Annotated in this window: 113 protein-coding genes and 1 riboswitch (2 of these 114 running past the window's edge); of the genes, 33 read left to right on the top strand and 80 right to left on the bottom strand. The window is 53.1% G+C overall.

Annotated elements, in window-relative coordinates:
- Nucleotides 1-187 carry the 5' end (the start) of a helix-turn-helix transcriptional regulator gene (locus R70723_RS13625; RefSeq protein WP_039878730.1) on the bottom strand. 650 nt of this gene lie to the left of the window's left edge, so only the first 187 of its 837 coding nucleotides appear in the window; its start codon is at nt 185-187; its stop codon lies beyond the left edge, outside the window.
- Between the two features lie 143 nt (nt 188-330).
- Here R70723_RS13625 and fabF point away from each other — a divergent pair, with 143 nt between their 5' ends.
- Nucleotides 331-1566 carry a beta-ketoacyl-ACP synthase II gene (fabF, locus tag R70723_RS13620; RefSeq protein ID WP_039872803.1) on the top strand — a complete coding sequence of 412 codons (1236 nt, stop codon included), beginning with the start codon at nt 331-333 and terminating at the stop codon, nt 1564-1566.
- A 76-nt stretch (nt 1567-1642) separates the two neighbouring features.
- Here fabF and R70723_RS13615 read toward each other — a convergent pair whose 3' ends face one another.
- Together R70723_RS13615 and R70723_RS13610 are read right to left on the bottom strand one after the other, a co-directional pair.
- The gene (locus R70723_RS13615) at nt 1643-3076 is read right to left on the bottom strand and encodes an arabinan endo-1,5-alpha-L-arabinosidase AbnB (protein ID WP_039872802.1); all 1434 of its coding nucleotides are present in this window, start codon (nt 3074-3076) and stop codon (nt 1643-1645) included.
- A gap of 187 nt (nt 3077-3263) precedes the next feature.
- Nucleotides 3264-4334 carry an ABC transporter ATP-binding protein gene (locus R70723_RS13610; protein WP_039872800.1) on the bottom strand — a complete coding sequence of 357 codons (1071 nt, stop codon included), beginning with the start codon at nt 4332-4334 and terminating at the stop codon, nt 3264-3266.
- 316 nt (nt 4335-4650) lie between these two features.
- Between R70723_RS13610 and fabV the strand changes: the two genes are divergently transcribed.
- Nucleotides 4651-5841 (top strand): enoyl-ACP reductase FabV, encoded by a 1191-nt coding sequence (gene fabV / locus R70723_RS13605; RefSeq protein WP_039872797.1) that lies wholly within the window; start codon nt 4651-4653, stop codon nt 5839-5841.
- Nucleotides 5842-5912: 71 nt separating this feature from the next.
- Here the strand turns inward: fabV and R70723_RS13600 are convergent, their stop codons facing one another.
- The 5 genes from R70723_RS13600 to R70723_RS13580 form a co-directional block, all read right to left on the bottom strand.
- Nucleotides 5913-6896, bottom strand: coding sequence for a phosphotransferase family protein (locus tag R70723_RS13600; protein ID WP_047171123.1), 984 nt, complete (start codon nt 6894-6896; stop codon nt 5913-5915).
- Between the two features lie 6 nt (nt 6897-6902).
- Nucleotides 6903-7871 carry a sugar phosphate isomerase/epimerase family protein gene (locus R70723_RS13595; protein WP_039872795.1) on the bottom strand — a complete coding sequence of 323 codons (969 nt, stop codon included), beginning with the start codon at nt 7869-7871 and terminating at the stop codon, nt 6903-6905.
- A gap of 38 nt (nt 7872-7909) precedes the next feature.
- Entirely contained in the window at nt 7910-8980 is a 1071-nt protein-coding gene (locus tag R70723_RS13590; RefSeq protein ID WP_039872793.1) for a Gfo/Idh/MocA family protein, read from the bottom strand.
- Nucleotides 8981-9065: 85 nt separating this feature from the next.
- Nucleotides 9066-10166: a Gfo/Idh/MocA family protein gene (locus tag R70723_RS13585; protein ID WP_039872790.1), complete on the bottom strand. Its 1101-nt coding sequence runs from the start codon at nt 10164-10166 to the stop codon at nt 9066-9068.
- Nucleotides 10159-10926 (bottom strand): sugar phosphate isomerase/epimerase family protein, encoded by a 768-nt coding sequence (locus R70723_RS13580; RefSeq protein WP_039872788.1) that lies wholly within the window; start codon nt 10924-10926, stop codon nt 10159-10161. The genes R70723_RS13585 and R70723_RS13580 overlap by 8 nt, the downstream gene beginning before the upstream one ends.
- A 315-nt stretch (nt 10927-11241) precedes the next feature.
- On the opposite strand from R70723_RS13580, the gene R70723_RS13575 reads away from it, so the two are divergent.
- Nucleotides 11242-12060, top strand: coding sequence for an AraC family transcriptional regulator (locus R70723_RS13575; protein ID WP_039872786.1), 819 nt, complete (start codon nt 11242-11244; stop codon nt 12058-12060).
- Between the two features lie 8 nt (nt 12061-12068).
- Here the strand turns inward: R70723_RS13575 and R70723_RS13570 are convergent, their stop codons facing one another.
- A complete protein-coding gene (locus R70723_RS13570) occupies nt 12069-12287 on the bottom strand; it encodes a hypothetical protein (RefSeq protein ID WP_039872784.1) in 219 nt (72 codons plus the stop codon).
- Nucleotides 12288-12404: 117 nt separating this feature from the next.
- On the opposite strand from R70723_RS13570, the gene R70723_RS13565 reads away from it, so the two are divergent.
- The gene (locus tag R70723_RS13565; protein ID WP_039872781.1) at nt 12405-13085 is read left to right on the top strand and encodes a TIGR00266 family protein; all 681 of its coding nucleotides are present in this window, start codon (nt 12405-12407) and stop codon (nt 13083-13085) included.
- Between the two features lie 94 nt (nt 13086-13179).
- Here the strand turns inward: R70723_RS13565 and R70723_RS13560 are convergent, their stop codons facing one another.
- The gene (locus R70723_RS13560; protein ID WP_039872779.1) at nt 13180-13653 is read right to left on the bottom strand and encodes a Fur family transcriptional regulator; all 474 of its coding nucleotides are present in this window, start codon (nt 13651-13653) and stop codon (nt 13180-13182) included.
- A 239-nt stretch (nt 13654-13892) separates the two neighbouring features.
- Between R70723_RS13560 and R70723_RS13555 the strand changes: the two genes are divergently transcribed.
- Both R70723_RS13555 and R70723_RS13550 read left to right on the top strand, forming a co-directional pair.
- Nucleotides 13893-14474, top strand: coding sequence for a hypothetical protein (locus tag R70723_RS13555; RefSeq protein WP_305954242.1), 582 nt, complete (start codon nt 13893-13895; stop codon nt 14472-14474).
- 110 nt (nt 14475-14584) lie between these two features.
- The gene (locus R70723_RS13550; protein ID WP_039872775.1) at nt 14585-15256 is read left to right on the top strand and encodes an S-layer homology domain-containing protein; all 672 of its coding nucleotides are present in this window, start codon (nt 14585-14587) and stop codon (nt 15254-15256) included.
- A 113-nt stretch (nt 15257-15369) separates the two neighbouring features.
- On the opposite strand, the gene R70723_RS13545 is transcribed toward R70723_RS13550, so the two are convergent.
- From R70723_RS13545 to R70723_RS13535, 3 genes are read right to left on the bottom strand one after another with little or no spacing between them, the layout of a single operon-like run.
- On the bottom strand, nt 15370-16122 hold the full coding sequence (locus tag R70723_RS13545) for an amino acid ABC transporter ATP-binding protein (protein WP_039872773.1): 753 nt from the start codon (nt 16120-16122) through the stop codon (nt 15370-15372).
- 11 nt (nt 16123-16133) lie between these two features.
- Nucleotides 16134-16802, bottom strand: coding sequence for an amino acid ABC transporter permease (locus R70723_RS13540; protein WP_039872770.1), 669 nt, complete (start codon nt 16800-16802; stop codon nt 16134-16136).
- A 21-nt stretch (nt 16803-16823) separates the two neighbouring features.
- Nucleotides 16824-17654, bottom strand: coding sequence for an amino acid ABC transporter substrate-binding protein (locus tag R70723_RS13535; protein ID WP_039872769.1), 831 nt, complete (start codon nt 17652-17654; stop codon nt 16824-16826).
- Between the two features lie 162 nt (nt 17655-17816).
- Nucleotides 17817-17919, top strand: a riboswitch (TPP riboswitch).
- Between the two features lie 122 nt (nt 17920-18041).
- Between R70723_RS13535 and R70723_RS13530 the strand changes: the two genes are divergently transcribed.
- The 7 genes from R70723_RS13530 (at nt 18042) to R70723_RS13500 (ending at nt 25249) form a co-directional block, all read left to right on the top strand.
- On the top strand, nt 18042-18800 hold the full coding sequence (locus tag R70723_RS13530) for an ABC transporter ATP-binding protein (RefSeq protein WP_039872768.1): 759 nt from the start codon (nt 18042-18044) through the stop codon (nt 18798-18800).
- A complete protein-coding gene (locus tag R70723_RS13525) occupies nt 18781-19557 on the top strand; it encodes an ABC transporter permease (RefSeq protein ID WP_047171122.1) in 777 nt (258 codons plus the stop codon). Before R70723_RS13530 ends, R70723_RS13525 begins: the two co-directional genes overlap by 20 nt.
- Complete coding sequence (locus R70723_RS13520; RefSeq protein WP_052421305.1) at nt 19554-20612, top strand: ABC transporter substrate-binding protein; 1059 nt, start codon at nt 19554-19556, stop codon at nt 20610-20612. Before R70723_RS13525 ends, R70723_RS13520 begins: the two co-directional genes overlap by 4 nt.
- 287 nt (nt 20613-20899) lie before the next feature.
- Nucleotides 20900-21700: a hydroxyethylthiazole kinase gene (gene thiM, locus R70723_RS13515; protein ID WP_039872767.1), complete on the top strand. Its 801-nt coding sequence runs from the start codon at nt 20900-20902 to the stop codon at nt 21698-21700.
- A gap of 24 nt (nt 21701-21724) precedes the next feature.
- Nucleotides 21725-22543 (top strand): bifunctional hydroxymethylpyrimidine kinase/phosphomethylpyrimidine kinase, encoded by an 819-nt coding sequence (gene thiD, locus R70723_RS13510; protein WP_039872766.1) that lies wholly within the window; start codon nt 21725-21727, stop codon nt 22541-22543.
- Complete coding sequence (gene thiE, locus R70723_RS13505) at nt 22540-23196, top strand: thiamine phosphate synthase (protein WP_039872764.1); 657 nt, start codon at nt 22540-22542, stop codon at nt 23194-23196. The genes thiD and thiE overlap by 4 nt, the downstream gene beginning before the upstream one ends.
- Nucleotides 23197-23398: 202 nt before the next feature.
- Nucleotides 23399-25249 (top strand): ABC transporter ATP-binding protein, encoded by a 1851-nt coding sequence (locus R70723_RS13500; protein WP_047171121.1) that lies wholly within the window; start codon nt 23399-23401, stop codon nt 25247-25249.
- A gap of 87 nt (nt 25250-25336) precedes the next feature.
- Here the strand turns inward: R70723_RS13500 and R70723_RS13495 are convergent, their stop codons facing one another.
- The 18 genes from R70723_RS13495 to psiE all read right to left on the bottom strand — a co-directional run bounded on the left by R70723_RS13495 (nt 25337) and on the right by psiE (nt 48040).
- Nucleotides 25337-26032, bottom strand: coding sequence for a pseudouridine synthase (locus R70723_RS13495; protein WP_039878719.1), 696 nt, complete (start codon nt 26030-26032; stop codon nt 25337-25339).
- Between the two features lie 86 nt (nt 26033-26118).
- On the bottom strand, nt 26119-26292 hold the full coding sequence (locus tag R70723_RS13490; RefSeq protein ID WP_063837790.1) for a DUF3934 family protein: 174 nt from the start codon (nt 26290-26292) through the stop codon (nt 26119-26121).
- 123 nt (nt 26293-26415) lie between these two features.
- Entirely contained in the window at nt 26416-27501 is a 1086-nt protein-coding gene (gene asd / locus R70723_RS13485) for an aspartate-semialdehyde dehydrogenase (protein ID WP_039872761.1), read from the bottom strand.
- A gap of 313 nt (nt 27502-27814) precedes the next feature.
- Nucleotides 27815-29029 carry a VWA domain-containing protein gene (locus R70723_RS13480; RefSeq protein ID WP_039872760.1) on the bottom strand — a complete coding sequence of 405 codons (1215 nt, stop codon included), beginning with the start codon at nt 29027-29029 and terminating at the stop codon, nt 27815-27817.
- The gene (locus tag R70723_RS13475; protein ID WP_179087989.1) at nt 29030-31375 is read right to left on the bottom strand and encodes a DUF5682 family protein; all 2346 of its coding nucleotides are present in this window, start codon (nt 31373-31375) and stop codon (nt 29030-29032) included.
- Nucleotides 31372-32475, bottom strand: coding sequence for an AAA family ATPase (locus R70723_RS13470; protein WP_039872758.1), 1104 nt, complete (start codon nt 32473-32475; stop codon nt 31372-31374). Before R70723_RS13470 ends, R70723_RS13475 begins: the two co-directional genes overlap by 4 nt.
- A gap of 51 nt (nt 32476-32526) precedes the next feature.
- Nucleotides 32527-34386 carry a HEAT repeat domain-containing protein gene (locus R70723_RS13465; protein WP_039872757.1) on the bottom strand — a complete coding sequence of 620 codons (1860 nt, stop codon included), beginning with the start codon at nt 34384-34386 and terminating at the stop codon, nt 32527-32529.
- A gap of 57 nt (nt 34387-34443) precedes the next feature.
- On the bottom strand, nt 34444-35880 hold the full coding sequence (locus R70723_RS13460; protein WP_039872755.1) for an SWIM zinc finger family protein: 1437 nt from the start codon (nt 35878-35880) through the stop codon (nt 34444-34446).
- Nucleotides 35881-36167: 287 nt separating this feature from the next.
- Nucleotides 36168-36770, bottom strand: coding sequence for a response regulator transcription factor (locus tag R70723_RS13455; RefSeq protein ID WP_039872754.1), 603 nt, complete (start codon nt 36768-36770; stop codon nt 36168-36170).
- Nucleotides 36767-37906 (bottom strand): sensor histidine kinase, encoded by a 1140-nt coding sequence (locus R70723_RS13450; protein WP_039878715.1) that lies wholly within the window; start codon nt 37904-37906, stop codon nt 36767-36769. Before R70723_RS13450 ends, R70723_RS13455 begins: the two co-directional genes overlap by 4 nt.
- Nucleotides 37907-38038: 132 nt before the next feature.
- Nucleotides 38039-39106: a Delta(5) desaturase DesA gene (locus R70723_RS13445; protein ID WP_039872752.1), complete on the bottom strand. Its 1068-nt coding sequence runs from the start codon at nt 39104-39106 to the stop codon at nt 38039-38041.
- 281 nt (nt 39107-39387) lie between these two features.
- A complete protein-coding gene (locus tag R70723_RS13440; RefSeq protein WP_039872751.1) occupies nt 39388-40992 on the bottom strand; it encodes a response regulator in 1605 nt (534 codons plus the stop codon).
- A gap of 18 nt (nt 40993-41010) precedes the next feature.
- A complete protein-coding gene (locus R70723_RS13435; protein ID WP_039872749.1) occupies nt 41011-42357 on the bottom strand; it encodes an ABC transporter substrate-binding protein in 1347 nt (448 codons plus the stop codon).
- A gap of 35 nt (nt 42358-42392) precedes the next feature.
- Nucleotides 42393-44117: a sensor histidine kinase gene (locus R70723_RS13430; protein WP_039872746.1), complete on the bottom strand. Its 1725-nt coding sequence runs from the start codon at nt 44115-44117 to the stop codon at nt 42393-42395.
- Nucleotides 44118-44246: 129 nt separating this feature from the next.
- Entirely contained in the window at nt 44247-45110 is an 864-nt protein-coding gene (locus tag R70723_RS13425) for a carbohydrate ABC transporter permease (protein WP_039872744.1), read from the bottom strand.
- The gene (locus R70723_RS13420; RefSeq protein WP_039872742.1) at nt 45107-46060 is read right to left on the bottom strand and encodes a carbohydrate ABC transporter permease; all 954 of its coding nucleotides are present in this window, start codon (nt 46058-46060) and stop codon (nt 45107-45109) included. Before R70723_RS13420 ends, R70723_RS13425 begins: the two co-directional genes overlap by 4 nt.
- A 113-nt stretch (nt 46061-46173) precedes the next feature.
- On the bottom strand, nt 46174-47532 hold the full coding sequence (locus R70723_RS13415; RefSeq protein ID WP_039872741.1) for an ABC transporter substrate-binding protein: 1359 nt from the start codon (nt 47530-47532) through the stop codon (nt 46174-46176).
- Between the two features lie 100 nt (nt 47533-47632).
- Nucleotides 47633-48040 carry a phosphate-starvation-inducible protein PsiE gene (psiE, locus tag R70723_RS13410; RefSeq protein WP_039872737.1) on the bottom strand — a complete coding sequence of 136 codons (408 nt, stop codon included), beginning with the start codon at nt 48038-48040 and terminating at the stop codon, nt 47633-47635.
- A gap of 168 nt (nt 48041-48208) precedes the next feature.
- Here psiE and R70723_RS13400 point away from each other — a divergent pair, with 168 nt between their 5' ends.
- The 3 genes from R70723_RS13400 (at nt 48209) to R70723_RS13390 (ending at nt 49736) form a co-directional block, all read left to right on the top strand.
- Nucleotides 48209-48421: a hypothetical protein gene (locus R70723_RS13400; RefSeq protein ID WP_039872734.1), complete on the top strand. Its 213-nt coding sequence runs from the start codon at nt 48209-48211 to the stop codon at nt 48419-48421.
- Between the two features lie 3 nt (nt 48422-48424).
- Nucleotides 48425-48730: an HNH endonuclease gene (locus R70723_RS13395; protein ID WP_039872732.1), complete on the top strand. Its 306-nt coding sequence runs from the start codon at nt 48425-48427 to the stop codon at nt 48728-48730.
- 106 nt (nt 48731-48836) lie between these two features.
- Entirely contained in the window at nt 48837-49736 is a 900-nt protein-coding gene (locus R70723_RS13390) for a manganese catalase family protein (RefSeq protein WP_039872731.1), read from the top strand.
- Nucleotides 49737-49839: 103 nt separating this feature from the next.
- Here the strand turns inward: R70723_RS13390 and R70723_RS33745 are convergent, their stop codons facing one another.
- Both R70723_RS33745 and R70723_RS13385 read right to left on the bottom strand, forming a co-directional pair.
- On the bottom strand, nt 49840-49998 hold the full coding sequence (locus R70723_RS33745; RefSeq protein WP_179087991.1) for a hypothetical protein: 159 nt from the start codon (nt 49996-49998) through the stop codon (nt 49840-49842).
- 171 nt (nt 49999-50169) lie between these two features.
- Nucleotides 50170-51168 (bottom strand): aldo/keto reductase, encoded by a 999-nt coding sequence (locus R70723_RS13385; protein ID WP_039872730.1) that lies wholly within the window; start codon nt 51166-51168, stop codon nt 50170-50172.
- A 128-nt stretch (nt 51169-51296) separates the two neighbouring features.
- Here R70723_RS13385 and R70723_RS13380 point away from each other — a divergent pair, with 128 nt between their 5' ends.
- Complete coding sequence (locus R70723_RS13380; RefSeq protein WP_039872729.1) at nt 51297-51968, top strand: tetratricopeptide repeat protein; 672 nt, start codon at nt 51297-51299, stop codon at nt 51966-51968.
- A gap of 112 nt (nt 51969-52080) precedes the next feature.
- Here the strand turns inward: R70723_RS13380 and R70723_RS13375 are convergent, their stop codons facing one another.
- The 5 genes from R70723_RS13375 to rpiA all read right to left on the bottom strand — a co-directional run bounded on the left by R70723_RS13375 (nt 52081) and on the right by rpiA (nt 57524).
- Entirely contained in the window at nt 52081-55242 is a 3162-nt protein-coding gene (locus R70723_RS13375; protein ID WP_039872727.1) for an MMPL family transporter, read from the bottom strand.
- Entirely contained in the window at nt 55239-55697 is a 459-nt protein-coding gene (locus R70723_RS13370) for a MarR family winged helix-turn-helix transcriptional regulator (RefSeq protein WP_039872724.1), read from the bottom strand. The genes R70723_RS13375 and R70723_RS13370 overlap by 4 nt, the downstream gene beginning before the upstream one ends.
- Before the next feature lie 211 nt (nt 55698-55908).
- A complete protein-coding gene (locus R70723_RS13365) occupies nt 55909-56349 on the bottom strand; it encodes a GNAT family N-acetyltransferase (RefSeq protein ID WP_039872722.1) in 441 nt (146 codons plus the stop codon).
- Nucleotides 56350-56365: 16 nt separating this feature from the next.
- Nucleotides 56366-56752 carry a VanZ family protein gene (locus R70723_RS13360; protein ID WP_081957372.1) on the bottom strand — a complete coding sequence of 129 codons (387 nt, stop codon included), beginning with the start codon at nt 56750-56752 and terminating at the stop codon, nt 56366-56368.
- A gap of 85 nt (nt 56753-56837) precedes the next feature.
- Complete coding sequence (gene rpiA, locus R70723_RS13355; RefSeq protein WP_039872718.1) at nt 56838-57524, bottom strand: ribose-5-phosphate isomerase RpiA; 687 nt, start codon at nt 57522-57524, stop codon at nt 56838-56840.
- A 74-nt stretch (nt 57525-57598) separates the two neighbouring features.
- Between rpiA and R70723_RS13350 the strand changes: the two genes are divergently transcribed.
- A complete protein-coding gene (locus R70723_RS13350) occupies nt 57599-57796 on the top strand; it encodes a hypothetical protein (protein ID WP_039872716.1) in 198 nt (65 codons plus the stop codon).
- A 9-nt stretch (nt 57797-57805) separates the two neighbouring features.
- Here the strand turns inward: R70723_RS13350 and R70723_RS13345 are convergent, their stop codons facing one another.
- Genes R70723_RS13345 through R70723_RS13335 form a run of 3 tightly spaced genes read right to left on the bottom strand, consistent with a single transcriptional unit; the run spans nt 57806 to nt 59330 of the window.
- A complete protein-coding gene (locus R70723_RS13345; protein WP_039872714.1) occupies nt 57806-58282 on the bottom strand; it encodes a GNAT family N-acetyltransferase in 477 nt (158 codons plus the stop codon).
- A 39-nt stretch (nt 58283-58321) separates the two neighbouring features.
- Nucleotides 58322-58876, bottom strand: a complete 555-nt coding sequence (locus tag R70723_RS13340; RefSeq protein WP_039872713.1) for a macro domain-containing protein — start codon at nt 58874-58876, stop codon at nt 58322-58324.
- Nucleotides 58860-59330, bottom strand: a complete 471-nt coding sequence (locus R70723_RS13335; protein WP_156123813.1) for a hypothetical protein — start codon at nt 59328-59330, stop codon at nt 58860-58862. The genes R70723_RS13340 and R70723_RS13335 overlap by 17 nt, the downstream gene beginning before the upstream one ends.
- Before the next feature lie 226 nt (nt 59331-59556).
- Between R70723_RS13335 and fsa the strand changes: the two genes are divergently transcribed.
- From fsa to R70723_RS13320, 3 genes are all read left to right on the top strand, one after another.
- Complete coding sequence (gene fsa / locus R70723_RS13330; RefSeq protein ID WP_039872709.1) at nt 59557-60210, top strand: fructose-6-phosphate aldolase; 654 nt, start codon at nt 59557-59559, stop codon at nt 60208-60210.
- 133 nt (nt 60211-60343) lie between these two features.
- A complete protein-coding gene (locus R70723_RS13325) occupies nt 60344-60796 on the top strand; it encodes a MarR family winged helix-turn-helix transcriptional regulator (RefSeq protein WP_039872708.1) in 453 nt (150 codons plus the stop codon).
- A gap of 2 nt (nt 60797-60798) precedes the next feature.
- The gene (locus R70723_RS13320; RefSeq protein ID WP_039872706.1) at nt 60799-62004 is read left to right on the top strand and encodes an MFS transporter; all 1206 of its coding nucleotides are present in this window, start codon (nt 60799-60801) and stop codon (nt 62002-62004) included.
- A 27-nt stretch (nt 62005-62031) separates the two neighbouring features.
- Here R70723_RS13320 and R70723_RS13315 read toward each other — a convergent pair whose 3' ends face one another.
- The 3 genes from R70723_RS13315 to R70723_RS13305 all read right to left on the bottom strand — a co-directional run bounded on the left by R70723_RS13315 (nt 62032) and on the right by R70723_RS13305 (nt 66880).
- Nucleotides 62032-63300 carry a bacillibactin exporter BcbE gene (locus R70723_RS13315; RefSeq protein ID WP_039872705.1) on the bottom strand — a complete coding sequence of 423 codons (1269 nt, stop codon included), beginning with the start codon at nt 63298-63300 and terminating at the stop codon, nt 62032-62034.
- 166 nt (nt 63301-63466) lie between these two features.
- Nucleotides 63467-65800 carry an RNA polymerase recycling motor HelD gene (gene helD / locus R70723_RS13310; RefSeq protein WP_039872703.1) on the bottom strand — a complete coding sequence of 778 codons (2334 nt, stop codon included), beginning with the start codon at nt 65798-65800 and terminating at the stop codon, nt 63467-63469.
- 48 nt (nt 65801-65848) lie between these two features.
- On the bottom strand, nt 65849-66880 hold the full coding sequence (locus tag R70723_RS13305; RefSeq protein ID WP_039872702.1) for an FUSC family protein: 1032 nt from the start codon (nt 66878-66880) through the stop codon (nt 65849-65851).
- Nucleotides 66881-67078: 198 nt separating this feature from the next.
- Between R70723_RS13305 and R70723_RS13300 the strand changes: the two genes are divergently transcribed.
- Nucleotides 67079-67579 carry a hypothetical protein gene (locus R70723_RS13300; protein ID WP_039872701.1) on the top strand — a complete coding sequence of 167 codons (501 nt, stop codon included), beginning with the start codon at nt 67079-67081 and terminating at the stop codon, nt 67577-67579.
- 64 nt (nt 67580-67643) lie between these two features.
- Here the strand turns inward: R70723_RS13300 and R70723_RS13295 are convergent, their stop codons facing one another.
- Nucleotides 67644-68288 (bottom strand): phosphatase PAP2 family protein, encoded by a 645-nt coding sequence (locus tag R70723_RS13295; RefSeq protein WP_039872700.1) that lies wholly within the window; start codon nt 68286-68288, stop codon nt 67644-67646.
- Between the two features lie 108 nt (nt 68289-68396).
- Here R70723_RS13295 and hfq point away from each other — a divergent pair, with 108 nt between their 5' ends.
- Entirely contained in the window at nt 68397-68618 is a 222-nt protein-coding gene (hfq, locus tag R70723_RS13290; protein ID WP_039872699.1) for an RNA chaperone Hfq, read from the top strand.
- An 84-nt stretch (nt 68619-68702) separates the two neighbouring features.
- Here the strand turns inward: hfq and R70723_RS13285 are convergent, their stop codons facing one another.
- Entirely contained in the window at nt 68703-69809 is a 1107-nt protein-coding gene (locus R70723_RS13285) for a lactonase family protein (protein ID WP_039872698.1), read from the bottom strand.
- Between the two features lie 225 nt (nt 69810-70034).
- Between R70723_RS13285 and R70723_RS13280 the strand changes: the two genes are divergently transcribed.
- Complete coding sequence (locus tag R70723_RS13280) at nt 70035-70370, top strand: LytTR family transcriptional regulator DNA-binding domain-containing protein (protein WP_039872696.1); 336 nt, start codon at nt 70035-70037, stop codon at nt 70368-70370.
- 245 nt (nt 70371-70615) lie between these two features.
- On the top strand, nt 70616-71809 hold the full coding sequence (locus tag R70723_RS13275; protein ID WP_052421304.1) for a peptidylprolyl isomerase: 1194 nt from the start codon (nt 70616-70618) through the stop codon (nt 71807-71809).
- Nucleotides 71810-71894: 85 nt separating this feature from the next.
- Here R70723_RS13275 and R70723_RS13270 read toward each other — a convergent pair whose 3' ends face one another.
- Nucleotides 71895-72089 carry a DUF2188 domain-containing protein gene (locus R70723_RS13270; protein WP_039872694.1) on the bottom strand — a complete coding sequence of 65 codons (195 nt, stop codon included), beginning with the start codon at nt 72087-72089 and terminating at the stop codon, nt 71895-71897.
- Nucleotides 72090-72183: 94 nt separating this feature from the next.
- Entirely contained in the window at nt 72184-72783 is a 600-nt protein-coding gene (locus R70723_RS13265) for a nitroreductase family protein (protein WP_039872692.1), read from the bottom strand.
- Between the two features lie 269 nt (nt 72784-73052).
- Between R70723_RS13265 and R70723_RS13260 the strand changes: the two genes are divergently transcribed.
- Both R70723_RS13260 and R70723_RS13255 read left to right on the top strand, forming a co-directional pair.
- Entirely contained in the window at nt 73053-74486 is a 1434-nt protein-coding gene (locus tag R70723_RS13260; RefSeq protein ID WP_052421303.1) for a metallophosphoesterase, read from the top strand.
- Between the two features lie 30 nt (nt 74487-74516).
- A complete protein-coding gene (locus R70723_RS13255) occupies nt 74517-74732 on the top strand; it encodes a helix-hairpin-helix domain-containing protein (RefSeq protein WP_039872691.1) in 216 nt (71 codons plus the stop codon).
- Nucleotides 74733-74809: 77 nt separating this feature from the next.
- On the opposite strand, the gene R70723_RS13250 is transcribed toward R70723_RS13255, so the two are convergent.
- The 6 genes from R70723_RS13250 to R70723_RS13225 all read right to left on the bottom strand — a co-directional run bounded on the left by R70723_RS13250 (nt 74810) and on the right by R70723_RS13225 (nt 82042).
- Nucleotides 74810-76327 carry a copper amine oxidase N-terminal domain-containing protein gene (locus R70723_RS13250; protein WP_052421302.1) on the bottom strand — a complete coding sequence of 506 codons (1518 nt, stop codon included), beginning with the start codon at nt 76325-76327 and terminating at the stop codon, nt 74810-74812.
- Between the two features lie 102 nt (nt 76328-76429).
- Nucleotides 76430-77098: a TraX family protein gene (locus R70723_RS13245; RefSeq protein WP_039872689.1), complete on the bottom strand. Its 669-nt coding sequence runs from the start codon at nt 77096-77098 to the stop codon at nt 76430-76432.
- 106 nt (nt 77099-77204) lie between these two features.
- A complete protein-coding gene (locus tag R70723_RS13240; RefSeq protein WP_039872687.1) occupies nt 77205-79013 on the bottom strand; it encodes an LTA synthase family protein in 1809 nt (602 codons plus the stop codon).
- A gap of 225 nt (nt 79014-79238) precedes the next feature.
- Nucleotides 79239-80228 carry an aldose 1-epimerase gene (locus tag R70723_RS13235; protein ID WP_039872684.1) on the bottom strand — a complete coding sequence of 330 codons (990 nt, stop codon included), beginning with the start codon at nt 80226-80228 and terminating at the stop codon, nt 79239-79241.
- Between the two features lie 84 nt (nt 80229-80312).
- A complete protein-coding gene (locus R70723_RS13230) occupies nt 80313-81035 on the bottom strand; it encodes an MgtC/SapB family protein (protein WP_039872681.1) in 723 nt (240 codons plus the stop codon).
- A gap of 215 nt (nt 81036-81250) precedes the next feature.
- Nucleotides 81251-82042 (bottom strand): SDR family oxidoreductase, encoded by a 792-nt coding sequence (locus R70723_RS13225; RefSeq protein WP_039872679.1) that lies wholly within the window; start codon nt 82040-82042, stop codon nt 81251-81253.
- Nucleotides 82043-82212: 170 nt separating this feature from the next.
- Between R70723_RS13225 and R70723_RS13220 the strand changes: the two genes are divergently transcribed.
- Nucleotides 82213-82704 (top strand): DinB family protein, encoded by a 492-nt coding sequence (locus R70723_RS13220; protein WP_081957371.1) that lies wholly within the window; start codon nt 82213-82215, stop codon nt 82702-82704.
- Nucleotides 82705-82777: 73 nt separating this feature from the next.
- On the opposite strand, the gene R70723_RS13215 is transcribed toward R70723_RS13220, so the two are convergent.
- The 3 genes from R70723_RS13215 to R70723_RS13205 all read right to left on the bottom strand — a co-directional run bounded on the left by R70723_RS13215 (nt 82778) and on the right by R70723_RS13205 (nt 85615).
- Complete coding sequence (locus R70723_RS13215) at nt 82778-83572, bottom strand: ABC transporter ATP-binding protein (protein ID WP_039872675.1); 795 nt, start codon at nt 83570-83572, stop codon at nt 82778-82780.
- The gene (locus R70723_RS13210; RefSeq protein WP_039872671.1) at nt 83559-84485 is read right to left on the bottom strand and encodes an ABC transporter permease; all 927 of its coding nucleotides are present in this window, start codon (nt 84483-84485) and stop codon (nt 83559-83561) included. Before R70723_RS13210 ends, R70723_RS13215 begins: the two co-directional genes overlap by 14 nt.
- A 68-nt stretch (nt 84486-84553) precedes the next feature.
- Nucleotides 84554-85615: an ABC transporter substrate-binding protein gene (locus R70723_RS13205; protein ID WP_039872667.1), complete on the bottom strand. Its 1062-nt coding sequence runs from the start codon at nt 85613-85615 to the stop codon at nt 84554-84556.
- Between the two features lie 339 nt (nt 85616-85954).
- Between R70723_RS13205 and R70723_RS13200 the strand changes: the two genes are divergently transcribed.
- The 3 genes from R70723_RS13200 (at nt 85955) to R70723_RS13190 (ending at nt 88502) form a co-directional block, all read left to right on the top strand.
- Nucleotides 85955-86893, top strand: coding sequence for a C40 family peptidase (locus tag R70723_RS13200; protein WP_231574879.1), 939 nt, complete (start codon nt 85955-85957; stop codon nt 86891-86893).
- A gap of 281 nt (nt 86894-87174) precedes the next feature.
- Entirely contained in the window at nt 87175-87558 is a 384-nt protein-coding gene (locus tag R70723_RS13195; RefSeq protein WP_039872664.1) for a hypothetical protein, read from the top strand.
- Nucleotides 87559-87629: 71 nt separating this feature from the next.
- A complete protein-coding gene (locus R70723_RS13190; protein WP_047171119.1) occupies nt 87630-88502 on the top strand; it encodes a YitT family protein in 873 nt (290 codons plus the stop codon).
- Between the two features lie 85 nt (nt 88503-88587).
- Here R70723_RS13190 and R70723_RS13185 read toward each other — a convergent pair whose 3' ends face one another.
- The 4 genes from R70723_RS13185 to R70723_RS13170 all read right to left on the bottom strand — a co-directional run bounded on the left by R70723_RS13185 (nt 88588) and on the right by R70723_RS13170 (nt 93671).
- Entirely contained in the window at nt 88588-88875 is a 288-nt protein-coding gene (locus R70723_RS13185; RefSeq protein ID WP_039872660.1) for a stage VI sporulation protein F, read from the bottom strand.
- Between the two features lie 66 nt (nt 88876-88941).
- Nucleotides 88942-90999: an ATP-dependent DNA helicase RecG gene (gene recG / locus R70723_RS13180; protein WP_039872658.1), complete on the bottom strand. Its 2058-nt coding sequence runs from the start codon at nt 90997-90999 to the stop codon at nt 88942-88944.
- 7 nt (nt 91000-91006) lie between these two features.
- Nucleotides 91007-91867, bottom strand: coding sequence for a DegV family protein (locus tag R70723_RS13175; RefSeq protein WP_039872655.1), 861 nt, complete (start codon nt 91865-91867; stop codon nt 91007-91009).
- 28 nt (nt 91868-91895) lie between these two features.
- Nucleotides 91896-93671: a DAK2 domain-containing protein gene (locus tag R70723_RS13170; protein ID WP_039872646.1), complete on the bottom strand. Its 1776-nt coding sequence runs from the start codon at nt 93669-93671 to the stop codon at nt 91896-91898.
- Nucleotides 93672-93862: 191 nt separating this feature from the next.
- On the opposite strand from R70723_RS13170, the gene rpmB reads away from it, so the two are divergent.
- Complete coding sequence (gene rpmB, locus R70723_RS13165) at nt 93863-94051, top strand: 50S ribosomal protein L28 (RefSeq protein WP_019911441.1); 189 nt, start codon at nt 93863-93865, stop codon at nt 94049-94051.
- A gap of 106 nt (nt 94052-94157) precedes the next feature.
- On the opposite strand, the gene spoVM is transcribed toward rpmB, so the two are convergent.
- From spoVM to R70723_RS13085, 16 genes are all read right to left on the bottom strand, one after another.
- Nucleotides 94158-94238: a stage V sporulation protein SpoVM gene (spoVM, locus tag R70723_RS13160; protein WP_020431362.1), complete on the bottom strand. Its 81-nt coding sequence runs from the start codon at nt 94236-94238 to the stop codon at nt 94158-94160.
- A 207-nt stretch (nt 94239-94445) separates the two neighbouring features.
- Nucleotides 94446-95114 carry a ribulose-phosphate 3-epimerase gene (gene rpe / locus R70723_RS13155; RefSeq protein WP_039872640.1) on the bottom strand — a complete coding sequence of 223 codons (669 nt, stop codon included), beginning with the start codon at nt 95112-95114 and terminating at the stop codon, nt 94446-94448.
- 3 nt (nt 95115-95117) lie between these two features.
- Nucleotides 95118-96023, bottom strand: coding sequence for a ribosome small subunit-dependent GTPase A (gene rsgA, locus R70723_RS13150; RefSeq protein ID WP_039872638.1), 906 nt, complete (start codon nt 96021-96023; stop codon nt 95118-95120).
- 123 nt (nt 96024-96146) lie between these two features.
- The gene (gene pknB / locus R70723_RS13145; RefSeq protein WP_039872637.1) at nt 96147-98390 is read right to left on the bottom strand and encodes a Stk1 family PASTA domain-containing Ser/Thr kinase; all 2244 of its coding nucleotides are present in this window, start codon (nt 98388-98390) and stop codon (nt 96147-96149) included.
- Nucleotides 98387-99163, bottom strand: a complete 777-nt coding sequence (locus R70723_RS13140) for a Stp1/IreP family PP2C-type Ser/Thr phosphatase (RefSeq protein WP_039872635.1) — start codon at nt 99161-99163, stop codon at nt 98387-98389. Before R70723_RS13140 ends, pknB begins: the two co-directional genes overlap by 4 nt.
- Before the next feature lie 6 nt (nt 99164-99169).
- Nucleotides 99170-100210 (bottom strand): dual-specificity RNA methyltransferase RlmN, encoded by a 1041-nt coding sequence (gene rlmN / locus R70723_RS13135; protein WP_039872632.1) that lies wholly within the window; start codon nt 100208-100210, stop codon nt 99170-99172.
- Nucleotides 100211-100461: 251 nt separating this feature from the next.
- Complete coding sequence (gene rsmB / locus R70723_RS13130) at nt 100462-101922, bottom strand: 16S rRNA (cytosine(967)-C(5))-methyltransferase RsmB (protein WP_039878701.1); 1461 nt, start codon at nt 101920-101922, stop codon at nt 100462-100464.
- A gap of 8 nt (nt 101923-101930) precedes the next feature.
- Entirely contained in the window at nt 101931-102869 is a 939-nt protein-coding gene (gene fmt, locus R70723_RS13125) for a methionyl-tRNA formyltransferase (protein ID WP_039872630.1), read from the bottom strand.
- Nucleotides 102870-102874: 5 nt separating this feature from the next.
- Nucleotides 102875-103360, bottom strand: a complete 486-nt coding sequence (def, locus tag R70723_RS13120; protein ID WP_039872627.1) for a peptide deformylase — start codon at nt 103358-103360, stop codon at nt 102875-102877.
- 62 nt (nt 103361-103422) lie between these two features.
- Nucleotides 103423-105954 carry a primosomal protein N' gene (priA, locus tag R70723_RS13115; protein ID WP_039872625.1) on the bottom strand — a complete coding sequence of 844 codons (2532 nt, stop codon included), beginning with the start codon at nt 105952-105954 and terminating at the stop codon, nt 103423-103425.
- Nucleotides 105954-107189 (bottom strand): bifunctional phosphopantothenoylcysteine decarboxylase/phosphopantothenate--cysteine ligase CoaBC, encoded by a 1236-nt coding sequence (gene coaBC / locus R70723_RS13110; protein ID WP_039872624.1) that lies wholly within the window; start codon nt 107187-107189, stop codon nt 105954-105956. The genes priA and coaBC overlap by 1 nt, the downstream gene beginning before the upstream one ends.
- Nucleotides 107190-107551: 362 nt before the next feature.
- Nucleotides 107552-107752, bottom strand: coding sequence for a DNA-directed RNA polymerase subunit omega (rpoZ, locus tag R70723_RS13105; RefSeq protein WP_039872623.1), 201 nt, complete (start codon nt 107750-107752; stop codon nt 107552-107554).
- 54 nt (nt 107753-107806) lie between these two features.
- Nucleotides 107807-108376, bottom strand: a complete 570-nt coding sequence (gene gmk, locus R70723_RS13100) for a guanylate kinase (RefSeq protein ID WP_039872621.1) — start codon at nt 108374-108376, stop codon at nt 107807-107809.
- 18 nt (nt 108377-108394) lie between these two features.
- Complete coding sequence (gene remA, locus R70723_RS13095) at nt 108395-108655, bottom strand: extracellular matrix/biofilm regulator RemA (RefSeq protein ID WP_006209218.1); 261 nt, start codon at nt 108653-108655, stop codon at nt 108395-108397.
- Between the two features lie 51 nt (nt 108656-108706).
- A complete protein-coding gene (locus R70723_RS13090) occupies nt 108707-109603 on the bottom strand; it encodes a YicC/YloC family endoribonuclease (RefSeq protein WP_039872613.1) in 897 nt (298 codons plus the stop codon).
- A gap of 38 nt (nt 109604-109641) precedes the next feature.
- On the bottom strand, nt 109642-111516 hold the full coding sequence (locus tag R70723_RS13085) for a bifunctional homocysteine S-methyltransferase/methylenetetrahydrofolate reductase (protein ID WP_039872611.1): 1875 nt from the start codon (nt 111514-111516) through the stop codon (nt 109642-109644).
- 112 nt (nt 111517-111628) lie between these two features.
- Between R70723_RS13085 and R70723_RS13080 the strand changes: the two genes are divergently transcribed.
- Nucleotides 111629-111943: a hypothetical protein gene (locus R70723_RS13080; protein ID WP_039872609.1), complete on the top strand. Its 315-nt coding sequence runs from the start codon at nt 111629-111631 to the stop codon at nt 111941-111943.
- On the opposite strand, the gene R70723_RS13075 is transcribed toward R70723_RS13080, so the two are convergent.
- The 3 genes in view from R70723_RS13075 to R70723_RS13065 are tightly spaced (at most 18 nt apart) and all read right to left on the bottom strand, a layout consistent with a single transcriptional unit that may run on beyond the window.
- Nucleotides 111916-113016, bottom strand: coding sequence for a GerAB/ArcD/ProY family transporter (locus R70723_RS13075; protein WP_039872605.1), 1101 nt, complete (start codon nt 113014-113016; stop codon nt 111916-111918). The genes R70723_RS13080 and R70723_RS13075 overlap by 28 nt on opposite strands.
- A gap of 18 nt (nt 113017-113034) precedes the next feature.
- On the bottom strand, nt 113035-114246 hold the full coding sequence (locus R70723_RS13070) for a Ger(x)C family spore germination protein (RefSeq protein WP_076418258.1): 1212 nt from the start codon (nt 114244-114246) through the stop codon (nt 113035-113037).
- On the bottom strand, nt 114233-115343 hold the 3' portion of the coding sequence (locus tag R70723_RS13065) for a spore germination protein (protein ID WP_081957369.1). Its footprint extends 542 nt past the window's final position; the window shows 1111 of its 1653 coding nt (coding positions 543-1653); its start codon lies off the right edge, out of view — the gene reads right to left on this strand; it ends in the stop codon at nt 114233-114235. The genes R70723_RS13070 and R70723_RS13065 overlap by 14 nt, the downstream gene beginning before the upstream one ends.

Raw genomic sequence — 115343 nt, 5'->3', positions numbered from 1 at the left:
CTCTTCCCTGTTCAAGCCAGGTGTACCACGTGCTGCTCACGCCCGCCAGCTGTGCAACCTCTTCACGCCTCAGCCCCGGTGTTCTTCTGCGGGTGCCTTCCGGCAGTCCGGCTGAAGCAGGGGTAATGGCGGCCCGGCGTGATTTCAAAAAGCCTGACAGTGCCTGCAGTCTTGTTTCGTTGGTCATTCTCATCCCCGGCCTTCCTATGCGCAGCGTTATAATAGTAGTATTTATACTAGTATAACCTACAACTTGTAATAGGATAAGGAAAGTGAAAAAATACAATTTATACCCCTTAGGGAAATCAGAGGACTGCTGGGAGGATTCATATGGAACGTGTAGTTATAACCGGAATGGGAGTCATTTCACCGCTTGGCAACACTGTAGAGCAGTTTTGGGATCGTTTAAGCTCAGGGGAGTCAGGCATTTCTCCGATAACTTCATTTGATACAGCCCGTTATAAAAGCAAGATTGCCGGACAAGTCACAGACTTTGATCCGGAAGGCCGGTTTGGCCGCAAGGAAGCCCGCCGGATGGACCGGTTCACCCAGTTTGCGCTGGCAGCTGCCGAAGATGCCTGGGCTGATTCAGGCCTGCGGCTGGAGGCCATTGACCGGGAAAGGCTGGGAGTATATGTAGGCTCAGGCGTCGGCGGCATTCAGACACTCATGGAGCAGGCTGACCTGCTCAGAACGCGCGGGCCGGAAAGAGTCAGCCCCACCCTTATTCCGATGCTGATCTCCAACATGGCGGCGGCGATGATCAGCATCCGGTTCGGCGCTCTGGGCCCGGCCCTTTCGCCGGTTACCGCCTGCTCCATCGGAAATACCGCAATCGGTGAAGCCTTCCGGCTGATCCGTTACGGCGGGGCAGACTGTGTAATAGCCGGCGGGGCCGAAGCGGCTGTTACTGAGATCTCGCTGGCCAGCTTCGGCAACGCCACCTCCCTTTCAGCCCGCAATGACGAGCCGGGCAAGGCCAGCCGGCCGTTTGACGGCAGCCGGGACGGCTTCGTCATCGGAGAAGGCGGAGCCATCCTGATTCTGGAGTCGCTGTCACATGCCCTGCGCCGGAATGCCTTCATCTATGCCGAGGTTACCGGCTACGGAGCAAGCTCGGATGCCTATCATATGGTCGCGACTCATCCAGAAGGCACAGGTGCCTACCTGGCTATGAAGTCAGCCTTACGCGAAGCTGGAGTCCGGCCTGAGGATGTAGACCTGATCAGTGCACATGCAACCAGCACGCTGATTGGTGACCGGTCGGAGACGGCAGCCATTAAACGCCTGTTCGGGGAGGCCGCATACCGGATTCCCATTACAGCCAACAAATCGATGACAGGCCATACCCTCGGGGCCGCCGGGGGCCTGGAGGCTGTCGCTTTGATTAAGAGTATCGGGGAGGGCTTAATCCCGCCTACGATCAACCAGGCGACCCCTGACCCGGACTGTGATCTGGATTATGTGCCGAATACTGCCCGGACAGCCGAGCTCGTTACCGGAATATCCAACTCGTTCGGCTTCGGCGGGCACAATGCGGTTATTGTGCTGCGGAAGCATATGTGATATTCAAACAGCCGGCCGCTCACCGCTTAATCTGCGGTGAGCGGCCGGCTCTCGTTAAATCCAGCTTTACGCTGCTTTATTTACTGTCTCCGCCAAATACATGACTGCCCCAAATGGCCGTTCCATCACCGGATAAGGCGGTAAAGGTCATCACATTCCCGTTCACAGCCTCATTCCATTCCTGAAGGAATACTCCGCTGAACTCCACACCATCAACCGTGAGGGTAGCCGTATGATCACTGTCCAGTCTCCATGTACCTGAGACTGCACCCGTTACGCTGCCATCCGCTGTCAGCTCAATCAGCTCTGACTGGACAAGCTCTGCAGTAATATCCCGGCCGTGATTAATATATTTGTACTCTCCTACAATATCCTTTGCGCTGTAGCTGCCGATCTTCTCCCCTCCGTAACGGTGCGGTGCGACAACCGGCCAGCCCTGTTCATTCATGAACATCTGGTGCACCCGCACTTCATGCGCCTCGCCGCGGTAAGGGAACCGCGTATGGAAGATCAGATAATACTTGCCGCTTTTGTCATCGTAATAAGCTGAATTATGGCCTGGGGACACATAGCCTTCTCCGGCAGCCTGCAGCTCAGAACCGGTGTTCATAAATTCAAAATTCCCCATAAGCTTTACTCCATAAGGCGAATAGAAAGGATCGTCAAACAGCTTGTCCGGATTTCCGATTGCATCAAGCATGGACTGGCCGGAAGAATCCTCAAACGGGCCATCCGGATTCTTGGACCGGGCTACCCGGATATTATATCCGCCGTTCGCATCCAGGCCGCCGAATGAGAGAAACAGATAGTAGTATTCAGTCTCCGGACTATACAGCATATACGGGCCTTCAATCCGGGCATGATTTGCCCCGAGCAGCTTCTTGCCGTAGCCCTGGTCCGGAAGCGGGAAGCCGCTTGCCGGATCAAGCTCCAGAATAAAAATCCCGCCGGAGTATGATCCGTATACCATCCACAGCTTGCCGTCCTTATCAAAAAACACATCCGGATCCACAACATTCGGCTTCTGTGTCGCATCGTAAATTTCTCCGTCATCGCCAACACCGGCCATTCCGGATTTCAGAATAATCCCCTGGTTCTTATATGGCCCTTCAATCTTGTCTGAGACAGCGATACCCATCGCCGACAACGGCGAATCCCCTCGGCAGGCATTGTAATACATGTAGAACTTACCGTCCGCAAGCTGGATAACATCCGCTGCCCATAAGGTGTCTGACTGCGCCCAGCTGAAGGTCTCACTAAGCTCCTCTGTAACATTAGGAATAAGCACATTGCCGTCCTCCACAACAGAGGAAATCTGCTCCCATGCCATCAGATCCTTTGATTTGGCTGATGCAAGGTGAGAGCCGAATACATAATACATACCGTCAGCCTTGATGACAGACGGGTCATGCACTGAAACATTTTCAAACTGTGGCACACTGTCTCCTCCTCCGCTGCAGCCTGATAATACAGTAAGCAATAACAATGTAGCTATAGCACGTTTTTTCATGATCCACCCTCCTATGTATACCCTTACATTTTGCTGCTGAATGAGGAAATAGTCAATAGTTTTATTTAGACATATTAATATTATTTCATATTCATTTAAAATAAAAGCGGCAGCATGGTAACAAAAAAGCGCCAAGCCGCATAACGGCCTGACGCTAATCCTATTATTATGCTACAAAAGCGTATAATTAATGCACTGCGCCGGCTTCAACCAATACAGGCTCCGGATATACATTCGGCAATACACGCTGTCTCTTCTTCACAACCGCCGGCGGCTCAACGGCCGGAGCCATCGGGTGCATCAGCCAGGATTTTACCAGGTGAGAATCGGAAACCTTATACGTCGGAGGCTCCTTCTCCATATCAATCGCCATTGCATAGGTGCTGCGCAGGGCAAAGGCATCCCCCTTAGGCGGCTTGATCAGATCGGGAGGTGTTCCCGGGATGGCAGTCAGCATAGAGCCCTTGCTGTCCAGGCTTGGCATGGATGCAAGCAGACCCCAGGTATACGGGTGTCTAGGATCATAGAAAATTTCTTCCGCAGTTCCCGTCTCTACAATCTGTCCGGCATACATAACGGCCACACGGTCAGCCATTCTCGCAACTACACCGAGGTCATGGGTAATGAAAATAATTGCGGTATTAATCTTCTTCTGCAGGTCTTTCATGAGATCCAGAATCTGTGCCTGAATCGTTACGTCCAGGGCAGTCGTCGGCTCATCGGCAATCAGCAGCTTCGGGTTAGCTGCAAGTGCCATAGCAATTACAACACGCTGACGCATACCGCCGGAGAATTCATGCGGATACTGCTGGAAACGGCGTTCCGGGGAAGGAATTCCCACGAGGCTAAGCAGTTCAACCCCCCGTTTATAGGCAGCATCTTTGCTCATCTTTTCGTGCTTGAACAGTACTTCAGTAATCTGCTTGCCGACCTTCATCATCGGATTCAGCGAGGTCATCGGATCCTGGAAAATCATTCCGATCTCCTTGCCGCGGATTTTCTGCATCTGCTTCTCTGTCTTCGTAATCAGTTCTTGTCCGTCGAACAAGATCTGACCGCGTTTGTATTCTCCCGCCGGCTGCGGTACGAGCTTCATAACAGCCTGGGAGGTTACACTTTTACCGGAACCGGATTCGCCAACAATCGCCAGTGTTTCACCTTTATTTACATGAAAGTTAACACCACGGATAGCTTGTACTTCTCCGCCGCGTGTTTTGAATGAAATTGCTAGGTCCTTTACCTCTAAAAGGCGCTCCATCCTGTCACCCTCTCTGCTCTTTTCAAAAGTACGAAATAATTCTCATTAAATAGAATAGGCAATAAGTAATATTTTATCTATCATTATGCCTCTTAGTCAAGTGCTTTTCTGAAAATGAATCATACAATGCATGTCAGTTATGCTCGCTGTTATTAAATTACTCTGTCCCAAACGTGTAAAATCATGCAGGAAAAGCAATATGTGTATTCCCGGTTGTACAAGCTCACCTGTCAGGCCGTATACTCACTATTATACTACTGCCGTTACGTCATACTGAATGTTATTTCACAGCTCCCCGGAAAGGAATGATTCCAAAATGATTATTAAACCAAGAACACGGGGCTTTATATGTACAACCGCCCATCCGGTAGGCTGTGCACAGCAGGTTCAGAAGCAGATTGAGTATATCCGGAAAAGCCCGGCAATAAACGGTCCGCGAAGTGTACTGGTAATTGGAGCCTCAACCGGCTACGGGCTTGCGTCCAGGATCGCTGCTGCCTTTGGTTCCGGAGCTGCAACTGTCGGCGTCTACCGCCCAAGTACAGCTAGCGGGACACGCACCGCATCTGCAGGCTGGTATAATTCGGCCGCCTTTGAACAGGCGGCTCTGAAGGCCGGTTTGCGCTCCTTCAGCGTATGCGGCGATGCCTTCACCCGGGAAACTAAGGAGCGTACAGCTGAGCTGATCCGGCGTGAGCTGGGACAGGTGGACCTGGTAATTTACAGCGTAGCTACCGGCCGCCGGACAGACCCTGTAACCGGGCAGGTTTACAATTCCGCACTAAAGCCGATCGGTGAGCCCTATACCAATAAGACCGTCAATTTTCATACCGGCGAAGTCACACAGGTTACCGTAGAACCTGCCTCAAACCAGGAAATTGAGGATACCGTTCAAGTCATGGGCGGTGAAGACTGGCAGCTGTGGATCGACAGCCTGAAAGCAGCCGGAGTTCTGGCTGACAATGCCACAACACTGGCGTTCTCCTACATCGGGCCCGAGCTGACACAGGAAATTTACCGCAAGGGTACTATAGGGCGTGCTAAAGACCATCTGGAGGAGACGGCCCGCCTGCTGGACAGCCAGCTTGCTCCGGGCGGCGGCAGAGCCTATGTGGCAGTCAGCAAAGGTCTGGTTACGCAGTCCAGCTCCGCCTTGCCGGTAGTCCCGCTCTACATCTCACTCCTTTACAGAATCATGAAGGAACAGGGCACCCATGAAGGATGCATTGAGCAGGCTTACCGTCTGTTCAACGAACGCCTATATGCACCCGGAGGCACTCCGGTTGATGAGACTGGCCGTATCCGGATTGACGACCATGAGCTGGAGGCTGCCGTTCAGGCAGAAGTGGACCGGCTGTGGCCGCAGCTGGATACCGGAACTGTTAATGAGCTGTCCGATCTGCGCGGTTACCGTGAGGAGTTCTTTCAGCTGTTCGGCTTTGAGACCGCAGGGATAGATTATGAGGCTGACACAGACCCTGTGGTCACTGTCCCTAACCAATATTAGGCGGATAAACTTCCACATATCTCCACACAAGAAGGCCGGGCTCCGCAGATGACGGACCGGCCTTTCTGCAATCATGCTTCCGGACTGCTGTCCAGAGCGCTAAAGGATTTCCAGCTCTCTTTCAGATTCTCCGAAGCCCAGTGTATGTGATTCTCGTCTTTATACTGGCGCGAGTCACATTCAACCCTCATAATCAGGTCCAGATAAAAATCATACAGCTTAATGCGCAGACGCTCTCCCGGACTGCCGAAGCTCTGCCCGTAGCCTTCATAAAAGGGCCGGGAATGCTCAAAATGCCTGAAATAATATTCCATCAGCACATCGCCCCACAATGCCCGCTCCCAGTCAATGATAGAGACGATCTGCCCGCTTTGTACAAACAAATTGCCGTTCCACAGATCCCAATGGATCAGCCGCGGTTCTGTTACCTCATCCAGAGCGGGAAGATAATGCTCCAGCAGCTGCCAAATCTCTTCTTCCTCCGCAGGCAAAGCCACCTTAAGCTCCCTGGCGTCCTCCAGCAGGGTGCGGAGCATCCCGGTGAACGCCTCCCGCCAGCTCTCCGTACCTTCATAAGCAGCCTGCGCGAACAGTCCGAACCTTGGTCCGGCAATTCCGTTAATCAGGCGCTGATACCGGCCCAGCTCTCTTTCAATCTCAGCCTGCTCGACAGCTGAATAGCCTTCTTTCGCCTCACTGTAGGGCTGCCCGTAAACCTTTTCCATAAAAAAATAAGGGCTTGGGATAACACTCCGGCTGTCATCATAGCTGTATACAGCGGGGACCGGAATCCGACCGTCTGCTGCCACAAGGCGGAGTGCTTCTACTTCAGCAGCCATGATGTTCTTTTCATAGCTTAGTGTAAAGGTTTCATCAGAGGGGGCAACCTTCAGAATAACCTGTCTTCCGTCCTCAAGCTCCAGATCATAAGCTGTGTTAAAAAATCCGCCGGTCAGCTCTGCAGCTGAGACAATAACACGATCTTCACCAAAAGCCGACTGCACCGCAGCCCTCAGCTGACTGCCGGTCAGCTTAACCTTAGTAAAGCTCTCCACCGGCCGTTACACCCACCACATCTCTCCAAGCGGCTCTTCAATCAGCACCTGGCGGAGATTATCCACTGCTTTGGAGAAGCCCTCTTCAATCGACATCAGGCCGTCCTCATGCTCAATGCTCACTACATAATCGTAGCCGACAAGACGCAGTGCGCTGATCATATCAGCCCAGGTTTTCACATCATGCCCGTAGCCCACGGAGCGGAACTGCCAGGCACGGTCCAGCATATTGGTGTACGGCTGCATGTCAGTCAGGCCATGCTTGTTAACATTAACCGGGTCAATAACCGTATCCTTGGCGTGGAAATGATGGATCGCCCCTGCTCTGCCGAGAATATGAATCGCCTGCACAGGATCGATGCCCTGCCACCACATATGGCTTGGATCAAGGTTAGCTCCGATGGCATCTCCTGCAGCCTCTCTCAGGCGCAGCAAGGTAGCCGGTGTGTGAACGGAGAAGCCGCCGTGCAGCTCCAGACCGATCTTTACTCCGTGCTCAGTCGCGAAGTCCGCCATTTCCTTCCAATAAGGAATGACCTTCTGCTCCCATTGCCAGGTCAGAATCTCCTGATAATCATTCGGCCACGGGGCAACCGGCCAGTTCGGATACTTGGCACCCTCATGGTCCCCCGGACAGCCGGAGAACGTGTTAACTACCGGTACACCGAGCTTCTGTGCCAGCCTGATGGAATTCACCAGATCCTCGTGGTCCTTCTGCGCGAGCTCCTTCTGCGGATGCAGCGGGTTACCATGGCAGCTCAGCGCACTGATAATCAGTCCGCGGGATTCGATCTGCTGCTTGAATTCGTTAAGCGCCGCTTCGTCCTCCAGCAGCTGCTTAGGGTCGCAGTGGCTGTTGCCCGGATATCCTCCTGTTCCGATCTCAACTGCCTTAAGCCCTTTGGAAACTACATAGTCCAGCGCGTCCTCCAGCTTGCGACCGCCGAAAAGCACCATAAATACGCCAAGTTTCATTGACCTGCCGCCTCTCATCATTATATGTGGTGAAATATTTAAGCCCCGTAGGTATCGAAATTCTTAATAACCTCGTTTTGCTCAGCTGCTGCAAAAATCGCTTCAATCAGGTTCTGCACACGCAGCACTTCCGCATTCTTCACAATCGGTTCAGCCGTGCCCTCTATTACAGCAACGAAATTGCTGTAGAACCCGTCCGGCAGCTCAAATGCCGGAGGCAGCACGCCTGTTATGGTAGAGCCCTCTGATGGCGGGGCCATTGTCTTCGTTAAGCCAACGCCCGCACGGATCGGAGTCGGTTCGCGGTGCTCGGCTTCATTGTTGCGGGTAATGATCTTACCGGTAAGTGACCAGTCCTCAATGACAGCTGATCCTTCAAGCCCCTTCACGTACCATCTCGGCAGTGTAATGAAGTTGGTCGTCCCCACCTCAACGATAGCCTTGATGCCGTTTTCGAACTGCAGCACAGCCTCAAAGCCGTCATCCACATCATTGCCCAGGATATAGCTCAGGGTGCTGGAGACGCTGACCACCCTGCTGTCAATCATGAACAGCAGCTGATCCAGCAGATGCACGCCCCAGTCCAGCAGCATGCCGCCGCCCTGCGCCTTGACATGCCGCCAGTCGCCCGGGATGCCGTTCGCCCCGTGAACGCGGGATTCGATCTGGAACAGCGTACCGATTGTCTCTGTCTCATACATCTGCTTGATAATCCGGAAATCCTCATCCCAGCGTCTGTTCTGGTGGACCATCAGCACCCGTCCGGCCGCTTCTGCAGCCGCAATCATTTCCGTAAGCTCAGCAGAGGACATAGCTACAGGCTTCTCGCAGACGACATGCTTGCCGGCCTGCAGTGCACGCACAGCAATATCTTTATGCACATCGTTAGGCGTAGCAATCAGCACTACCTCTACAGCAGGATCTCCCAGCACTTCCTCATAGCTTCCGTAAGCTTTATAGCCGGCTTCAACAGAAGCCTGGCGACGGGTTTCCAGCAGGTCAAATGTCCCTGCCACCTCAAGATTTTCATTACTGCTGATTAATTGGCCGTGATAGCTTCCCATGCCGCCATAGCCGACGATTACTACAGAATGTTTATTAAAGCTCATGGATTCCACTCCTGTTTGTCTAATGTTTCCTGACTGCAGACAGAACCCTGCGCTCAAGATTCAGGGTTCCGTCCGTCTTCATTTATCAGTTATCCGAGCTGCCGTCAAAATATACGGCACGGCCGGTACGAGCCGACTCATATACAGCCTCAAGAATCTGGGTTACGACAAGCGCCTGCTCGGGCTTGACAACCGGATCCTTGTCTTCTCTTACCGCTTCCAGCCACAGGCGGGCCTCACGGTCAGCTTCTGTTTCTGCAGAGCCGCTATAGAAGGCAACACCGCCGGAGGAGAGGTCAACCTTGGTTTCGAACAGGCGTCCGGCACGTTCGCCGTTAATCCGCAGGCCGTCCTTCATATCAGCCCCGCCCTCAGTGCCGGCCAGCAGTGTCTTGGCTTCGCCGAACTCGGACACATTTAGCGCCCAGCTGGATTCCAGTGAGATCGTTGCGCCATTCTCCATTGTAATGAAACCGAAAGCGGAATCCTCAACCTTGAATTGCTCCGGGTCCCACGGACCGAAGGCATTAGCGGCATTCTTGCGCTGTCCCAGCTTGTGGAAGGTCGATCCTACCACCATGCGCGGCTTGTAATTGTCCATCAGCCACAGCGTCAGGTCAAGGGCATGCGTACCGATATCGATCAGCGGGCCTCCGCCCTGCTTCTCTTCATCCAGGAATACGCCCCAGGTAGGAACAGCACGGCGGCGCAGAGCAATCGCTTTACCGTAATAGATGTCGCCCAGCTCACCGGATTCGCACATCCCCTTCAGATATTCGCTGTCTGAACGGAAACGGTTCTGGTAGGCAATCGAAAGCTTCTTGCCGGTACGGCGGGCAGCATCAAGCATTTCCCGGGCCTGGGCAGTAGTCTTAGCCATCGGCTTCTCACACATAACATGATTTCCGGCTTCGAGCGCGGCTACCGTAATTTCGGAATGGCTGTCATTTGGTGTACATACATGCACGATGTCAAAGCCGCCTGCTGCCAGCAGCTCGCGGAAATCCGTATATACTGCAGCGCCTTCAGCACCATATTTATCAGCGGCTTCCTGTGCGCGTTCTTCAACGATATCGCAGAAGGCTACCATTTCGGCATCCGCCTGGCGGGACAGGCTTGGCATATGCTTGCCGTTTGCGATCCCTCCGCAGCCGATAATAGCGATTTTGTGTTTGTTGTTAGACATGAACTTTTCCCCCTTGATTAGCGTAAGCTTTTACCCAGTTTAAGCTGTCCTCAACACTTGCCAGCGGTGAGCGGCTGCAGAAATCCTGCTCGACAACAGCCCATTCAACGCCTGCTTCAGCAGCAGCTTCCAGAATACCCGGAAGATTCACTTCCCCTTCACCCAGTACAACCGTTTCAGGCGAGCCGTCTTCAAGCTTCTTTACATCCTTCAGATGGATGATCGGCAGGCGGCCTGCATATTTCCGGATGTAAGCTATTGGATCATATCCGGCGAAATGAACCCAAGCGGTATCCATTTCGACCTGCAGTACGTCCGCCGGCACCTCTTCGAATATCCCGTCAAAGGCAGTCCGCTCTCCGTATGATTCTGTAAATTCAAAGTCATGATTATGGTAAGACAGCACTGCACCCTGCTCCCGGCATTTCTCACCGATTACACGGAGGTTAGCAGCTACCTCTGGCCAGTTACGCTGCTCTTCGGTCAGAAAAGGGATTATCAGATTGCGGTTGCCGATTGCCAGATTGAAGCGGATTTCTTCCTCTGTATCATTCAGCATAGCATCGTACGGACGGTGTGCCCCCAGCACGGCAAGTCCGGTCTTATCCAGCAGGCTTTTTACCTGCTCGGCGGTCCGGCCAAAGTAATGGAAAAACTCCACGCCTGTGTATCCCAGAGCTGCAACCTTTCGCAGCGTTCCTTCGAAATCCTGTTCCAGTTCTTCTCTAAGCGTATAAAGCTGCAGACCCACCTTTAACATAGTTCCCGCTCCCGTTCATAATAGAGTTGATGTGTGCATCAATCATGTTGTCCTATATCAGACAAGCTCAGACAGGCCGGTACGGCCACCTGAACAAAAGGGCTGTTCTTGTATATTGCCCTGTTTCCTTTGCATCAGTACTCTCCACTGTCCCTAACTGCTTATGTAGCTCCTGGAGCCGCAACACAGCCTCCTTTTCCTTCTGTCTATGCTTTTGCATAGCTACATGGTAATATGAAAGCGTATATAATAAAATGAATAATATGATTCAAACATGAACAATCTTGCTATCATTTCTGTCACTCAGGAGGACCCATGACTTACACCGCACCTTGCCACGTTTTTACAGCGGGATTTTCCTTTCACCGTAAGCCGTTTCACATGTCCCGGGCGGACGGAGTGCAGAATTATCTGCTCCGCCTGCAGACCGAAGGACGCAGCCGGACCCGGATTGACGGTGTCCTCTCTCCTGTAGAAGCAGGCGATTTAATGCTGTTTGCCCCCCACGATCCCTACTACCTAAGCATCGATAAGGAAACCTACGCAGCCGGTAAACCGCGGGTGGAAAGCGGGGATTACCATATTTTTTGCGGCGGGCCGTGGATTGAGGCATGGTGGAGCCGGAAACAGCGCCCTGCCGTGCTGAGCCTGCCGCTGACCGAGCATTTCCTCGGCCTGTTCCGCCAGCTTGTCCTGGAGCAGCGGCGCCTCTCAGAGAATTCGCCGGAGATCACAGCGTGTTACCTGCAGATTCTATGTATGGAAATTGACAGGCTGATGACAGAGCAGCGGGCAATCTCGCCCAAGGGCTACCTTGCTTACCGGATGAAGCAGTATGTGGAGGAGCATGCCGCGATCCCCTTCCGGCTCGAGGATGTGGCAGATTATGCGGATATTTCAGTCTCCCGCGCTGTGCATCTGTTCAAGGAAGCGTTTGGCACCACCATAGTTAAGTATGTGAATGAGGTACGGCTTGAAATGGCCCGTGAGCGCATTACCTTCAGCCCGATGCCGCTGGAGCATGTATCAGAAACCTGCGGTTTCGCCAACTATACTTATTTTCACCGGCTGTTCCGCGGAAGATTCGGAATGTCACCTAAGCAGTACCGGATCTACAGCAGGGAGCAGATGTAGCGGGCTGGTCAGACGGCCATAGCTGTATACAAATCAAAAGGAGCGCCATCCTGAAAGATCCGCTCCTTGTGTTTGACCTTATTTAATTTCTCCCGTTTGTCCGGGATAACTCTGACATGCTGTGAAATTGCGCCGTAATCCGAGCCTGTTCTCCGGTTCTTCTCTGCGCACCAGGTTCCTGTACGCTCTGCCTGGCGCAGTGCCTTCTGCGTTTTAGTACGTGCCATCTGAGCAACACTCCTTTGTTTGAACTATTTTAATTTTAACATAATGGCAGCAAATCTACACGGTATAGTTGACTGGAAAACATTTTATACACCCTATTTGAAGCGGAGGCTATGATGATGAAGTACGATGTGCTGTATGACGGGGCGTTTGCCATGCTCAAGGTAGAGCTGAATCCTGGTGAGAGCGTGAAGGCGGAAATGGGCGCAATGGTGGCTATGTCACCGGGCATCGAGCTGAGGGGCACCGTTGACGGCGGTCTGATGCGAGGCCTGGGCCGGATGCTGAGCGGTGAAAAATTCTTTTTTCAGGAGCTGACTGCAACGCGGGGACAATGTGAGGTGCTGCTCGCTCCGGGAGCAATCGGTGACATTCAGGCGATCGAGCTCGACGGCTCCTATAAGCTGTATGTGCAAAAAGACGGCTTCCTGGCCGGCACCAGCGGCATTCAGGTCAATACGAAGATGCAGAACCTTGCGCGCGGTATTTTCTCCGGCGAGGGCTTTTTCATTGTGGAGATCAGCGGCAGAGGCACAGTCTTCCTCTCGTCGTTCGGAGCGATTCATGCCATTAATCTCGGCCCCGGTGAAGAAATGATTATTGATAACGGGCATCTGGTAGCCTGGCCAAGCTATATGGACTATAAAATTGAAAAGGCCGCCTCCGGCTGGCTGAACAGCCTGACCAGCGGCGAAGCCATCGTCTGCCGGTTCCGCGGGGAGGGCGTCATCCTTGTACAGTCCCGCAATCCCGGAAGCTTCGGCACGTGGATCAAGTCGTTTATCCCGACCCGGTCTTAAGCTCCTGCATACCATACGAAAAGGCAGGGCCCCTGGTAACGCGGCCCTGCCTTTTGTGTAAGCTGATGAATCTGGTGATGATGCTAAGCTGCCGTCAGGACACCGCCTGCCGGTCCTTGTCCCCTTTACAGCCGGTCCGTCTGCAGTTGTTGTAGGTTCCCTTAAAATCAAGCCGGTGATCTGTAACGCTGAAGCCGTATTCCCGCTCCAGCCGCTGCTCCAGCTCAAGCAGCCAGTCGTCCTTGATCTCCTCCAGCCTGCCGCATACGCTGCAGATCAGATGATGGTGCATGTGGGCATGGCTGTCATCTCTAAGATCATAACGGGCAACACCGTCGCCAAAATTCATTTTTTCAACGATATGCAGCTCACATAACAGCTCTAGGGTCCGGTATACTGTAGCCAGCCCGAGATGGGGATAGCTGTTCTTCACTCTCATATACACTTCTTCTACGCTCAGATGCTCCTCTTCATTATCAAGCAGCACCTTCACGATCGCTTCACGCTGAGGGGTTAATTTATAATTATGCGCGGCAAACTGCTGGCTGATATTCGCAATCGGATTCATACTCTACCACCTTTCCGTTAAACAAAACCGCTGTCTCTTATCAGTAATCATTACGATATAAGCATAGCAAAATGTACTAAAAATGAAAAGCACCTGACATTATTATAACATTAATACCGCAAAATCCACACAGGCAGATCAGATATATATTCCAGCCGGCTAAGCGGGTGCCCATCCGAAAAGGGCCGGCCGGCCATATCCTGTAGGGAAGTGAAAATCTACTATAAGTGAGGATGGTCATGATGGCCTTGCCAAACCGGAGACAGCTTGCCCAGCCCCGGGTGACCGCCCGTATTCTGCGTCAGACTGCAAAGGCCATGCTGCCGTTTTACCGGAAAATTGCCGGAAACCGGACCTTTGCCGAACAATGGTCAGCCGCTGTTGTTAATGCAGACCTCAGTCTGATGGGCTCCCTGTTATCCCGAATCCCTACCCTTGCCGGCGTGGAGAATTACGGAACAAACGGTATCGGTTATTTTATTTCTTTTCTGTACCCGCTGCCTTTCGCCTTCTATACTAACGGAACTACAATTCCGCCGGGCACGGTGCAATTCACCTTCAACACCCGGGTTCACCGTACGGTTGCGCTCGCTGTCATCCCCTTTTACCGCAAGCTGTCCTCTTCCTCTTCTTATGCAGCGGCTCTTGCCGCAGCGATCAACCGTAATGATACTGCCGGCGTTAACACGATGATCCGGGGTCTGATCAAGACTAAAGCGCTGCAGACCGTTTCTATAGAAGACCTTGGGGTAGCGCTGCGGTTCAAGACCAGATACAGCAAATACCCTTACCGCAACCTGCTCTTTCAGGAGAATATGTAAAAATTTATTGATCTGCAAGCAAGCTCTGCCGCAACCTTTCCCCCTGCTGCTGCGTTACAATAGTTGATAACGGCCAAGCGGCCCAACTTACGTACAGAGGTGGAATGGTGATGAACCTGAAAAAACGTGCTTTCGCAGTGATGACAACGGTATCAATCCTCTCTTTTTCGCTGGGGAGTCCCATGTTTGCGGCCGGCGGCACCTTCAAGGATATCGATAATGTGACCGGTAAAGACAAGATTAACTCGCTGAAGGCGCAGGGCCTTATTAAAGGGATTTCCGACATCCAGTTCCTGCCCGGCTCCACAGTGACTACAGCACAGGGCATCCAGTTTATCTCGGGCGGACTCCAGCTGAGCCTCGCAGCCATTAGCTTCAACAAAGCGCCTGTTGCGAGCAGCATTTTCAGCAAGGTAAAGGATACCGCGTGGTATGCGGAGGCTTTTATTAATGCCCACTATAACGGTGTGGAAATTCCTGCGGATATTGACCCGTCTAAGCCAATCACCAAGGAGCTGTTCACCAGTCTGCTGGTTCAGGGTATAGAGAAGGCTGGCAGCCTGCCGCTTATCAACCTGGTGCCTGCGGATATCACAGATGAGGCTTCGATGGACCCCTCTTATCAGGGAAGCATCCAGCGTTCTTTGAAGTACAAGATTAATACGCTGGACGCAAACGGCAAATTTAATCCGAAAAGTGAAATTACCCGTGCTGAGGCGGCAGTCATGCTCTACAACGCGCTCGAATACCTCAAATCCCTTGATAACACCCCTGGCAGCTAAGCAAATAATATAAAAACACATTCAGCCGCTTCTGCTGTGCTCCCCCGCATAGCATCAATGGGTCCTTCAACAGCGCAAAAGGCAGACCGGTCATTCCGGTCTGCCTTTTCACTTCACTCCGATTCCCCTTTTATTCTGTTCAAAAACTGCCGGACACGATGATTCCCAGACTGCTGCAGCACCTGCTGCGGTGTCCCCTGCTCCAGAATCACACCTTGATCCATCAGGATAATGGTATCTGCAACATCAGCGGCAAACCGCATCTCATGGGTCACTATGATCATTGTCCTGCCTTCCGCAGCCAGCTGCCGGATAACCTTCAGCACCTCACCGACCAGCTCGGGGTCCAGCGCCGAGGTCGGCTCGTCAAACAGCAGCACCTCCGGCTCGGCCGCCATTGCCCGGGCAATAGCGACGCGCTGCTGCTGTCCGCCGGACAGCTGGTGCGGATATGCGCCTGCTTTGTCAGACAATCCAACTTTAGCCAGAAGCTCCTGCCCGCGCTTTTCAGCTTCCTTCCGTGAACGCTTTTGCACCGTAATCTGGCCCTCTGCCACATTGCCAAGCGCGGTCATATGCGGAAACAGGTTATAGGACTGGAATACCATCCCTGTCTTCTGCCGCAGGCTTAGCACGTCATTCCTGGCAAGCTTGACATTGTCTGTGAAGCTGAGCTCAAGACCGGCAATAGACAAGCTTCCCTGATCCGGGATCTCAAGCAGATTGAAGCAGCGCAGCAGCGTTGTTTTGCCGGAGCCTGAGGGCCCAATGATGACCAGGACTTTGCCATGCTCAAGCCGCAGATCGACTCCCTTCAGCACCTGCAGCTGCCCAAAGGATTTATGCAGACCGCGAACCTCAATCATATTGCGCCTCCTTATCCGGCCGAGTAACGGTCAAACCGTTTCTCCAGCCTGCTTTGCACCACTGACAGTACGGAACAGAACAGCAGATAATAAAGCGCAGCTTCACAATAGAGCAGCAAAGGCTCATAGGTAGTTGCGGTAATCTGCTGGGCTGTCCTGAACATTTCCACATAGGTAATGCCTGCGGCGAGCGAGGTGTCTTTTACGAGGCTGATAAAAGAATTCGACAGCGGCGGAACCGACACCCGCACCGCCTGGGGCAGAATAATCCGGCGCAGCGCCTGCCCCCGGGTCATCCCGACGGAATAGGCCGCCTCCCACTGCCCTTTGGGAACCGATAATACGGCGGCCCGGATAATTTCTGACGAATACGCACCGACACTCAGCGTGAACCCGATAACCGCAGCGGTAAACGGGTCCAGCACAACACCTGCGGCAGGCAATCCGTAGAAAATAATAAACAGCTGTACCAGCAGCGGAGTCCCCCGGATGATCCACACATAAAACCTGGCAATCAGCCCGGGAATCCGCCATGAAGAGATCCGCACCAGCGCAGTCGCCACTGCAAGCAGCAGTCCCAGTATAAAGGAGAGCAGCGCCAGCGGAATCGTATAAGCCACTCCTGCCTTGAGCAGAGGCAGCAGCGAATCCAGAAATATTTGCAGCTTGCGGTCATCCATCGCAGGGAGCTCCTTCAGCCATTATTTTGAGACATCCGCCCCGAAATATTTCTCGGAAATGGCTAGATAGGTCCCGTCCTCCTTCATTGCTGCAAGTGCCCCGTCGACCGCCTGCACTAGCTCCTCATTGCCCTTCAGGAAAACGGCAGCGCTCCGCGAGCCTTCAGCCATTTCATCTACCTGCTTGATCTGTACGTCCGGCTTCTGCTTCTTCAGATCCAGAAAGGACAAGCCGTCGTTAACCGTAGCATCAATCCGTCCGGAGACCAGGAGGTCTATCGCCTGATTGAAGCCTTCAATCGCCACAATTTCCGCGCCGTTCTCGCGTGCGATGTCAGACAGGTTGCTGGTCAGCGACTGCCCGGCTTTTTTGCCCTTGAGATCAGCAAAGCTTTTGATATCCCCGTTCCCCTCCCCTACAATCAGCACCGCTTTGGATACGACATAAGGTTCAGAGAAATCATATTTCACCTTACGCTCATCCGTAATGGACACCTCATTAAAAATAGCATCAAAGCGCCCTGCATCCATTCCGGCAAAAATACCGTCCCACTGGGTCTCGACAAACTCCGCTTCCACACCGATCCGTTTGGCTATCTCCCTGGCAATATCCACGTCAAAGCCGGTTAGCGTTCCGTCCGCATCATGGTAGGTAAACGGCGAGTACGTGCCTTCGGTGCCTACTCTCAGCCTGCCGGAGGCCTTTACCGTTTCCAGGCTGTTCCGGGCCGCAGGAGAAGCTGCTACATCCGCGCCGCCTATTGTTCCTTCAGCTGCATTATTATTATTGCTGCCGCATGCCGTAAGTACAATGCCCAGCAGCAGCAGAGGCGCCAGCGCCCATTTTTTCATTGTGATCTCCTCCTTGTGCTGTGGTCAGCTGTTACAGATTAAAGTTATCATGCCCAAAGCAGGCTATTCCTTTCCCTCAGAAGAAGAATCCGAAAGCCTTCTCTTTACAAACGTCCAGGTTATGGTATATTAATTAGCAATTACGAATTGCATATCGACCTGTTATTTCACTAGGGGAGTCGGCCGACTGAGACGGAGCTTAAGCTCCGGACCCTTGGAACCTGATCTGGATCATACCAGCGGAGGGAAGTGGAGCAGAAATGAACAGAACGGCTGTTATCCAGCCTGCCCGACTGTACCTTTCAGACCTCTTTATTTCCTCCGGAAATCAAGGGGTCTTTTTTGCGTGTAATGTGTCTCGTCATTCAAGGAGGTCAACAAGCTGCTATGCTATCGGTTTCTAATCTATCTTATGCCTATACGGCGGACCGGCCGCCTGTATTCACAGAGCTATCGATGAAGATCCGGCGGGGTGAGTTTATCTCTATCGCAGGGGCAAGCGGCTGCGGGAAAAGCACCCTGTTCAAAATCCTCGCAGGGCTGCTCGAACCAACAGGCGGAGAAATCAGCCTGGACGGCGGTCCGACACATACAGCTTCTTCAAGGCTCGGCAGAGTCGGCTATATGCCGCAGCAGGATCTACTGCTGCCCTGGAGAACGGTGCTGGATAACTGCCTGCTGCCCTGGGAGCTTAAGCCCGGCGTTACAAAAAAAGAGGCTGTACAGCAGATTCGCGGTCTGCTGCACAGCCTCGGCCTGGACGGTACAGAGGCGGCTTATCCCCATGAGCTGTCCGGCGGCATGCGCCAGCGGGCTGCCCTGGCCCGCACTCTCTCTACAGGATGTGAATTGCTGCTGCTGGATGAGCCCTTTGGAGCGCTTGATGCGATGACGAAGCGCGGGCTGCAGCAATGGCTGCTGGACCTCTGGACCGGGCTTGAACGAACGGTGCTGTTCATCACCCATGATCTGGAGGAAGCTCTCCTGCTCAGCGACCGGATCTATCTGATGCACAGCGGAGGCGGGCTGCAGGAAATGACGGTCGCGCTGCCGCGGCCAAGAAACGGACAGCTCCTCTATCAGCCGCAGTTCATTGCCCTGCGGGAGGAGCTGGAGCGGAGGCTGCATGAGAGCTGTGCATATTAAGCGGCGTCTCACCACCTATGCCCCTGCTGTCCTGCTGGTGCTGCTCCTATTGCTCTGCTGGGAAGCAGGCGTTCGTTACGGGCAGGTACCGGCATTTATTCTCCCGGCACCTTCATCGGTCTGGAACGCCTTAATCGAGCAGCGTGAGCTGCTGTTCGGCCGCCATCTTCCGGCAACCCTGCAGGAGATTGTGCTGGGCTTCGGCTTATCTTTGATCTGCGGCACGCTGCTCGGCACCGGGATGCATCTGCTGCCGCTTTTGGCCAAAGCTGTCTATCCCCTGCTGATTGTCAGCCAGACCATTCCGCTGCTTGCCCTATCACCCATTTTTATTATGTGGTTCGGCTATACGCTCGGCGGCAAGATCGCTGTTGTGTTTCTCACAGCCTTTTTCCCGGTCGTTGTAGGTACATATGACGGTCTTTATAAAAGCGGCGGGCAATACAAGGAACTGCTGCTGACTCTCGGGGCAAGCCGCCTGCAGCTGCTGGCGAAAGTCCAGATTCCGCTGGCGCTGCCCGCCTATTTCTCCGGACTGAAGCTGTCCATCGTCTACTGCGTTATTGGTGCAACTATCGGGGAGTGGCTTGGCGGCAGCCAGGGGCTCGGCTACTATAGCCGCCGCATGGCCGGCAATCTGCACAGCCCGGAGCTGTTCGCCGCTGTCGGCCTGCTCTCTGCACTTGGTGTTCTGCTGTTTCTCTGTATCAGCATTGTTGAAATCATTATTCTGAAGAAAAGAGGCTTGCGAAGATGAACCTATTACGCCATTATTCCAAATTATCGTCAAGACGCCTGCGCGGCGCCGGTCTGCTCATGCTGCTGATCTGCCTGCTTGCAGCTGTGAGCGGCTGCAGCGGAAATAACCAGGGCACCGGCGAAGCAAAAACGGCAGCTTCCGGCAGCAGCGGACAGCTGCGCGAGCTGTCCGTCATGCTCGACTGGTACCCGAACGCTGTACACTCCTTCCTGTATGCTGCGCAGGAGAAGGGATATTTCAAGGAGGAGGGTCTGGAGGTTGAGCTGCAGATGCCTGCGGACAGCAATGACGCACTGAAGCTCGCAGCCGCAGGCAAGATTGATCTGGCTCTTACCTACCAGCCCCAGGTGCTCATGGCCCGCTCGGAGCAGATTCCGGTCGTTTCGCTAGCCGCTCTCGTCCGGCATCCGCTTAATCACCTGCTCGTCCCTGCTGACAGCGGAATTACAGCACCCGGAGATTTAGCCGGCAAAACCGCGGGTTATTCCTCCATTCCGCTCTATGAAGCCATGCTGCGGACGATGGTGGAGCATGACGGGGGCGATCCGCAGTCACTGAATATGGTCGATGTCGGCTTTGATCTGATTCCGGCGATTACAACCGGCCGGGTCGATGCGATAATCGGCGGCTTCATTAATCATGAGCAGCTGATTCTGGCCAAGGAGCAGCACCCTGTCACCTCAATCGATCCCACCGCGTTTGGTGTGCCTGACTATTACGAGCTGGTGCTGGTTGCCGGGGAAGAGAACCTGAAGGAATCCCGGGCTGATTACAGCAGGTTCATGAACGCCGTCCGCAAAGGGCAGCAGTTCGTGCAGGAGCATCCGGAGGAGGGCCTGCAGATTCTGCTGGACCATGAGGACAGCACCGCCCCGCTTGATCCGCAGATTGAGCGCCAGAGCCTCGATATTCTGCTGCCCCTGATGGATGCCGGAGACCAGCCCTTCGGCTACCAGTCCCCGGAATCGTGGAGCAGGGTCGCGGATTGGCTGTCCGGGAACGGGCTGATATCAGGTGAAACGAATAGTGATGAGGCTTTTGAGAATCTGTAATCTGTAATCTGTAATCTGTAAGGCAAGCGTCACTCTTAACTGCACTTTGTACACTTATATCCGGGCAAATTCACTATTTTTTAGATATAACTGCACTTCGTACACTTAAAATCACGGATTTTCTCTATTTTCCTTCATTTTTCTATTTATAGATGTACAGAGTGCAGTTATTGCAGCCGAACGGGCCCCATCCAGACTTTTAACTGCACAAGATACAACTATGTAAACCATCAGCTTGCCGGGAATACGACTGTCCCTTTATAAAACCATCCTTAGGAGGAATCATTATGTCCTACTTAGCCAAAGTACGCGAGCTTAATCCGCTCATCCATAATATTACGAACATCGTTGTTGCCAACTTCTCTGCTAACGGGCTGCTGGCGCTCGGCGCCTCCCCCTTTATGGCAGATGCCCGTGAAGAAGTAGAGGATGTAGCCGCCATGTCCGGTGCCGTTGTATTGAATATCGGCACGCTGAACGAACAGGCCATCGCCTCCATGATTCTCGCCGGACAATCGGCCAACAAGCACAGTATTCCCCTGGTGCTTGACCCGGTGGGAGCCGGGGCGACCGCTTACCGCAGCGAAGTCACGCAAAAGCTGGTACAGGCCATGCAGCTTACCGCACTGCGCGGTAATGTCGCTGAGGTCGCCAACGTGGCAGGCGAGCACTGGGCCAGCAAAGGCGTTGATGCCGGTGCAGGCGATGGTGATGTGATTGCCCTGGCAAACAAAGCCGCCCGCAAGCTCGGCTGTGTGGTCATCATTACAGGCAGGGAAGATGTCATTACAGACGGCAGCCGCACCTATGTTGTCAGCAACGGCCACCCTGTTCTGACCAAGGTTACCGGCACCGGCTGCCTGCTTAGCGCGGTTGTCGGCGCATTTCTTGCTGCCAGTGAAGGAAAATGGCTGGAGGCCGCAGCTGAAGCCCTCTCCTTCTATGGTGTCGCAGCCGAGCTTGCCGCTGAGAAGACTGAAGGCCAGGGGCCTGCCGCCTTCCAGATTGAATTCCTGAACCAGCTGTCAGTAGTAACACCGGAGCTGTACAGCCAGAGATCACGGATCGAACAGCTCAATCCACAATAAATCTGCAGCAAAGGAGCACACCTCATGACCCATACATTTAAAGCCCTCACCATTGCCGGCTCTGACAGCGGCGGCGGCGCCGGAATTCAGGCTGACCTCAAAACCTTCCAGGAGTTGGGTGTCTACGGTATGTCCGCATTAACTGCCGTAACTGCACAGAATACGCTGGGCGTTCAGGCCGTTTATCCGCTCACCGGGGAGGCGGTCGCAGCCCAGCTTGACTCTGTCGGCACCGATCTGCCGCCGGATGCCGTGAAGACCGGCATGCTGTTCAGCAGCGGTATTATAGAAATCGTCGCTGCCAAGGTGCGAAACTACGGCTGGAGCAGACTTATAGTCGATCCGGTTATGGTTGCCAAGGGCGGTTCACCCCTTCTGCAGCAGGAGGCAGTGGCTGCATTAATCAGCGAGCTGCTGCCGCTGACACTTGTTGTGACGCCAAATATACCCGAAGCGGAAATGCTGACCGGCATGACCATCACCGGCCTTAAAGAGCGTGAGCAGGCCGCCAGGCTGATTCATACTATGGGACCAAAATATGTTGTGCTCAAAGGCGGTCATGATGACGGAACCGACGGTGTGCGGGATCTGATCTATGACGGGCAGGCGTTTGCATATCTGGACAGCCCGCGGATTGCTACCAGACATACGCACGGCACCGGCTGTACCTTCTCGGCAGCGATAACAGCAGGACTTGCAGCAGGAGACAGTGTAGATGAAGCGATACACACAGCCAAAGCCTTTATTCAGGCGGCAATTGAGCACGGTCTCGGGATCGGTAACGGACATGGGCCGACCAACCATTTTGCGTACCGCCGCGCCCAAAAAGGGGATGCACTATGATGCAGGACCGCGAAGAGTATATCCGGCGCATACTCAAGCTGTATTTTATAATGGGCAGCGCCAACTGCCGGCTCTCTCCTGCCGAGACGCTGACGCAGGCTATCAACGGAGGCATCACACTGTTCCAGTTCCGTGAAAAGGGTCCCGGCGCCCTGACCGGCGCCGCAGCCGTACGGCTTGGCCGTCAGCTTCAGGCTATCTGCCGGGCACATGGCATCCCCTTTATCGTCAACGACGATATCGGGCTTGCTGAGCTGCTGGATGCCGACGGTGTGCATGTCGGCCAGGAGGACGAGCCGGCCGGCTCCATCCGCCGCCGGCTTGGCGCAGGTAAAATCGTCGGCGTGTCGGCGCACACGCCAGAGGAAGCCCGTCAGGCCATCGCTGACGGTGCTGATTACCTTGGCGTCGGGCCGGTCTACCCGACCTCCTCCAAAGACGATGCCAGAGCTGTGCAGGGCACGCAGGTCATTGAGCAGCTAAGGCTCAGCGGACTCGGCATTCCGCTGGTCGGAATCGGCGGCATCACTGCTGATAATGCCTCACCCGTAATCCGCGCAGGTGCGGATGGTATCTCGGTCATCTCGGCCATTTCTGCAGCCGCTGATGTTAAAGCAGCCGCAAGCCGGCTGCTGAATGCTGTACAGCTCTAATAGCCGGCTGCAGCCGGCCTGCTAAACAGATAAAGAACGGACAGCCAAAGCAGGCTGTCCGTTCTTTTGCATACTGATATGTACTGCTATAACGGGTGTGCTGTAGTATAAAGTGTTAATTATAGCATTTACCCGGCTGGCTATCAGGTGTAAAATTACCCGGGACCTCTCTATTAAATTCAAGCAAAGCTGGTGAGCATTAATGGCAAGAGATTTCAGTTCCGGCGGGTTCGGCGGAGGACCGGGGCACGGAAGATTTAAATTCGATGAAGCCGGGGGCAGGCCGGAGCTTTCCCGGGGGCTGCTGCTGCGGATCAGCAAATATTTTATCCCCTATTGGAAGCAGACGGCTGTTGTGATGCTTGTACTGGGCGTATCTGCAGTGCTTGGACTGCTGCCCCCGATTCTGATTCAGCAGATTATCGACCAGGCGCTGCCTGACAAAAATCTGCGCCTGCTTATTCTGCTCGTACTTGCATCACTGGGCACAACGGTCGTTTCCGGCCTGCTGGGCGTACTGCAGAATTATTTGAATTCTTTTATCTCCTTAAATATTGTGCATGATATGAAAAACCAGATGTACCGCCACCTTCAGCGGATGCCGCTGCAATTTTTCTCAGAAGTGAAGCAGGGAGAGGTCATTACGAGAATGACCAGTGACATCACCGGCGTACAGAGCGTATTCAACAACACGATTGTCAATTTTGCGAGCAACCTGTTTATTCTGGTGTCCACAGCAGCCGCGCTGTTCATTATGAACTGGAAGCTGGCTCTGCTTGGCATTCTTGTCGTGCCCCTGTTTATCGTGCCTACGCGCAAAATGGGCAACGTCCGCTGGAAGCTTGCCAAGCAGACACAGGAAAAGGTGTCAGAGCAGAACCGGATCATCCAGGAGACAATGAGCGTCAGCGGCTATCTTCTGATGAAGCTTTTTACTAGAGAGTCTGCCGAATACAAAAGCTTCTCCGCAATCAATGCGGAAGCAACAGGCCTGCAAATCCGCGAATCCATGGCCGGACGCTGGTTTATTATGTTCCTCTCCACCTTTACGAGTATCGGCCCGATGCTGATCTACCTGTACGGCGGGATTCTTTTTATCCAGGGGGAGCTGTCTATCGGTATCATCATCACCTTTGTTGCACTCCTAGGCAGACTGTACGGTCCTGTAATGCAGATGACCAATTTGTATGTGGATATTAAGCGGTCGGTAGCGCTGTTTGAGCGGATTTTCGATTATTTTGATATGGAGCCGGTGATTACAGATCAGCCTGATGCTAGGCCGGTCAGTGCAGCCGGAAACAGCATCCTGTTCGACAATGTCTATTTCTCCTATCAGCCGGATAAGCCCGCGCTGCGCGGAATCAGCTTTACCGCAGATGCCGGCACAGTGACTGCCCTGGTCGGACCAAGCGGAGCCGGCAAGTCCACCATCACCAGTCTGCTTCCGCGGCTCTATGAGACAGATTCAGGCACAATCAGCATCGGCGGTACAAGCATCCGCGAATTCACACTGGAGTCGCTGCGCTCCCAGATTGGACTGGTTACCCAGGACACTTACCTGTTCAACGGCACAATCCGGGACAATCTGCTGTACGCCCGTCCCGATGCCGCTGAAGCCGAGATTATTGAAGCCTGCCGTTCCGCCTATATCCATGATTTTATTATGGGGCTGCCGGAACAATATGAGACCCTCGTCGGCAACCGCGGGATCAAGCTGTCAGGCGGGGAGCAGCAGCGGCTATCCATTGCCCGGGTGCTGTTGAAGAATCCGCCAGTCATTATTATGGATGAAGCAACCTCTTCCCTCGATACCGTCTCCGAATACTATATTCAGCAGGCGATGCACTCCCTTTTGGCGAACAAGACCGGGATTATCATTGCCCACAGGCTGTCCACGATTATTGCTGCTGATCAGATCCTGGTGGTTAAGGATGGAACGATCGTTGAAAAAGGTACGCATGACAAGCTCCTGCAGCATAACGGGGTGTATAAAGCTCTGTACGACAAGCAGTTTGAGCCAAAAGGGTTCTCTGACTCTCCTGTCGCCGATTAAACGGTATATGTACAAAAAAATCCGTATCCTGCCGCTGTAACGGCCGATACGGATTTTTATATATGCACAAAAGCGCTCTCCCGGATTTCATGCATTCAGGGAATGCTTCAGCCTGTCCAGCTCCTGTCCGGTCAGATGCCGCCACGCTCCACGCTCCAGGCCGTCCATGGTAATATTCATAATCCGGGTCCGCTCCAGCCGGAGCACTCTTTGGCCCAGCTCCTTGCACATCCGGCGGATCTGCAGGTTAAGCCCCTGGGTGAGTATGATGCCGAACTGACGTTCAGCGACCGGATAAGTAGCGCAAGGCTTGGTGACGGTTCCGAGGATGGCAACACCGGCGGACATGGCCTCCAGGAATGAACCGGTCACCGGCTTGTCCACAGTTACAAGGTATTCCTTCTCATGCTGATTTTCTGAACGCATCATTTTGTTAACGATATCACCATCGCTAGTGAGCAGAATCAGCCCCTCCGAATGCTTGTCCAGCCGTCCTACAGCAAAGATGCGGGAAGGATAGTTAATGTAATCTATAATATTGCCTTCCACCCCGGGCGCTGCTGTACAGGTAATGCCAACCGGCTTGTTCAGGGCCAGATAGACCTTCTCCTGCACGGTCAGGCTGACGGGGTTGCCGTCCACAGCCACCAGATCCTCCGGCTCCACAGCCGTATTTTTGCCGCAGACCTCACCGTTTACCGTAATCCGGCCGGCTGCCAGCAGCCTGGCAGTCTCCCGCCGCGGGTAAATACCGGTCATGCTCATATATTTATCAATTCTCATCTCCAGGTCCCTTCCGCCGGAAAATAAAAGCATCTGATTTCTTGTACAAATCAGATGCTGCATTCATCTATAAACGATGGGCCCGGCTATTTGCTGCCGCCCTTTTTGGCTGTAGTGCTCTCCTTAACAGCGCCCTTCGGCCCCTGGCTGCCTGCTGTTCCTTTTTTCGGCTTTACCGGCTTCGCTGTTTTGTTCCAGCGGGTCCAGCCCTTGCTGCCGGTTCCTCTGCCTGTGCCGCCGCCTTTACTTTTTGCCACAATATCACTCCGTCTGTGTTCAGTTTCTTTGCAATCCAACCTATCTTACCATTATTAAGCATGGCCTGTCAGGTAAATACGCAAACAGCCTGCCGGACTCAGTCCGGCAGGCTGCACAGTAAGAACTTATTTCGGCTGGATATAACCTTCTGCCTTCAGCAGCTCTGCAATCAGCACTGCACCGCCGGCTGCGCCGCGGACCGTGTTGTGGGAGAGGCTGACGAATTTGTAGTCATACAGCGTATCTTCACGCAGTCTGCCTGCGGATACGCCCATGCCGTTCTCGATGTCGCGATCAAGCTTGGTCTGAGGACGGTTCTCTTCTTCGAAATAGGTAATGAACTGCTTCGGTGCGCTTGGCAGCTCCAGCTCCTGCGGGCGTCCCTTGAAGCTGTTCCAGCGCTCCAGGATTTCTTCCTTGGAAGGCTTCTGCTCAAAGGAAGCAAACACCGCAGCCATATGGCCGTCAGCTACCGGCACGCGGATACACTGGCTGGTGATGACAGGCTGCTCGCTTTTGACGATACCCTCCTCTGTCACCTGGCCCCAGATCCGCAGCGGCTCCTGCTCGCTCTTCTCTTCCTCACCGCCGATATACGGAATAACGTTGTCCAGCATTTCCGGCCAGTCGGTAAAGGTTTTGCCTGCTCCCGAGATAGCCTGATACGTTGTTACTACCACCTTGGATGGCTTGAACTCGCTCAGGGCATTCAGCGCCGGCATGTAGCTCTGGATCGAGCAGTTCGGCTTAACCGCAATGAAGCCCGTTTCTGTACCCAGGCGTTTGCGCTGCTGGGCAATCACAGACAGATGCTCCGGGTTGATCTCAGGAATAACCATCGGAACGTCCGGCGTCCAGCGGTGTGCCGAGTTATTGGAAATAACAGGCGTGCCGGTCTTGGCATAAGCTTCCTCCAGCGCCTTGATTTCTTCTTTTTTCATATCAACAGCACAGAAGATCAGATCGACATCTGCAGCCACTTCTTCTACATTAGAGGCATCCTGGACCATAATACCCTTTACTGCATCCGGCATAGGGGTAGTCAGCTTCCATCTGCCTTTCACCGATTCCTCATACGTTTTGCCGGCTGAATTCCGGCTTGCCGCAATGACCGTTACCTGAAACCATGGATGATTTTCAAGGAGTGCAATAAAACGCTGTCCGACCATACCGGTACCGCCAACGATACCCGCTCTTAATTTACTTGCCATAAGGGATTCATTTCCTTTCAAGCAGCTCCTATTATTAGGTGGCTTTTTAATAACCGATTATAAATGATATACGCAGCTTACACAATATGTGATTGAAAAGTAAGTGTTGGATAAAATAAAAGCGTTCCCGATTCATTCACTAACAGAAGAGTGCTGTCAGACTCAACTTTACACGTATATTTAATTGCTTGCTTCTGTTTGCTTCGTTTGCAGCACCCTTAATACATTCTATGCAAAAAAAGGCCCCGCTCCTGTGTGTCAAGAACGAAGCCAATCCATTGTGTACCTGTTTATGGTCATACCTTCCCCGGAACTACTGGGCACCCAGCCGCTTCGCCAGCTCTCCAAGATCCTGGCCCTTCAGCGCCCCTTCAACCAGTGCAGGCAGCAGGGCAGGCGTACAGGCAAAGCAAGGTGTGCCATCACGCGACAGCTGCCGTGCCAGACGCTCATCATAGAAGGGCTTGCCGGAATCGGATAACGCCAGCAGGGTCATAGTGCGGACACCGGCCTCCCGGAGCTCACGCATCCGCCGGACGAGTGCTGCCTGATTCCCGTTCTCGTAGAGGTCAGAGACGAGGATAAAGAGCGTCTTCTTCGGCTCCTCGATAAACTGCTCGCAGTATTTCACTGACTTGTTAATATCCGTCCCTCCGCCCAGCTGGATACCAAACAGCATATCGACCGGATCATTGGCGCATTGCTCTGTCAGATCTACCACCTCGGTATCAAAGACGACTACCCTTGTGTTGAGTGCCGGGATACTGGCAAAAATCGACCCGATTACCGATGCCCATATTACGGAATCCGCCATCGAGCCGCTCTGGTCAATGTCAATAATGACAGTCCACTCCTTGCTGCGGCGGGCCCGGTCAAAATAATAAAACCGCTCCGGAATGATAATCCGCCGCTCCTGGTCATAATGCTTGAGATTGCGCTGGATCGTCAGCTTCCAGTCCAGCCCGCTGAGTGAAGGAAGCGGCGAATGCTGCCGCTTGTTCAGCGCGCCGGTGACCGCGCGCCGGATATCCGTCTCCAGCAGCTTGACCAGATCATCAACCAGCGCTTTGACCAGCAGCCTTGCCGTATCCTTGGTTTTCTCAGGAATCTTGCCCTTCAGCGACAGCAGCGTCCCTACCAGCTGTATATCCGGCTTGACCGCAGCAAGCAGCTCGGGCTCGAACAGCAGCTGCTTCCAGCCTCTGCGCTCCATTGCATCACTCTGAATAATGGAGACCACATCCTCCGGGAAAAAGGTGCGCACATCTCCCAGCCATTTGGACAGGTTCAAGGCCGCATGCCCGGTGCCGGCCCCTCTCCCCTTGTTGGCGCCGGATGCATTTCCTGAATTCCCGCCTGCCCCCGTCTCATCATAAATGGCGGCGAGCGCAGCATCCATAATCAACTCTTCTTCCGTCAGCGACAGCTGCCCGCCCTCCCCGTACCCGGACAGCGCGGCATCCGCTTCCTGGCCGAGAATCAGCCGCCAGCGGGACAGCGTATTCTCCTGCTTATGTTCATTTGTCATTTAAAAGTCCCCGAAGTCAAAATCATTCAGCTCATCCAACATTTTGGACTCCTCCTCCTTCAGCTCACCGGTCAGCACCTCTGCGGCCTGCTCGCTGTTCACACCCCACAGCTCGCCAAGCAGCTCGGAGATCATTGTCTTCTCACGCGGCGAGAATGTGCCGAACGCCCTGCGGAGAAAGACCAGTGCCCGCTTGAATTGTTCGTCATCGAGCGCATTGATATAATCATTCAGCTGCTCCCACAGGCTCATCCGTGACAGCAGGCCGTAATGCCCGCGCATGGACAGGCCTTCGAACCAGCCGGCACCTAGATCTGCAGGAATGCCGGGTGACAGACGCCGCGATACCTCGGCTGCAAGCTCCGCAGAAGAGATTGTACCGCGCTCCAGCAGGATAGCACAGGCATAACCGGACAGGCGCGGATTGCGGTCATCCCTTTCGGCAAGCTGCTGCAGCTCCTGCAGCCACAGCCCGTCATCCAGATTATCACTATGCTCAAGTGAGATCCCGTTGAGTTCATTCATTGCTGTGAGCATGGCATTTGCTGCTTCGTCGTTGCAGCCGCTGGCGTCCTGCAGGAACAGGCACCCTCTGCGGAACAGCTCCTCCAGCAGCGGGAGCAGCGGGGCCGTATCCACTTTGCGGATATCCCCGAAGCTTAAGATAAGGGAAAGCTCGCGGGCTGCTGCAGCCATGCCAGCCACATCCCGGCTGAGCGCCGCCAGATTCTGCAGCACCCGGGTGCCTTCCTCCATCTGGGCGGTCATTGCACACTCACAGGCGATCCGGATCAGCACTGAGGCTTCAGCAATTGACTTGCATTCCTGCAGCTTCTCGCGCAGGACATAGGCTGCCGCCACCTCGACCGTCTCACCGAGAAGGGTGGATTCAACGACCTGGATCTCGATCTCCGGTGACCAGCGGATCACCCAATGCTCTGCCCAGGTTGCACCGCTTTGGCCGCTCGGGCGGCTCTGGGCAAAAGCAATGCCAAGCAGACTCAGGCGGTGGAACAGCACAGAGCGGTTAAGATCCAGAAAGGCGGCCTCAGTGCTTGATACTCTGCGGTTCTCACGCAGGTCAAGCTGCAGATCGGTTGCAACAGCCGTCTTATACTTCTCCAGCTTGTATTGCTTCAGCAGCCGGTTCAGGTCATCCTGAATCGGGGTCTGGCTGACCCCCTCAGGCAAATAGCCGATAGCAGTCCCGACATCGACCCGGGCCAGCGGCTCAGCAATTGCCGCCAGATCGCCATGGCCCAGCAGCGTCTGGGCTGCATCACGCAGGTCGCGCAGCGTCGGTGCGCTCCCGCCGTGCAGCGCTGCCAGCGATTCGGCTAGCCTGACGGCTTCAATCACTTCCGCTGTCGAGCGGTACGTTCCGCCCGCGCGCACATGGCCTGCCACCGCAGAAAGATAACGGTGCGGCAGCTCCTCCGGCTTACCGGCCGACATGGCCTCCCACATCATCTGGAAATAATGCGGTGCGGCATTCCCTGCACCATACCCGGACATGGTAGACAGCTTGTAATAGGAGTACGGCATGAGGGTAAGCTTGGTGCTGCGTGAAGGCAGCGAGGCAAGCTCATCATCACTCATCGGTGCAAGCGGCGCAGCCAGGGCGGAGGCATGATAGGCTCCGCAGACCACGACAATTCTGTCCGGCTCATGCCCGTCCGCAATAGCCTTAAGGATCTGGCGCCTCATATAGGCTTCCCGCAGCGCATTATAAGCGTATTCCGAAGGCTGCTCCCTCAGCTCCCTGTCTTCCCCCAGCTCACGCATCTGCGAGGAAAAAGCAAGAATAGCCGCCTGATAAGCACCTGTGCTGGCATTATGCTCGTAATTGCGCTCCCAGTACATATCATAATCATGCTCCCCGGCAGCCCGGGCGATCCGGCTGTAGATGGATGCCTCATCCTGAAGCTCCGCAGAATCCGGCTCTTCCTGCGATCCTGCGTCAGGCGCCGCTTCCGGTCCGACTGCCTTCCTGCGGTTCATGACATCCTGTAATCCGAGCGTGACCGAGGAAGGCAGATCTATAAAAGAAACCGCTGCCCCATGCTCCTTGGCCCATTTCATTGCCTGATACTCAGGGGAATAAACAGCAAACGGCCAGAGAACTGTACGTACAGGCACCTGATCGGTAAAAGCCAGTATCGCCACCGGCGGCTTGGCCTTGCCCTTGGTCAGATGGGGGATCTCTCCCGATGCATCACCGGGACCTTCAATCAGCACTGCCGTCGGGCGGTGCTCATCGAGATAGTCCAGCAGATGCCGGGCTCCGCCTGGGGACAGATGGCGTACCCCGAACATGCGTACTCCGGCTGCAGCCGGCGCGTTCACTCGTTCATCTCCTTGCAGGCCTGATACAGTCCGCGCCATTCCGTCCCCTTTTTCTTCATGACGTTATCGAGGTATTCCCTCCAGACCAGCTTATCCTTGTCGTCATCCTTTACAATGGCTCCCTGCAGGCCGGCAGCCAGATCTCCGTCGGTCAGCTCACCGGTGCCGAAGCTTGCTGCAAGCGCCATACTGTTCGTCAGCAGCGAAATGGCTTCCGCTGTGGAGATGACACCTGCCGGAGTCTTCACCTTTTCCTTCTTGTCGAGCGTCATCCCGCTGCGCAGCTCCCGGAAAATAGTGACTACCTTAAGCAGCGCATCATCTGCCGGTACAGCAGCCTGCAGCTCATAGGAGGAGGCAATTTCGGCAACCCGCTTTTTCACAATGGAGAGCTCTGTCTCGATATCCGAAGGGGCCGGCAGCACGATGATGTTAAACCGGCGCTTCAGGGCGGCGGACATTTCATTAACCCCGCGGTCTCTGGTATTTGCCGTGGCGATAATGGAGAAGCCCTTGCGCGCACCGGCCTCCTTGCCCAGCTCCGGTACAGAGATCGTCTTCTCGGACAAGATAGAGATCAGCGCATCCTGCACCTCGGAGGCGCAGCGTGAAATTTCCTCAAAACGGGCGATCCCGCCATCCTCCATTGCCCGCATGATCGGGCTCTTGACCAGCGCTTCGGGAGTCGGCCCGTTGGCAAGCAGCATCGCATAGTTCCAGGAGTAACGCACATGCTCTTCACTCGTACCGGCAGTGCCCTGAACCACAAGACCCGAATTGCCGTAGATTGCCGCCGCCAGATTCTCGGACAGCCAGGATTTGGCCGTACCCGGCTCACCGATCAGCAGAAGCGCCCGGTCTGTCACCAGAGTCGCGACAGCCATCTCGATCAGCCGTGTATTGCCGATGTATTTCGGAGTTATAATCTTCTTCCCGGCCTTCCCGCCGGCGATAAAGGTCAGAACCGCCCGCGGCGACATCTGCCAGCCGGCCGGTATTTTTCCGGTATCCTCCTTGCGCAGCGCCTCAAGCTCCTCCCGGTATAAAACCTCAGCCGGCAGCCGCATATAATCCTGAAGCTGCTCTTGTCCCGTTGACATGTACACCTCTCCTTTTGTGAATATCATGTATATTTCCGCGAGCTACCGCCTTCAGGTAACCTGCTGCTTGCTCCGCAGGTAGCTGGCCAGGTACTCCAGCTGGTTTTTGCTCTCATAGCGGTATTTAGGTACGACCGCCTCAATCCGCTCAGCATAGCTTGGCGGGAAGCCCAGCATCAGCTCCAGCAGATAAAAATGAATGGAATACGGATTCGAAAATTTATGCTGCTCCAACACAGATATCAGCAGCTCCTGCCGCTCCGTTTCATTGAACCCTGCACGTTCAAGTCCCTTGAACAGACTGGACACGAAGTCTAAGTCTTTACGGTGCTTGCCTTCCCGGTTGAGCTTTGCAAGCAGATATTCCTGTACACCGGAATGACCGGGGCGGGCAAGAGCCGATACCAGCTCCGGGGCATCCCGTTCAATCGCCCAGTCCAGCCATCGGGGGTCCCACTCAGCCGCGATCCGGTCCGGAGACAGCATCTCCCACACATACTGCTGGCGGCCTCCGGCATAATCCCAGGAGAGCTCATAAGTTACTCTTTCCGCATTCAAGATCTGCTCCTCCAGCGTCTCCTGCAGCACACGGTTACGTGTGGCGGCATCTTTAGCCAGTCTCGCCTTCATCTTGTCGAGCATCGATCCGCCGGCGAACTCATTATAGAGCTCCTTAGTTGTGAGGAGCTGCTGTGCTGCGCGGAAGTAGTAGGACAGGTAGCGTACGCTCTTATTATCCAGCTCACGCAGCAGCTCAAGCCCCTGCTCCGATTGCGCAGTCTCTTCATAACTTGCCGCCCGGTCAAGCAGATGCAGCCAGCCCAGAGCGGCAAACCGGTCATATTGTTCAATAATATAACGGAAAATTTCATCAAGCTGCGGATTACGGATATCAGCAAGAGCTATCAGGTACAGCGAGATGACGTTCCAGAGCGCATCATTCTTTTTGCTGTCTTTATGATCAGCTGCCAGAGCCTCCTTCAGCTCTTCCATAAACTTGGCTGACAGCCGTTCCCCCAGCGGAGCAGACGGCCATTTGGCCAGCGCATAGGCGGCCAGCTCCCGGTCCTTCTTCCCGGCAAAAGCGTCATACAGCCGCTCTTGCCCCTCTGCCGAGCCGCCTTCCGCAAGTGCCGTATATGCTGCTTCCCGGATCGGCTTCTTCTTGTCCGCAGTCCATTCGAGCAGCGCCTGGACATATTCCTGCTGACCGGCCAGGCAGAGTATAGCCGCCGCCCGCACATCATCGCTGCCGCTGCCGGCGGCCTTGAAGATCTCTTCAAGCAGCTCCGGACGGCCGACCGCTTTGATCACATGCAGCTTGCGGACCTCGCTTTTTCCTCCGGCGGGATTAAAGTGCCCTACCAGATAATCAGCAGCAGCCGGTCCATAGGACGGCACAATCTTGTTCATGGCAAAGTCAGCAAGCTCCGCATAGGGATCGCCGAGTGCGCTGACGGCCAGCGGGAGCAGGCGAAGATCCTGGAATACGCCGTCCTTGAACGCTTCAAGGACTGTCTCATATCTGCCGCTTCCGGTTGTAGTCAATGCCTGACGGACTCCGGCAATCTTTCTGGAGGAAACCTTGGTTTCCAGCCCGAAAGAGCTGCCCTGCAGCTGAGCCGGTACGCCGCCTGAGGGCGCGGTGCTGCCTTGGGTATACAGCACGGACTCCAGCAGCAGGGTTAGGTCCTGCAGCTTCACTGCCGGTGCAGCCTCACCGGCTGCCGCCGGCCGGATAAGAGCGGCAACCCCTTCACCAAGCCGTTTAAATACAGGAGCCCGCTCACCGAGCTGCTCGAACTGCGGCAGCAGCCGTTTCAGGCGGAAATCCTCCGCAGCCAGATCACTTCCGGCAATGTATAATCTTCTAACCTCCTGATGAAGCTCTTGCAATAATGCTGTACTCATGCGCGGTCCCCCTACCGGTGATATTATGCAAAGGCTATGTTTCAGACCTGTTATTCATTACAGCAGCCGTGTAATTCCTTCAGCATGGACGATACCCAGCGGCTGGGCTGTAAGCCTGCCCCGGTCCATTACATGCTCAAACATGACTAACAAAGAGCTGCTCTGCAGGCAGACCTGCGGCAGGAACGGCAGCAGCGCGGCCGTACCCTGGGACAGGCCGGGAATATCCTCCAGCACAAGCAGTGCTCCGGATTCATCCGAAAGGATATATTCCCCCTGATCGTTCACTCCGATACTTTCCGCATGGAGCAGCAGCACCGGCTGTTTGTCACCAAGCGGATTCTTCAGCTGATTCTTGACCAGCTTAACGGCCTCGGCAAACGAACGGTGTGCATGGGCATGAACCTGCGCCAGATCATCCGCTGTGACCGGTCTGGCCGACATTTCCTCATATCTGACCCGGGCGTTCATATCACCGGGGTATTTGTAAAGCTGCGCTACACGGGCCACCTCAAAGAAGCTGTCCTCTTCACGCATTAACTTAGCGGCCTTGTAAGGACGGTATTGCAGCGTCTTATGAACCGCTCCGGAGGACAGCTCCAGCCAGTATCCCAGATCAACAAATTCCTGGCGTGCCTGATCGTCATAGCTGTAGAAGGCTAATTGGAGCAGCTCGGCATTATCTGCTGTCAGCCCGTATTCCTTCAGCTCGGTCAGCTGCCAGGCGTGGCCCAGCCACTCGTCGATTGTTGATTCATGATCCAGCGCAAGCTCCGGATCTTCACTTCTTGCAGTGAGATAGCTGCGGCCTTTCTTGATAAAGGCATGCAGCCGGGTCAGCTGCTGGACCGCATATGTATAACCCTGTTCACGGTCTTCTCCTTTGCCGAGCTGCAGCGCAAAACGGCGGAGTTCAATCTGGGCACCGGACAGATAATAGTTCCCGAGCTGCTTCACATGCTCCTGCACCGTCTTCAGCGTCTTCGCATCAATGGCCGACAAGCCCCCGCGGACCAGGGATAGCACCAGCTTCTCCAGGAGATCAAGGCCTTCCAGCTGGGCGGTGATTTTTTTCTTAAGCGCAGATTTATTTACCTTCTTGGGCTTAGCCGTACTGCCCTCGGCAGCCTGCTTCACCTTGTTCTCTTCACGTTTCTCAGCCTTCTCCCGTTTGGCTGCAATGTCCTCCGGTACAGGCGCCACAGTGAAGGTCTGGCCTTCAACATAAGCGTACAGCAGCCCCAGGGCATGCTTGCAGGGGAACTGCCGGCTGGGACAGGAGCAGCGGAAGACCGGACTGTCCGGGGCTACAAAATCCGCAGAGCATTCATACGGTGTCTTCCCGCTTCCCGCACATTGTCCGAACAGCAGCTCCCCGTTCTCGGTGCGGTGCAGCTGGATGAAGCTCTTTTTACGCACCAGCCCCTGGCCGTTCTTGATGGCGGCGGTGTTCGGTGCTAGTGAATCGACATAGGATGATGTGAGTTCAGGCAAATCAGATTCCTCCCGACTTGTAAACTGAAATATACAATAATGTGCAGAAAAAAGGCACATAACCTCTATTACCCATTATCCGGGAATAAGATCACATGTTTGCATTTATATTAGCAAAAATAAGCTGTGCTTCCAATCTAACAGGCCCCGTTATGGGAAAATTGGGAAATAGGAACTACGCAAAGCAACGGTGCGATATGTTCTGCCCCAAAAAAAATAGGACGGACCTATAAAGTCCCTCCTTCTAAAGCGCCGGTACGCTGCCAGCACAATCCTGCCTGAATTATTTATTTAAACCAGCCCTTTTCCTTAAAGCGTGTGATCGCCTCGATCCGGTTACCGACATCCAGCTTGTCTAGAATCACCGAAATATAGTTGCGCACAGTCCCCGTCGTAATATAGAGCTGGCTGGCGATTTCCTTGGTATTTTTGCCGTCGGCGATCAGGCCGAGCACCTCCTTCTCCCGCTGGGTCAGCGGGTTCGCTTCACTGCTGTACGCTTCGTCCATCAGCTCGGGGGCATAGATTCTTCTGCCGGCCATGACGCTGCGGATGGAAAGGGCCAGCTCCTCGCTGGGGCTGTCCTTGAGCAGATAGGCATCCACACCGGCTTTTACAGCACGCTCAAAGTAACCGGTCCGGGCAAACGTAGTCAGGATCATGATTTTACAGCCGGAGCCCTTCAGCGCTTCTGCCGCCTCAAGGCCTGTCATTGCCGGCATTTCAATGTCCATGATGCAGATGTCCGGCTTATGCTGCTGCACCAGCTTCACTGCTTCCTCCCCGTTGCCTGCGCGGCCCACAACCTTCATGTCCTCCTCCAGATCCAGCAGCGAAGCCAATGCGCCCAGCAGCATGCGCTGGTCTTCAGCAATCACAATATGAATCATCCTTCTTTCGCCTCCATTTCCAGCTGCTTGATTACTGCCGGCACCTTGACCGTAATGGTAGTCCCGTTAAGGTGCTGCAGCTCTAAACTTCCGTTAACAAATTCCAGCCGTTCGCGCATCCCCTGGATGCCATGGCCCTTATAATCCAGATTAGCAGAATGGAGTCCCCTGCCGTTATCAGATACCCTGACAATCATATCCGTACGGGAGGGCTCAATCTGAATCCGGCACTGCGAGGCACCGCTATGCTTGACAACATTCGTCACCGCTTCTTTAATGCACATGCTGAGCACATTTTCTGTAATTAAGGAGATATTGTCCAGCTTGGGACTGCCCTCCAGCTCAAACTCAATCTCTGCCGCCTGCAAAAGCTGCCTGATCCGCACCAGCTCATCCTCCAGCCGGATGCCCCGCATCTGGGTAATCATCTCCCGGACCTCTTTAAGCGCGCTTCTTGCCGTCTGTCTGACATCGTTAATTTCTACAATCGCCTGCGCCGGGTTTTTGTTGATAAGCTTGCCGGCCAGGTCGCTCTTAAGCCCGATCAGCGACAGCTTTTGACCCAGTGTATCATGCAAATCCCGTGAAATCCGCTGCCGCTCCTCCATAATGACCAGTTCGGAGATACGTTTGTTGGCATCCTCCAGCTGGCCTTGCAGCTTATCCTGGTTGTTGCGGTTGTAGGTGGTGGCAGGCAGCAGCACTACAGCAATGATACTGACCAGCACAAAGGGCAGCTGGGATAAAAATACCGGATTGCGCGTAATCAGCTCATAGTTGATCGCCACAATCGTTGTCAGCAGGTGAATCGTATACATGGTGAAGAAGCCCGCCCGGCTCTGAATATTTCCTATAAAAAAGGCCAGAAACAGCGCGAAGTACATATAGCCGAACATCAGCGTCATTGTAATCGAGACAATAATCTGCACACTCGTCCAGAAGTAGACCAGCCAGCCCCGCGATTTGAAGGCCAGCACATAACAGGCAAAAAACAAAATAATCATCACAATGCCGTACACCCAGCGGTCCACCGAGGACATCCGGAAGATCGAATAGAACGGGAGAATATAGAACACAACCCATACGTAAGGGCTCAGACCCGTGCTTTTATGAAAAATATGATGCCACTTCTGCATATCAGCCATCCTTTTTGCCAGCAAGTTTGTACCCCCATTTTAGCATAGTCTGCGGCAAAAAAAGAGAAGAAGCGCACCCGCGACTGATCTGCGTGTCTGCTTCCTCTCCCTGCTACTGCTTCCGGCAGCATGCTATTCGGCCTGCAGTCCGGTTTTCTGTATCTTCAGCCCCTCCACAGGAGGCAGCGGCTGCCGAAGGCGGTCTTTAATTTCTTTAAAGCTGACAAAGCCCTTATTCTCCTCATCCCACAGGCGGAAACGTAGTGCCTTCAGGCTTGTGCCGATTGTAATCGTCGTTGCTTTCTGCAGGGGCGGCGTCGCATTATGGGCCAGCTCCAGATTATAGTTAGGCACTTTGGGTGCCAGATGGTGTACATGGTGGAAGCCGATATTGCCGGTAATCCATTGCAGCAGCTTAGGCAGCTTGTAATAGGAGCTTCCTTCTACAGCTGCCATAACATAGCTCCACTCTTCTTCGTGCTCAAAAAAAGTGTCCTCGAACTGATGCTGCACATAGAACAGCCAGATGCCCAGGAATCCGGAGACGAATACGATCGGCAGCTGCACTAAGAGAAACGCCTGCCAGCCGACAGCCCAGATCATTCCCGCATATAGCGCTGCAATCAGCACATTTGTCAGGTACGTGTTCATCCGCTCCTGCCGTCTTGCGCTTTTTACATTAAAGCGGTACTGGATCAGGAACACGGCAATCGGGCCTGCGCCGAACATAACCAGCGGGTTGCGGTAGATCCGGTACCAGAGGCGCTGCAGCGGCTTAGCCGCAATATACTCATCAACCGTCATGATCCAGATGTCGCCGATGCCCCGTTTATCGAGGTTGCTGCTGCCGGCGTGGTGGATGGAATGGCTTCTCTTCCATTGGCGGTAAGGGACAAGGGTCAGCACACCGGTGATGGTTCCAAGAATATCATTCGCTTTGCGGTTCCTGAAGAAGGAGCCGTGGCAGCAGTCATGAAAAATAATAAAGGTCCGGATGACAAAGCCCGCTGCCGGCACTGCAAACAGCAGGGTAAGCCAGTAAGATACGGACAGGCTGAAATAGGCAGCCGCCCATAGCAGGAATAACGGACCCAGCGTATTAATCATCTGCTTTATACTTGCTTTACGGTCGTTTTTTTCAAAAGGGGCCACGCTTTTCTTCAGGCTGGAGAGCTGGGCTGAGGTGCTGCTCTTGGACATCTGTCGGTTCCTCCTTGTATGTGCGCTCACGTTTACATTTATTTACCTTAATTATAGTGAAGGAAGTGTCATGGCCGTAAGACATAAACATCAAGGAGCGGGTATGACATTTGTCATACTGCGCAAAAACAAAAAAAGCCGAAGCTTCCGGATGACGTCCACTCCAGACAGCTGCGGCTGCAATATTTAATTAGTCGTTTGTTGTATACAATGCTGCTTATACCTTCTCAGCGGGCTTCCACTTTATAAGCATTAACTCAGGCGTTTCCGGCCCCTCTTCCTCAGCCTTCACCAGCCAGTCTCACAACCTCTTCCCGGTATTCCGTCGGCGTCTTTCCCGTAGCCTTCTTAAATACCTGGGTAAAATATTTCGGGTCCTGATAGCCGACCAGCGGCGCCACCTGGTACACCTTCACACTGCTGTTCTGCAGTATATCCTTTGCTTTCTCCATCCGGCAGTGAGTTACAAATTCCAGGAACGTATAGCCGGAGACCTGCTTGAACAGGGTGCAGAAATGGCTGATGCTCAGATCTGCTACCTCGGCCACTTCTTCAATGCTCAGATCCTTATGATAGTTAGCCTCAATGTACCGTCTGGCCTTGTCGACCACACTGCGGCCGTCATCGCGCACCGCCTGTCTGCTGCCTTCCAGCATCCAGTCCCGGAAATCCTGCTTCAGCACATTAGTTACTGACGTCAATGTCCCCAGGCCCTGCAGCTTCCCGAGCAGCCCTTCCAGCGACCACTCGGCCTGCAGGCCCATCTGCTCGAACTGTCTGTACAGGACAACAACAAGCTCGATGATGACCCGCTGTGCCAGTTCTTTCGGCAGGGCCTGTGCTTCAATGAAGCAGGACATCTCATCGAACAGCAGCAGCATCCGCTCCAGATTCAACGTACGTATGCTCTCAATAAGCGACAGCTCCAGCTCTTTGGGATACTGGACCTCCTGTTCTGCTGCTTCCGGCGTCTCCTCTTCTATGAATACACCGGCCTCACCGGAATAAAAGCGGCGGTAAAGCGCCTTGGCGGCAAGCGGATAAACCGTGCTCAGCTGGTCAATGCCTCGGGTGCTGCGGCTGACCCCGACTGAGCAGTGCAGCTTGGAATAGCGCTTAATATCCGCGACCAGCCGCTCACCGAGCTCCTTCCTGACCGTTCCGAGGCTTCCCGGGAACAGCAGCACCCATTCACCGTTGTAGAATGGAAAAATCGATAAGGCCCCGTTCTCCAGCGACCATTCCTCCAGAATGTTGCGGATTGCAAACAGCCACAGATGCTTCTCCTCGGCACTCCATTTGGATGTGAGCGAGGCATAGTCGTCCAGCCGGACCACTGCCATGAAATATTCGCGCTCCAGCTCGCTGTTCTCCAGCCACTTCAGATGCTGCAGGGGCCGAGGATTGCCGAGCGTGAACTCGGCAAACATCCGCTCACGGGCCAGCGTAGACAGCATCTGTACCGAGTGCATCAGCTGCTCGTTCTCCTTCTGGCGGTCCAGCTTGGCCCGCGCCCGGGTCAGCATTTCCGACAGCTCGTCATGGTCTATCGGCTTCAGCAGATAATCAAAGGCACCGAGCCGCAGGGCATCCCGGGCATACTCAAATTCTCCGTATCCGCTGATAAAAATAAACAGCAGCTTCGGATTCTGCGGAAGCAGCGTCTTCATTAAAGCTATGCCGTCTATGACCGGCATCCGGATGTCGCTGATCACGATCTGCGGTGAGATTTCTTCAATCAGGCGCAGCGCAGCCTCCCCGTTGCGGGCTTCACCGGCAATCGTCAGGCCCAGCTCCTCCCAGGGGATCGCCACCTTTAAGCTGCGCAGAATGATTGGCTCATCATCCACCAGCAGCACTTTGTATTGTTCTTGCTGTCCGCCCATTTCCCGCACCTCCCAGATTTATTCTACAGCCGAGCTCTGTATAAGATTCCAGTACTGCTCCGACGCGGACTGCAGCTGCTGCAGGGCATCCTGCGCCGACAGCCCGCCGTCTATCATCTCTTCGATGACACTTAGAAAGGTTTTCTTCACTTCCGGTGACAGCAGATTGTCATAAGGCACGAAGCTCTGGCGGTCCTTGGCCATAATCTCCATCACCTGAGCGAATACAGGTCCGGTCTTCTCCGGATCAAAATCAATCCGCATGGACGGGATTCTTAACCCCTCATACACAATCCGCGTCTGGATTTCCTTTGTATAGAAGGCTTTCATCAGCTCCAGCGCCGCTTCGCGCTTCGCCCCGGTCAGACCGGAGGACAAGCCGATTCCAATGGTATAGCCTCCTGCTATGGAGGGCTCAGTCCCGGCGGCCAGCGATGGGAACGGGATGACACCGACCTCATTTTCGAAGCCTGCCGGAGCCGTCTCCCCGGTGAACAGGTTAATATCCCAGTTCCCGTTCAGATACATCCCGGCTTCGCCGCCAGTGAACATGCGTACCGCATTTTCCGGCGAAGTGTCATTCGAGTCCAGGCTGAAGGCTCCCTCGCCAATCCATGTTTCCAGATGGCTGAACGCCTCCAGATAGGCCTTATTCACAAAGGCTGCACCGTCTTTGCCTATAACCAGCTTCTGGATCAGCTCCGGTCCGGCATAACGGTCCATCAGATAATGGGCAAAAATCCCGGCCGGCCAGCGGTCCTCATTGCCGAGCGCAAACGGGACAATGCCCGCCTCCTTCAGCTTCCGGATGGTTTTATCCAGCTCGCTGACCGTTCCGGGCGGCTTGATGCCCAGCTTCTTGAATAATGTTTTGTTGTAATACAGCGGCTCGGCATTCCCTTCAATCGGCAGCCCGTAAATATGCTGGTCAAAGGTCCACAGGTGCAGATCACTGAACTGGTTGTTCAGCCCGTTCTCCTGTACGAACCCGGTCAGGTCCATCAGCCGGTTAGACCGTACATAAGGCTCAATTTCAGCGCCGCCGAACAATACGAACATATCCGGCGGGGTACCGGTGACCATTTCACTTTTCAGCTTCTGCTCACGGTGAATGGTCTGGTCCAGCCCTTCAAAGTTCACCTTTACATTCGGGTGGTCCTGCTGGTATTCCTTAACGACCTCCTCAAAGATCGCCAGCAGCGGCCGGTCATGCTCCTTCTGCCAGAAGTGGCGGAAGGTCAGCGTTATTTTCTCAGGAGAGTTGTCCTCAATCGGCTCCTTATTGCCGAACGAAATAAACAATACCGCTCCGGCCATCAGTGCGATATAAAGCAGAATCCAGCCCCATTTGGTTAACCATCTCACAGCATTACTCCCCGCTTTCATCCCGTTTAGACGCTTCATGGCTGTATGGTCGGAATCCGGATACAGATTGTTGAACCGAATCCCGGGGAGGAACAGACCATAATACCGTAAGGATGGCCAAAGCGGATGTTCAGGCGCTCATGCACATTCCGCAGCCCGACACCGCTGTCCGCATACTTCTTGGGATTGCTGTGCTCCGTGTCCCACAGGCTCATCATTGTAGCGAGGTCAAAGCCGGGCCCGTTGTCCTTTACAATAATAATAAGATCCTTGCGGCTGCGCTGTGCGCTGATCGTGATCTCACCGTGCTCCTCCATCTGCTCAATGGCGTGATAGAGCGCATTCTCGACAATCGGCTGGACAATCAGCTTCTGGGTCATCACCTGCCTGAGTTCCTCCGGCAGCTCAATCCGGTAGCTGAATTTATCCTCGAACCGGAATTTCTGGATGTCCAGATAATGCCGCACATGCTCAAGCTCCATCTGCAGCGGAATCAGCTCCTGATTCTGGCTGATGCTGATACGCAGCAGCTTGCCGAGGGAGATGACCATTTTGCTGATATCACGGTTACCGGCCAGCACCGCCATCGAGTTGATGGATTCAAGCGAGTTGTAGATAAAATGCGGGTTAATCTGGGCCATAAGCGCCTGCATTTCCGCTTCCTTCTTACGCCCCTGCTCGGTCTGCACCTGCTGGATGAGCTCACTGATCTGTGAGCTCATCCGGTTGAAGCCGTCGATCAGCAGATCACTCTCATCATCTGAACGCAGCGGTGTGGTGATCGGCATAAAAATGCCCTGTTTAACCCGTTTCATCCCGTTGACCGCACTGTTAATGCTGCGCACCAGCCTCCTGACGAAGTAGCGGTCGAACAAAAAGGCGGACAGCAGTGAAACCGTTCCCAGAATAATCGCCAGATTACGGATGGAGTCTGACTCTGAGGAGATCAGATTCATCGGGGTGATCGCCGCAAGATACCAGTCCGTATTATGTGAAGGCAGGAAAGTAATCAGCGATTTCTCTTCCTGATAATTGTCAATGTAATAGTCCTGACTCTGGGTATAATCCGCCTGCAGAAAAGGAAACTCCGTACGCTGCCCGATATGCTCCCCGGACTTGTTAAAGACGATATTCCCCTGCTTGTTGACCAGCAGAATGTCGCCCTTCTTCAGCGTGGCCGCCTCCCAGAAGATCTGGTCCAGCAGATCCGGCTTAACATAAACTACCAGATAGCCGATATCCTCCAGCGAGTAGTAATCTTTAATGACTCTTGCCTGCACCAGCACCGGCTTGCCTGCCGCCTCCGAGCCGTTCTCTCCTGGTCCCGACCAGACAGGCCGGCCTTCGGCATTTTCCATAGCACCATACCATACCTGCTTATGCATATCGGCAAAAGACATCGGAGCATTGTACTGGTAGAGCAGCCGGTCCTTGCCGTACAGGCTGAACGAGGTGATCATCGGATGATTGATCAGCAGGTTGTTGATCTCCTGCTTACGGTCGTAGGTCAGCACAAAATTCGGCTGCTTCAGCGACTGCTGGATGGCAGGCTGGGTAATGGCCGAATTGGTGATGGACGATATTTCACTGAGTGCAAATTTAAGCTTGCGGTCTGTCTCAAGTAACGAAATCCAGTAAAAGCTGCTCGATTTCTTCTCCATTGTTTTTGAAAAGTTAACATACGTAACAATTCCCATCACGATTACCGGAATGAATACGAGAAGAATAATAGCGAACAGGATTTTGCGTCTTAGCTTCATTGCCGTTTACCTTCCCCCTGTTGTCTTGGCAGGACTCAGCCGAAACGGATGCCTCCCTTTCTAATAAAGGGGGCTGCCGTTTCTGCCTCATCTACTATTCTTCACGCAGGTTCCTGTTTCCTGTTTGCTTTAGCTCTTAATTGCACCCGAGGTCAGGCCGGCAATAACCCAGCGGCTGAACAGCAGGAATACAATCAGCAGCGGCAGCGTCGCTGTAAAGGTCGCGGACATGATCATGCCGTAGTCAAGACCGTCACGGGTTGTAAAGAGCTGCTGCAGCGCAATCTGAATCGTGTAATGCTCCTTGTTCTTCAGCACAACCAGCGGCCAGAAGAAGTCATTCCATACCGTCATGAAGTTAAGAATGCCCAGCGTTGCCATTGCAGGCGTAATGACCGGCACGGCGATATTCCAGAAAATCCGGAAATGGCCGCCGCCGTCGATCCGTCCGGCCTCTATCAGCTCGGTCGGCACGGCCGAAGAAATATACTGGCGCATCCAGAAGATGCCGAAGGCGTTGACCATCGCCGGCACAATCAGCGCCTTGTAGCTGTCGATCCAGTGCAGCTTTGCCATAATGACATAGGTCGGCAGTACACCCAGCTGCTGAGGAACAATCAGCGTAGCGATAACGAACACAAACAGTGCATTTTTAAACGGAAATTCATATTTGGCAAAAGCATACCCGGCCAGTGTACAGAAGAACACGACCGACACCGTTACCATGGAGGATACAAACAGTGAGTTGCCGAGCGCCTGGAAGAAATCCGCTTTTTCCAGTACACGCTTAAAATTGATGAAGAACTGGTCACCCACGGTAAGCAGCGGCGGCACATGGAATACAGCCCCTTTATCGTTGGTTCCGACCACAAACATCCAGTAGAACGGGAAGACGGAGACCAGCGCCCCGAGAATGAGCAGGAAATAAAAGCCCAGCTTGCCGAAGAAGCCGAGATCATCCGGTTTTTTTCTGAACATACGCAGTGTACTCATGCTTTTTTGCCTCCAGTCTCTCCGCCTGAACCTCTGGAAATCAGCATATTAAGGATGGAGAACAGAATTGTAACAAGGAACAGCATAACCGCCGTTGCCGCTGCTGTACCAAAGAAGCCGTTGCGGAACGCTTCGCTGTACAAATATGTAACCATGGTAATCCCTTCCTGGCGTGTAGAACCGGTGCCGGCCTGGCCCAGGAATACATATGGCTCTGTGAACAGCTGCAGGGCGCCGATTGTCGACTGCAGGGATACAAAAATAATAAACGGCTTAAGCAGCGGCAATGTAATCGAGAACAGCTGCTGTCTGCGGTTCGCGCCGTCAATACGGGCGGATTCGTACAGGTCCATCGGAATACTCTGCAGACCGGACAGGAAGATAATGGCATTGTAGCCCGTCCAGCGCCACATAACCATCGTGGAAATGGCGATTTTGACACCCCACCAGCCGGAGTTAAAGGCAACACTATCAAGCCCGAGGCCGTTCAGCATCCAGTTGATCATCCCGTTATTGCCGAACAGGGTGCTGAATACGAGCGTTACGGCCACAATGGACGTAATATTCGGCATAAAGTAAAGAATACGGAACGTCTTTTTAAATTTGGTCATTCCCGAATGCAGAAGCACGGCAAGCAGCAGTGCCAGCATAACCTGCGGGACAGTACCCATGAGGCCCATAATGAGCGTGTTGCTGAAGGAGATCCAGAAGGTCGGGTCACTGGTGACCAGATCATAGTTCTTGAAGCCGACGAATTTCATCGGGTTGAGCGCATCCCATTTGAAGAACGATAAATAGAAGGTAAAAAAGATCGGGTATAGTCCGAATATCGAGAACAGAATAAAGAACGGTGAGATAAAGGTATAGGCCGTAATCCGGCTCCGTCTTTGTTCAGTTAAAAAAGGGCGTTTGCTCTCGGCATGCGGACTCGTAATTACGGGTTCTGCCATGTCACACCTCCAGGTTAATTAAGAAAGCTTTATTTCCGAAGAATCCGGACTCCCGGGAGCTGCCTGCTCTCTCAGGAATCCGGATATCCGGTTCATATCATGCTTGGCGCAGTCTAGCTGCGTTCTGCCAGAGTCTTGGCCTGCTTAACAGCCTCATCCCACTCTTTTGCAGGATCCGCTTTCTTCTCGATTACGTTCTTGAGCGCATTCTTGAAGAAGGTATCCGTCTGGTCATGCAGCGGTCCGTAGTATACCGGTTTTACGCGGTTAGCCGCTTTACCGAATTCTACTGCTGTCTGCTGTCCGGCGAAGAAATCATCCTTGAAGTCTACGAATGCAGGATCTTCATACAGTGCAGGAATAGAAGGCATCAGACCTTTGGTTTTGAAGGATTCCAGCTGATTGTCCTTGTTAACCATCCACTGGATGAAATCATAAGCTTCTTTGGAGTGCTTGCCTTCCTTAGGCAGGGTGATGAACGATCCGCCCCAGTTACCGGCGCCTTCAGGCAGCTGTGCGATTTTCCATTTGCCGGCTGAATCCGGCGCATTGCTCTTGATGTTACCAGCCATCCAAGCTGGACCCATTACAACAGCGAACGAACCGTCGCTCATGCCTTGACCCCACTCAGGAGACCACAGCAGATAGTTGCTGATCCATCCCTCCTGGATGCCTTTTACAGTGAAATCATAAGCTTTCTTAACCTGCGGATTAGTGTCGCCGATGAACTTGCCGTCAGCCTTGCTGAAGTAGATTTCATCTGCAGACTGGTCGCGCAGAGCGTTGTAAGTCAGGTCAGTCAAGTCGGAGAAGTATTTACCGGTCTTGTCTTTGTAGGCTTTCGCTACAGAAGCAAATTTGTCCCAGGTATCGATTGCTGCACTGAAGCCTTCAGGATCGCTTGGCAGTCCGGCTGCTTCAACAAGATCCGTGCGGTAGTATACAACAGTCGGCCCGATGTCCGTAGGAAGCCCGAGCTGGAAGCTGCCGTCGATTGAAGAAGCCTGCTTCCATTTCCAGTCCAGATAGTTGGCCTGAATATCTTTGGCGCCGAGGTCGTTCAGATTATAGAATTTGTCCTGGGCACTGATGAAGCGCTCCATGAAACCGATTTCAAGTTGGAAAATATCAGGTGCGCCAGAGCCCGCAGACAGAGCGGTAGTCAGATTGTTGTGGTGGGCAGTCTGGTCACCGGTATTCTGGATTTTAATCGTAACGTTCGGATGCTCCTTGGTATACTCGTTCGCCAGCTCTTCATAGTTGACGTTACCGAGTGTCCAGAAGGAGAGCTCCACTTTTTCTGCCGGTTTTGCGGTTTCTTCTGCAGCAGGTGTATTCGTGCTTTTTGCGTTGTTACCCGCATTTTCTTTGCCGCCGTTATTTCCGGCATTGTCATTGCCTCCGCATGCTGCCAGTGATCCTACGAGCATGATGGACGCAAGTGTCAACGCCAGGTTCTTTGCTTTTTTCATTCCTCTGTACCCCTCTCAAAGGTTTCTCTTACAAGACTTAGTGTACCGTAGGAGAAACCTTTTGCAGAGGAGGCAAACTTCCGATTTATGGTTGAAATACTTACGATTCCCGCTTCATTTGACTGGAATTGGCGATGAAGAGTGTGATCACAAGGACCAGAATGGCCCCTGAATAAACCAGGGTATCCATAGGGCTCTCATGATCAATAATAATCAGGCGGGTGATGGCGGTAATGCCTATATAGATGAAGTAACGAAGCGGGAAATGATATTTCGCCTCAAAATATTTAATAATCAGCGCTATAAATTCAAAGTACATGAAGTAGACCAGAATGCCTTCCAGCAGCTCCAGCTTCGATAAAGCCCCGTCATCATTAATAAAATGAAAAATCTCCAGCGTTTCCTTGCCCAAAAAAACAGTCAGGATCAGCGCCAGCACAATCAGAGAGCAATTCAGGACCCACTGCAGAACCAGCGGTACATATGCAAATTTGTTATCCAGTTTCATTCTGCTTCAGTCCTCTCCAAATATTTGCCATAGTATAAAAGTGATTGCGTTTCCACTGCAAGCCCTGTCCCGGCAGGTGCTCCAGGGATTGGATTTCTCTCCCCCACAAAGTTATACTGGTTGTATTTCATCTTTATATTCACAGCACACAAAAAGGAGAATGTTCCCATGCCCATCAACCGCCCGCTATTTACCGACAGCGATCTGCAGGAAGCCATTGACCGCAAGCTGCCGGTTCGGGTCTTTGAAAATGATCATCTGGTTAATTCGGGGGCAACCGTTGTCCGTTTCACCGATTCAGATGTAATCATCCAGTCGCGGGTCAGCGATTTAACCTATTATTCCCGCCGGACCTGCCAGTTTTTCGAGGTCAGAGGCTAGCTTATGAAGGGACATGCCTCAGACACCTGTGAATTATGCGGACGCTCTCCTCTCGTTACAACGGTCCACCACCTGGTCCCCAAGGAAAAAGGCGGCATTCTGCAGCCGACCGCCCTTCTCTGTAAAGCCTGCCACCGGCAGATTCATGCGCTCTATACCAATGATGATCTCGTGAACCTGGAGCTTACTACGTTGGAGGCCCTGCAGCATGATCCGCAGATTGCTTCCTATCTGAAATGGATAAGCAAGCAGGCTCCGGGCTCAGAGCCCAAGCTCCGCAAATCACAGCGTGTCCGGGGAAAACGTTAGCCCCCATTGAAAACTTGTAATATTATGAGTAGGGTCTGTGCATCAGGAGACACTATAGAGCGAATAGCGGCTGATAGCCGATACCAATCTATAGTGAGGTGCTCTAATGTTCAAGCGTTTTGATGAAATTCTGATCGAAATCCCTCAGGTTGAGCGTCCGGACCCTAATGCTGCTGCTGCGGTGCAGGAGCTCATGGGCGGAAAATTCGGCGAAATGTCCACCCTTAACAATTATTTGTTCCAGTCCTTTAATTTCCGCGCCAAAAAAAAGCTGAAGCCTTTCTATGATCTGGTCACCAGCATTACGGCAGAAGAGCTCGGACATGTGGAGCTGGTTGCACATGCGGTAAACAAGTGCCAGTTCGGCTCCACGGAATACAAAGAGCCCGACCAGACGCCGCTTAATCCGTTCAAGGATATGCGCAATACTTATTTTGCGCTTGCCGGCGCCCAGTCAGCCCTGCCGATAGATTCGATGGGCCGGCCCTGGAGCGGTGAATACGTGTTTAACAGCGGCAACCTGATTCTGGATCTGCTGCACAACTTCTTTCTGGAGTGCGGCGCGAGAGCCCATAAGATGAAGGTGTATGAACTGACCGATCATCCGGCCGCCCGCGAGGTTGTCGGCTATCTGTTAGTACGCGGAGGCGTTCATGTGGTGGCTTATGCGAAAGCACTGGAGATGGCTACCGGCGTAGATGTCAGCAAGCTCGTACCCATTCCTTCCCTTAGCAACAAGGCATTCACAGAAACGCATAAGTATGAGTCTAAAGGACTTCACACCAAGCTGTATACGAACAGTGAGGGTGATTTCACGGCGATTAAGCAAATCTGGAAAGGGCCTCACCCGGAAGACGGACAGCCGCTTGAGGTCGTAGAGGGTTCCCCTAAGGGTCATCCGATAGCCGAGGCTCCTGAGGTTCCGGAAGAATTCGCACCCGGCATTTCCGAGGAGGATTTTCTGGAAATTGCCGCCCGGCTGCAGAAGGCTGCCGGAATACATTAACCTGAGGATACAAAGAAGCCGGATGCTGCACCCTCGGGTCAGCATCCGGCTTCTATTTAAGTTTATAGATTATACTGTAATCATTGCTTCATCATTCTTCAGGTTACCGCTTCTGCTTGCTGTTGTTACTCAGCTTCTCGTTAAGTATGTCCTGAAAGCTCTGCGATTTATCATCTGTTCTGGATGGTTTGGGTTCAGTGACCGGTTGAGGTCTAAAATATTGATGATTGAAAGCCATAAGATTATGTACTGCCATGTTCATAATGGTTCAGCCTCCTTCCGAAATCTGCATCCTTTGCGCGGATGCGAATGAACTTATCCTTATTTACCCTTACGTTTCCAATCCTAAACAGTTAATTTGCACAATTTTGCATTTTTATTTAATAAAAATAGCTTTAAGCCCTGAATCAGGCCTAAAGCTATTTATAGAATGCTATTTCAGTGCCGCCCGGGAAGCCGCATCCAGCTGCTCCAGCTCTTGTCTCTCCAGCCTGAAATTCATCGCTCCAATGTTCTCTCTTGCATGCCGTACCTTGGAGGCTCCGGGAATGGCTACGACTGTCTCACCGTGAAAATGAATCAGCCAGTTCAGCGCGACCTGCCCCAGCGTTGCCGCATACTTGTCGGCAAGAGCCGACAAAAGCTCAATCAGCGGCCTGCTGCGGGCCAGCCCCTTCTCATTCAGCCCGGACTGCATCCGTCTGATCATGGACAGCCGGCTGATCTGATCCGGATCACTATGAAAACGCCCGGTCAGAACGCCCTGCTGCAGCGGGGAGTAGGCAATGATGGAGATGCCCAGCTCCTTGGCGGCAGCCATTGTGCCGTTATTGTCGATGCTGCGGTGCAGCAGATTGTACTTCACCTGGTTCGAGACCAGCCTCAGCCCGTGCTCCTGCAGCAGACGATGTGCCTTAACCATCTGTGCGGCTGAATAATTGCTGACCCCGGCATAACGGATCTTGCCGGCTTTAACCAGCCCGGCCATAGCCTTCATCTCACTAGCGATCGAAGATAAAGAGTAGGGCTGGTGAATCTGATAAACATCAATTTGCCGGCCTCCCAGACAACGAATACGCTCATCGATTGTGGCGGTAATGGAGCTTGCCGTGCGGAGCATCGGCCACCACTTAGTGGCAATCAGCGGATCGGCATGCGGGCTGCCTTCAAGCCTGAGCTGATCCAGCACCGCTGCAAGCGCCTGCTCGGATTTGCCGGCCCCGTATATTTCCGCCGTATCCACCCAGTTCATGCCGCCTTCCAGGCTGACCTTTACTATGTCGAGGATGTCGGAGTTCTCAAGCTTACTCCAGTATTTCCCCACCACTCCGCTGCCCTGGCTGAACTGCCAGCAGCCCAGGCCCAGCGGTGATACGTACAGCTCTGATTGTCCCAGCGGACGAAGTCCGGCTGCGGTTGTAACTGTACTCATCTCTCACCCTTCCCTTCAATGAAAATTAGAGTTAGTATAACTGAATAATATGGTATAATTACCCTGCTCTGCATGTTCCAAGTTACTGTGAACGCTAACCGGAGTTACAACTTTATCGGAGGGACTTCATGTTAAAATTCGTGGGCTTTTTATTTCTCGCACAATTTCTGGGCAATCCGTTTCTGGCCCTGATTGTACTGCTCCTGATCCTGTATTTCCTGGACCGACGGTATGTCGGCATCCTGCCAAGCCTAGGGAAGCCCTTCCGCCGGAGCCGCCAGATGTCCAAACTGCGGACGACCATCAGCCTGAATCCGAACGATGTGTCCGCCAAGTTCGAGCTGGCCCGCCTTCTGATTGAACGCAAGCGGTACAGTAATGCCAAAGAGCTGCTGCTGCAGATTTCCGACCGTTATGAGCAATCCGCCGAATACTGGGTGGAGCTGGGATACGCGAACCTGAAGCTGGGAATGCTGCCGGAAGGTGAAGCCCAGATGCTGCAGGGGCTGGAGCTTAACCGCAGGGCTCAATACGGCCAGCCGTTTCTCCGTCTGGCAGAGATATTCCGCAATGTAGACCAGGACAAGGCGCTGCGTTATGTGACGGAATTTCAGGAGATTCAGACTTCCTCCAGCGAGGCCTATTATCTGGCCGGCTCCATGTACAAGGCGCTTGGCCGAAATGATGAGGCCAAACGGGCTTTTGAGGAATCCATTGCCATTTACCGCTCCCTGCCAAAGTATAAGAAGCGTCAGGAACGCGGCTGGGCGCTGCGCAGTTATTTTGCAAAGCTGCGCTAGTCTGCGTCTGTACATAGCTTTGAGTATTAAAGAACCTCTGTGTATGACTGGGCTGCCAGTGATGCACAGAGGTTCTTTTGTCTAATCTGGCAGCGGCTTATCTGCTTACCTGCTACATCGGCAGATCATGCTTCGCTGGCTCACCGCTCTCCTTGACACCGAACGGCCACCAGTTCGCCCGGCCGAACATCCGGACCATTACCGGCACAAAGAACGGCAGGAACACCAGTGCATATAGCGCCAGACCTGATAACACAACGGTAGCAATCTGCATCATAGACAGAACCCCTGACGGATACATAGAGGCAAAGGTTCCCCCCAGGATTACCACCGCTGACAGGATTACTGTCCCCATGTTGCGCATGGCATGCAGTATCGCTTCACGCACATCCCAGGTTTTGTTCTCATTGAAACGGGCCATCAGGAAGATGCTGTAGTCGACACCAAGGGCAATCAGCATGACAAAGCTGAAGAACGGCGTTGTCCAGGTGATGCCGGAATAATCCAGCAGGTTAACAAAAATCGCCTCAGTGATGCCTAGCGCTGTAATATAAGTAACCAGCAATGAACCGATCAGATACAGCGGCATAATCACCGAGCGCAGCAGCAGAACCAGAATGATGAAGATTCCCGCCAGCATCAGCACAACCGTCCGGGTATAGTCCTCATTGGATATAGCCTGCAAATCGCTGTAGGTGCTGGTGACACCGCTGATTGCCGTTTCGGCATTCTCCAGCTTGGTCCCCTTTACTGCCCGTTCAACGGCTGCCTGAATATCGGGGATGCTGTCAATCGCCTCTGCGCTGTAGGGGTTCCCGGCAAATACAATATCGAGTGTCATCACCTTGCGGTCATCAGACAGATACGTATTAAATACCTGCTGCATCGCCTCCGCCTCCAGCGCTTCCCCGGGTACAAAGAAGCCGCTGAGCTCATCATCACCTGTGTTCTGAATCTGCTGCAAATAATCCTGGGCAGAGTTCAGGCCTGCGGTAATCTGCTGCAAGCCCTCGGCACTGTCACTGAGCCCGCTGGTCAGTTCACCAATCTGCCCGGTCAGCTGCCCGAAGCCTTCAGCCAGCTGCTGCTGGCCGCCCTGCAGCTGATCAAGCCCGCCGGAGATTGCCGGTATCTTGCCGGTAATCAGCTCCTGGCCGTCCGCTGCCTGATTCAGACCGGCCTGCAACTGTCCGATACCGGCAACCAGCCGCTCCAGGCCTTGAGCCAGGGCAGTCTGGCCTGCGGCTGCTTGGACGTAGCCGTTGTTGGCCTCATCCAGGCCTGCTGCAGCCTCGCCCAGCCGGCCCGAGATCTGGCCAAGGCCTGCCGCAAGCTGGACAGCCCCAGAGCCGGTCTGGCTTACAGTGCCTTTAACAGTCTGATAATTGGCATCCTGCAGCAGCTCTGGATGGCTGCTCTCAAGCAGGGTAAAGGATGCATCCAGTCCGGTAAGCGCAGCCGCCACACCTTCCAGCTGAGCCTGCAGCCCGTCAAGCCCGCCGCCAAGCGCCGTCAAGCCGGTGCCCACCTGCTTGTAGCCTGCCAGCAGTGCCTCGTTAGCAGCAGCAAGCTGCTGTGCACTGGCCGCTGCCCGGGCCAGGCCGTCCTTGATCTCTCCGGCTCCGGCAGCGCCGTTCCTGATTCCGTTCTCAACCTGGGACAAGCCCTCTCCCAGTGCTGCAATGCCCTGTTTAAGCTCAGCAGTGCCTTCTGTCAGCTTCTCGCTGCCGGCAGCTGCTTCCTGAAGCTTCGGTGCATTTGCGCTAAGCTGCTTGCTCGCTTCAGCAAGTCCCGACTGAATCTGGCCCAATCCGTCATTGCTCTGATTAAGGCCGTCTGACAGGGCCGCTACCTGGACAGGAATCAGAAAATCATTAATTTGCTCCCCGGTTGGCCGTGACAGGCTGCGTACCGCTTTGACCCCATCCACCTTTTCCAGTTCCCGGCTGATTTTTTCGGCCAGCCCCATATATTCCGGGCTGTCCATCCGGTCATCATTTTTAATTACAATTTTGCCCGGCATGGATTCACCGGGACCAAAGCTTTCGGAAATAATGTTGAAGCCTTTAACTGAAGCATAATCGGCACCTATTTCATCCATGCTGTTAAAGGAAAGCTTGCCGTCATAAGTGAGCAGAAACGGGGCAACAACAGCAGCCACAATTAACAGGGCCGCCCACGGTCTCTTCAGGGAGAACGAGCCTGCCGCCCCCCAGATCCGGCTCTCACTATGCTCCAGCCTGCCGCGTGACGGCCAGAACAGCTTTTGCCCCAATACCGCCATGAAGAACGGAACTACCGTAACCAGCGCAAGCAGCATGACCGCGATGCCTACAGCCACCGCTACAGCCGAACGGTACAGCATAAATTTCGACAGCCCGATGGCTACAAAGCCGACAAACACGGCAAGCCCGGAATAAAATACCGTTCCTCCAGCCTTGCGGTATGTAGAGATAATGGCGCTTTTCGTATCTTCAGCAGACGCCAGCTCCTCTTTGAAACGGCTGATCAGCAGAATACAGTAATCCGTCCCGATTCCGAACATAACCGCCACCATAAAGATTTGCGTAAAGGTCGATAACGGAAAATCAAACCGGTCCACCAGGAAGGACACCACTGACTGGGATACAATATAGCTGAGTCCCACGGTCAGCAGCGGCACAAGCGGCGCTACGAATGAGCGGAATACTACGAACAGGATGAGCAGGATAAAGACTACGGTAATATACTCCGACTTTTTGAGTCCTGCTTCCGAGCTGGCAATCGTATCCTCGGTAATCAGCCCTTCACTGGTCAGATAATGTTCTGCCGTTACGTTTCCGAGCAGCTCATCCACTTTATCAGGAAGTGCCTTGACCGCCTCATCCCCGCCTTTTACCAGCAGGGCAGCCATAATCGTCTTGTCGTCTTTGGCAATCAGTGTGTCAGCGAGCTCCGGCTGTGTGAACGGCTCGGTTATCGAATCGAGCTTCAAGGCTTCCTTCTCGGCATTCAGCCTTTCTACACCCTGCCTGATGCTCTCTGTATCTCCGGCACTAAGCCCGCCCGGCTTATTGAACACCAGCGCCACCTGATGGAGCGTCTCGCCCCCCTTGGCAGCGGCAGCCTCCTTCATAATCTCCGCCGCGCGTGATGAGGTGTATCCTCCAGGGACGGAAATCTGGCCCTTTTCACGGACAAGATCAGACATTGAAGGTGCTGTTAGAAATAATACAACCGCAGCAGCAAGCCAAAGGGCAATGATGGCCCATCTGGCCTTCAGAATGGTCTTCACTCGTTGCTCCCTCCTGTTCCTGGATCCTGCATAATAAAAGCGAGCTTCTCAAACAACGTAATAAATTTCTCAATATCCTCTTCCTCGAAGTGGAACAAATACGGGGAAATTACATCCTGCACCTGCTTCTCCGCCAGCTGATACACCTCTTCCCCCTGCTCCGTAAGGGATAAATACACCAGACGCCGGTCATTCTCATCACGGGTCCGTTCAATCATCCCTGCCTCGTCAAGCCGGTTAATGATAGCGGTGATAGAGCTTTTGCCTACACTTACAGCCTCAGCAAGATACGTGGCGGTGCACAGCTTTTGGGCTTTGATCAGCCTCAGAATCAGAAACTGGTCATTCGTCACTCCTTCAGGAATCCGCTCCTTAATCCGTGCGCTGATCTGCCTCGTTACGATGAGGTAGGCATCCACATACCGGTTAATCCACTGCTGCGCCTCTTCATTCAACGTATTAGCCTCCTTTTCCTGGGACAATAGTTCGCGTGTCGAACTGTTTCATAGTAAAACTATATGATTGGCGAATATAAATGTCAACTGTTTTAAACGGTTAAGCAAGATGAACAGGATTGCTACGCCAATTACGCGTTACAGCAGCAAAAAAGCTACCCGCAAGCAGCGGATAGCTTCACATTTTAATCCGGAAGCAGCGACGGGCCCGTTACTCGTCCTCCTCTGTTTCCTCAACCTCATAAACGCAGCGGAACATTTCGATGCCTGCCGGGTTCTCACCCAGACTATATACCATGAAGCCCAGGGCACGGTAAAAGTCTGCGGCTATTTCGTCCTCTGTCTCTGCAAGCACATAGCGCGGCTGGCGCTCGGACAGCAGCTCCAGGATCATTCCCCGGGCGTAGCCCTTGCCCCTGTTCTCAGGCAGGACCGCAATGTGGCGGATCTCAAGCGATCCGTCCTCTGTTACCTCAAAGCCGGTGAGCCCGAGCAGCAGCCCCTCTTCTTCCCAGCCGTAGAGCTGCAGGCCAGGCAGCTTCCTGTACTCGGCTGAAGCACGCCATAGCGCATCCGGTTCGTCAATAACAGCATAGGCCAGCAGCTCATCTACTTCAGGTGTTCCGATGCGCTGCTTCAGATCTGTAAACATAATACTTCCTCCATTTTCATTTGAATCTGTAAAGAATGAACAAGCCGGCCCACACACCCATAAGGTTCAGCAGCAGATCATCAACATCAAAGCTGCCCACCCGCAGCAGCATCTGCAGAGTTTCCAGCAAAAGGATGGAAGGAACCGCCCACAGCGTTAACGTAAATACATTCCGGAGCCTGGCCTGAACGAGCGGAATGAATACACCGAAAGGGATGAATACAATGACATTCCCCGCCAGATTTATCAGTCTGCCGGTGAAAGACACTCCGTTATCCAAATCGAAATACAGCTTCACTGTACGCAGCGGCTCCAGATTATATTGCAGCGCCCCTTCTGTACGTACGGTCCGGCCAAATCCGAGAAACATCCAGTATAACACAGCGGCGCTATAAATAAACAACAGTACCCCGGCTAAAAAACGCAACCCCGGTCGGAGCTGCGCCCTGCGGGAGGGACGCCGGACGGCGCGGGTCCTGCTCCGCTTATCAGATATGAGTCTCACCCTCGATAATCTCGATGCTGCCGTCCTGCTTGCCGATAATCGCCATGCTGGCAATTCCTATGAACAAGCCGTGATCAACGACTCCTGAAATGCCCTGCAGGCGTTCTGCCAGCTCAGGTGCTGAAGCAATAGCCTCAAAATGGCAATCGGCAATGTAATTCCCGTTGTCCGTCCGGTACAGCTCCTCTCCGCTGCGGCGCAGCTCAGGCCTGCAGCCCAGCTTCTCAAGCTTGGCCACTGTCCATTCCCAGGCAAAGGGCACAATCTCAACAGGCAGCGGGAATTTGCCAAGCGTCTTTACCGCTTTGCTCTCATCGGCAACAACAATCATCCGCGTGCTGCCCATGGCAACAATCTTCTCGCGCAGCAGGGCTCCGCCGCCGCCTTTAATCAGCTGCAGGCTTCCGTCCAGTTCATCTGCACCGTCAATGGTCAGGTCCAGGCTGTCAATATCACCGAAGGCTGCCAGAGGAATACCGAGCTCGCGCGCCTGATCCTCGGAGGCCTGTGAAGTGGCAACAGCAATAATGCGCAGGCCTTCCTTGACACGCTCACCCAGCTTGCGGATTGCCCAATAGGCGGTTGAGCCTGTCCCCAGACCCACCTTCATTCCGTCCTGTACGTACTCCACGGCTTTCTCTGCAGCCAGCTGCTTAACATTGACACTCATTTTAATACCCCCATGTTATCCGTTATAATGGTCTAACAACATTTTAAACTATATATTCTCCGGGAGGACACACGATGAGAACCGCAAACCAGATCCAATCCAAACTCAATGAGCTGACAATCCAGCGTAGGTCTCTAGAGACCCGGCTGGCTCCTCTGCCGCAGGACAGTCCCCAGCGGGCCGGCTTAAACGCCCAGCTTACCAGGCTCGAGGATATGATTCTGATGCTTGAATGGGTACTGGACGCGCCAACCGGCAAATACCATGCTTGAATATTGCCGTCAGGTCAGGATTTTACCGTAACAGACGCTGTCCGGGTCACCTATGTATTGGCCGAACAGCTCAATTTGCCGGTAGCCGTGCTTCACATAAAGCGCAATGGCTTCCGGCTGCTTGATGCCGGTCTCCAGTTTAATCTCCAGGCAGCCTGCGGCTGCAGCCTTCTCTTCCAGATCCAGCAGCATTTTGCCGGCTATCCCCATCTTGCGGCTGCCCGGCTCCACATAAAAGCGCTTCAGCTCCATCTCACTGTTATCCGGCAGAAGCGGACGCAATCCGCCGCAGCCCACCGGCTTGCCGCCCTGGTATGCAACAACAAAGGTCATCTCCTTCACCTTCGGATCGCTGAAATCCACCACATAAATCATCTCATGGGGATAGCGGGCCTTCAAATCCTCATCCAGCTCTTCAATCAGCTCCCGCAGATCCGGGTTATCCGGCTGGACAGTAACAAATTTCAGTTCAGGTACAGACTGCATCTCTAACACTTCCTCCGTTTCATCCGGTAACCGGTCTCTTTATATGTAAGCCCTTAATGTCTCCTCATAAAGCTGCGCATTATCCTGCTCAAAGCAGATGAACGAGATTGAGTCCAGCGGCAGCTTGTGCGGATCAGCGCTCTGCACATAGTTTATGACGGCAGCAAGAGCAGTCTCACAGGCTTGTCTTCTGGGAAAGCTGTAAACGCCGGTGCTGATGTTCGGAAAAGCAATGCTGCGTGCTCCGCGGGCGCAGGCCAGGTCAAGGCTGCTGGTGTAGCATTTAGCCAGCGTTGCCGCCTCTCCTGCCGCTCCGCCCTTCCAGATCGGACCGACGGTATGTATGACACCCAGATAAGGCAGTCTGCCGGCAGTAGTAAGTGCAGCCTCCCCCGGCATCACGCCGCCCTGCTTCTGGCGGATAACCGCACATTCCGCTGCGATCTGCGGTCCGCCTGCGCGGTGAATCGCCCCGTCCACGCCACCGCCTCCGTATAAGCCGGAATTGGAGGCATTTACGATAAGATCGCCCTTCCAGGCGGTAATATCTCCTGTGCTGACCGAAATAAGCACATGATTAATGCGGATTTGCATAACCGGCTTCCTCCTTCGCCGTGGCTTCCAGATTCTTAATCAGCTCTTTTTCACCCTTACGGGCTGCCTTTCCGGGGAAAGAAGCATAGCCGGACAGCACGCCCTGGATGGACGCGCCGCGGATCCGGGTAACCATCCATTGCATCGCATCGTCTAAGGTCATTTCTCCGGTTCCGGCCGGCACACGGCAAAGAGCACTGGTCGTTCCGCTTTCTCCCTTGTTAAGCTGCTCCCCGGGGCTTGAGAGTACAGTATACTGAAACAAAGGCACAGCCTCCGGCCTTTCCTCATCCTCTTGGAACTGCTCAAGAAATACAGAATACATTAGTTTTCCGGTCGGGGCCGCAGCACTCTCAGCCTCCTGCTGTTTGATCAGCCTGCTGTTCTGTAAGGCAATCAGCCCGGCGGCAAGCAACAGGAACAGGACGGCGCCGGCAATAGCCGAGATCATCATGCTCACCTGCCATTCGTGTTCTTTTAAACAACAACGTTACTATATTATCACGGGAGGTTCATGCCGGGAATGGCCCTAAGGGGGGGAATTCGCGAATTTCGCCGCTTTTCAAAAAAGTTAATTTGAAATATTCATATTAACAGTTGAATCTTCCGGCAGCATGATACATAATGAGGTTGTACATGCTGTTTGTCAATTCATAAGATATCAAGGAGGAATAGCTTCAATGAAATTTTTCTTGGATACCGGAAATATTGAAGAAATCAAACGGATTACCAGACTCGGATTAGTGGATGGCGTGACGACCAACCCGTCGCTTATTGCCAAGGAAGGCAGACTGTTCAAAGAGGTTATCAAAGAAATTGTTGAGATTGTACCCGGACCTGTAAGCGCTGAGGTAATCGGCCTGACAACCGAAGAAATGCTGAGCGAGGCACTGGAAATTGCGGAATGGGCGCCGAATGTCGTTATTAAGCTTCCGATGACCGAAGACGGGCTTGCTGCCTGCTACGAGCTGACCAAGCGCGGCATCAAAACAAACGTAACCCTTATATTCTCCGCGGCACAAGGCCTGATGGCCGCCAAAGCCGGCGCTACTTATATCAGTCCTTTCGTAGGCCGCCTCGATGATATCGGTGTGGACGGCATGAAGCTGATTAAGGATCTTAAGACGATCCTGACCAATTACGGTCTGACCTCTGAGATCATTGCCGCGAGCATCCGCAACATCGCGCATGTTGAAGAAGCGGCGATTGCCGGTGCGCATATTGCAACTATTCCGGGCTCCCTGCTCCCGTCACTGTGGAAGCATCCGCTGACCGACAACGGAATTGAGCGTTTTCTTAAAGACTGGGAGACCGTTCCGCAGGAAGCAAAATAACGGATTCTGCTCATAAACACAGCACCTCCCTTTAAAGGGGGGTGCTTTTTTACTGCGTTCTCCGGTTATTGACTTCATTACTTGTCATGATTATAATTGTCATAACAACTATTTATTGAAAGGGAGAATTTCTATGTCCGGTTCATCCCCCCGGCAATTTCTGGGCTTCCTGCTCGGCTCCACCTACCGGAGAATCTCAACCGCCTTTGCCCGTGCCCTCAAGCCTTATGATATTACTCCAGAGCAATGGTCTGTTCTGCTAATGATTGTGGACCGCAGCGGGATCAACCAGAAGGAGGTTGCGGCTGCAGCAGCCAAAGACCAGCCGACAACCGCAAGAATTGTAGAGCTGCTGCTCAAAAAAGGCTTTATTACCAAATCGCTGAACCAGAGTGACCGCCGCGCTTTCCTGCTGTATCCTACCGAGCAGGGCAAGCAGCTGATTGAGGATACGGTTGCCCTTGAACGGCAGGTCATCAGCACAGCCGTGACCGGACTGTCGGACGGTGAGCTTGAGGAGCTCCGCGGCATGCTGGAGCATATCTATCACAACACAGCAAATACACACCAGGAACAGGAGTCTTAATATTGGATAAACCTCTCGAACGCTTATGGACCAAATCATTTGTTACCCTTACCCTATGCAATCTGCTGCTGTTTACCGGACTGCAGATGACGTTATCAACCCTGCCGGTCTATGCCCAAGGCAGTCTTGCTGCCTCCTCCTTACAAATCAGCCTGGTTACCAGCCTGTTTGCTTTAAGCGCAATCGCCTCCCGGCTGTTTGCCGCCAAAGCAATGGAAAAGGGCGGGCGCAATCTGCTGATCTTCCTCGGCGTCGCAGTTTGCCTTGCTGCTGTGGCCGGTTATTACTGGTCCGGCACCATCACCCTCCTGCTATTGATGCGCATGCTGTTCGGTATCGGCTTCGGTATGGCCAGTACAGCCTTTCCTACCCTTGCATCTGATGTCATTCCCATCCGCCGGATGGGTGAGGGCATGGGCTATTTCGGCTTGTCCACCAGTCTGGCCATGTCCGCAGGCCCGCTAATTGGACTTAGCCTGCTGCAGGGTCCCGGCTTCGGCTACCTTCTGCTGGCTACCGGAGCGGCATTCATCATCATTCTTCCTCTGGGCTACAGGCTAACCAAGAGACTGCCGGCCAATCACATTGAGCCTGCAATGGAGGCTATACCTGGCCCTGAAGGCAACGCGCTGCGCAAGCTGCTCATTCCCAGCCTGCTTAATCTGCTGCTGTCCATTTCTTACGGCGGACTGCTTGGCTTCCTCGCGTTATACGGACAGGAGAAGCATCTGGAGCACATCGCCTACTTCTTCCTGTTCAATGCCGTGGCCATTGTCATTATCCGCCCGTTATCGGGAAAGATTTATGACCGCTTCGGTCCCCCGGCCCTGCTGATTCCCGGCAGCCTGTTCATTATCGGAGGACTGCTGCTGCTCTCCTTCGCTTCATCAACCGCTGCACTGTTCCCCGCAGCAATCTGCTATGGCATCGGGTTCGGCTCCATGCAGCCTGCGCTGCAGACGTGGATGATCCAGTCTGTTGATCCGCGGCAGCGCGGGATGGCTAACGGGATGTTCCTGAACTCCCTTGATTTCGGAGTCGCCATCGGGACGATGATTCTCGGCTCAGTGGCCCTATACAACTCGTATGCGGTAATGTACCGCTACTCTGCTTTGGCACCCTTGCTTCTGGTTGTCCTGTACACAGCCATATTTATTGTTCAGCACCGCCGCAAGAGAGCCAGCAGCACGTCCAAGACAGGTCATTAAAGGCCCATTTACTTCAGTGCTCGTATGTTAACGTGCCCTTTGCGGCATGCTGCGCGGCAGCTTAAATTGTTTTTTCTCACTCTGTCCGCTGCCGCCCTTTTTCTTTTCACCCGGCTTTACAGCGAGCAGTATAAGCACTCCGCCTGCCGCACTGACAGCCGCCATTGTGCCAAACAGCAGCCATGGCCCCCTTGACATCAGCAGCGAAACGACCGGCGGCCCCAGAGCCACACCGATGAACCGCATGCTGCTGTACAGGGAGGTGATGGTACCGCGGTTTTTCTGGTCAATTCCTTCTGTAATCAGCGCATCCATACAAGGCAGTGCTATGCCGATACCGATTCCCCCTGCACTCAGCAGCCCTACCAGCCAGTAAATCCCTGAGCCGAAGGCTGTAATAACCATAGCCGCAGTCACCAGGAACATTCCCCCGCAGCCGATCCATTTCATCCGCGGCTTATTCTGGCCGATAATTTTACCGCTTCCGTAAGAGGCAAGACACAAAAGGGCTAGCGGAATAGCCAGCACAAGACCTTTCATAACCCCATGGATGTTATATTTGCCCTCAAGCGTTTCCGATAAATAAAAAAGCACGCCAAAAGTTACGAACATGCAAATCCCGCCGATGGCAAAAATAGCATAAAGCCAGCGGCCGTGTTCCCGCAGGATTGCAACAATGCCTGACATAAAATCCTTAAGGCCCTGCGTATCCCTCTCCCGCTCCGGCTCTTTAACCAGAAACAGTACAAGCAAAAAAGAAATAATACATAAAACCGGAATGGAAATAAACGGTGCATACCACAGCAGCAGCCCCAGATAGGCACCGAGGATCGGGCTGAGCACCTTGCCGAAGGTATTGGAGGTTTCAATCAGGCCGAGACCTTTGCTCACCTGCTTTTCATCCTTGAACAAATCCCCTACAAACGGCAGTACAATGGGAAAAGCCCCTGCCGCACCGATTCCCTGCAGCACACGTCCTCCCAGAATAATCCAGTAGGCGGTAATCCCCTTTGTAAGCCAGGCAGCAGCGATACATACCGCTCCGCCTGCAGCAGCAATGATCAGGCTCGGCATAATAATTTTCTTGCGCCCGAACCGGTCAGAAAGATAGCCCGCAACCGGAATCATCAGAATCGCCATCAGGCCGTAAAGCGTGATCAGCAGACTTACCTGAAAAGAACTGATATGCAGCTCACGTGATATTTGCGGCAGCACCGGAATGAGCATGGAATTGCCTAATGTCATAATCAGGGGGATGGAGGCCAGCGCCGCAAGATCCCATTTTTTGTCCTTCATGGATTGACCACCTTTGCTGTCGTTGACAATCCTGATTAGTGTGGTTGGTTGCGTGCTGATGTATTCATATAAAAAAGACCCAAGCCTCTTTTGGAAAAAGATGACTTGGGCCGTACACTCACACTCTACTGATACAACGGAGCTCAACCCCAGAATCAGGTCTTAATTATTGCTGCCCCTCAGGACTTGGCAAAAACGTGCTGGGCTTGCCCAGGCTGTAAATATGCAGCAGGTGCATCGCTCTCGTGCAGGCTGTATAGAACAGCTTGCGTTCATTTTCCCTGCCGTATTTCTGGTCAGAGCCGTCATAGATAATCACGGCATCGAATTCTACCCCTTTAGCCAGATAAGCAGGCAGCACCAGCGTCCCTTTCTGGAAATTCGGGGTTTCCTTCGTTACCAGCCGCACCGGAAGGCTGCTTTGCAGCTTAGCGTGCACCTCGGCGCTCTCGCCGGCGGTTTTGCAGATAACCGCCACATAATGATAGCCTGCTGCATGCAGACTCAGCACATCCTGCTCAACTGCGGTGAGCAGCTCGGATTCACTGTGAACTACCGTCAGCGATGGTGCCTCCCCTCGGCGGTTAAAGGGAATGATCCGCTCTCCGCCGGGAATCATGGCCCGGGTGAATTCCACAATTTCGTAAGTCGAGCGGTAGCTTCTGGTCAGAGAGATCACCTCTGTGTTCTCCTCGCCATAGACACTGACCAGGCTGGACAGATCACCCAGCACCTCACCCTGGGCATAGATGGCCTGATTGAGGTCGCCGAGCACAGTCATTTTGGCCCGCGGAAACAGGCGGCGCATAAATTCCAGCTGGAACGGCGAGTAGTCCTGAACCTCGTCCACAATGACATGACGGATCAGCGTGTTTGTCCGGAAGCCCTGGCTCAGCTCCTTCAAATAGAGGAACGGCGTGGCATCTTCATAGGCCAGCTCCCCTGAGGCAATGGAATCCAGTGTAAGCCGGCAAATCTGCGTCCAGCTGTCCGGTAAGCCTGCACCTGCATTCATGTCCTTCATCAGGCCACGGTCCGAAAACAGCCGGCTGTACAGGCCTTTGACGTCGACAAACCGGCCGCGTTTGGTCCAGCCGCGCAGCGGCTTCAGCTTCTGGCTGACAATGTAGCGTGCCAGCATGCTTTTCTCCGTATCAAAATCATCGAAGCTCTCATTGTGCCCCCCGCCCTTACGCCGGGTCATCTGATATGCACGCTGATAATCACTCGTGTCAAGCAGCTCCATCTGTTCTTCCACCCATGAAGCGCCGCGTTCCTCCACACTGAAGGCAGCAATTTGCTTCAGCAGCCAGCCGGTCATCAGGTCAATCCGGTTCGCAAGCTTGATAGCCGGATCGTAGGAATAGAACTGCCGCTGCATCTCATCCTTGCTGACGATGGCTTTTCCCTGGAACATGAGCGGCTTGAACAGCATGCCCTCATGCTCAAGCAGATTGACATACCGCCGGATGGCATCCAGAAAGGCAACAGACGATTTATAGCCGATTCCTTCACGGCGTACAGCTGCTGCAGGATGATCCGGCGCAGCCAGCAGGCTTTCTGTCTGGCTGAACACATCCTCCAGCTGGAATTCCTGGCCGAGTCTGTGCTCAAGGTACATCTGGAAGGTGGTCTGCTGCATATTTTCTTCGCCGAGCTCAGGCAGTACCGTTGAAACATAGCTGTTGAACAGCGGGTTCGGCGAGAACAGCAGCATCTGGTCGGCATGCAGCACCTGGCGGTATTTATAGAGCAGATAGGCTACTCGCTGAAGTGCCGCAGAGGTTTTACCGCTGCCCGCTGCGCCCTGGACCACAAGCATACGGCTGCGGTCATTGCGGATTACCGCATTCTGCTCCTTCTGGATCGTCGCCACAATGCTTTTCATCCGGTCATCTGCACTATGGCTGAGCACCTGCTGCAGCAGCTCATCACCGATTGTCATTCCGGTATCAAACATCACCTCAATCATACCGCTATCGATCACGAACTGGCGCTTAAGCTCCATCGTTCCGCTAACCAGGCCTCCGGGGGTTTCGTAAGCGGCCGGTCCCGGCGCACCATCGTAGTACAGGCTGGAAATGGGAGCACGCCAGTCGTAAATCAGGAAAGTGCCGTCATCCTCCATCAGTGAGCCGATCCCCAGATAGATCTTCTCTGCCTCACCACCCGGCTGCTCCGAGAAATCAATCCGGCCGAAATAAGGTGAACTCACTAGCTTTCTGTATTTTTTAAGCGCTTTGCTTGACTGCAGATGATGGCGCTCGCGTTCATTCAGGATTTGAGCCTGCTGTCTGAGGCTGGTAGAAGTCTCCCCCAGATCGTCCGGGCTGCTAAAGTTAACTGTAACCTCTTCCCAGAATTCCTTGCGCATATCGACAACATCGGTACGGTGCAGGCCCAGCTCCTCAGACAGCCGCCGGATATGGGCGGTAAGCAGTCTGGTTATCCCCGTTACCCTTTTCTGTTCCTCTTGCCATTCATGATCTTGCTTTTCCACTATATTTCATCCCCTTTTAAAAGGCTGCCCTTCAATTCTGTCTCTGTCCTATTCCTTCTCATCATCTTTTGCCCGGTTAATCTGGTCAGCCAGCCGGTCAAGCCGGTCAAGCTGGTAACCATAATCATAGATTGCGGCCGCTACTACTGACAAGCGCAGCTGCCCGGCTTTTTCCGGATTGTAGCCTTGAATGGCGGCCTCCAGAAAGCTGTCATTATCCTCGGAGAGCGGCTCTGAGTCGTTGGCTCCAGGCTTCAGCTTGTCTTCGAACTTGAGCAGAATATATTCATGATATTTGATCAGCTGCTCCAGATGCCGGTCAAACAGCTCGTCGGTCCTCTCCGTCCGTTCTGCCTGGAAATAATGCCTGTCGATCGCCTCCAGCACCTCAAAGCCCTTTTGCAGCGTCTGAAGCAGGTTCTTATAGACGACCATTTGCCGGGTCTGGCTGTATTTTGCCCTGCGCAGCTGCTTCTGCTCCTCCTCAAACAGGCTATATTTATCGGCAAGCGCCTTGATTGAGCCGCCCAGCGCATTTTTTTCATCCCGGAACACGCTTTCCTTCATTTCGTGGGATACCGCCGTCCGCAGCAGCAGTGAGAGGCTGGTAAAGACACTCTCAATCTGCTGGATGTACTGCTTGCGGGGCTTAGGCGGAAATACGCTGATATTAATGATAAAGGCCGAGACAATTCCGGTCAGGGTAAGCAGGAAGCGGGTCAGCGCGAACTCCCACTGTCCGGACGCCTCCATCACCGAGATAACGGTAACCAGAGTCAGGCCGATCGTATCGGCCCGGTTCATTTTCATACTGATCATTATAACCAGAATACACACAAGCCCGACTGCAATCGGCTCATTGGACAGGAGCATCCCCCCGAGCAGCGCAAGGACAGCTCCCATCGTACTGGTCTGGATCTGGTCCAGGAAATACCGCCATGAACGGTAAATGGACGGCTGCATGGCAAAGATTGCTGCTATCGCCGCACCGACAGGAGAAGAAAACTGCAGCAGTGCGGACAAATAAAGGGACAATGTAACTGCCATGCCTGTTTTTAATATGCGGGCGCCAAAAGCCAAATCCATCCCTCCTAAAGTTTTGTATATCCGTTATGTATATCCTTTTTATGTTAAGCCAATCTCTATAAGGGTACAGATGTAATTACCCATGATGCAGCACGGCGAATTTCTGGAGCGGCCTGTGCCGGCTTTTATCCTGCATTCAGCGTACCGGTAATACTGTATAGGCAGTAACATTTCATATGAAGAGGTGATATCTTGAGCAAGAAAATAGTTACAATCACAGCATTTGCAGCTGCTGTCATGCTCTGTCTGGCTCCCGTTGCCGCCAATGCCCGGAGTATTACAGGAAGCACGCCTGCACCATCAGCAGACAGCAGCGTTTCCGGGACCAAACAGCCGGCGCGCCAGCATCACGGCAAGGGATTTCGTACAGGCGGACATTTCATCCTGAGTGAAACGGCAACCCTTCTGGATATGGACCGCAAGGAGCTGATGGACAGTCTGCGCAGCGGCAAAACCCTCTACAGTCTGGCCAAGGAAAAAAAGGGCTGGAGTGAGGATGAATATATCGGAAAGCTGAGTGAAGCCGCCAGCCTCAAACTGGACAAATCCCTCAAGGAGGGACAGCTTACCAGAGATGAGGTCAAGAAGCTGAAGGCCGGTCTGCCGGCGCTGCTGAAGCTGAGCATCTCCGCTTCAGCGGATGCGCATGCAGGCAAAACGCCCGGCAAGCCGCATATTCCTGACCACCGGTAAGCCAGGATACGGACACCTCGGCCTTTAAAAAGGCTGCAGGTGTCCGTATTATTTCATACAAGCTCTATATTCCGCGCCGGGAATTGCGGTATGCTTCAAAGCAGGCTACAGACAGCATCAGCCAGGCTCCGCTGGCCGCATATCCTCCAATTACATCACTGGGATAATGCACTCCCAGATAAATCCGGCTCCAGCCGATGCCCGCAGTCATAAATACAGTGAAAATAATCAGCGCTAACCGTTCTCTGTTCCGCCGCATATGTCGCCACAGCAGATAGGCGATAACCCCGTACAGGGAAAAGGCTGCCATGGAATGCCCGCTCGGAAAGCTGTAGCCTGCCTGCTCGATCAGGCGGTGAATATCCGGCCGTTCCCGCTGAAACCACAGCTTGAGCGAAATATTGATCAGCTGGGAGCCGAGGCCCACCCAGAGGAACAGAAGCAGCTCCAGCCGGTGCTTAAGCACAACAAAGAGCAGCGTTATTGTAACAAGAGAAATTACAACAGCCAGCTTGAAGGAGCCGACCAGTGACAGGCTTTTTGCCAAAGAGGTCAAACCGGGCGACTCCGCTGATTGTACGGCATGGATAATGGAATTGTCAAAATAAGCTGTTTTATTCAATGTCACAAGCAGGGCAATGACGATAAACATTACAGCAAACCATAATGAGAACCGGAACCCTCTGGACCATTCTCGGTAATGAAGCATAACTGACCCCTTATCTGATACGTATTCTGTAAACCCGTTGCCTGAGAACCGCTCTCCCGTGATATAATGAACCGGAAAACAATTCATTAAAGATGGAGTGCTGCCAAAGTGGAAAGTCTAAAGCTTCAGGAACGTCTGTTGAATCAATGCATCTCTACAAAGGTGCCCGTGACTATTTTTACGACGAACGGAGTCAAGATGCAGGGACTCGTTACCTCTTATGATGCTTATACGATCACCCTGACAGGACAGGGCGACGGCAAACAGAATGTGTTGTTTAAATCTGCAGTCTCCACCGTTGTTCCGCTTAAGCCTGTCTCACTCAAGTAAGTATTCTCCGCAATTTAAAAGGAACACCGGAGCCAGCCCTTCCGGTGTTCCTTTTTTGTCAGTCAGTTACAGACATTGCCTGGCTCAGGCCGGAAATACCGCCGGCTTCACGCAGACAGGCTTGGAGGCCTCTGCTTCATTACCGGTAAAGCTCAGGCGTCCGGTTGCAGTATCCAGTGAGAACACGACCAGGTTGTTGCCGTCGCGGTTTGCTACAATCAGATACTCACCATCCGGTGTCAGCGCGAAATGCCGCGGATGGCCTCCCCGTGTAGACACGTGCTCTACTACTGTAAGCTCAGCAGTCTCAGCATTTACCGCATAAACAACGATGCTGTCATGACCGCGGTTGGAGCCGTACAGAAACCGTCCGTCTTTCGAGAAGGCGATTTCGGCGCAGCCGTTATTTGTATAAGAATAATCATCTGGCAGCGTCGGTACAGTAACAGCTGTCTTCAGAGTGCCTGACTCACTGTCGTACAGGAAAGAGGTAACCGTGCTGTTCAGCTCATTAATGACATAGGCGGACTTGCCGTTAGGATGGAATACAAAATGACGGGGTCCTGCTCCCGGTTCAACTCTGACTTCACCCTGAGCTTCAAGTGTACCGGCATCCTTGTTGATACGGTAGGTACGGATGAGATCCAGGCCGAGATCGGAGACAAACAGGAACCGCTCGTCCGGACTGAAAACAGCCGAATGCGGATGCGGCTTCTCCTGGCCGGCTACCGCCCCTTTTCCGGTATGTACAGCAGTATCTGTCAGGCGCACCGGCGTTCCGTCCGCATCTACACTCAGCAGGCCCACCAGGCCGCCATGATAGCTGCACACAACGATAACTTCGCTCGCCGCATCCCTGTTAATATGGCAGGTTGTCGTCTGTCCTGCTTCTGAAGCAGGCATCGTGGCAATCCGGCCCAGCTCGGTAAGCTTGCCGGTCTGCGGGTCAATGGCCAGCGTTACAACCTCGCCTTCTTTTACCCCTTCAGCGTTAAGCTTCTCACCTATTGCATACAGCCGCTGCTTGGCAGTATCCACATTTACAAAGGTAGGATTGGCGATACCCTGCACACTGTCCAGCAGCTTTAGCGTACCTCCAGCCTCTCCGTTAAATTCATACACCTGTACCCCGTTATCCGCTGCACTCGCATAGGAGCCGGTAAACAGCAATAATCTGGAATTTTCTTTCATCTCGGTTTTCCTCCTCCATAAGTCCATCCGGTATTTTATATACAAGCTGGCTCTCGTCCAAACAACAGCCATCTTTATAATTTACAATTTTTCAGCGTCTATGACAAATGCAACGGAAAAAATGACAAAAAACATTTCAAAAATAAGACTTCTCAAAAAAAAAAGAATGTGCTATAATGAAAGCGCTAACACGCGTCGTTAAAATTGTATAAAGGGGGAACACGAATGAGCAGCCTGCTGGAAGCCAGAAATGTATATGAGGACTTCGAGGTGGAAACAGACATTCTGTTCTTTAAGGTCGGGGACCATGATCTGGTCATTTTTCACGGCAGAAACTATAATATTAAAAAGAGAATGTCTGCCGAGCAACTGAACCGTTTGTTATCGAATTCTAGCTACTATCATGTTTACGGTAGCTGCTACGTGAATCTGAATAAGATCAGCGCTATTGAAGACGACTGCATCTATTTCGGAGAAAAGGGCCTCTACGCCAAAAACGTCCGTGTTCCCAGACGGAAACAGGAAAGCATACGCCATCTGCTGAAAGGGCTTACTTCTTGAGAGCGTGAATCGTTTGAGAGTATAAGAATGCAGAAACGGGTTGTCTTTATGCGTTCTTATCACTTCCTGCTTATAAGCCGGAGGCGTACGGGAATCCCGTGTGCTTCCGGTTTTTTCCTTTATCTTAATGGAATCTTAAAAAGCTTTTATGCTTTTTTATACTTTCTTAAGGTTTGGAATCCTGATTTCTGGTAAAGTTGTAGAAAGACAGGCATCACCTATATTGAAGGGAGTCATTAATTCTAATGGACAAAAAAGAATTTGAAGGTAATGAGCAATTGAACAACAACGCAACACCGGAAGAAACTGCTGCTTCCGCAAACAACAATGAAGCTTCAGTTGAAGCAGAACCGGTGTTTACAGCGGCAGATGAGACTGTTCCTGCAGCACAAGCGGCTGTAGAGCCGGACAGCAATCCAGCAGCACCTGAGACTGTTCCTGTGATGAGCAAGGTTGGCGGCGGCAGCACTCCCCCTTCATCCCCTAAAGGCGGCAAGGGCTGGATGATTGCTTCAATCGTACTTGCGGCAGCACTGATTATAGTATTGATTAAACCGCCTTTCCAGAAGGATGAGAGCAGCACTGCAGTGGCTACCGTTAACGGGGCTGATATCACCAGAGCCCAGCTGTACGACAAGCTGGTTGAAGCCGGGGGCGAAACAACCCTGCAGAACCTGATTACCACAACCCTTGTAAGCCAGGAAGCCAAGAAAGCCAACATCACTGTTACTGATGAGGATATCAATGCAGAAATTGAAGATCTGAAAACCCAGTTCGGCGGAGAAGATGCGCTGAACGCCGCTCTGGCCCAGAGCTCGATGACGCTTGACGACCTGAAGGCCCAGATGCCGCTGCAGGTTGAGATCCGCAAGCTGCTGGAGCCGCAGATAACTGTAACGGATGAAGATATTTCTGCTTATTTCGATGAGAACAAGGCTACCTTTAATCAGGAAGAACAGGTTCAGGCCTCCCATATCCTGGTTGAAACCAAGGAAGAAGCCGATGCAATCGTCAAACAGCTCAATGAAGGTGCTGATTTTGCAGCACTGGCTAAAGAGAAATCCGCTGATACAGGCTCCAAAGAGAACGGCGGAGACCTTGGCTTCTTCAAGAAAGGCGACATGGTCCCTGAATTCTCCGATGCTGCCTTTGCCCTTAAGGTAGGCGAAACCAGCGGTGCTGTGAAGAGCGATTACGGCTACCATATCATTAAGGTAACAGACCGTAAGGAAGCTAAAGAATACACACTGGATGAGAAGAAAGAAGAAATCAGAAAAACATTGACCTCCCAGAAGGTGTCTGAGCTGTCCTCCACCTGGCTGCAGGATCTGACTACAAACGCTAAGATTACAAATACCCTTACGGATGAGCCTGGAGCTTCGGCAACACCAGCAGCCTCTGCTGACCCGGAAGCTACAGAAGCACCTGCTGCTGAATAATTACCTCACGCTACAAAAGGACCAGACGGTTAATTGCCGCCTGGTCCTTTTTATGCTGTCAGCCTGTGACCGGGTGCAGCAGGTGCTACGTATTTTTTTTGCGGATCTGCTTGTCGTGGTTCTCGCCCCACTCTTTCGCCTGAGCTGTAGCAATTGCAATGGCCCGCCCCTCCTCATATCCGTCCTCCAGCAGCGCATTGGCAATCTCAATCGCCTTATTGCGCACCGGTGCCATGAAATTTTTCAGGGAATCCGGATAATCCTCCTTGGTCCAAGGCATAGCAAAAACCTCCTTTATCAGGGTTATATAGTCCATGAACGATCATAGTACTACTTATCCTGATTAAGGAGGTTCTAAACAATAGGGCTAAACCTTATTTATGAACCTTTACGCGGTCTTCAATCGGCTGGAATTCTTTTGGTCCCGGAGCGGTAACCGTCTTGCCGAACGGCAGCTGGGCAATCAGCTTCCACTCTGCCGGAATACCGAAGGTTTCCTTCACCTCATCATCGATCAGCGGGTTGTAGTGCTGAAGCGAAGCGCCCAGACCGGCTTCCGAGAAGGCTGTCCAAACTACAAACTGCAGAATTCCGGAGGACTGATTGGACCAGATCGGGAAATTGTCAGCGTACAGGGCAAAATTCTCCTGCAGATTTTTTACTACGGCCTGATCCTCAAAGAACAATACAGAGCCGTAGCCGGCTTTGAACGAAGCCAGCTTCTGTGCAGTTCCTTCGAATTGCTCAGTCGGCACAATCTTGCGCAGTGTTTCAGCTGTAATATCCCACAGCTTATCATGCTGTTCGCCAAGCAGAACTACTGCTCTGGAGCTCTGAGAGTTAAAGGAAGTCGGGCTATGTAATACGGCCGCTTCAACAATTTCTTTGATTTTATCATCGGAGACCGGAGATTCCTTGCTGATTGCATACACAGACCGTCTTGCTTCTACAGCTTCGAGAAAAGTCTTAGACATAAAATAACTACCTCCATTTAATTAAGTAACTAACTTTTGTATATCTTAACACTTCTTTTCCGATAAAACAACACCTATTTAACAATATTTCGGAGCCGGAGCTCTATATCAACTCTTATTGTCGCAGAATTCACGCAATTTATTCGCCTTCCACTATTTTCTATAATCACATCTGGACCTTTCGAAACATCTGCTGTATTCCGGTATACAAATCAGCCTCAAATGAGCTACAATAGTGCAGCAAATTTGCTGAAGGAAGGTCCTCGAATATGATTATTACTGCCCTTAAAAGCCGGTTTCCGTCCATAAATCCGGCAATATTAATGGTCAGCTTACTGCTTACCGCAGCCGCCCTCCTGTCAGGCTGCAAAGACACACAATTGTCATCTGATGTTTCCGGCACTCCGACCAGCACCGCTGACAGCTATGAGGACCGGACACAGCCGGTATCCTTCTGGGTGGCAACAGATACCCATTACCTGGACAAAGCGCTGCAGGATGGCGGTCCGGCGTTCCAGAGCTATGTCAGCGGCGGGGATGGTAAAATGCTTCCCTACAGTGATGAGCTTATGGAAGCACTCGTTCATGATGCTGCAAAGGTAAAGCCGCGGTTTCTGATCCTAAGCGGTGATCTGACCAACAACGGGGAAGCCGGCAGCCATACTGAGCTTGCCGCCAAGTTGAAGCGTATCGAAGAGCATGGTACCTCCGTCTATGTTATCCCGGGCAATCATGATTTGTTTAATCCATGGGCGAGATCCTTTAAGGATGACAAGCAAATCATAGCCGAGCATATCACCGATACCGATTTCACAGAGCTGTATGCCGACTTCGGGTACAATGAAGCCGTTTCAAGGGATAAGAACAGCCTGAGCTATGCGGTTAATGCCGCACCGGGCTTATGGCTGCTGATGATTGACAGCAGCCAGTATGTCAATAATCTTAAGTACGGCTTTCCTCAGACCGACGGCCGTATTCTGCCGGCAACATTGGCCTGGATGAATGACTGTGTAGAGCTCGCTGCAGAGCAGCAGGCCTCAATCATTACAGTCATGCATCACAATCTGCTCAGTCACACCTCCATGTCCGTCTCCGGCTTTAAGCTTAATAACAGCCAGGAAACGATGACTGCCCTGCGTAAGGACAACCTTAATCTCGTATTATCCGGACATATTCACATGCAGGATATCCAGCGGGACCCTTTGGCCGGACAGACTGCTGCAGACGGGTTAACGGTTACTCCGGTTTTTGATATCGCCACCAGTGCTTTTGCAGTCAACCCGCATCAGTACGGCAGAATGACCTTTGACCCGCGATCCCGGAAAGTCACCTATAAAGCGGCTTCCTTAGACGTCGAGGGCTGGGCTGCTGACAATGGAATAACGGATTCCAACCTGTTAAACTTTACTGCATATGCCGAAAATTCGTTCGCTAAGGGCTCCTATAATAAAGCGATGCAGAATCTTGAGGAAAGCGGCTTTAGTGTAGAAGAGAAGCAGTCTATGGCCGAGATGATGTCTTCACTGAATGTTCATTATTTTGCCGGCACAGCCAGTGTTGACGCAGAAGCCATCAAGGCGATGCCGGGATACATGCTGTGGCAAAGGCAGAAGGAAGGCTTCATGTCAGGCTATATCAGCAGTATGCTGAAGCCCAAGGAGCTTAGTAATACAGAGCTCGAAATGACCCTTACCAGGCAGTAGGCTCCTGCCGCTGCAGAAAGGAGGCTATGAATGACTTCACGAATCGTACCGCTGCCGGAGAGCGGACTTCCGGTCAAGCTGTCCCAGCCGGCGCTGCGTGCGCTGGAGCATGCCGGCTACAGCAGTCTGGAGCAGCTAACCCTCGTCAGAGCAAGTGAGCTGGCCAAGCTGCACGGCATGGGTCCCAAAGGAATTGATATGCTGCGGGAGGCCCTTGCCGCCAGAGGTCTTGATTTTGCCAAATAGCAGCTGTAAGCAGCAAAAAGCCGGAGCCCTTGAATAGGAGCTCCGGCTTTACTTTTTTCTATTAATACGACTGCAGCTTAAGGACGGTCAATCCAGATGTAGCCATCCTCATCCACCTCTACCTCGGCACGCAGCGCCTCGGCAAGTACCCGCAACGGTACATTGGCATCCCCGTATTCATCTACGAACACAGGACCCTGCAGCTTCACAGCTGTGCCGTTAACGAGCGCCTGATTCGAACCGATTTTGAATACGATGGTATCACCGTACACATCCTCAGTTACCGTAATCGATTTGTCCGCACCGTTCCAGGTGATTCCGGCATCCAGATCCTCTGCCACATAGCGCAGCGGAACCCAGGTAGTGCCGCCAATGTTCACAGGATAATAATAGTAATCATCATCCGGTTCAATCATCAGGGTCTTGGCTGTAATTTTAAAGTCATCCTTAAGCACATTGTAGACGGTTGAGCCCGGCTCAAAGTTACGCAGGGTTTCTCCCGGTGTGAGCTCCGTGCTGTTCAGATCCAATGCACCTTCCCTGCTGATCAGATCCGCTGTAACCGGACCGTTAACATTCCAGGTCTGGCTCTCCGATTTTACGGAGATGCTCTTCAGCGGCAGATCTTCACTGGCCGGCAGAGCTACCGTAAGATCAAAATTCTGCTTGCGCACATGGAAGCCGCTATCGACAAACAGATCCACCTGCAGCTTCGTATCCTTGCTCAGTACAGTAGCCAGCTCAGGTGTATTCTCATAAAGATTATCGAGCTGCTTATCATAGACCAGCAGCAGTGCATCCACCGCCAGCTTAGCGGCATCGTGGGCTACAGTCACAACACCTTCCTTGTCCTCCAGCGGGATTTCTCCGAAGCCAAGGTAATCCAGCTCCTCATCAGCTCCTGTAGCAATCAGAATAGGATACAGATAATCGTACAAACCGCCGATTAAAGCTGTAAATCCTTCTGTATCCTTGGACACAGATTTCAGGAAGCTCTTCACCAGTGCAGGCAGCTCATCACCTGTAATTTCGGTATGTAGCTTCGTCAGGTTCAGCTGCTGTCCATACACTGTTTCGCTTACAGAGGTGGCACTGATTGCAGCCGGATTCGGCAGATTCTTAACGACGAATTCCGTTACAAGCTTGGTGATATCCTGCAGCTTGTTCTCATCCAGCCCTTCCACACCGAGGGAATCCTCGTAGCTATCAAGCGGGAAATAGAACGGCTGCTTGGCTCCTTCAGCATTGAACACAACCGCTTCCTGATCCATAGACAGATTGAACGGTACTGTCGCCTGCTTGTAGGTCACAGTCCCGGCAGCAGACACATTACCGTTATCCTGCAGCTTAACATGGGCAATATTAACGGAAAAAGAATTGATAAGTTCGACCATTTCCAGATCCTCGGCACTGATTCCGTCAGCCGGAACAGCATTCAAGGACAGTGTTGTACTGGACTCTACCGATTTAACATCCAGATCCCCCAGCAGCGCCTTATTTACATCCAGCCCGCCCACAGTCTGGCATCCTGCCAGAATCAGCAGCATAGCCAGCACCGGCAGCAGCCATTTGGTGCCCTTCTTCATTCTCTTCATAGCATGACTCCTTCATAGGTTATTTGTACATCTATCCATCAACTCAAAAAGAGGGAGGATCAGCATTCAAAGGTGCTGTATTTCCCGGTTACAGGAAATTTTTTAAAGCATAAACAGAGTCCGCCATTGAATATTTACCCATTCCTGGGTATTGAGAATCTTTATCGCTGCCAAAATGGCCAGATGTCCCGGATAAAAGGACCACCATACCCAGCGGGGCAGCCGTCTGCGCTCAAGATAGGTCCACGCTGCAGGAAATACAGCGATAACAAGCGTCGGCATAATACTATACATTTGGACAAGCCAGCCGCTGTAGAACAGATAAAAGCCGTTCAGCAGAAAATGGGCCAGGATCAGATAATAGGAGCGCGCGTAGCGGAAAACCAGCACCAGTAACAGACCATAGGCATTGTAATCCAGCGGCAGCGTATCCATCATATAGACGGCAAGCAGCACAAGCGGAATGCCGAACCAAAGGGACGGCAGCTTATCCAGGATGACAAGCACAATCGCGGAGAGCAGCAGCGTGAATACGACGTTCCAGCCGCCGGGATCCAGCGCCATATTGTACGGCACCTGCGCAATGACCGCGATCAGCAGCAGACGCAGCAGATACTTTGGTGTTGATTTAGTATGTATATGCCCTTGTACCAGCGCGTAGCAGTAAATCGGAAAGGCGATTCTCCCCACTATTCTCCAGCCCATTTCATAAGGAAAAAAAATGTAGCCGACGTGGTCAATCAGCATAGTCAGCATTGCGATAATCTGCATCTACTTGCCTCCTGTTAAATGAGTTCTCTGAGTGCTATTATCCAATGCTTTGCAGGGCAGTGCAAGCATCCCTACTATTTCCACAAAATGCAACCGGTTTCCTGCTTCAGAATAACAGCTCAGACGAGTAGCTTTCACCCTCCAGCAGGTCGTACTCAACCAGCCGGTAATCGTTCAGAAGCTCCTGCTGCCGGCTGGTCAGGCCTGTGAGCGGACCGCCTGAGCCAATCAGCGCAGCCTTGCTGAGACCGGGCAGCTCCGCCTGAACCTGACTCAGCAGCTTATAAAAAGGCGGCATAGACAGCCCGGACATCTGGAATACTTCCGGCCCCAGAAATGCCGGGCTTAGCGTTCCGAGCGGAGCCGCGCCAATGTCGAAGTTCGCCAGGAACATCAGCGTAGTTTCATGCTTTAGCCGGGGCTCCCCTTCCCAGCCTGCATCCGAATAAATACCTGCAGACAACGCAGGCAGATGATCGCCCCAGAATACGGCAATGGTAGGTCTACTGATTGTCAGCAGCTCCCTCTGCAGCAAGGATAGCGCCTCGTCCGTAAGTTTGCTGTTCTGGACATAGGTCTCCATCTCATCCTTATATTCAGACTTGATCCCGCTGACCGCTATGGTGTTCGGCCCGTTCTGCCCCTTGGTGAACGGGAAGTGGTTCTGCATGGTTACCAGATGCAGAAACAAAGGCTCTGCTGCTGACTTAAACCGGCTTACCGCCTCCTGCACGGCAAACTTATCGGATATGTAACCTCCAGGTGTAATACGGCCGCTGTCACCAAGCTCCTTTTCACTGGTGAAGGAATCAAAGCCGAGCATCGGATATACCCTGTTCCGGTTATAAAAGGTTTCATCATACGGATGCAGTGCCTCGGCCCTGTAGCCCCGCTCCTTCAGTATGCTGACGATAGAAGGCAGAGCATTCATTTTGACAAGCTTCTGCTGGTATGGAATAGCCCCGTCCTTCAAGAAATACATGGACAGCCCGGTCAGCGCTTCAAATTCAACATTGGCCGTATTTCCCCCGAATTCAGGTGAAAGCAGATAGCCTGAAGGAGCCTTATTCTCTGACCCATGAATAAAGCTTAAGGGGTCACTGCTAAAGGTCAGACCGCCAAGGCGTGTCGGATCAAAAAAGGCTTCATCCATCATGAACAGAATATTAGGCTGCTCTCCTGCCGGAGGTACAGCTGTATCACCCGGCAGCAGTTGGCTGTATTTGGCTGCAATTGCCTCAATATTGTGGCGGCTGTACCCTTCAGGCTGCTCCATCAGATTCTGGCGGAGATTGCCTGTAAAGGCGTAAAGAAAACCGTTCTGTGCATAGTTCACCTTCTGGTTCCAGAATATATTCTGGTACTTCATAGAGGATGACAGTGAGGTCTGTCCGCCGATCATAGTGATAAAACCAGCCAGCAGCAGCACAGACACAGAGCCCAGCAGCAGCCTGAGCGGCAGGCGCAGCTTAACCTCAGGCAGCCTGCGCAGCAGCCAGATCACTACAGCAGCAGCCAGCACCGCTGCAGCAAGCATCATCGGCGAGATCATGCCTTTAGTGATGGTAAGCATATCCGCAGCGTTTTTGAGCAGCAGCAGATCCCAGGGAAACAGCGGCTCCCCGGTTGTCTGCAGCTTTTTATAATCAGCAGTACCAACAACGGCACATAAAAGCATGACTATGAAAGGCCCGATATACATGTTGGGCAGGAGCACCGACGCGGCCAGCAGCAGGAAACAGAGAAACAGGCTGCCGGAAGCATACAGCAGCGGATATTCACTGATCCAGTTTATCACCTTTACCGGCTCCAGGCCTGATGAGGTTGTCTGCAGATAGAAGTTCAGCCCAAATCCGCCCAGCAGCAGAAATGCCGGAAACATCCAGCTATGTTGTGCAAAAAGCTTGTGACGCAAGTAAACCACCTACTCCAATCTATAATAAACGTGTAGTATACGCCATCAAGCTTAAAGCTATATTAAAAAGACTTGTTGCCAAGTCTTCCGCTGCCCCTATTCTTCACATCCGCCGGACCGCCATATACCACTGTTTATATACAGATCAGCAAAAAAGCGGGCTGCAGCGTTAAGGCTGCAGCCCGCTTTGAATAGATTTGCACAGCAGAATCGTGTTCAAGCTGTTTATTTTACATACAGACGGCCGGTCTCTTCCCAGAACTCTCCGGGAGCCAGGCTGAACAGTCCGATTTCATCGGCTGGCAGATCAACCTTAGGCGCATTTACAAGGTTAATCTGCGGCTCAGGGCAGAAGAAGCCTTCGGTTGCCCCGTTGTTCCAGATCATCCACTGCTTGTACGAAGTACCGACATCATACACCAGTGTTACTCCAGCCTTACTGTCCGTTAGCTCCATCCGGTTACGGCCGTTCTGCGCAACTGCAGTATAATGGTTGTCCATTGGCGCATAGAACGGGTACAGGCCTTCATCGCGCAGGGCAATTTCGTCCGCGGTCAGCTCCTGGAAGGCACCTGTAGGCAGCATACGCTCATTGAGCTCCCAACGGTCGCCGATCGTCAGCTTCACTTTGTAATCCTGCGGAGTGCTGCCCGGAGCAAACGGCGCATTAATAGCGGTATGGAATGCCAACAGACATGGCATCAGCTCTTCACCGTCGTTGTGCACCTGCAGCTGCTGGGACAATCCGTCTTCACTAAGCGTGTAGCGCAGCTTAACCGTGTATTTGAACGGCAGATATTGATAAGACGGATGGTTCTCATCCACCTTGATGACTACGGTGACGAAGCTTTCGCTTTTACCACTGCCAAACTCCTCAACTTCCCAGGCAGCAGTATGTAAAAAGCCGTGAAGATGGTTCCCCGTCGCCGTCTCGTTCACCGGAAGATGATAAGTCCGGCCGTTAAACGGGAATTCCCCGTCTTCATAACGGTTTGGAGGGAACAGCACCGGAATGCCGTGAATTCCCGGACTGGCCTTGAAATCCTCCATCTCCTCAGCGCCTGGCTCATGCAGGAAACGGTATCCGTTCTCGGTATCGCGGAAGCAGATCAGGTTGCCCCCGATGTGCGGCAGAATCGCCGCCTCATAACGTCCGGCCTTCAGCCAGACCGCTGCTTCCCCTTCAAATTGTCCTTCATAGGCTGTAATCGACATTGTAAATTTGTTCTCCCTTCCATATCCTCAAAATGACTCTCTAAGATAGATTAACACATCTTGGGAAGCGGTAACACGGCATTTTTACAATTGTTCCACTTCGACGCTCATGACATGTTCAATTTTTTTCACATCATAATAGATTTCTGTCGCATAATCATGGTCAGGCGCAGACAAAACCATATCAATCATCTGACGGCCGTCATCGAGATCCTTGATTTTCATCCGCCGGATGGCCCGGCCCGGTTTACGTGATTTACGCTGTTCTGTCATTGGACGGCCCTCAATTTTCTGAATGACCTCAGTCAGCACGTAGTTAGGCTCCATGATGATTTTGACTGAGATTTCGTGCTTGTTAAGCACCTCAGGCCCAATCGCCTTGATCAGCAGCGGGACTGCGTTAACAGCGAACATAAGCAGCACCACCGCATAGCCTGCCTCCAGATAAAAGCCTGCGCCTACCGCAATTCCGATCCCCGAGGCCGTCCAGATAAGTGCCGCTGAGGTCAGGCCTGAAATAGCATCTCCGCCCCTGCGCAAAATAACCCCGGCCCCTAAGAAACCGATTCCGCTCACAATCTGGGCTGCCAGACGCATCGGGTCCATCGTAGGATGCTCCGCCCCGCCAAACTTGTCGTAGGCATGAATGGAGACGAGCGTCACCAGACAGCTTGCGATGCTGATAACCATGCTGGTCCGGATCCCCAGCGGTTTCTGCTTTAATTGCCGGTCGATGCCGATGAACAGCCCGAACAGCATGGCCACCAGCAGTTTTATTATCGATTCTGTATGAAGATCAATACTCATGGCTCCTCCTCTAAAAAAACAGATAAAATTAGTATACCTGAAAACGGCGGACAGGCTCTTAATATTTTTAAATAAAGAAGAAACGCATGCCGCTCTGCTGCATACCGCATTAACCTGCTAGAGGCTGCTGCAGCATTGCCGCGGATGGAATCCGTTTCTTCGGTAGAGGAACTATTCATAACATACTATGCCTGCCAGTGCCTGTTTAGAAGGATCTAGCCGTGCAGCAGTGATTCAGCGCCGTCACAATAGATTTCAGTACCTGTAATATGATCAGAATCATTTGAAGCGAGGAAAAGCGCCAGCTTGGCTACCTGGTCCGGACGTCCCGGCCCCTCCTCCAGCGGCTGATCACCCTCAGGGAATTCAACCGGTATCTGCACTTCCTTCAGATCCTCTGAAGGATAGGTGTTGTCATCGATGTTGGTGGAGATCGCTCCCGGACATATTGCGTTTACTCTAATTTTGTACTGGGCCAGCTCAAGCGCTGCCATTTTCATAAAAGCAACCTGCCCAGCCTTAGTAGTACTGTAGGCCGAAAATCCGACATTGGAAAAGACACGGTTCCCGTTAATGGAGCTGTTGATCAGAATACTGCCGCCGTTATCCCTCAAATGCGGTATAGAGTATTTAACGGTTGCGAAGGTTCCGCGAAGGTTGATATGAATGGTCTGATCCCAGTCCTCCACCTCCATCGTTTCAATCGGCGCCATCGACCCGTTAATTCCGGCGTTTGCGAATACTATATCCAGTCTGCCCCATTTGGCAGCCGCCTGGTCGATTGCTTCCTTCACCTGCTGCGGCTGTTCAATATCACACTCGATGACATGTGCCTCTCCGCCTGCCTGCTCCACCTGACGCTTTACTTTTTCAGCATTATCAGGGGTACGGTCCAGTAAGATGACCTTGGCGCCGTTTCTCGCAAATTCCAGAACAGATGCCTTACCGATCCCTGACCCGCCGCCGGTTACAATTGCTACTTTGCCTGTCAATTTAAGTTCTGCCATCGTTATGTTCCCTCCTGTTGTTGTTCTTTCCCTAACCTTTACCTCGCATTCACCGAAATGAACCGGGTCACGGACATTTTGACTTCCTGGATCAATATGGATACCATTAGAAAATATCAGCTGCAGTCTGTAAGCACAATCAACTCTATAAGCATGCAAAGGAGACTACAATGATGATGACGCATAATGAAGACATCCGCGGGCAGATTTACGAGGCCGTATCAGGCCTGTCGTCAGAAACGCTGAACCTGAAGCCTGCTGAGGGCAAATGGTCGGCCGTGCAAATCATGGAGCATCTTTATCTGATGGAAAAAGCAATCACCGCCGGCATTATGCAGGCTCTTGCAGCGGACAGTGACACAACCGCTGAGCCAAAGCCCTACCAGCTGACGCTAGACCGCTCACGCTTTATTGATGCACCTGCACATCTGGTTCCGGCTGGGGAATTTATCCCGCTGGGTGACGTCCGGGCGCGGCTGGACCAATCCCGGGCCGCGCTGGAAGCAGTGCTGGCACAGAGTGACAAGGATATATGGAGCCGCAGAGTATATCCGCACCCGGTCTTCGGTATGATGGATGTGGCCCAGTGGGTTGATTTTGTCGGCATTCATGAGGAGCGTCACCTGGCACAGCTGAGAGAAGCGCTGGCGGCAGCAGTATAAATAGAGACACCTAAACACACCGAAGGACCGTGCAGGTTATTCTGCACGGTCCTTCGGTGTGTATGGATTCAGCTTACCCCAGCATCATCCGGTCATCTGCCAGCTTATGTCCGCTAATGGTTTCGAACTCTCCCAGCAGGCGTTCAACAGTCAGATCCTTTTTGCGCGTTTCGTCAATGTCGAGGATAATGGAGCCTTTATCCATCATAATCAGGCGGTTGCCCAGACGGATGGCCTGCTCCATATTATGGGTAACCATCAGTGTGGTCAGCTTCATTTCACGGACGATATTCTCTGTCAGCTTGGTGATCAGGTCTGCACGGGCAGGGTCAAGCGCTGCCGTATGCTCGTCCAGCAGCAGAATCTGCGGCTGGGTAAAGGTTGCCATCAGCAGGCTCAGCGCCTGCCGCTCCCCTCCGGATAACAGCCCCACCTTGGCCCGCAGCCGGTTCTCAAGGCCGATGCCCAGGCGGCTCAATTGTTCACGGAATACAGTACGTCTGGCCGCATTCACCCCGAAGGCGAGGCCGCGGGTCTGGCCGCGCTTGTAGGCCATCGCCAGATTCTCTTCAATCGTCATATGCGGGGCTGTACCGGCCATCGGGTCCTGGAAGACCCGGCCGATCCAGCGGGCCCGCTGGAACTCAGGCAGATGACTGATTGAATTCCCTTCAATCCGCGCTTCACCCAGGTCCGGCTTCATCACACCGGAGATCACATTCATTAATGTAGACTTGCCTGCACCGTTACTGCCGATGATCGTTACAAAATCGCCGGCCTTCAGCTCCAGGTCGATGCCCAGCAGGGCGATTTTTTCGTCAGGCGTACCGGGATTGAACAGCTTGGACACATTATCAAGCTTTAGCATTGGCTGTTCCCCCTTTCTTGCTGCGCAAGGCCTGCTCTGCCAGCTCAGCTGTACGTCTGCGTGCCGTGCTCTTCGTCTTGAGATAGCGCTGAACCGACGGGAACAGCAGGGCTACGATAACGATGATTGCTGTAATCAGCTTTAAATCCGAGGCTTCCAGCCAAGGCACACGCAGGGCGAGTGCCACAACAATCCGGTATACGATTGAGCCCAGAACCGCTGCCAGGGTAGCCCGGAAGACACTGCCCGCTCCGAAGATCGCTTCCCCGATAATAACGGAAGCCAGACCGATAACGATCATACCAATACCCATAGATGAATCGGCAAAAGTCGAGTACTGGGCGATAAGTGCACCAGAGAGTGCAACCATACCGTTCGACAGACTGATGCCGAGAATAGTCGTAGTATCTGTGTTGACCCCAAAGCTGCGGATCATCCGTGAATTGTCACCGGTCGCCCGCAGGGCAAGTCCAAGATCAGTCCGCAGGAACAGATCCATCAGAACTTTGACCAGAATGACAACAAAAGGCATAACAAGCAATGGATCGATGGAGCTGAACAGCGTGTTCTCCCCCATCAGTGAAACGTTAGGTTTGCCGAGAATCCGCAGATTGATGGAATAAAGCGCAATCATCATGAGAATTCCTGACAGCAGTCCGTTGATCTTGCCCTTCGTGTGCAGCAGGCCTGTACACATTCCTGCCAGCATACCGCCGGCGAGCGCACAAAGCGTAGCCAGCCACGGTGCGGCTCCGTTCGTAATCATTACAGCGGCGATAGCCCCGCCGGTTGTAAAGCTTCCGTCTACAGTCAAATCAGGAAAATCGAGAATCCGGAACGTGATGTAAACCCCTAAAGCCATAAACGCATACAAGAGGCCCATTTCCACGGCTCCGAGCATTGAATTATACATTGGTGACTTCCCCCTTCAAGCGGCAAGAGGCGTCCCTTACGGGATCGCCCCATTATGATGTCTGGCTTTTATTGAATGATATTGTTCTCCTGATCGCTCACTTCAGCCTTGATGGCATCAGTAACTTCAATTCCTTGAGCCGCAGCAGCCTTCAGGTTAATAATCAGGTCCAGCTTCTCCTGCATAGTAACCTTCATGTCGCCAGGGCTTGTGCCGTTCTTAAGGACATCAACAGCCATTTCCCCAACCTGGTAGCCATGGTCATAGTATTTGAAGCCGACGGTGGCAAAAGCGCCCTTCTCAACCGTATCGCGGTCCGCCGAGAAGAACGGCAGCTTATTGTCGTTAGCAGTCTGGATAACAGCATCAACGCCGCTTACGACCGAGTTATCCAGGGTGATGTAGAAGGCATCTACACGTCCCACCAAAGATTCTGCTGCCTGCTTTACTTCTGAAGTATTAGTAATTGCCGCCTTCACCAGCTCAATCCCGTGCTTGTCCAGCTCTTCCTTGGCAATACCCGCCATAACAACCGCATTGGGTTCACCTTCATTAATGACAAGGCCGAGCTTCTTCACATCCGGGAACTGGGTGGCAATGAAGTTCATCAGCCGGGTAATAGCCTCAGGGTTGGTATCCGATGCACCGGAAACATTGCCGCCCGGATGATCAAGGTCGCTGACAATCTTGGCATCCAGCGGGTCCGTTACTGCAGCGAACAGAATCGGCGTATCCTTAACATTCTGCACGACCGCCTGAGCGGAAGGTGTGGCAATACCCAGCACCAGATCATTTTTGTCTCCGGCAATTTTCTGTGCAATGGAGAGGTTGTTGGCCTGGTCCGCCTGGGCGTTCTGCAGGTCTACTGTCAGGTTCTCGCCTTCGACAATACCGGCATCCTTCAATGCAGCCAGAAAGCCGTCACGTGTAGCATCCAGCGACGGATGCTCAACATATTGCGAAATAGCAATCTTGTAGGATTTGGCTGCATCTGCAGGTGCGTTGGTTGAAGCAGCCGGTGTATTCCCGGAATTCGCTGCCTCCGTGTTAACCGCATTGTTATTTCCGCAGCCTGCAGCAACCAGCATCAGGCACAGGCCCAGACCGGCCCAAAGTTTCGATTTCTTCATCAGATAACCCCTTTTCTGTTTACGGTATCAGCGCGTGTATCAAAGTGAGCGACTCAGCATTATCGCTTTCATCTTTAAAAGCATTAAAGCGAAAGCTCACATCAATCTCTCATTAGATACAGCATTTCTATTAAACTTTATATTATATGGAGGTTGTTTATCCGTCAATCGTAAATCAGCAATCCAGATATTACAATATCCGCACAATGTCGACAAGCTCAGCTGCAAAGGCTCTGATCCATACAGGAACAGGAAGCCTACCCAGCAAGTCCACTCTTATAAAATACGGCTATTTGCGCAAAATGAAGCTACAGTTTGAACAAATGGAGCGTGACATACATGATGAAGATAACCGTCAACAAAAAATCGGCAGCAGCAGCAATGCTTATCGCTCTAACCATGACAGGCAGCGCCTGCGGATCTTATCAGGCGGAGCAAAAGCCTAAAGCAAACTCCATCACACCTTCAGGCGCCTTTGCCGGCAGCTATTATGAAAAATCATACGTTACCGACAACCAGGGAAAGTTCTGGATACCGCTCAAGCCGGCGGCAGCCTCCCTCGGATACCGGCTGAAGGATGACAGCACAAGCGGCGGCTATGCCAAAATCGGCTATACCGATGTGATGTACATGCTGAAGCCCGACTCCGCCCAGGTATTTTCTCTCGGAGAGAAGGTGACGCTGCCGGATGCCCCTATCCGCCGTAACGGCCAGATCTACATCACCCCTACAGCCCTTTCCAAGCTGCTTCAGACTGAGGTGGGCTGGAATCCGACAACCGGCGAGATTAACATTGCCCCTCCGACCGATAAGGACAAGGGTGTAATGAATGGTACGGCCTCCGGCAAGGGAGCTCCAGGAACGCTGCGGATTCAAAGTGCATCCAATGTAGACACAGACGAGCTGATCGCTTTTGCCAAAAAATTCCTGGGAGTCCCTTACGACTTCGGCGCCGGCTCCTATGAAGAGACCAAGAAATTCGACTGCTCCTCCTTTACCCGTCATGTATTCAGAAAATTCGGCGTAGACCTTCCCCGGCTGGCGCGTGACCAGGATAATATCGGGCGGCGGGTTAACCGCAATGACCTTAAAGCAGGAGATCTGATTTTCTTTACCGTTCCGGGACGATTCGAAAGCGACGCTGTCCCAGGGCATGTCGGCATTTATATCGGCAGCGGCAAGTTTATTCATACCTGGGGCGAGCCCGGCGTACAGATCAGCGAGCTTGATTCAGGCTATTGGAATAATGTTATATTGCACATGCAGCGCGTACTTTAAGCGTCCATAAAGGGCGGAGAGCCGGTTAGACGGCTGTTCCGCTCTTTTATTCTGTTGCCTAACGATGACAAGTCTGTAATCATTCATTATGTCGTCAATTAAGGACATTTGTGGCAAAAAAATGTTCATAAATCCTTTTTTTCTTTAAAATACTCTTATTTACTCACTATGCTTCAGCTTCACGGTTATTTTCCGGCTGTGAAAGCGGGCGTTCAATTGGTCCTGCCTTGAAACATATGCTATGCTTACACTATATGATACAGTAAGGAGGTGTTTCCATAATGACATATCCCGCAGGTAAACCGCTTACAGTCTGGCTTCGTGCAGCGCTTGTTCCTCTTCTGCTGCTCATGACGCTCGCCGCCTCTGCCGGTGCAGCTAATCTTGCCGAGCCCGAGCAATATCCGCATATTGAACGTTATGAGCATAAAGTGACCCAGCCTGCCCGTTTGCACGCGCCTTTGCCGAAGTCTGTGCCGGTTTTGCGCAGTGTCCATCATGGAAGCCCCTTGTCTGTCTCTCAGGATACGTGGCTGGCAGTATGCTTCGTCCTGCTGTATCCGGTCTTTTATAACCGTTTGAAGCTCCTGCTGCTCCGCCAGCTTAAATATACTTCGAATTATGTGAGATCATACCGTTCATCCAACTGTCTAACAGCCTCTTAACACTAACCATACTGCTCCCGCCGCTACGGCGGCACACAATACAGTTTCCCTGCCGAAGGAGGAACCCTTGGATGAATCAACCTTTAAATCATAGACTTCCGGCTCCAGGCCGTACCAAGCTAATCCGTATTCTCTGTGTCATCTTTGGAGGTCTGCTGGCAGCGGTCGGACTCGAGCTGTTCCTGATGCCGCACAAGCTCGTGCTTGGAGGCATTGCCGGCTTGTCGGCGCTGCTGGCCCATCTTACTGAAATGCGGCTTGGCCTGTTTCTGTTCCTGTTCAATCTGCCGTTTATTCTGCTGACACGCCGGCAGATTAACCTGCGTTTTGCATTGTACACCCTGCTTGGCCTGGTTTGCCTCACCGTCGGCTCGCTGGCGCTGCATCATTTTCCGGCAGTATCCGCTGACCCGCTGATTGCAGCTGTTGCCGGAGGACTCTGCCTTGGTCTCGGGATCGGCATCATGATCCGGTCAGGCGGACTCTCAGGAAATGCCAAAGAACAAGGCTTTCTGTTAACTGACGGAGGGCCGGCCAAATCAGCCGAAGTAGTCATCATGCTGTTTAACTGCTGCATTCTGCTTGCCGGAGGCATGCTGTTCGGCTGGGACCAGGCAATGTACAGCATTATCGCCTATCTGCTCGCCTTTGAGGGTGTACGCTTCTCCCTACGCGGCCTCTCCCGTTCCAGAGCGGTCTGGATTACCAGCAGCCGCTATGAGGAAATCCGCAATGCCCTGCAGCTCTCGCTTAAGCGGGATGTCAAGCTGATCCAGCCCGGCAATAAGGATGGCCAGCCTGGCGTACTGTTCTGTCTGGCAAGCAGACTCGAAGAGGATGCTCTTACCTCCATCGTCCATTCCTGTGACAAGAACAGCACAATCACAGTTAGCACCAATCAGCCGGACAGCATTGCTGCATGGGTACGCCGTAAGATAAGCTAAGCTCTGCTCTAGGCTCGAATATCAAAAAGACGTTTCCGCAAATGTTAAGCGGAAACGCCTTTTTGTTGTCCCTGGTATACCCGGCTCAGCGGAACATGCCCCACAGGCGGATAAGGTGGAAGGTATTATTCGGGTCGATCTTTTGAGCAATGACGAACTTAATGATCTGGTCCTCCTGCGCACCGGTCAGCTTCTCGTTCAATACTGCTGCAGCATTCTTTACAAGCCTGCGCACAACAGCTGTATCCTGCAGCTCCTGCTTGGAAATGCCGTTAATCATGTTCTTGATCCGGTCCTTTACTGCCGGATTCTTCATCTTCAGCTTAATGCGTTCCACCAGCTGGGGACTGATTCCGTATTGCTGATATCCCAATTGCAGCACCTCCCGTCATATCCAATCATTCACAGTATATGAGGGCAGACTGCTGCATGTGCCTAATTAATCGATGATTTCCCCCTGGAATATCTGCTCGGCCTGCAGATAGCTGCGCAGCGGGGCATAATCAGCAGAGGTCCAGAAGGAGGTGTCCTTCAGGAGCATAGCTGCATCGTCCCGGGCCTGCTCGAGAATTTCGAAATCGGCCGTCATATCGGCCAGCCTGAACTCCGGCAGACCGCTCTGCTTGGTTCCGAAGAAGTCGCCGGGGCCGCGCAGCTCCAGATCACGCCGGGATATCTCGAACCCGTCGTCAGTATCCGTCATTGCCGTCATCCGTTCCCGGCCGATTTCGGATTTCGGATCGGCAACCAGCACACAATAAGAGGCATGCTGGCCGCGTCCGACCCGGCCGCGCAGCTGATGCAGCTGCGACAGGCCGAAACGGTCTGCATCCATTATAATCATAAGCGTTGCATTGGGAACATCGACTCCAACCTCTACAACGGTTGTAGAGACCAGCAGCTGGACTTCGTTGCTGTAAAAAGCACGCATCACTTCATCCTTCTCTGCAGGTGTCATCCTGCCGTGCAGCAGGCCAACGGAATAGTCCGGGAATGCCTGTGACATCTGCACATGCAGATCGATCGCATTCTGCACATCCAGCTTCTCCGATTCCTCAATCAGGGGACAAATCAGATAGGCCTGTCTGCCCTGGTCAACCTCACGGTTCACCAGCTTCAGCACCCGTTCCATCAGATCATGCTTGACCCAATAGGTGGTAATTGGCACGCGCCCTTTAGGCCGCTCCGAAAGTGTGGATACATCCATATCCCCGAATACTGTTATAGCCAGTGTACGCGGGATAGGCGTAGCAGTCATCGTCAAGACATCAGGATTGTACCCTTTACGCCGGAGTATGCTGCGCTGGTTGACCCCGAAGCGGTGCTGCTCATCCGTTACCACCAAACCCAGCGAGCGGAAGAATACATCCTCCTGGATCAGGGCATGGGTCCCTACCACAATATCAATCATCCCCATCTGCAGTGAAGCCAGCAGATCCTTGCGTTTACGGCCGTTAACGCTGCCGGTCAGTAGTCCGACGGTAATCCCGAATGGCTCGAGCATCCTTGTCAGGGAGCGCATATGCTGCTCGGCAAGGATTTCGGTCGGCACCATCAGCGCCCCCTGGAAGCCTGATTTAACCGAAGCATACAGGGCAATGGCGGCAAGCACCGTCTTTCCGGAGCCTACATCCCCCTGCAGCAGCCGGTTCATGCAGGATTCGGAGCGCATATCCTGCAGGATCTCCAGCTCCACGTGCTTCTGGGCATCCGTCAGCTCAAACGGCAGACTCCGCACAAACTGGCGGACGGTCGCATTATCAACGGTATGCCGGACTCCGTCCAATCTGCCCTGATTGAGCACCCGGAACGCCTGTACCTTAAGCTGGAACAGGAACAGCTCCTCATAGACCATCCGGCGCCGTCCCTGCTGGCCTTCACGGGTATCCTCAGGCTGGTGGATCGTAGCGATTGCTTTTTTGCGCGGCATAAAATCATACTTGCGTATTATAACCTGCGGCAGAATTTCCGGAATCAGCTCGCCGAACTGCTGGAGACCCTGATTAATGGATTTGCGCAGCCAGGTCTGGGTAATCTTGCCCCCAACCGAATATACCGGCTGAAGCGTCCCGGTCTTGCCCTCGCCCCGGTCCGGAAATTCATAGCTGGACACTGTAATCTGGCTGCGCTTTTGATCCCATTTACCTGAGATCATTACCTCACGGCCTGCGGTCAGCTGGTCACGCACATATGGCTGATTAAACCAGGTAGCTGTGAACATCCACGGTTCCGCTACCAGCTTACAGCTGATCCGCGATTTGCCCCCGAAGCGCTGCAGCACCGGAATTCCGATTACCTTTGCAATCAGGGTTGCTTTCTCACCGTGCTTGACTTCACTCAGCGACTTGGGCCGGAAATCCTCATAACGGAACGGATAATATTCTAATAAATCCTTCACTGTAAAGACGCCAAAGGCGTGAAGCTCGCCTTGCTTTTGAGCGCTCACGCCAGTTATTTGTTTGACTTCAATTTGATCAAGTGATAGCAGCTTATTCATCCCCTATTTACGCGGGCCAAATGAACACGGCTAAAGTCCCGTTGCCGACATGGCTGCCTACGACCGGACCGATATTGGTCAGCACCTTCTCTTCCAGAGTAAAGTGACCGGCCAATTCATTCAGAAATTCTTCGCCGTAAGCCGGTTCCGCCGTATGACCCACGGCCACGTTGATTGTATTCACACCCGGGAGATCGCTCTTGAACAGCTCAATCATCCGGGCAACCGCCTTCTTGCGGCCCCTGACCTTCTCTACGGCGTAGATAATGCCTTCCGCATCAATGGAAAGAATCGGCTTGATGTTCAGCAGTGTGCCCAGAATGGCAGAAGCTTTGCCGATTCTGCCGCCTTTCTGCAGATATTCAAGCGTATCGACCAGGAAATACAGCTTGCGCGACTGCCGCAGCTTCTCCACGGCCTCCAGTATTTCTGCAGGCTCCTTACCTTCCGCGGCCATCCGGCCGGCAGCTACTACCATGAACCCGAAGCCGTAGGAAGCGGACAACGAATCGACTACAGTGATATGGTCCCCTTCCTCTTCCAGCATCGATTTGGCAAGCACAGCAGACTGGTAGGTTCCGCTTAGCCCTGATGAAATATGAAAGGAGAGCACCGGACTGTCCGGATAACGCTCCATAATGCTGCGGTACACGTTCATATACTCAACCGGTGACGGCTGCGAGGTGGTCGGCAGCTGCTGTGAGCGGGGAAGACGCTCATAGAATTGCTCCGGTGTCATATCCAGATTATCCCGGAAAGCCTGTTCGCCGAACATAAGCGTGAGCGGCACGACCTCAATGCCATACGCCTCCGCCAGTGCCGGCGGGATATCTGAAGTGCTGTCTGTGACAATAACCGTACGATTCATGGATTTCCTCCCCAAACTATAATTATACCTAAGGCTCAACTGAGAAAAGATAGTAGTACAGCGGCTGTCCGCCTTCGTGCACTTCTACTTCCACCTGCGGGTATGTTTCCTCCAGCCAGCTGCCCAGTGATTCTGTAACGCCTGCTTCAGCATCGGAGCCGGTTAATATAGTGACAATCTCATCACCGTTCACCAGCATTGTCGCCAGCAGCGCCTGACTGGCTGCCAGCAGCTCGTCGGAAGCGGCAACAATCTTCGAGTTGGAAATCCCGATATACTGTCCGGATTTAATCTCCAGCTCTTCAATAACCGTATCGCGGACCGCATTGGTGACCTGCCCGGATTTCACCTGGGAAATGGCCTCCAGCATACTCTCAGTATTGGTCTCCACCGCATCCTCCTCCTGGAAGGCAAATGCAGCGGCAATTCCCTGCGGAATGCTCTTGCTCGGAATAACGGTGACCTCACGCTCACCCTCAAGCAGCTCCTTGGCCTGCTGTGCCGCAAGCACAATGTTAGAGTTGTTCGGCAGCAGATATACATGCTTGGCGGAGATTGAAGAAATCGCATTAACGAAATCCTCTGTACTAGGATTCATAGTCTGTCCGCCAGCCAGCACGACATCGACGCCGAGGCTCTTGAAGATCTCAGAGATGCCGTCACCGGATGATACCGCGATGAAGCCGTATGGTGCGAGGTCATCCGCCGGAGGCTCCGCCGGTGCCTGTACTGTGCTGTGCTCCTTTGGAATCTCGGCAAACAGCTCAGGCATTGGTGCAATATCCATACCGGCCGTCAGCAGGTCACGGTGCTGCTCACGCATGTTAAGAATGTGAATCTGGGTGATTTCCCCGTACAGCAGAGCCAGATTAAGCACATCTCCAGGTGTCTTCGAATGTACATGGACCTTGATGGTCTCATCGTCAGAAATGACAATAATGGAGTCGCCGTTCACTGACAACGCTTTCCGGAATTTTTCTTCATCGAAAATAGCTCCGGTCCCGCCAAGCTGGCGGTTAATGAAGAACTCCATATCATATAAAAATTCAATATCTTCCGTATGAAGCTGGGATTGGGCAGAGGACTGCACAGATGAAGGCGCGTTAGCAGGCTTGGTCAGCACAGACGCCGGTACTGCAGCAGGCGCAGTAGCTTGTCCCTGCACAGTGTTCTGTACAGAGGCGGTGCCGCTTGTCAGATACTGGTGGAATCCTTCATAAATGTAGACAAGTCCCTGGCCGCCGGAGTCTACTACTCCAACCTGCTTCAGAACCGGGAGCAGCTCAGGCGTATTCGCCAGCGCTTCCTTCGCTTTGGCCAGCACTTCCGTCATCAGCTCCGTAATATCAGTCGTACGGCGTGCAAAATATACGGCATGTCTGGCTGCTTCTTTAGCAACGGTAAGAATAGTGCCTTCTACTGGCTTAACCACTGCTTTGTAGGCTGTATCCACACCGGTCTGCAGCGCTGCTGCGAACTGCTGCGTGTTCAGCTCATCATATTGGGCGGCGTAGCGTCCAAGACCTCTGAACAGCTGTGACAAAATAACGCCGGAGTTCCCCCGTGCGCCCATCAATAGACCTTTGGAGAGTACTCCTGCACATTGACCGACAGAGGCGGTATTATTCTTTTTCAATTCGTTCGCACCTGCGGTCATCGTCAGATTCATATTGGTTCCTGTATCCCCATCCGGTACCGGAAATACATTCAAGGAATTGACGTGCTCTGCATGCTGCTGCAGCTTCTCCGCGCCGGCCAGAACCATTGCGGTAAAATCTGCTCCGTTTATAGAACGCTTACTCAATGAGAATTCCCCTTCCTAACTTCATGCCTAATCAATTCAATGATTAACTGGACATAATACACTAATTTATATTGTACTATAAGAGCCAAAAGAAATAAATGTTTTTGAATCGGTTGACGTAGCAAATTTTGCTGTGATATTATATTTAAGTATTGTTTTATGCAGGTGTAAGTAACAAGGAGGTGTAATCTATGTCCCGCAAATGTACTGTAACAGGCAAGAAGCCAGGCAGCGGTAACCACGTGTCTCACGCAAACAACCGCAACCGTCGTTCTTGGGGAGTTAACGTTCAGAAGGTCCGCATTCTTGTGAACGGCAAACCGAAACGCGTGTACGTCAGCACCCGTGCTTTGAAAGCCGGTAAAGTTGAACGCGTTTAGTCTTGGAATTATTCCAGGATCTAGCGATATTTCATATGAATGAAGCAAAAAGCACCCTTTACATTTGTAAGGTGCTTTTTTTCATGTTTTCTGTTCAGTTATAAACTCAGCTCTTCTGAAACGTGTTCAATATTGCCTTAACAAAGCCTCCCAAAAATCTTGGCAGTTTAAACGTGTAAAATTTCATTATTAACCCTCCCATCAATTGTTGCCGTACGGTAGGAGACTACCCTGATTTCGTAACCCTCATATAACCCTGACGAGCTGCAGACCTCCCTTGAAGTACAAAAAAAGGCTACATGAGATTTCTGCTCATGTAACCATATTTATGCGGCCACAACTTGGCCTATACCTGAATCCATTAATCCCCTTAATGCTTGTCTGCTAAGGACTTTTACCGGATACCCGCTTCTGCAGCCTCTCTGATAGCCTGTATGGCGGCTGCACGGTCAGGGCGTCCAAATACGGCGTTGCCGGCAACCAGCACATCTGCGCCAGCCTCAGCCACCAGTCCGGCAGTATTCTCAGCGATACCGCCATCCACTTCAATCCGCAGATTGTGGCGGTTCATTTCGCCTGCCCATTCGCGGATCTGCCGGATCTTGCGCAGTGTATTCGGAATAAAAGCCTGCCCGCCGAAGCCTGGGTTCACGGTCATAACCAGCACCATATCGACATCCTCAAGCACCTCACGCACTGCCGAAGCCGGCGTTCCCGGGTTAATTGCGACGCCGGCCATCAGGCCCAGCTCCTTAATTTGATGGATTACGCGGTGAAGATGCACGCAAGCCTCAGCATGCACAGTAATGACAGCTGCACCGGCTGCGGCAAAATCCGCAATATAACGTTCCGGGTGCTCAATCATCAGATGGACATCCAGCGGCAAAGAGGTATGGGCCTTTACTGCTTTGACAATCGGAGGGCCGAGTGTAATATTCGGCACAAAGTGCCCGTCCATTACATCAACATGTATCCAGTCTCCTCCGCTCGCTTCAGCATTGGCAACCTCAGCACCAAGGGCAGCGAAATCGGCAGATAAAATGGATGGGGCTAGCAGGATCATAAGTTAGTACCTCCGTTTCTTGTCTTTCATCTCATTATAGAACAGCTTGTAATGCTCGTACCGGCTGTCTGCTATCTCGCCTGCCTGCAGGGCCTCCATGACCTTGCAGCCCGGCTCATGCAAATGGCTGCAGCCGCGGAACTTGCAGTTCTCCGCATAGGAGGCGAACTCACGGAAGCAGACCGACAGCTCTTCCACACCAAGCTCAAGAAAATCCAGCTGGCTGAAGCCCGGCGTATCCGCTACGAAGCCGCCGCCGCCGATATCAATAAGCTCAACATGGCGGGTCGTATGACGCCCGCGGCCGAGGCGCATACTGATTTCGCCTGTTTCCAGTTCAAGGCTGGGCACGAGCCGGTTAAGCAGTGTTGATTTGCCTACACCCGACTGTCCGGAGAATACACTGATCACCCCGGCCAGCCTTGCCCGCAGCTCTTCACTGCCCGAGCCGTTAAGGGAACTGGTAACCAGCACCTCGTAGCCGATCTTCTCATACATTTCCTTGACCTGTGCGGTAGCCTCGCCTTCATCGTCAGCCAGGTCCTGCTTGGTCAGCACAATCAGCGGCTCCAGGCCGGAGTGCTCGATATGCACCAGAAATTTATCAAGCAGATTGAGATTCATATCCGGCTCACGCACAGAAAACAGCAGTACAGCAAGCTTGACATTGGCAACCGGCGGACGGATCAGCTCCGATTCCCGGGGCAGAATTTCATCCACCATTCCTTCACCATTTTCGGTCAAAACGTACATAATGCGGTCACCAACCAGCGGTGCTGTTCCTTTTTTCTTGAGAATTCCCCGCCCGCGGCACTGTACCGCTTCCTCTTCTGTAGCAATGAATCCGTCCCGCAGCGGCTTGACATAATAATAACCGCTCAGTGCTTTAACAATTATACCTTCAGGCATACATGTTGAGCCTTCCTCTCCTGATTTTGCGCAAAAGACCCAAGCTCAGGTTCGAGCCGGGTCATCGCGCCGCTGTACCGGCCATCCCGTATAAGTACACGGAATGGGGGCAGCTTATCTCTGTTAATGGTCTTTGCTCTTGTCTTTATTATTACCGTTGCCGTTGCCGTTGCCGTTGCCTTTACCATTACCGTTAGACTTGGCCTGGACGGCTTCTTCCGTCAGAAATCCGGTCTGGTCAACATCATCCGCATTCTCTCCGCCCTCGGAGTCCGGCGGCAGAATCTCCGGCTCAATCGTCGGCTCCGGCGGTGCCTGTGTAGGCACCGGTGTCGGCTCCGGTGTCTGTGTCGCCGGCGGCTCCGGCTGCTGGACCGTCCCGTTCTTTGCATCCGAATAGCGGACCTCAAAGGCTTCAATGTATTCGCCGTCCTGATAGATCGAGACTGCTCCGTCCTTATTAGGGGCGAGCACCAGATTTACGGACAGCACCTGGCTCTTGGCAATCGTCCGTGTTCCCCACTCCTGAGGCTCCCCCTCATTCCGGGCATCAGAGTAGACGATACGGATCTTGGTCTTCTTGCCGTCACTGGACGGTGCCACTGGCACATTGAACGTATAGTTCAGCGCTTCCGGCGGATATCCGGTGCTAATCGAGACAGAGATCTTATCCCCCGGAGATACCAGGTCACCCTGCTCATAAGGCCACTGCTTGGTAATCTTTCCTTCTTCGACGGAATAGCTGGTATCCTCGCTAACCTCGTCAAGCACCAGTCCGATTTCCTCAAGCATGGCTTTGGCTTCATTCTGTGTTTTGCCTGTCAGGTCAGGCATTGGCTTACTCTCTTTACCCTTGCTTACAAAGATGACAATCGCAGCTGTTTCCGGGTCATATTCACTGCCCTCCGCCGGATCAGAGCCGATCACCTGGCCTTCTGCAAAATCCTCACTGAACCGCGGGTCCTGACTGATCCGGCTCTGGTCCACACCTTCTGCAATCAACGCTTTTACGGCATCATCATAGGTTCCGCCGGTCAGCTTGGGAATGTTGGAGGTAGGCTTAGCCGTACTTACCGTGAGGATGATATGCGTACCTTCTTTGACCACAGTGCCTTCTTTTTTGCTCTGCTCCCAGACTACATTCTCGCCGAAGTTAGGATTGTACTGCTGTACAACCGGATCCTCCACAATAAGTCCGATTTCATCAAGCATAGCTGTAGCATTTTCAAGCGACTGGTTCGTTACATTAGGTACCGTAACCTCAGGAACAACCAGCTGAGACCTCACATACCAGGCGACACTGCCCATTGCAATCAGCAGAAGCAGCGTTAAGCCGACCCATAGCGCCGGCATGCCCCATTTCCGTTTCTTAGGGCCAGCGGCGACAGGCGGTACATCCTCATCATCCTCAATCCGGCGCATCCGGTCTTCTCCTCCGCCGCTGCCGCGGCTGCCCAGAGTATGCTGAATTGGCTTGATCGCCGGAATAATCCGGGTCCGGTCCTCGTCCTCATCATCATGAAAGGAAGCCTTGGTCTCGCTGCGCCGTTCAGGCAGCAGGCAGGTCTCCAGATCCTGAAGCATCTGCTTGGCTGACTGATAGCGCTCATCCGGATTTTTACGCATGGAACGCAGGATTACATTTTCTACGCTTTGCGGAATCAGCGGATTCAATACACGAGGCTCTTCAAATTCCTCCTGCAGATGCTTAAGCGCTACGCTGATCGGACTTTCGCCCAGAAAAGGCAGCACGCCTGTTAACATCTGGTAAAGAACAATACCCAGTGAATACAGGTCAGACTTCTCTCCTGTTGCTACCCCTTTGGCATGCTCAGGTGAAAAATAATGCACGGAGCCGACTACCGAGCCAGTTTGGGTAATAGTAGTAGAGGTTACCGCACGGGCGATCCCGAAATCCGTTACCTTAACACGTCCGTTACGGCCGATCAGTATATTATGAGGCTTGATATCACGGTGAATAATCTGGCTCTGATGGGCATGATCCAGCGCATCGCAGATTTGCGAGGCAATCCGGATAGCCTCATCCACCTGAAGCGGCGCACGCTCCTTAATAATTTCATTCAGGTTCTTGCCTTCAACATATTCCATTACGATGTAATGAACATCCTCTTCCTGGCCTACATCGTAAATGCTGACTACGTTTGGATGTGATAAGGATGCGGCTGACTGAGCCTCACGCCGGAAACGGCGGATGAACTCCTCATCATGCACAAACTGGTTTCTCAATACTTTAATGGCGACGTTCCGGTTAAGCAGGATGTCATGGGCTCTGTATACAAGCGCCATGCCGCCAGCCCCGACCCGTTCGATGACTTGGTAACGGCCGCCCAATTCGTGACCGATCATCTGTTCCACTCCTTTGTCTCGGGCACAGCGGCCTCTCCTTGATGTTCTAACAAAGCGACGCTTATATTATCGCCGCCACCGGCAAGCAAGGCCAGTTGAAGTAAGCGGTCCGCTCTTTCCTCTAAAGGAATTTCATGAATGCCTGCCACCTTGCCCAGATGCTCCTGGCTAATAAAATTACTCAGGCCGTCACTGCATAACAGCAGCAGCTCTCCTGGAGCAAGACTGACAGGAGCCATATCCGCCTTTACCTCGGCATCAGTTCCGAGCGCCCTGATCAGCACATTGCGGCGCGGATGGCTGCCGAGCTCCTCCAGGCTGATCTGGCCGTTCTTGAACAGCTCATTGACCAGTGTATGATCCTCGGTTAACTGAATTGCGGTACTGTCTTTGATTAGATAGGCTCTGCTGTCCCCGATGTGGCCGATGTAGCCTTCAGGTCCGTTAAGCAAGGCCGCAACGACAGTAGTCCCCATGTTATGGTATTTCTCATCACTGGAAGACTCGATAAACACTGTACGGTTAGCTTCAATAATTGCGTCGGACAGAGCCTCACTCAGCTCCCCGTCCTTGCGGTCAGGAGGCAGGCTGTCCAGCTTGCTGCGCATGGTCTCAAGCGCCAGCTTGCTTGCTGTATCCCCCGCCAAATGCCCTCCCATACCATCGGCAATGATCCCCAGAGTATAACCGTGTTGTGTAGCGCCGATCCAGACCGAATCCTCATTGACGGTACGGACCCGCCCTACGTCACTGGCATGAACTGTTCTGATCAAATATCCTCACCCCAACTCCATATGTTTGGCACGCAGCTGTCCGCATGCGGCCGCAATATCATGGCCCTGCTCACGGCGGATGGTTACGTTCACGCCATGGTCGGCCAGAATACGCTGAAATTCAAAGATATCATTGCGGGAAGTTCTTACGTATTTGCGCTCCGGAACGTGGTTGACCGGAATAAGGTTAACGTGGCAGAGCATCGTCTTGAGAACACCTGCCAGCTCCTTTGCATGCTCCGGCTGATCGTTGACGCCGCCGATCAGGGCATATTCAAAGCTGATACGGCGGCCTGTCTTGGCCTGATAATAACGCAGGGATTCAATTACATCATCAAACGGGTAGCGGCGGTTGACCGGCATGAGCTTAGAGCGCAGCGTATCATTCGGCGCATGGATCGAAATGGCCAGATTGATCTGGGTGTCCTCATCGGCAAATTTGTAAATATTCGGGACAATACCGCTTGTTGAGACAGTGATATGGCGCTGCCCGATGTTAAGGCCCTTCTCATGGATCATCAGGCGCAGAAATCTCATGGTTGCATCGTAATTCTCGAACGGCTCACCGGTACCCATAATTACGATACTGCTGACACGCTCGCCGCGTCCGTCGAGGATCTGCTGGGAACGGACCACCTGGGCTACAATCTCGCCAGCAGTTAGATCACGCTTCAGCCCGCCCAGTGTTGAGGCACAGAAGGTGCAGCCGATCCGGCAGCCTACCTGTGTCGTCACGCATACGCTGTTGCCGTAGTTGTGCTTCATAATAACTGTTTCGATTGCATGATCATCATGCAGTCCAAACAGGAATTTCACTGTACCGTCTTTGGATTCCAGCTTGGTGATTTCCGTCAGGGCGTTCATTCTGAACTGTTCATCCAGCTTGGCGCGCAGACCCTTGGACAGATTGCTCATCGCATCGAAATCATTGACCCGTTTTACATACAGCCAGTCAAAAATCTGTCCGCCGCGGAAGGCAGGCTCTCCGTTATCCTTAGCCCACTGCTGCAACTCTTCGAGAGTAAAATCATATATTAAAGGTTTCATTATAGTTAGCACCTGTTCTTTCATAAAAGTATAAAACATCATTGAATGTACGGCTGTCAGCAAGCTGAGCTTTTAACGCAAAACGAATACCGCCCCTTACAAGGACGATATGACAAGTCTTCTAAAGAATATGCGTATTATTTCTCATTCTTCCTATTTTAACACAAAATTCAGAGACGGTAAAAGAAAAGCCCGCCGCGCACCAGAATCTGCGGGCGGGACCTCTGTCAATCTTCCGTTAATACTGCTTTCTACAAGATTCGCTGCAGCCGCGCGATATAGAATCCGTCGCTTCCGAAATGCTGCGGCAGCAGCTGAATTCCTTCTCCGGCAGCAAGCGCCGTATCTTGGGTCCGCTCCCAGATAGGCGAGCTGAAGCTGTCAGGAACAAAGTCCGGATTCCGTGCCAGAAAAGCAGCGACAATTGCACTGTTCTCTGCCTGCTCTGTTGTACATGTGCTGTATACCAGCAATCCTCCCGGCTTCACCAGCCTGGAGACAGACTGCAGGAGCTCTCCCTGCAGGCCGGCAATACTGTCCACATCCTCCGGCTGCTTGTTCCACTTCAGATCCGGCTTGCGGCGGATTACGCCGAGCCCGGAGCAAGGCGCGTCCAGCAGGACCCGGTCAAAGGATTGCCCGGGCAGCTCATCTGCCAGCTCCAGTGCATCTGCATGTCCTGTTGTAATACAGTCCAGGCCAAGGCGCGCAGCCTGCTCCGAGATCAGCTTTGCTTTATGGGCGTGCAGATCGTTGGCATAGATATAACCGTCATCCTTCATGAGCTCGCCCATATGGGCGCTTTTGCCGCCCGGAGCCGCGCAGCAGTCAAGCACTCTCATGCCAGGCTCAGGTGCCACAGCTTCCGCAACCAGCATGGAGCTTTCATCCTGGACGGACAGATAGCCGTCTGAATACCAGGAGGTTAACGCCAGATTGCCTGCTCCCTTAACGACGATACCGTATGGGCTTACCCTGGAAGCAGCCGCGTTCAATCCTGCCCCGAGCATCTGCTCAAGCAGCTTGTCCCGGCTGATCATCGTCGTATTCACCCGGACGCTGACAGCGGGAGGTTCATTATTGGCGGCACACATCGCCTCCGCTATCCCGATTCCGTACTCCGCTGCCCAGCGCTCCACCATCCAGAGCGGATGGGAGTGGAGAACAGAGATCCGCTCGGCTTCACTGAGGCCCGGCTTCAGCACAGGCAGCTCACCTGCCCGCAGCACGCTGCGCAGCACCCCGTTCACCATTCCGGAAATCCCCTGATGCCCGCGCTTTTTGGCAATATTAACCGCCTCGTTGACAGCTGCGTGCGGCGGAATCCGGTCCAGATACATAATCTGATACAGGCTCAGGCGCAGCAGATTGCGCACCCAAGGGGTCAGCTTGGCTATGCCCTTGCTCACGAAATCCTCCAGAACGTAATCCAAGGTAATCAGACGTGAAAGGGAACCGTATACCAGCTCCGTCGCCAGCCCGGAATCCTCACGGCTGAGTCCGGCCTTCTGCAGGCTGACGTTCAGTAAAAGATTGCTGTACGCTCCTTCCTGCTCGACTCTCACCAATACGTCTAGCGCCACAGTACGGGCAGTAGCAGCCTTGCCGGCTGCGGCACTGCCGCCCGGTCTGCCGTTATTGCCCTGCGGCTTCGTGCCCCCGCCCGTGCGGCCGGGTTTCTGTCCGCCGCGGCCGGAGCCGCCGCCATTCATGCCCGCGCTCAACCGAGTACCGTCCCGGTGTTCATAGCCGCACCGCGGCTGAAGTCACCGGCGCTCATCGCTTTTTTGCCGGCAGGCTGCACAGAGGTCAGCAGCAGTGAACCGTCACCGGTGCTCACCTCTACACCGCGCTCATTGACCGCAAGCACTGTGCCCGGCGCCCGGGATGCCGGCTGCTGATTGTCAGACGGTTTAGCGGCTGCCCACACCTTGAACGTTTCACCATTCCAGAGCGTGAATGCCCCGGAGAACGGCACCAGCCCCCGGATCCGGTTATAGATGTCACGGGAGCCGGCCGTCCAGTCGATCCTTTCGTCGTCACGGCTAAGATTCGGCGCGTAGGTCGCTTCATTATCATCCTGCTTCACCGCATCAACACGGCCTTCCGCCAGCCGCGGCATCTCCGCCTGCAGCAGGTCCCGCCCGGCTGTGCTAAGCTTTTCAAACAGATCGCCTGCAGTATCCTCATCACCGATCGGCACCTCGACACGTGAAATCATGTCACCGGTATCCAGCCCTTCAGCCATATACATCAGGGTTACGCCGGTAACCTTCTCCCCGTTGATAATGCAGCGCTGAATCGGCGCGCCGCCGCGGTATTTCGGAAGCAGAGAGCCGTGTACATTCACACAGCCGTTTGGAGGCAGATCAAGTACACTTTTCGGCAAGATCTGCCCATAGGCAGCGGTAACGATAAGATCCGGCGCGTACTCCGCCAGCTCTGCCACCGCCTCCGGACGGCGAAGCCGTTCCGGCTGCAGTACAGGAAGCCCCAGTGCCAGTGCCGCTTCCTTTACCGGAGTAGGCATGAGGGTCTTCTTGCGGCCCTGCGGCCGGTCCGGCTGGGTTACAACAGCAACCACTTCATAGCCTTGCTCAACTAACATTTTCAGCGAAGGGACGGCGAATGCCGGAGTTCCCATGAAAACAATTTTCATTCGGCTCACTCCCCGGACTCGCTATGTTCAGCTGTATATTCATAAACCTTCTCGGCAATATCGGTGAACAGAACCCCGTTGAGATGGTCAATTTCATGCAGGAATGCACGCGCCAGAAGGCCGCTACCGGTAATTGTGATCTCGTTGCCCTCACGGTCAAGCCCGCGCACAGTTACCGTCTCAGCCCGGCGGACATCCCCGTTCAAGCCGGGAATGCTCAGGCAGCCTTCCGGCCCGAACTGCTCACCCTCTGTGCTCACGACTTCGGGATTGATCATTTTGATCAGCCCATGCTCCTCGTCAGCATCCACAACGATCAGGCGCTTCAGAATTCCCACCTGCGGCGCAGCAAGGCCAACGCCTTCCGCATCGTACATGGTATCCGCCATATCATCCAGCAGCTTCTGCACATTCGGGGTTACCTTGGTTACAGCTTTTGCTGTTTTGTGCAATACCTCATCCGGTTCTTTTACAATTAATCTGATTGCCATTACACGTACACCATCCTTGTTCTGAACGTTCTATATTCTCTATATTGTATCATGCCTTAGGTCTACATCAACATCTGCGGGTCCACATCAATACTGATCTGCAAGTTATTGTCGCGGACTGAATCCTCAAGCTCCTCCGCAATCTGCCGGGCCAGCCCGATGGCATCGATTGTCCCACGCCACTTGATGATACACTGGAACCGGTATCTTCCCTTCAGCTTGGGCAGCGGGGAAGCGACCGGGCCAAGCAGGTCAAGCGCATCCGCAGACAGCTTGTCCAGGCTGGCGAACCAGCGCAGCTGCCTGGCCCGCCCCTGCAGATTCAGCGCGTAATTCTCTGCCATTTTCAGCAGCAGCGGAAGCTGCTCATGGGAGAGGGTGACGAGAATCAGCCGGCAGTATGGCGGGTAATGCAGGGCTCTGCGGTGCTTCAGCTCATCGCGGACGAAGGACGCATAATCATGTCCGCTGGCATGCACGATTGAATAGTGCTCCGGCGTATAGGACTGCACCACTACCTCACCCGGAAGCTGGTGTCTGCCGGCCCGTCCGGCTACCTGTGTCAGCAGCTGAAAGGTCTTCTCGCCGGCCCGGAAATCGGGCAGATTCAGTGCAGAGTCGGCTGTGATTACACCTACAAGGGTAACGTCAGGGAAATCAAGCCCTTTGGCTACCATCTGCGTGCCCAGCAGGACGTCGGCTTTTTTGTCCCTGAACTGATTCAGCAGCTTTTCGTGGGAGCCCTTCTCTGTTGTTGTATCTACGTCCATACGGATAACCCGTATACCTGGGAAGAGCTTACCCAGCTCTTCCTCTACCCGCTGCGTTCCGGTACCGAAGAATCGGATATGCTCACTTCCGCAATCCGGGCAGACCTTAGGCGAAGGCTCCGCATGGCCGCAGTAATGACAGCGGAGATTGTCGCTGCGGCTGTGATAAGTGAGCGAGATATCGCATTCCGGACAGGTAGCGACATAACCGCAGCTCCGGCACATGACAAAGGTGGAAAAGCCGCGTCGGTTCAGGAGCAGCACCGTCTGCTCCCCCTTCTCCAGCCTGCTCTCCAGCGCGGCATGCAGCCTGCGGCTGAACATGGAGCGGTTGCCCTCCTTCAGCTCATCGCGCATATCGACGACATGCACCTTCGGCAAGGCATTGCCCAGCGCCCGGGTCGGCATCTCCAGCAGCACCGGCGAGAAGTGGATATCACTCTGCGATCTGGCTGCATGATAGCTCTCCAGTGAAGGGGTAGCCGAGCCCAGTATTACCGCCGCTCCGCCTTGCTCCGCTCTGCGGACAGCAACATCGCGGGCATGATACTTCGGATTCTCCTCCTGCTTATAGGAGGATTCATGCTCTTCATCCATAATAATCAGGCCCAGGTTCGCAAACGGGGCGAATACTGCAGAGCGCGCACCGACCGCCACCGTCGCTTTGCCTTCACGGATCTTGCGCCATTCGTCATAGCGTTCACCGACGGACAGACGGCTGTGCATGACAGCTACACCGCTGCCGAACCGGCCCTTGAACCGTTCCACCATCTGCGGGGTGAGTGCAATCTCCGGCACCAGCACAACCGCCTGCCTGCCCTGATCCACAGCACGCTGGATACACTGCAGATATATCTCTGTTTTGCCGCTTCCGGTTACACCGTGCAGCAGAAAGACCTCATGCTGCTGCTCATCAACCGTCCGGGCAATCCGTGTGAATACCTGCTGCTGCTCCGGTGTAAGCGGCAGCGGTGTACTCGGCTTGAAGTCGCGGCCCCGGTAAGGATCGCGGTAGACCTCAATTTCACTGATTTCAATATAGCCCTTTTCTTCCAGCGCCTTGACCGTACCCGCCGTAACCTGGAGCACGGCGAGCAGATCCTTCATCGGCATCGGCAGCATCTGCTCCATTTCAATCAGGTAAGACAGGACATCCTTCTGCCGGACAGAACGGGCCGGGAAGCTGCTTAGCGATTCCCGGGCAGCCGCCAGTCCGATTGCCAGGTCAACCGCCTTCAGCTTTTTCTTGCCCATTTTGTCCTTGATCGACTGGCTTTCGGTAAGCACACCGCGGCGCAGCATAAATTTAACCGTCTCCGCCGCTCCTGGAAAGCTGCGGGTCAGCTGCTTCATGGTCACTTCTCCGGCCTGCCTGACAAAATCAATAATCGTCCGCTCCTCCAGATCCTCTTCCAGGAACAGCGGAAACAGCTCATCCTCCGGCTTGGCCTCAGCTTCAGCCTCTTCACCAAGCGAGATGAGGCGTTCAGCCTTGCCCTTCAGGGCGGTAGGCAGCATAGCCTGCAGAGCCGAGATGCGCCGGCAGGCATACCGCTGGCTCATCCAGTCGCCCAGCTCAACCAGCTCGGGCGACAACGGCGGCATAAGATCCAGCACCTCCTGGATCGGCTTGAGTCTTGCGCCGGCCCCGGTCTCTCCGGATTCCAGCGATACTACAAAGCCCTGAACTGTCCTGTGGCCGAAGGGGACAGCCACCCGGCTGCCCACCTCTATCCACAGCTTCAGCGCGTCAGGAATCAAATAATCGAACGGCCGGTCGGTGCTGCGCACAGGAACATCGACAATGACCTTCGCTATTTCCATTATAACGTGACTCCCGGGAGGCGCTCTGCCGCGAGGCTCAGCAGCCGTTTAGCCACTTCATCCTTGGAGCTGAGCGGGAGATCCAGCACCAGCCCGCCGGCATCATAAATGGATACAATGTTGGTGTCCGTGCCGAAGCCCGCTCCGGCTTTGGACACATCGTTAGCGACTATCAGGTCCAGATTTTTGCGGATCAGCTTGTCCCTTGCATAGAATTCCAAATTACTCGTTTCGGCGGCAAACCCGATCAGGAACTGGCCATCCTTCTCTTTGCCCAGGCTCTCCAGAATGTCCGTTGTTTTAACCAGCTCAAGCGTCATCGTATCCCCGCTCTTTTTAATTTTGGCTTCTGCACTGTGCTTTGGACGGTAATCCGCTACAGCTGCCGCTTTAACAAGAATGTCACAGCCGTCCCAGCAGCTCACAACCGCATCCAGCATCGCTTGGGCCGATTCAACACGGACCAGCTTAATGTCAGGGTCCTGCGGCGGCGCCTCATCCGTCCTTGCCGCAATCAGAGTAACCTCGGCCCCCATCGCCCGGGCAGCCCGGGCGATGGCAAAGCCCATTTTTCCGGAGGAGTCATTGGAAATATAACGGACCGGATCAATGCGTTCCACCGTCCCGCCAGCGGTAACCATTACTTTTTTGCCGCTTAAGGGACCCTTAGCCTTATCAGGCTGAATGTTAAAGTAATTCTCAACCACACGGACGATTGATTCAGGCTCTTCCAGCCTGCCCTTGCCTACATATCCGCAGGCCAGCAGTCCCTCACCGGGTTCTATAAACTGCACGCCTCGCGAGGCCAGTGTATTCATATTGCTGATCACAGCCGGATGCTGATACATATGGACATTCATTGCCGGAGCCACCATGACAGGCGCAGTCGTTGCGAGCAGGGTGGTGGACAGCATATCATCAGCCAGTCCGTGCGCCATCTTGGCAATAATATTGGCCGTTGCCGGGGCAATCAGTACCAGATCCGCTGAACCGGCCAGATCAATATGAGAGATAGAAGCGGGGTCACGCTCCTGAAAGGTATCACTGTACACCCGCTGCTTAGACAGAGACTGAAAAGTCAGCTCGGTAATAAACTGTTTGGCCGAAGCTGTCATAATAACATGGACTTCGGCCCCCTTTTGGGCCAGCTTGCTGGTCAAGGCCGCCGCTTTGTAGGCAGCAATGCCCCCTGTTACACCAAGGATAATGGTTTTGCCTGTTAAGCTGTTCAACATAATCCCCCCTGTTCAATCGATAACCGGATGATAATTTTACTTCTCCTGCACCGGCAAGAAGAAACGGCTGCGCCGCCTTCAGTCAAGGTTGGCACCCGTTTATTGTGTCAAGCAGAATAGCTGTGGTGTCCTTCAAGGACGCTATCCGTTTCTGCAGAGATATAAGGATAATTTATAGGGTAGTACATATTAAATCCTATATTTTAAAAAAATAACAACCTTCCGGTTGTCAGGAACAGCCCGGTTAGGGCTACATATGACATTATACAACACAATTCCGGCTAACCGGAGAAAAAACGGCACCGCCGCTGTTACAACATGGCGGAGCCGTTTCTTGCTGCAGGTATAGCAAACAGTGCGTACTACTCTTCGCCGCGGGTTACAATAATGCGGTCTTCATAAATCTCTTCCAGCGCAACGCCGACAAACTTGTGTGACTTTGGCGCCTTTACATCTGTTTTGCCGCCTTCACGTAGCAGTCTGGCCCGGCGGGCTGCAGCAACAACCAGCGAATACTTGCTGTCAACCTTGTTCATCATTTCATCAATAGACGGATATAGCATGTAAGACACCTCTTCATCATTTACTGTAAATATGGATCAATCTGACGGCGCATATTATCTTACTTTGCAGTGTTCGGCGATAATGATGCTCTCAATACGTTTGCAGGCGAGGTCGATCTCATCATTCACTACGGCGTAGTCATAGTGCCGGATCAGCCCAATCTCATCTTCAGCAACAGACATGCGGTGGCTGATTACATCAGGATGCTCAGTCCCGCGTCCGCGGATACGGTCCTTGAGCTCATCCATGGATGGCGGAAGCAGGAACACAAAAATTCCCTCCGGGAACTTTTCTTTAACCTTAAGTGCTCCCTGCACCTCGATCTCCAGAATGATGTCTTTGCCGCTCTCCAGCGTCTGCTCCACGAAATCACGCGGGGTACCATAATAGTTGCCTACATATTCTGCATGCTCCAGCAGCTGGTCCGCTTCGATCATAGAAGTAAACTCATCTCTGGTCTTGAAAAAATAGTTAACTCCGTTCTCTTCGCCTTCACGCGGACTCCGGGTGGTGGCAGATACGGAATAGACAAGCTCAGGCATTTTGGGTCTTAATGCAGTACAGACCGTGCCCTTGCCAACGCCGGAAGGTCCGGATAAAATAATCAGCAATCCTTTTGACATAGTACACTCCAATTGTTGTTATTCGTCGTTATCGTCATCTTTGCTGGACAAGCGGTGTGCCACAGTCTCCGGCTGGACGGCCGACAGAATGACATGATCGCTGTCAGTAATAATAACAGCACGTGTCCGGCGGCCATAGGTCGCATCGATCAGCATATGCCGGTCTCTGGCTTCCTGAATGATACGCTTGATCGGTGCAGATTCCGGGCTGACAATGGAAATAATACGGTTGGCCGATACGATATTCCCAAAGCCGATGTTAATTAATTTGATTGCCATGTTCCGGTTGTTCCCCCCATAAGTTACATCTTCGCTTATCGAAATCCCTGTTCACTCTATATTCGCCGCCTGCTCGCGAATCTTCTCCAGCTCGGCCTTCATCTCAAGCGTAAGGTTCACCAGAGTCAGATGATTGCATTTCGACCCGATTGTATTGGTCTCCCTGTTCATTTCCTGGATGAGAAAATCCAGCTTGCGTCCTGCCGGTCCGCTCCCGCTCAGCAGGGCCCTGCATTGTTCAAAATGACTGTACAGCCGGGTAAGCTCTTCATCGATATTACAGCGGTCAGCAAAGATAGCCATTTCCATTCCAAATTTATGCTCTTCAAAAGGGAACGTTCCGTCATTCAGTTCGCTCAGCCGCTGACGCAGCTTGTCGCGGTATTCACTTACTACTACGGGGGCAACTGCAACCATAGCGGCATGCAGCTCTTCCAGATGGACAAGCCTGTCCGACAGATCGGCCGCAAGATGAGTCCCTTCACGGGCGCGCATCTGAAGCAGCGATTGAAGACTCTGCGTCAATCCCTGCTCAAGCATCCCGGAGCACTCCTCGGCTGAACCGGCTGTAACGGCAGACGGCTCCTCCTTCAGTTCCATAATACCGGGTATAGAGAGTATATCACGCAAGGTCAACTCCCCGTCCATTCCGAACTCACTCCTGAGCGCTTCCGCCGCCTCAAGATAGGCTTTCACCGCCGGACGGTTAAGAACCTGCAGGGAAGCAGCATCTTCCGCGACTTCCCTGTTAATGATAACATCTACCCGTCCCCGTCTGATATGTTCCTGCACAAGCTTACGCAGCATATCCTCATAAACCATCCAATCCCGGGGCATCCGCAGCACAACTTCGCAGTAACGGTTATTCACCGACTTGACTTCGAACGTAATCTTGTAACCGCCGAATTGCAGGGAGGATTGACCGTATCCGGTCATGCTAAATGACAACGGAATCACATCCATTACACTATTGTAATTGATTCTTACTAGCGAAACAAGGGGGACAATTTGCGCCCCTGCTTCTCCCAGATATACTCCAGCAGCTGCACGCTCATCTCATAAAACATAAACGGAGTCATCAGATAGATACCGTTAAAATGCGCCGTGGCCGCATCCAGCAGCTCCTTGGCAATCGCCACACCCTCTGCCCGGCCGGCCTCGCCTTCAAGGCCCTGCATCCGTCTGCGCACCTCATCTGACAGCTGGATCCCCGGCACCTCGTTATGCAGATATTCTGCGTTGCGGCCGCTGGCCAGCGGCATAACTCCGATAAAGATTGGAATATCCAGGTGCCGCGTAGCAGCTGCGATGTTCGCTATCAGCTCCGGATCATAGACAGGCTGGGTCATAATATAATCGGCACCGGAGGCAATTTTCTTCTCCAGGCGCTGCACCGCTTTGTCCAGATGCTTCACGTTCGGGTTAAAGGCTGCTCCGATGACGAACTTGGCCTTTTGCTTGAGCGGCTTGCCGGAGAAGGCAATACCGTCGTTAAGCTGCCTGATCATCCGGATAATTTCGAAGGAGGTCAGGTCATAAATTGAGCTTGAGCCCGGCAGGTCGCCGAACCGCGCCGGATCACCGGTTACAGCCAGCACATGGTCAATGCCCAGTGCATCAAAGCCCATCAGATGGGACTGGGTCCCGATCAGGTTGCGGTCCCGGCAGGCCACATGCACCAGCGGGCGGAGCCCTGTGCGGGCCTGCACCAGCGAACCGAGCGCCATATTGCTCATCCGGGTAACCGCCAGGGAATTGTCAGCAAGCGTCAGTGCATCGGCACCCGCTCTTCTCAGTGCCTCCGCCCCCTTCATGAACTTCGTAATATCCAGATCGCGCGGCGGGTCGAGCTCCACGATCACCGTGTGGCGTTCCTTCACCAGATCAACCAGGTTAGGCTCACGGCCGTTCTGGTCACCACTATCATCGAGATGCTCATGCACTACTATCTGCTCCGTACTCCGTGTTACTGCCCGCTCAGCCAGCGGCTGGGCAATGTATCCTTGCAGGGCTGCCGAGATTTCAGCGATATGCTGCGGTGTTGTACCGCAGCATCCGCCGATAATCCGGCTGCCCATATCAGCAAATACGGGGGCCATCTGCCCGAAATAGTCCGGAGTAGCGCCATAGCGGTACTGCCCGTCCACATAGTCTGCAATCCCTGCATTCGGATAGACGGACACCGGCAGCGCAAGGCTTCCCTGCAGTGTTCTTAGGGCACGCTTGATGCCGTTAGGCCCGGTCCGGCAGTTGAAGCCGATTACGTCTGCCCCGTCCTGCTCCAGAATGCGGAACGCTTCCGGCAGTGTTAATCCGTCCAGCGTACGCGCTGTCTCATCCACAGCCAGCTGGCAGATGACCGGCAGGCCGCTCAGCTTACGTACCGCCTTCAGTGCCAGATGCAGCTCTTCCACATCATAGAAGGTCTCCAGCATGATGCCGTCCGGCTGCTCATCAAGCAGCGCGGACAACTGCTGAGCATAGAAGCGCTTCAGCTCCGCGGCTGACAGATTCGCCCGTTTGCCGGCCCGGATAGAGCCGACGGCTCCGACCACGTAGCCTGTCTCCCCTGCAGCCTTACGTGCGATCCTTACACCCGCGCGGTTAATCTCCTCTACCTTGCCCTCCAGCCCGAATTTGGCCAGCTTGTCATAGTTGGCGGAATACGTATTGCTCTCCAGCAGCACCGCTCCGGCTTCAATATAGCTGCGGTGCACATCTTCAATGACCTCAGGCGAGGTCAGATTCAATTCCTCATAGGAGATACCGACGGGGAAGCCCTTCTGATATAAAAAGGTTCCCATCGCTCCGTCTCCGACCAATACGTTATTCTTCCATGCAGAGCGCAAATCCGGCTTCACCGCAAGAACCTCCCCTATACTGTCATTAGTTTCATACTAATGTAACATAAATCGGGATGGATGATAAGCATTCAGCAGCCCCAATTCTCAGCCTGTCCGGCAGCTGTCCTGCATGGCATTACAAAAAATGCCCATACTACTTTTATTAACCAGCAAAGGACTGTTTAGACTGAAAAGAAAAACGCGCAGGCTACTGATCCGGAAGTACACCGTTATATTCATTTTATCATCGCTCTCATTAGCCTATCTCTTTCTGCTTGACTGGCTGTTTGGTTATGGCATAGGGAACATAGGCTATGTTCTAAACTACCTGCTCTATACCGCCTCAGAGAAACTGGCTGCCGCTGTTATGCTGCTCGCTCTTATCGTGCCGGACATCATCTACTGGATACGCGGCTCTCAGCCGGGACGGGGTTCCGAAAAGTAGCTGCGTACCGCAGTAACAATAATCAGAATCGCTGGAATTACTATCATAAACACCGGGTAGACGGTGTACAGCAGGCGCGCCCCCTCATCCAGATGCTCGGTAAAGCTGCGGGCATCCAGCATGGAGGTGAACAGGATGATCAGGCTGCAGGGATAGAGCATTCTCCGGTAAGGCAGATTAAAGAGCTCCGAAATTCCGATTAGCGCAGCGGTGAAGAAGACGGACATTTTGAAAAAAACCCCGATAATCAGCACCATGACCACAAAAATATCAACCCGCTGGATGAAATCCGATATGGAAATCTTGCTGATCGTCGGCATCAGCGGCAGCGGGGAGCGCTCTGCAATATCCGCTCCGAGCACTGAAATATTAAGCGCGATCGTCGCACTCAGCAGCACGGCTGAAACCAGCATGGCTGCTGCAATTACCCAAGGACCTTTGCGCATATCGGACAGATAAGGCATCAGCATTGTGAAAACGACCATTTCACCGAACGGGAACATGTAATTCTGACGCACCACTGAATCTATTACCGGCCAGAGTCCGTCTCCCAGAACAGGCAGCAGCTGCTGCAGATTAATGGAGCCGGACAGCATCAGCAGTACCATACTGAATAATCCGATCATCAGAACGATTATAGTAAACACCAGCGAGGTCCGGGTTAGCACCTCTGTCCCCTTATGGAGCACGTAGGAGCTTGACAGGATCATCAGCATACTGAGGATAAAGAGGGGCGTGTTATGCATCGTAGCCATTGCAAGCATGGTACTGCCGTCACGCAGCCCCCTGCCCGAAAGATTCATATACAAAATAATATACATCAGCGCCACCGGTGTGCCGATTACAGGGCCAAGCAGCTTGCGGGTATACGCTGTAAACGGCATTTCCGGATGCTTTCTGTACAGATAGGCGTACCCCCAGAACATTAGCAGGCCGGCTGCGCAGCCAATAAGTATGGACAGCCAGGCATCTCTTCCGGCAGCCATCCCCAGATTGACTACCAGCGATGTTCCCAGCTCAAACAGCAGCGTGATACTGAAAAACTGCAGCAGACCTATCTTCACTTTTCCCATAATACACCTCCCCCGTTTCTAAGGATTCACCTGAAAAGAGTTATTCCGCATATCGGTGTGCCGGATAACGGCATCCGCATCGATTCTGTATTCACAATGGATAAAGATGTCCTCCCAGTGATCCTTAACCTTTTTCCAGCCCCGCGGATTGCTGCGCTCCATTAATTGCCCAAAACCGATGTAATCACTGTTGTATTTCTTGGCTGCCTCTATCGCAGTCTTCATTTTCTGCCTGGAATCTTTTATAAGGATCTGCGACAGAGCCTGAAGTGTATTCGGGGAGGTCAGATTCAGTGTATTGGGACTCTCCTTAATTGCCGCCTGCTGGCTGATTTTTACAATGAACACCGGATGCTCCGGGTCTGCCCCCTCGACACTAAGCTCTACCTGTGACTGATACACGTCAAACGTAATATAGCCTTCATGGGGATGCCGGATGACTGCCGGATAGCCCTTGATTTTATTGTGCAAAAGCGCAGTACCCAGAGCCGCATCCCCCGTCAGCCAGCCCTTCAGCCGGTCGTCCTTAAAGGCGGCAAGATCTGTCACCTTAATGACAGCATGCGGCGCGATCGTCTTCATATTGTCATTCGTATCCGCGCCTTCACGGGTCCCGTCAGTAGTAACGCCGTTAATAACCGGCCCTCCCCCTCTGAGCTGAATCCCCCTGATGACATCATCTACCTCCAAACGGAAGTTATAGCCGAACTGCTTAGAGGTCGTATCCAGCTTCTCCACCAGATCATTAGCCGGTATTTTGCTGAACACAGTCATCGTTGACAGAATATCCCGGGCAGCCTGGTCCTTGGCGACAAACACCAGACTGGTCAGCCTGGTATCACTTTCCCGCTCGAGCACATCCATCATGTCCTTGATCCCCTCCCGTGCCAGCTTTTCGGAAACCACCAGCACTCTGACATGGGCAAGCGAGAGGAAACGGGCGGTCTGACGGGACGCATTGGCCAGCGCCTCAAACATTGTGCGGCCTTTACCGGTGTATAAAGCGACCGGCGAGATTCCGCGCGCATTTTCCCCGGAAATTTCCTCAGCAACAATAACCTGAAAGGAAAGGACATATTTTTCGGCCTCACCCTCTCCCCTGTCGATGGCTACACCTGACACGATGGCCCGCCGGTTAAGCTCGACGCTGTCCCAGCAGCCGGTTAAAAGAAGGGGAATTACCAGCAGCATTATGATAAACGGGCACAGCCCAGGTTTACTCCTCTTCATGATGCCCCACCTTATCCTCTGGCCTGCGTGCAGTTGTGTTATTCCGGATAAGCGGAGCCAGTCCCGCTTCATGCCCGGTTGTTACACGTTTGTATTCCGGCTGCTCCGCCCTTAGCTGAGCTGCTGATTTTCCCCTGCCCATCAGCCAGAGCGGAAGTCGGAGGATGGTATCCTTCTGCCCTTTCACAGATAACGGGACAAAGGGGGACAGATACGGAATCCCGAATGAACGCAGGCTGTTCATATGCGCCACCAGCACAATAAGACCAAGCGTAATGCCGTAGAAGCCGAACATTCCGCCCAGGAGCAGGAACCCGAAGCGGATAATCCGGCCGGCTATCGCCATGTTGTATGCAGGAATCGCAAAGCTGGCAATGCCGGTCAGAGCGATAACGATGACCATAATGGGAGTTATAATACCGGCCTCTACAACCGCTGAGCCGAGAATGAGCGCCCCGACCACCGAAACCGTCTGTCCGATGACACGCGGCATCCGTACCCCGGCCTCGCGCAGAATTTCAAAGGCCCCCTCCATCAGAAGGGCCTCCACAAAGGCAGGGAACGGCACCGTTTCCCGCTGTGAGAGCAGATTAATAAGCAGGGTAGTCGGAATCATCTCGTAATGATAGGTTGTAAGTGCGATGTATACTGACGGGCCAAGCAGCAGGACGATGAAGCTTACATACCGGACAAGCCGCATCAGAATTGCAATGTCAAAGCGTTGCGAGTAGTCTTCTGCAGACTGGAAAAACTGGGTGAATACCGCCGGAAGAATCAGCACGAACGGTGTACCGTCAACGATAATGACAACACGTCCTTCCAGCAGATTCCCTGCTGCCACGTCCGGGCGCTCTGAATTATAAATGGTCGGAAACGGCGTAAACGTCTTGTCCTGAATCAGCTCTTCAATAAAGCCCGATTCCAGCACCTCATCAATGGATATCTTGTTCAGCCGGCGTCTTGCCTCTGCCACCAGATCTTCCCCGGCTATCTCCTTCATATACAGCATCGCTACATGCGTCTGGGTTTCTGTACCGATTTTGGTATACTCCAGCCGCAGCTTAGGTGATTTAATCCGCCGCCGGATCAAAGAAATG

The organism is Paenibacillus sp. FSL R7-0273 (assembly GCF_000758625.1).
Lineage (GTDB): Bacteria > Bacillota > Bacilli > Paenibacillales > Paenibacillaceae > Paenibacillus_AQ.
This window is presented reverse-complemented; position numbering and strand designations above follow the sequence as displayed.

Excerpts from the sequence above, each read along its gene's own strand:
- fabF (WP_039872803.1), top strand. The coding sequence starts at position 331 with ATGGAACGTGTAGTTATAACCGGAATGGGAGTCATTTCACCGCTTGGC.
- R70723_RS13615 (WP_039872802.1), bottom strand. The coding sequence starts at position 3,076 with ATGAAAAAACGTGCTATAGCTACATTGTTATTGCTTACTGTATTATCA.
- R70723_RS13610 (WP_039872800.1), bottom strand. The coding sequence starts at position 4,334 with ATGGAGCGCCTTTTAGAGGTAAAGGACCTAGCAATTTCATTCAAAACA.
- fabV (WP_039872797.1), top strand. The coding sequence starts at position 4,651 with ATGATTATTAAACCAAGAACACGGGGCTTTATATGTACAACCGCCCAT.
- R70723_RS13595 (WP_039872795.1), bottom strand. The coding sequence starts at position 7,871 with ATGAAACTTGGCGTATTTATGGTGCTTTTCGGCGGTCGCAAGCTGGAG.
- R70723_RS13590 (WP_039872793.1), bottom strand. The coding sequence starts at position 8,980 with ATGAGCTTTAATAAACATTCTGTAGTAATCGTCGGCTATGGCGGCATG.
- R70723_RS13585 (WP_039872790.1), bottom strand. The coding sequence starts at position 10,166 with ATGTCTAACAACAAACACAAAATCGCTATTATCGGCTGCGGAGGGATC.
- R70723_RS13580 (WP_039872788.1), bottom strand. The coding sequence starts at position 10,926 with ATGTTAAAGGTGGGTCTGCAGCTTTATACGCTTAGAGAAGAACTGGAA.
- R70723_RS13575 (WP_039872786.1), top strand. The coding sequence starts at position 11,242 with ATGACTTACACCGCACCTTGCCACGTTTTTACAGCGGGATTTTCCTTT.
- R70723_RS13570 (WP_039872784.1), bottom strand. The coding sequence starts at position 12,287 with ATGGCACGTACTAAAACGCAGAAGGCACTGCGCCAGGCAGAGCGTACA.
- R70723_RS13565 (WP_039872781.1), top strand. The coding sequence starts at position 12,405 with ATGAAGTACGATGTGCTGTATGACGGGGCGTTTGCCATGCTCAAGGTA.
- R70723_RS13560 (WP_039872779.1), bottom strand. The coding sequence starts at position 13,653 with ATGAATCCGATTGCGAATATCAGCCAGCAGTTTGCCGCGCATAATTAT.
- R70723_RS13555 (WP_305954242.1), top strand. The coding sequence starts at position 13,893 with ATGATGGCCTTGCCAAACCGGAGACAGCTTGCCCAGCCCCGGGTGACC.
- R70723_RS13550 (WP_039872775.1), top strand. The coding sequence starts at position 14,585 with ATGAACCTGAAAAAACGTGCTTTCGCAGTGATGACAACGGTATCAATC.
- R70723_RS13545 (WP_039872773.1), bottom strand. The coding sequence starts at position 16,122 with ATGATTGAGGTTCGCGGTCTGCATAAATCCTTTGGGCAGCTGCAGGTG.
- R70723_RS13540 (WP_039872770.1), bottom strand. The coding sequence starts at position 16,802 with ATGGATGACCGCAAGCTGCAAATATTTCTGGATTCGCTGCTGCCTCTG.
- R70723_RS13535 (WP_039872769.1), bottom strand. The coding sequence starts at position 17,654 with ATGAAAAAATGGGCGCTGGCGCCTCTGCTGCTGCTGGGCATTGTACTT.
- R70723_RS13530 (WP_039872768.1), top strand. The coding sequence starts at position 18,042 with ATGCTATCGGTTTCTAATCTATCTTATGCCTATACGGCGGACCGGCCG.
- R70723_RS13525 (WP_047171122.1), top strand. The coding sequence starts at position 18,781 with ATGAGAGCTGTGCATATTAAGCGGCGTCTCACCACCTATGCCCCTGCT.
- R70723_RS13520 (WP_052421305.1), top strand. The coding sequence starts at position 19,554 with ATGAACCTATTACGCCATTATTCCAAATTATCGTCAAGACGCCTGCGC.
- thiM (WP_039872767.1), top strand. The coding sequence starts at position 20,900 with ATGTCCTACTTAGCCAAAGTACGCGAGCTTAATCCGCTCATCCATAAT.
- thiD (WP_039872766.1), top strand. The coding sequence starts at position 21,725 with ATGACCCATACATTTAAAGCCCTCACCATTGCCGGCTCTGACAGCGGC.
- thiE (WP_039872764.1), top strand. The coding sequence starts at position 22,540 with ATGATGCAGGACCGCGAAGAGTATATCCGGCGCATACTCAAGCTGTAT.
- R70723_RS13500 (WP_047171121.1), top strand. The coding sequence starts at position 23,399 with ATGGCAAGAGATTTCAGTTCCGGCGGGTTCGGCGGAGGACCGGGGCAC.
- R70723_RS13495 (WP_039878719.1), bottom strand. The coding sequence starts at position 26,032 with ATGAGAATTGATAAATATATGAGCATGACCGGTATTTACCCGCGGCGG.
- asd (WP_039872761.1), bottom strand. The coding sequence starts at position 27,501 with ATGGCAAGTAAATTAAGAGCGGGTATCGTTGGCGGTACCGGTATGGTC.
- R70723_RS13480 (WP_039872760.1), bottom strand. The coding sequence starts at position 29,029 with ATGACAAATGAACATAAGCAGGAGAATACGCTGTCCCGCTGGCGGCTG.
- R70723_RS13470 (WP_039872758.1), bottom strand. The coding sequence starts at position 32,475 with ATGTCAACGGGACAAGAGCAGCTTCAGGATTATATGCGGCTGCCGGCT.
- R70723_RS13465 (WP_039872757.1), bottom strand. The coding sequence starts at position 34,386 with ATGAGTACAGCATTATTGCAAGAGCTTCATCAGGAGGTTAGAAGATTA.
- R70723_RS13455 (WP_039872754.1), bottom strand. The coding sequence starts at position 36,770 with ATGATTCATATTGTGATTGCTGAAGACCAGCGCATGCTGCTGGGCGCA.
- R70723_RS13450 (WP_039878715.1), bottom strand. The coding sequence starts at position 37,906 with ATGCAGAAGTGGCATCATATTTTTCATAAAAGCACGGGTCTGAGCCCT.
- R70723_RS13445 (WP_039872752.1), bottom strand. The coding sequence starts at position 39,106 with ATGTCCAAGAGCAGCACCTCAGCCCAGCTCTCCAGCCTGAAGAAAAGC.
- R70723_RS13440 (WP_039872751.1), bottom strand. The coding sequence starts at position 40,992 with ATGGGCGGACAGCAAGAACAATACAAAGTGCTGCTGGTGGATGATGAG.
- R70723_RS13430 (WP_039872746.1), bottom strand. The coding sequence starts at position 44,117 with ATGAAGCTAAGACGCAAAATCCTGTTCGCTATTATTCTTCTCGTATTC.
- R70723_RS13425 (WP_039872744.1), bottom strand. The coding sequence starts at position 45,110 with ATGAGTACACTGCGTATGTTCAGAAAAAAACCGGATGATCTCGGCTTC.
- R70723_RS13420 (WP_039872742.1), bottom strand. The coding sequence starts at position 46,060 with ATGGCAGAACCCGTAATTACGAGTCCGCATGCCGAGAGCAAACGCCCT.
- R70723_RS13415 (WP_039872741.1), bottom strand. The coding sequence starts at position 47,532 with ATGAAAAAAGCAAAGAACCTGGCGTTGACACTTGCGTCCATCATGCTC.
- psiE (WP_039872737.1), bottom strand. The coding sequence starts at position 48,040 with ATGAAACTGGATAACAAATTTGCATATGTACCGCTGGTTCTGCAGTGG.
- R70723_RS13400 (WP_039872734.1), top strand. The coding sequence starts at position 48,209 with ATGCCCATCAACCGCCCGCTATTTACCGACAGCGATCTGCAGGAAGCC.
- R70723_RS13395 (WP_039872732.1), top strand. The coding sequence starts at position 48,425 with ATGAAGGGACATGCCTCAGACACCTGTGAATTATGCGGACGCTCTCCT.
- R70723_RS13390 (WP_039872731.1), top strand. The coding sequence starts at position 48,837 with ATGTTCAAGCGTTTTGATGAAATTCTGATCGAAATCCCTCAGGTTGAG.
- R70723_RS33745 (WP_179087991.1), bottom strand. The coding sequence starts at position 49,998 with ATGAACATGGCAGTACATAATCTTATGGCTTTCAATCATCAATATTTT.
- R70723_RS13385 (WP_039872730.1), bottom strand. The coding sequence starts at position 51,168 with ATGAGTACAGTTACAACCGCAGCCGGACTTCGTCCGCTGGGACAATCA.
- R70723_RS13380 (WP_039872729.1), top strand. The coding sequence starts at position 51,297 with ATGTTAAAATTCGTGGGCTTTTTATTTCTCGCACAATTTCTGGGCAAT.
- R70723_RS13365 (WP_039872722.1), bottom strand. The coding sequence starts at position 56,349 with ATGTTTACAGATCTGAAGCAGCGCATCGGAACACCTGAAGTAGATGAG.
- rpiA (WP_039872718.1), bottom strand. The coding sequence starts at position 57,524 with ATGAGTGTCAATGTTAAGCAGCTGGCTGCAGAGAAAGCCGTGGAGTAC.
- R70723_RS13350 (WP_039872716.1), top strand. The coding sequence starts at position 57,599 with ATGAGAACCGCAAACCAGATCCAATCCAAACTCAATGAGCTGACAATC.
- R70723_RS13345 (WP_039872714.1), bottom strand. The coding sequence starts at position 58,282 with ATGCAGTCTGTACCTGAACTGAAATTTGTTACTGTCCAGCCGGATAAC.
- R70723_RS13340 (WP_039872713.1), bottom strand. The coding sequence starts at position 58,876 with ATGCAAATCCGCATTAATCATGTGCTTATTTCGGTCAGCACAGGAGAT.
- R70723_RS13335 (WP_156123813.1), bottom strand. The coding sequence starts at position 59,330 with ATGATGATCTCGGCTATTGCCGGCGCCGTCCTGTTCCTGTTGCTTGCC.
- fsa (WP_039872709.1), top strand. The coding sequence starts at position 59,557 with ATGAAATTTTTCTTGGATACCGGAAATATTGAAGAAATCAAACGGATT.
- R70723_RS13325 (WP_039872708.1), top strand. The coding sequence starts at position 60,344 with ATGTCCGGTTCATCCCCCCGGCAATTTCTGGGCTTCCTGCTCGGCTCC.
- R70723_RS13315 (WP_039872705.1), bottom strand. The coding sequence starts at position 63,300 with ATGAAGGACAAAAAATGGGATCTTGCGGCGCTGGCCTCCATCCCCCTG.
- R70723_RS13295 (WP_039872700.1), bottom strand. The coding sequence starts at position 68,288 with ATGCTTCATTACCGAGAATGGTCCAGAGGGTTCCGGTTCTCATTATGG.
- R70723_RS13285 (WP_039872698.1), bottom strand. The coding sequence starts at position 69,809 with ATGAAAGAAAATTCCAGATTATTGCTGTTTACCGGCTCCTATGCGAGT.
- R70723_RS13280 (WP_039872696.1), top strand. The coding sequence starts at position 70,035 with ATGAGCAGCCTGCTGGAAGCCAGAAATGTATATGAGGACTTCGAGGTG.
- R70723_RS13275 (WP_052421304.1), top strand. The coding sequence starts at position 70,616 with ATGGACAAAAAAGAATTTGAAGGTAATGAGCAATTGAACAACAACGCA.
- R70723_RS13270 (WP_039872694.1), bottom strand. The coding sequence starts at position 72,089 with ATGCCTTGGACCAAGGAGGATTATCCGGATTCCCTGAAAAATTTCATG.
- R70723_RS13265 (WP_039872692.1), bottom strand. The coding sequence starts at position 72,783 with ATGTCTAAGACTTTTCTCGAAGCTGTAGAAGCAAGACGGTCTGTGTAT.
- R70723_RS13260 (WP_052421303.1), top strand. The coding sequence starts at position 73,053 with ATGATTATTACTGCCCTTAAAAGCCGGTTTCCGTCCATAAATCCGGCA.
- R70723_RS13255 (WP_039872691.1), top strand. The coding sequence starts at position 74,517 with ATGACTTCACGAATCGTACCGCTGCCGGAGAGCGGACTTCCGGTCAAG.
- R70723_RS13250 (WP_052421302.1), bottom strand. The coding sequence starts at position 76,327 with ATGAAGAGAATGAAGAAGGGCACCAAATGGCTGCTGCCGGTGCTGGCT.
- R70723_RS13245 (WP_039872689.1), bottom strand. The coding sequence starts at position 77,098 with ATGCAGATTATCGCAATGCTGACTATGCTGATTGACCACGTCGGCTAC.
- R70723_RS13235 (WP_039872684.1), bottom strand. The coding sequence starts at position 80,228 with ATGTCGATTACAGCCTATGAAGGACAATTTGAAGGGGAAGCAGCGGTC.
- R70723_RS13230 (WP_039872681.1), bottom strand. The coding sequence starts at position 81,035 with ATGAGTATTGATCTTCATACAGAATCGATAATAAAACTGCTGGTGGCC.
- R70723_RS13225 (WP_039872679.1), bottom strand. The coding sequence starts at position 82,042 with ATGGCAGAACTTAAATTGACAGGCAAAGTAGCAATTGTAACCGGCGGC.
- R70723_RS13220 (WP_081957371.1), top strand. The coding sequence starts at position 82,213 with ATGATGATGACGCATAATGAAGACATCCGCGGGCAGATTTACGAGGCC.
- R70723_RS13215 (WP_039872675.1), bottom strand. The coding sequence starts at position 83,572 with ATGCTAAAGCTTGATAATGTGTCCAAGCTGTTCAATCCCGGTACGCCT.
- R70723_RS13210 (WP_039872671.1), bottom strand. The coding sequence starts at position 84,485 with ATGTATAATTCAATGCTCGGAGCCGTGGAAATGGGCCTCTTGTATGCG.
- R70723_RS13205 (WP_039872667.1), bottom strand. The coding sequence starts at position 85,615 with ATGAAGAAATCGAAACTTTGGGCCGGTCTGGGCCTGTGCCTGATGCTG.
- R70723_RS13200 (WP_231574879.1), top strand. The coding sequence starts at position 85,955 with ATGATGAAGATAACCGTCAACAAAAAATCGGCAGCAGCAGCAATGCTT.
- R70723_RS13195 (WP_039872664.1), top strand. The coding sequence starts at position 87,175 with ATGACATATCCCGCAGGTAAACCGCTTACAGTCTGGCTTCGTGCAGCG.
- R70723_RS13190 (WP_047171119.1), top strand. The coding sequence starts at position 87,630 with ATGAATCAACCTTTAAATCATAGACTTCCGGCTCCAGGCCGTACCAAG.
- recG (WP_039872658.1), bottom strand. The coding sequence starts at position 90,999 with ATGAATAAGCTGCTATCACTTGATCAAATTGAAGTCAAACAAATAACT.
- R70723_RS13175 (WP_039872655.1), bottom strand. The coding sequence starts at position 91,867 with ATGAATCGTACGGTTATTGTCACAGACAGCACTTCAGATATCCCGCCG.
- rpmB (WP_019911441.1), top strand. The coding sequence starts at position 93,863 with ATGTCCCGCAAATGTACTGTAACAGGCAAGAAGCCAGGCAGCGGTAAC.
- spoVM (WP_020431362.1), bottom strand. The coding sequence starts at position 94,238 with ATGAAATTTTACACGTTTAAACTGCCAAGATTTTTGGGAGGCTTTGTT.
- rpe (WP_039872640.1), bottom strand. The coding sequence starts at position 95,114 with ATGATCCTGCTAGCCCCATCCATTTTATCTGCCGATTTCGCTGCCCTT.
- rsgA (WP_039872638.1), bottom strand. The coding sequence starts at position 96,023 with ATGCCTGAAGGTATAATTGTTAAAGCACTGAGCGGTTATTATTATGTC.
- pknB (WP_039872637.1), bottom strand. The coding sequence starts at position 98,390 with ATGATCGGTCACGAATTGGGCGGCCGTTACCAAGTCATCGAACGGGTC.
- rlmN (WP_039872632.1), bottom strand. The coding sequence starts at position 100,210 with ATGAAACCTTTAATATATGATTTTACTCTCGAAGAGTTGCAGCAGTGG.
- rsmB (WP_039878701.1), bottom strand. The coding sequence starts at position 101,922 with ATGAATGGCGGCGGCTCCGGCCGCGGCGGACAGAAACCCGGCCGCACG.
- fmt (WP_039872630.1), bottom strand. The coding sequence starts at position 102,869 with ATGAAAATTGTTTTCATGGGAACTCCGGCATTCGCCGTCCCTTCGCTG.
- def (WP_039872627.1), bottom strand. The coding sequence starts at position 103,360 with ATGGCAATCAGATTAATTGTAAAAGAACCGGATGAGGTATTGCACAAA.
- priA (WP_039872625.1), bottom strand. The coding sequence starts at position 105,954 with ATGGAAATAGCGAAGGTCATTGTCGATGTTCCTGTGCGCAGCACCGAC.
- coaBC (WP_039872624.1), bottom strand. The coding sequence starts at position 107,189 with ATGTTGAACAGCTTAACAGGCAAAACCATTATCCTTGGTGTAACAGGG.
- rpoZ (WP_039872623.1), bottom strand. The coding sequence starts at position 107,752 with ATGCTATATCCGTCTATTGATGAAATGATGAACAAGGTTGACAGCAAG.
- gmk (WP_039872621.1), bottom strand. The coding sequence starts at position 108,376 with ATGTCAAAAGGATTGCTGATTATTTTATCCGGACCTTCCGGCGTTGGC.
- remA (WP_006209218.1), bottom strand. The coding sequence starts at position 108,655 with ATGGCAATCAAATTAATTAACATCGGCTTTGGGAATATCGTATCGGCC.
- R70723_RS13080 (WP_039872609.1), top strand. The coding sequence starts at position 111,629 with ATGGCATTACAAAAAATGCCCATACTACTTTTATTAACCAGCAAAGGA.
- R70723_RS13075 (WP_039872605.1), bottom strand. The coding sequence starts at position 113,016 with ATGGGAAAAGTGAAGATAGGTCTGCTGCAGTTTTTCAGTATCACGCTG.
- R70723_RS13070 (WP_076418258.1), bottom strand. The coding sequence starts at position 114,246 with ATGAAGAGGAGTAAACCTGGGCTGTGCCCGTTTATCATAATGCTGCTG.